This window comes from Streptomyces sp. a15 (genome assembly GCF_059026085.1).
In genome coordinates this window covers 228,225-312,563 of the sequence record NZ_JBWLKM010000003.1, presented here as the reverse complement: position 1 = coordinate 312,563, position 84,339 = coordinate 228,225, and the positions used below count along the sequence as shown (strand labels likewise).

The 84,339-nt window shown below is 70.6% G+C and carries 64 protein-coding genes and 2 pseudogenes; 44 read left to right on the top strand and 22 right to left on the bottom strand.

Annotated features, from left to right (window positions below; translation table 11 throughout):
- Window positions 1-208 precede the first annotated feature (208 nt).
- Window positions 209-583 (top strand): DUF1304 domain-containing protein, encoded by a 375-nt coding sequence (locus AC5P09_RS05995; protein WP_493872777.1) that lies wholly within the window; start codon window positions 209-211, stop codon window positions 581-583.
- Between the two features lie 4 nt (window positions 584-587).
- Here AC5P09_RS05995 and AC5P09_RS05990 read toward each other — a convergent pair whose 3' ends face one another.
- Window positions 588-1,256 carry an N-acetylmuramoyl-L-alanine amidase gene (locus AC5P09_RS05990; RefSeq protein ID WP_493872776.1) on the bottom strand — a complete coding sequence of 223 codons (669 nt, stop codon included), beginning with the start codon at window positions 1,254-1,256 and terminating at the stop codon, window positions 588-590.
- 60 nt (window positions 1,257-1,316) lie between these two features.
- Here AC5P09_RS05990 and mnmA point away from each other — a divergent pair, with 60 nt between their 5' ends.
- The 3 genes from mnmA (at window position 1,317) to AC5P09_RS05975 (ending at window position 4,858) form a co-directional block, all read left to right on the top strand.
- The gene (mnmA, locus tag AC5P09_RS05985; protein ID WP_493872775.1) at window positions 1,317-2,447 is read left to right on the top strand and encodes a tRNA 2-thiouridine(34) synthase MnmA; all 1,131 of its coding nucleotides are present in this window, start codon (window positions 1,317-1,319) and stop codon (window positions 2,445-2,447) included.
- A gap of 111 nt (window positions 2,448-2,558) precedes the next feature.
- Window positions 2,559-3,842 carry an AAA family ATPase gene (locus tag AC5P09_RS05980; protein WP_493872774.1) on the top strand — a complete coding sequence of 428 codons (1,284 nt, stop codon included), beginning with the start codon at window positions 2,559-2,561 and terminating at the stop codon, window positions 3,840-3,842.
- Window positions 3,839-4,858 carry an RloB domain-containing protein gene (locus AC5P09_RS05975; protein WP_493872773.1) on the top strand — a complete coding sequence of 340 codons (1,020 nt, stop codon included), beginning with the start codon at window positions 3,839-3,841 and terminating at the stop codon, window positions 4,856-4,858. Before AC5P09_RS05980 ends, AC5P09_RS05975 begins: the two co-directional genes overlap by 4 nt.
- 26 nt (window positions 4,859-4,884) lie before the next feature.
- On the opposite strand, the gene AC5P09_RS05970 is transcribed toward AC5P09_RS05975, so the two are convergent.
- Together AC5P09_RS05970 and AC5P09_RS05965 are read right to left on the bottom strand one after the other, a co-directional pair.
- Entirely contained in the window at window positions 4,885-5,073 is a 189-nt protein-coding gene (locus AC5P09_RS05970) for a DUF397 domain-containing protein (RefSeq protein WP_493872772.1), read from the bottom strand.
- Between the two features lie 12 nt (window positions 5,074-5,085).
- Window positions 5,086-5,937, bottom strand: a complete 852-nt coding sequence (locus tag AC5P09_RS05965; RefSeq protein WP_493872786.1) for a helix-turn-helix domain-containing protein — start codon at window positions 5,935-5,937, stop codon at window positions 5,086-5,088.
- Window positions 5,938-6,233: 296 nt separating this feature from the next.
- Between AC5P09_RS05965 and AC5P09_RS05960 the strand changes: the two genes are divergently transcribed.
- The 3 genes from AC5P09_RS05960 to AC5P09_RS05950 all read left to right on the top strand — a co-directional run bounded on the left by AC5P09_RS05960 (window position 6,234) and on the right by AC5P09_RS05950 (window position 11,168).
- Window positions 6,234-6,737, top strand: coding sequence for an ATP-binding protein (locus AC5P09_RS05960; RefSeq protein WP_493872771.1), 504 nt, complete (start codon window positions 6,234-6,236; stop codon window positions 6,735-6,737).
- Window positions 6,738-6,841: 104 nt separating this feature from the next.
- A complete protein-coding gene (locus tag AC5P09_RS05955; protein WP_493872770.1) occupies window positions 6,842-10,384 on the top strand; it encodes a type I restriction endonuclease subunit R in 3,543 nt (1,180 codons plus the stop codon).
- Between the two features lie 52 nt (window positions 10,385-10,436).
- Window positions 10,437-11,168 (top strand): M48 family metallopeptidase, encoded by a 732-nt coding sequence (locus AC5P09_RS05950; protein ID WP_493872769.1) that lies wholly within the window; start codon window positions 10,437-10,439, stop codon window positions 11,166-11,168.
- Window positions 11,169-11,286: 118 nt separating this feature from the next.
- Here the strand turns inward: AC5P09_RS05950 and AC5P09_RS05945 are convergent, their stop codons facing one another.
- From AC5P09_RS05945 to AC5P09_RS05925, 5 genes are all read right to left on the bottom strand, one after another.
- On the bottom strand, window positions 11,287-13,050 hold the full coding sequence (locus AC5P09_RS05945; protein WP_493872768.1) for a glycosyltransferase family 39 protein: 1,764 nt from the start codon (window positions 13,048-13,050) through the stop codon (window positions 11,287-11,289).
- Between the two features lie 10 nt (window positions 13,051-13,060).
- A complete protein-coding gene (locus tag AC5P09_RS05940) occupies window positions 13,061-14,071 on the bottom strand; it encodes a glycoside hydrolase family 26 protein (RefSeq protein ID WP_493872767.1) in 1,011 nt (336 codons plus the stop codon).
- Window positions 14,068-15,693, bottom strand: coding sequence for a glycosyltransferase family 2 protein (locus AC5P09_RS05935; RefSeq protein ID WP_493872766.1), 1,626 nt, complete (start codon window positions 15,691-15,693; stop codon window positions 14,068-14,070). The genes AC5P09_RS05940 and AC5P09_RS05935 overlap by 4 nt, the downstream gene beginning before the upstream one ends.
- Before the next feature lie 117 nt (window positions 15,694-15,810).
- Window positions 15,811-16,611: an alpha/beta fold hydrolase gene (locus tag AC5P09_RS05930; protein ID WP_493872765.1), complete on the bottom strand. Its 801-nt coding sequence runs from the start codon at window positions 16,609-16,611 to the stop codon at window positions 15,811-15,813.
- Between the two features lie 73 nt (window positions 16,612-16,684).
- A complete protein-coding gene (locus AC5P09_RS05925) occupies window positions 16,685-17,008 on the bottom strand; it encodes a DUF427 domain-containing protein (RefSeq protein WP_493872764.1) in 324 nt (107 codons plus the stop codon).
- Window positions 17,009-17,058: 50 nt separating this feature from the next.
- Here AC5P09_RS05925 and AC5P09_RS05920 point away from each other — a divergent pair, with 50 nt between their 5' ends.
- The 9 genes from AC5P09_RS05920 (at window position 17,059) to gatB (ending at window position 27,995) form a co-directional block, all read left to right on the top strand.
- On the top strand, window positions 17,059-17,598 hold the full coding sequence (locus AC5P09_RS05920) for an LOG family protein (RefSeq protein WP_493872763.1): 540 nt from the start codon (window positions 17,059-17,061) through the stop codon (window positions 17,596-17,598).
- An 18-nt stretch (window positions 17,599-17,616) separates the two neighbouring features.
- Window positions 17,617-18,315 (top strand): SDR family oxidoreductase, encoded by a 699-nt coding sequence (locus tag AC5P09_RS05915; RefSeq protein WP_493872762.1) that lies wholly within the window; start codon window positions 17,617-17,619, stop codon window positions 18,313-18,315.
- Between the two features lie 271 nt (window positions 18,316-18,586).
- The gene (locus AC5P09_RS05910) at window positions 18,587-19,588 is read left to right on the top strand and encodes a methionine synthase (protein ID WP_493872761.1); all 1,002 of its coding nucleotides are present in this window, start codon (window positions 18,587-18,589) and stop codon (window positions 19,586-19,588) included.
- 15 nt (window positions 19,589-19,603) lie between these two features.
- On the top strand, window positions 19,604-21,796 hold the full coding sequence (ligA, locus tag AC5P09_RS05905; RefSeq protein ID WP_493872760.1) for an NAD-dependent DNA ligase LigA: 2,193 nt from the start codon (window positions 19,604-19,606) through the stop codon (window positions 21,794-21,796).
- 279 nt (window positions 21,797-22,075) lie between these two features.
- Entirely contained in the window at window positions 22,076-24,331 is a 2,256-nt protein-coding gene (locus AC5P09_RS05900; RefSeq protein ID WP_493872759.1) for a putative bifunctional diguanylate cyclase/phosphodiesterase, read from the top strand.
- Between the two features lie 93 nt (window positions 24,332-24,424).
- The gene (gene gatC, locus AC5P09_RS05895; RefSeq protein WP_007384860.1) at window positions 24,425-24,721 is read left to right on the top strand and encodes an Asp-tRNA(Asn)/Glu-tRNA(Gln) amidotransferase subunit GatC; all 297 of its coding nucleotides are present in this window, start codon (window positions 24,425-24,427) and stop codon (window positions 24,719-24,721) included.
- Window positions 24,722-24,726: 5 nt separating this feature from the next.
- On the top strand, window positions 24,727-26,229 hold the full coding sequence (gene gatA, locus AC5P09_RS05890; protein WP_493872758.1) for an Asp-tRNA(Asn)/Glu-tRNA(Gln) amidotransferase subunit GatA: 1,503 nt from the start codon (window positions 24,727-24,729) through the stop codon (window positions 26,227-26,229).
- Window positions 26,226-26,465 (top strand): hypothetical protein, encoded by a 240-nt coding sequence (locus AC5P09_RS05885; protein WP_493872757.1) that lies wholly within the window; start codon window positions 26,226-26,228, stop codon window positions 26,463-26,465. Before gatA ends, AC5P09_RS05885 begins: the two co-directional genes overlap by 4 nt.
- A gap of 15 nt (window positions 26,466-26,480) precedes the next feature.
- Window positions 26,481-27,995 carry an Asp-tRNA(Asn)/Glu-tRNA(Gln) amidotransferase subunit GatB gene (gatB, locus tag AC5P09_RS05880; protein ID WP_493872756.1) on the top strand — a complete coding sequence of 505 codons (1,515 nt, stop codon included), beginning with the start codon at window positions 26,481-26,483 and terminating at the stop codon, window positions 27,993-27,995.
- Window positions 27,996-28,120: 125 nt separating this feature from the next.
- Here the strand turns inward: gatB and AC5P09_RS05875 are convergent, their stop codons facing one another.
- Entirely contained in the window at window positions 28,121-28,924 is an 804-nt protein-coding gene (locus AC5P09_RS05875) for an SAM-dependent methyltransferase (RefSeq protein WP_493872755.1), read from the bottom strand.
- Window positions 28,925-29,112: 188 nt separating this feature from the next.
- Here AC5P09_RS05875 and AC5P09_RS05870 point away from each other — a divergent pair, with 188 nt between their 5' ends.
- The 7 genes from AC5P09_RS05870 to AC5P09_RS05840 all read left to right on the top strand — a co-directional run bounded on the left by AC5P09_RS05870 (window position 29,113) and on the right by AC5P09_RS05840 (window position 36,796).
- Window positions 29,113-29,406 (top strand): hypothetical protein, encoded by a 294-nt coding sequence (locus AC5P09_RS05870; RefSeq protein WP_493872754.1) that lies wholly within the window; start codon window positions 29,113-29,115, stop codon window positions 29,404-29,406.
- 212 nt (window positions 29,407-29,618) lie between these two features.
- Window positions 29,619-31,865, top strand: a complete 2,247-nt coding sequence (locus AC5P09_RS05865; protein WP_493872753.1) for an MMPL family transporter — start codon at window positions 29,619-29,621, stop codon at window positions 31,863-31,865.
- Window positions 31,843-32,418: a GNAT family N-acetyltransferase gene (locus AC5P09_RS05860; RefSeq protein WP_266433490.1), complete on the top strand. Its 576-nt coding sequence runs from the start codon at window positions 31,843-31,845 to the stop codon at window positions 32,416-32,418. Before AC5P09_RS05865 ends, AC5P09_RS05860 begins: the two co-directional genes overlap by 23 nt.
- Window positions 32,419-32,453: 35 nt before the next feature.
- On the top strand, window positions 32,454-33,035 hold the full coding sequence (locus AC5P09_RS05855; protein WP_493872752.1) for a hypothetical protein: 582 nt from the start codon (window positions 32,454-32,456) through the stop codon (window positions 33,033-33,035).
- A gap of 205 nt (window positions 33,036-33,240) precedes the next feature.
- Window positions 33,241-33,426, top strand: coding sequence for a hypothetical protein (locus AC5P09_RS05850; protein WP_307677471.1), 186 nt, complete (start codon window positions 33,241-33,243; stop codon window positions 33,424-33,426).
- 71 nt (window positions 33,427-33,497) lie between these two features.
- On the top strand, window positions 33,498-36,566 hold the full coding sequence (locus AC5P09_RS05845) for a helix-turn-helix transcriptional regulator (protein WP_493872751.1): 3,069 nt from the start codon (window positions 33,498-33,500) through the stop codon (window positions 36,564-36,566).
- Window positions 36,567-36,604: 38 nt separating this feature from the next.
- Window positions 36,605-36,796: a DUF6191 domain-containing protein gene (locus AC5P09_RS05840; RefSeq protein ID WP_493872750.1), complete on the top strand. Its 192-nt coding sequence runs from the start codon at window positions 36,605-36,607 to the stop codon at window positions 36,794-36,796.
- 15 nt (window positions 36,797-36,811) lie between these two features.
- Here the strand turns inward: AC5P09_RS05840 and AC5P09_RS05835 are convergent, their stop codons facing one another.
- Window positions 36,812-37,984 (bottom strand): PQQ-dependent sugar dehydrogenase, encoded by a 1,173-nt coding sequence (locus AC5P09_RS05835; RefSeq protein ID WP_493872749.1) that lies wholly within the window; start codon window positions 37,982-37,984, stop codon window positions 36,812-36,814.
- Between the two features lie 143 nt (window positions 37,985-38,127).
- Window positions 38,128-39,126, bottom strand: a complete 999-nt coding sequence (locus tag AC5P09_RS05830; protein WP_493872748.1) for an aldo/keto reductase — start codon at window positions 39,124-39,126, stop codon at window positions 38,128-38,130.
- 76 nt (window positions 39,127-39,202) lie between these two features.
- On the opposite strand from AC5P09_RS05830, the gene AC5P09_RS05825 reads away from it, so the two are divergent.
- The 6 genes from AC5P09_RS05825 to serA all read left to right on the top strand — a co-directional run bounded on the left by AC5P09_RS05825 (window position 39,203) and on the right by serA (window position 49,273).
- Window positions 39,203-40,153, top strand: coding sequence for a 2-hydroxyacid dehydrogenase (locus AC5P09_RS05825; protein WP_493872747.1), 951 nt, complete (start codon window positions 39,203-39,205; stop codon window positions 40,151-40,153).
- 487 nt (window positions 40,154-40,640) lie between these two features.
- Window positions 40,641-43,673, top strand: coding sequence for a putative bifunctional diguanylate cyclase/phosphodiesterase (locus AC5P09_RS05820; RefSeq protein ID WP_493872746.1), 3,033 nt, complete (start codon window positions 40,641-40,643; stop codon window positions 43,671-43,673).
- Window positions 43,674-43,910: 237 nt separating this feature from the next.
- Complete coding sequence (locus AC5P09_RS05815; protein WP_493872745.1) at window positions 43,911-45,767, top strand: acetolactate synthase large subunit; 1,857 nt, start codon at window positions 43,911-43,913, stop codon at window positions 45,765-45,767.
- A 20-nt stretch (window positions 45,768-45,787) separates the two neighbouring features.
- Entirely contained in the window at window positions 45,788-46,315 is a 528-nt protein-coding gene (ilvN, locus tag AC5P09_RS05810; RefSeq protein WP_493872744.1) for an acetolactate synthase small subunit, read from the top strand.
- 118 nt (window positions 46,316-46,433) lie between these two features.
- The gene (ilvC, locus tag AC5P09_RS05805; RefSeq protein ID WP_493872743.1) at window positions 46,434-47,435 is read left to right on the top strand and encodes a ketol-acid reductoisomerase; all 1,002 of its coding nucleotides are present in this window, start codon (window positions 46,434-46,436) and stop codon (window positions 47,433-47,435) included.
- A gap of 248 nt (window positions 47,436-47,683) precedes the next feature.
- Window positions 47,684-49,273 (top strand): phosphoglycerate dehydrogenase, encoded by a 1,590-nt coding sequence (serA, locus tag AC5P09_RS05800; RefSeq protein WP_307677478.1) that lies wholly within the window; start codon window positions 47,684-47,686, stop codon window positions 49,271-49,273.
- Window positions 49,274-49,358: 85 nt separating this feature from the next.
- Here serA and AC5P09_RS05795 read toward each other — a convergent pair whose 3' ends face one another.
- Window positions 49,359-50,885, bottom strand: coding sequence for an MFS transporter (locus AC5P09_RS05795; RefSeq protein ID WP_493872742.1), 1,527 nt, complete (start codon window positions 50,883-50,885; stop codon window positions 49,359-49,361).
- A gap of 97 nt (window positions 50,886-50,982) precedes the next feature.
- On the opposite strand from AC5P09_RS05795, the gene AC5P09_RS05790 reads away from it, so the two are divergent.
- Complete coding sequence (locus AC5P09_RS05790) at window positions 50,983-51,564, top strand: TetR/AcrR family transcriptional regulator (RefSeq protein ID WP_493872741.1); 582 nt, start codon at window positions 50,983-50,985, stop codon at window positions 51,562-51,564.
- On the opposite strand, the gene AC5P09_RS05785 is transcribed toward AC5P09_RS05790, so the two are convergent.
- From AC5P09_RS05785 to AC5P09_RS05765, 5 genes are all read right to left on the bottom strand, one after another.
- The gene (locus tag AC5P09_RS05785; RefSeq protein WP_493872740.1) at window positions 51,551-52,228 is read right to left on the bottom strand and encodes an ATP-binding cassette domain-containing protein; all 678 of its coding nucleotides are present in this window, start codon (window positions 52,226-52,228) and stop codon (window positions 51,551-51,553) included. The two genes, AC5P09_RS05790 and AC5P09_RS05785, sit on opposite strands and share 14 nt — an antisense overlap.
- Complete coding sequence (locus AC5P09_RS05780; protein WP_493872739.1) at window positions 52,212-53,195, bottom strand: ABC transporter ATP-binding protein; 984 nt, start codon at window positions 53,193-53,195, stop codon at window positions 52,212-52,214. Before AC5P09_RS05780 ends, AC5P09_RS05785 begins: the two co-directional genes overlap by 17 nt.
- Window positions 53,185-54,918, bottom strand: a complete 1,734-nt coding sequence (locus AC5P09_RS05775) for an ABC transporter permease subunit (protein ID WP_493872785.1) — start codon at window positions 54,916-54,918, stop codon at window positions 53,185-53,187. The genes AC5P09_RS05780 and AC5P09_RS05775 overlap by 11 nt, the downstream gene beginning before the upstream one ends.
- A gap of 17 nt (window positions 54,919-54,935) precedes the next feature.
- Window positions 54,936-56,432 (bottom strand): ABC transporter substrate-binding protein, encoded by a 1,497-nt coding sequence (locus AC5P09_RS05770; RefSeq protein WP_493872738.1) that lies wholly within the window; start codon window positions 56,430-56,432, stop codon window positions 54,936-54,938.
- 88 nt (window positions 56,433-56,520) lie between these two features.
- Window positions 56,521-57,723 (bottom strand): helix-turn-helix domain-containing protein, encoded by a 1,203-nt coding sequence (locus AC5P09_RS05765; RefSeq protein WP_493872737.1) that lies wholly within the window; start codon window positions 57,721-57,723, stop codon window positions 56,521-56,523.
- 162 nt (window positions 57,724-57,885) lie between these two features.
- Here AC5P09_RS05765 and AC5P09_RS05760 point away from each other — a divergent pair, with 162 nt between their 5' ends.
- The 3 genes from AC5P09_RS05760 to AC5P09_RS05750 all read left to right on the top strand — a co-directional run bounded on the left by AC5P09_RS05760 (window position 57,886) and on the right by AC5P09_RS05750 (window position 61,379).
- Window positions 57,886-58,812: a proline dehydrogenase family protein gene (locus AC5P09_RS05760; protein WP_493872736.1), complete on the top strand. Its 927-nt coding sequence runs from the start codon at window positions 57,886-57,888 to the stop codon at window positions 58,810-58,812.
- A 31-nt stretch (window positions 58,813-58,843) separates the two neighbouring features.
- A complete protein-coding gene (gene pruA / locus AC5P09_RS05755) occupies window positions 58,844-60,475 on the top strand; it encodes an L-glutamate gamma-semialdehyde dehydrogenase (RefSeq protein WP_493872735.1) in 1,632 nt (543 codons plus the stop codon).
- 76 nt (window positions 60,476-60,551) lie between these two features.
- Entirely contained in the window at window positions 60,552-61,379 is an 828-nt protein-coding gene (locus AC5P09_RS05750) for an alpha/beta fold hydrolase (RefSeq protein ID WP_493872734.1), read from the top strand.
- A gap of 13 nt (window positions 61,380-61,392) precedes the next feature.
- Here the strand turns inward: AC5P09_RS05750 and AC5P09_RS05745 are convergent, their stop codons facing one another.
- Window positions 61,393-62,340 carry an NADP-dependent oxidoreductase gene (locus tag AC5P09_RS05745; protein WP_493872733.1) on the bottom strand — a complete coding sequence of 316 codons (948 nt, stop codon included), beginning with the start codon at window positions 62,338-62,340 and terminating at the stop codon, window positions 61,393-61,395.
- A 420-nt stretch (window positions 62,341-62,760) separates the two neighbouring features.
- Here AC5P09_RS05745 and AC5P09_RS05740 point away from each other — a divergent pair, with 420 nt between their 5' ends.
- Entirely contained in the window at window positions 62,761-62,892 is a 132-nt protein-coding gene (locus tag AC5P09_RS05740; RefSeq protein ID WP_107091473.1) for a hypothetical protein, read from the top strand.
- 76 nt (window positions 62,893-62,968) lie between these two features.
- Here the strand turns inward: AC5P09_RS05740 and AC5P09_RS05735 are convergent, their stop codons facing one another.
- Complete coding sequence (locus tag AC5P09_RS05735) at window positions 62,969-64,549, bottom strand: purple acid phosphatase family protein (protein ID WP_493872732.1); 1,581 nt, start codon at window positions 64,547-64,549, stop codon at window positions 62,969-62,971.
- Window positions 64,550-64,691: 142 nt separating this feature from the next.
- On the opposite strand from AC5P09_RS05735, the gene AC5P09_RS05730 reads away from it, so the two are divergent.
- The 4 genes from AC5P09_RS05730 (at window position 64,692) to AC5P09_RS05715 (ending at window position 69,639) form a co-directional block, all read left to right on the top strand.
- Complete coding sequence (locus AC5P09_RS05730) at window positions 64,692-65,735, top strand: 3-isopropylmalate dehydrogenase (RefSeq protein WP_493872731.1); 1,044 nt, start codon at window positions 64,692-64,694, stop codon at window positions 65,733-65,735.
- Window positions 65,736-65,985: 250 nt separating this feature from the next.
- Entirely contained in the window at window positions 65,986-67,074 is a 1,089-nt protein-coding gene (locus AC5P09_RS05725; RefSeq protein WP_493872730.1) for a branched-chain amino acid aminotransferase, read from the top strand.
- Window positions 67,075-67,232: 158 nt separating this feature from the next.
- A complete protein-coding gene (locus AC5P09_RS05720; RefSeq protein ID WP_493872729.1) occupies window positions 67,233-68,303 on the top strand; it encodes an adenine nucleotide alpha hydrolase family protein in 1,071 nt (356 codons plus the stop codon).
- 16 nt (window positions 68,304-68,319) lie between these two features.
- Window positions 68,320-69,639 carry a KamA family radical SAM protein gene (locus AC5P09_RS05715; protein ID WP_493872728.1) on the top strand — a complete coding sequence of 440 codons (1,320 nt, stop codon included), beginning with the start codon at window positions 68,320-68,322 and terminating at the stop codon, window positions 69,637-69,639.
- Window positions 69,640-69,846: 207 nt separating this feature from the next.
- On the opposite strand, the pseudogene AC5P09_RS05710 reads toward AC5P09_RS05715, so the two are convergent.
- Window positions 69,847-70,347: pseudogene (locus tag AC5P09_RS05710) on the bottom strand (cytosine permease); the annotation flags it as partial.
- Here AC5P09_RS05710 and AC5P09_RS05705 point away from each other — a divergent pair.
- The 6 genes and pseudogenes from AC5P09_RS05705 to AC5P09_RS05680 form a co-directional block, all read left to right on the top strand.
- Window positions 70,275-70,658, top strand: a pseudogene (locus AC5P09_RS05705) (TetR family transcriptional regulator C-terminal domain-containing protein); the annotation flags it as partial. The pseudogenes AC5P09_RS05710 and AC5P09_RS05705 overlap by 73 nt on opposite strands.
- Window positions 70,659-70,781: 123 nt before the next feature.
- Window positions 70,782-72,872: a TolB family protein gene (locus AC5P09_RS05700; RefSeq protein WP_493872727.1), complete on the top strand. Its 2,091-nt coding sequence runs from the start codon at window positions 70,782-70,784 to the stop codon at window positions 72,870-72,872.
- Window positions 72,869-74,116, top strand: coding sequence for a hypothetical protein (locus AC5P09_RS05695; RefSeq protein WP_493872726.1), 1,248 nt, complete (start codon window positions 72,869-72,871; stop codon window positions 74,114-74,116). The genes AC5P09_RS05700 and AC5P09_RS05695 overlap by 4 nt, the downstream gene beginning before the upstream one ends.
- 308 nt (window positions 74,117-74,424) lie before the next feature.
- The gene (gene cimA / locus AC5P09_RS05690; protein ID WP_493872725.1) at window positions 74,425-76,029 is read left to right on the top strand and encodes a citramalate synthase; all 1,605 of its coding nucleotides are present in this window, start codon (window positions 74,425-74,427) and stop codon (window positions 76,027-76,029) included.
- Between the two features lie 234 nt (window positions 76,030-76,263).
- A complete protein-coding gene (locus AC5P09_RS05685; RefSeq protein WP_493872724.1) occupies window positions 76,264-79,275 on the top strand; it encodes a glycoside hydrolase family 3 N-terminal domain-containing protein in 3,012 nt (1,003 codons plus the stop codon).
- Window positions 79,276-79,328: 53 nt separating this feature from the next.
- Window positions 79,329-80,702 carry a hypothetical protein gene (locus AC5P09_RS05680; protein WP_493872723.1) on the top strand — a complete coding sequence of 458 codons (1,374 nt, stop codon included), beginning with the start codon at window positions 79,329-79,331 and terminating at the stop codon, window positions 80,700-80,702.
- A 401-nt stretch (window positions 80,703-81,103) separates the two neighbouring features.
- On the opposite strand, the gene AC5P09_RS05675 is transcribed toward AC5P09_RS05680, so the two are convergent.
- Window positions 81,104-81,886 (bottom strand): serine protease, encoded by a 783-nt coding sequence (locus AC5P09_RS05675; protein ID WP_493872722.1) that lies wholly within the window; start codon window positions 81,884-81,886, stop codon window positions 81,104-81,106.
- Between the two features lie 211 nt (window positions 81,887-82,097).
- Complete coding sequence (locus tag AC5P09_RS05670; protein ID WP_493872721.1) at window positions 82,098-84,320, bottom strand: NB-ARC domain-containing protein; 2,223 nt, start codon at window positions 84,318-84,320, stop codon at window positions 82,098-82,100.
- Between the last annotated feature and the right edge of the window lie 19 nt (window positions 84,321-84,339).

Here is an 84,339-nt window from a genome sequence, read left to right as displayed (position 1 = left end):
CGCCCGGCACGCACCCTCGCCGCACCGGCCAAAGACCCAAGTACGTCCAGTACGAGGGCCTTCGTCCGGCACGCCGATGGCACGCACCGAACACCGCGGGCACCGCACAGGACTTTCGAAACACCCCCTAGTGCCGCGGCACCAGGAGCGCGCGCACCACCCGGCGTGCGCCCTTGCCGATCTCCCGCCGGCGGCGGAAACTCCGGGCGTGAACACCGTCACCCAGGTCTTCGCCCTTCTCGCGGCCGTGATCCACCTCGTCGTGGGCGTACTCGAACGCTTCTGCTACGACCGCCCGGCGGTCCGCGTCTTCCTCACCACGTCCCCGGCCGACGCCCCCGAGGTCACCCTGTGGCGCTCGGGTGTCGCCGTCTACAACATGCTGCTCGGCCTGGGTCTGATCGCCGGAGTCGTCGCCCTGTACACCGGCGACACCACCGTCGGCCGCACCCTGATCGTCTTCCTGTGCGCGTTCCTGATCGTGTCCGCGGTGGCCTTCGTCGCTTCCTTCCCGCCGCTGTGGCGGGGCGCGCTCGGCCAAGGGCTCGCGCCGGCCGCAGCCCTGGTCGCGGCCCTGCTCTGACGGCTCACGCCACCGTCGTACGGGCCCCTCGCACGAGCTTCATGTACCGGTCCCAGTCCCAGTGCTCCCCCGGGTCGGTGTGGTCCGTCCCCGGCACCTCGACGTGGCCGATGATGTGCTCGCGGTCGACCGGGATGTCGTAGCGCGCGCATATTCGGGCCGTGAGCCGGGCCGAGGACTCGTACATCTCGGCCGTGAAGTCCTGCGGCCGGTCGACGAAGCCCTCGTGCTCGATGCCGACACTGCGCTCGTTGTAGTCCCGGTTGCCCGCGTGGAACGCCACGTCCAGCTCGCGGATCATCTGCGCGACGGTGCCGTCCTGGCCCACGATGTAGTGCGCGGCCGCGCCGTGCCCCGGGTCCTGGAAGACCTTCACCGCGCTGTCGAAGCTGCCCTGCGTGACATGGATGACCACCAGGTCCACGCCGTAGTCCTCGGGCCGGTCCGCGCGCCGCCAGTTCGCGTCCGACGCGGCCACCCAGCGCGCGCCCGCGTAGTCGACCTCGCCCTCCTTGCGCGGCTTCTCCACGCCCGGTGCGCGCCACCACAGGCGCCCCAGCTCGTCACGGGCCAGCACGGCCGTGCCCGCCGCGGCCGCCGCACCGCCGATCAGCAGGGCACGCCGACCGATGTGCCGGTCGGCGTCCTTCTCGTTGGCTCGTCTCGCCCCCATGTGATCGTGAACGGATACTCGTGGGCTTCGGTTCCCGAGCGCCCTTACTCTTGAAGGGTTATGACTGACACCACGCAGCCCACCCGTCCTCTTCGCGTCCTCGCCGCCATGTCGGGCGGGGTCGATTCCGCCGTCGCCGCCGCCCGCGCGGCCGAGGCGGGACACGACGTGACCGGCGTCCACCTCGCCCTCTCGGCGAACCCGCAATCGTTCCGCACGGGCGCGCGTGGCTGTTGCACCATCGAGGACTCCCGCGACGCCCGCCGCGCCGCCGACGTCATCGGCATCCCGTTCTACGTGTGGGACCTCGCCGACCGCTTCCGCGAGGACGTCGTCGAGGACTTCGTCGCCGAGTACGAGGCCGGCCGCACCCCGAACCCCTGCCTGCGCTGCAACGAGAAGATCAAGTTCGCCGCCCTGCTCGACAAGGCCCTCGCCCTCGGCTTCGACGCGGTCTGCACGGGCCACTACGCCCAGGTGATCGTCCGCGACGACGGCACCCGCGAACTGCACCGCGCCTCCGACATGGCCAAGGACCAGTCGTACGTCCTCGGCGTCCTGGACGACCGGCAGCTCGCCCACGCGCTGTTCCCCCTCGGTGACACGGTGACGACGAAGGACGAGATCCGCGCCGAGGCCGAGCGCCGCGGGCTGGCGGTGGCCAAGAAGCCCGACTCGCACGACATCTGCTTCATCGCCGACGGCGACACCCAGGGCTTCCTCGCCTCCCGCCTCGGCAAGGCGGAGGGCGACATCGTCGACGAGTCGGGAGCCAGGCTCGGCAGCCACGAGGGCGCGTACGGCTTCACCATCGGCCAGCGCAAGGGCCTGCGCATCGGCACCCCGGCCCCCGACGGCAAGCCGCGCTACGTCCTGGACATCTCGCCGGTGAACAACACGGTGACGGTCGGCCCGGCCGACGCCCTGGACGTGAACGCGCTCACCGCCATCAAGCCCCGCTGGTGCGGCGCCGCCCCGACCGGCCCCGGCACCTACACCGCCCAGCTCCGCGCCCACGGCGGCGAGACCGAGGTCACCGCGGAGCTGATCGACGGCTCCCTGGAGGTGTCGTTCGCGGAGCCGGTCCGCGGCGTCGCCCCCGGCCAGGCGATCGTCCTGTACGACGGCACGCGCGTGGTGGGGTCGGCGACGATCGCGGCCACGGTGCGGGCGACGGCCGGGGTGTCCTAGACGATCATCGAGACTGGCCTCGGATCCGCCGCCGTCATAGGCTTCCTCTGCGGATCGTCCGCAAGGGAACGAGAACGACGGGGCCGCTTCCCTGTCGCCAGGAGGTCGAGGGTGCTCCTCCGTTTTCGGGTGGCCAATCACCGCTCGATCCGTGACGAGTGCGAGCTGTCGTTGATCGGCGCCGAACTCAAAGAGGGTACGGCCCGGGATACCGGCCTGAAGCATGAGGGGCGGCCGGTTCCAGGGCTTCCGGTGCTGGGCGTCTTCGGCGCCAACGCGTCGGGCAAGAGCAACCTGTTCCGCGCCATGGTGCACATGCGGGAGGCTGTGCGGACCTCGTTCGCGGACTGGGCGAAGCTCTCCGGAGTACCCCGTGAGCCCTTCAAACTCGACCGGGAAAGCGCCGACGAGACGACGCTCTTCGAGGTGGACCTTGCTTTGGGCCACCAGCGGAAGATCCGCTACACCTACGGCTTCGAACTGTCCGACGAGCGCGTCGAGGCCGAATGGCTGCACGCCTACCCCGACGGCGAGCGCCAGGTCTGGTTCGACAGGGAGGCCGGCCGACCGGAGTCGGAAGGTTCCGAATTCGTCTTCGAAGGGGACGGCTTCACCGGGAATCACGAGGCCCTTGTGGGCTACACGCGACCCGACGCCCTGTTCCTCACCACTGGTGCCACCCTCAATGATCCCCAGTTGTCGGCGCTGTACCGCTGGTTCCTGGACAATCTGTGGCTCGTCACACCGGGTGAGGACATCACGGGGCGTACGACGTTCACGCAACGGATGCTCACCGATAAGAGCCCGAAGAGCGCGCGGAACGCCTACCGCGAGCGAATCCTCCAACTCCTCGCCATCGCCGATCTGGGCATCACCGGTATTGACGTCAATCCCGTATCTGATGAGATCCGGCTCAGGCACCGGACGCCGGACGGCAGCGACGTCCCGCTGGAGTTCCTGGGCGAGGAATCCTTCGGTACGCACGCCTGGTTCGCGTTCCTCGGCCCCATGCTCACGGTGCTGGACAACGGGACGACGCTGTTGGTCGACGAAATCGACTCCAGCCTTCACCCCACCCTGGCCGCCGAGGTCGTACGGATCTTCCAGGACCCCAAAGCGAACCCGAACAACGCTCAGCTGATCTTCACCACGCACGACGCCACCCTGCTCGGAAACGCGGTCCTCGACCGGCCGCTCGACCGCGAGCAGGTGTGGATCGCGGCGAAGGAACGCTCAGGGACATCCAGCTTCTATCCCGTGACCGCCGCACACCCGGCGGAGGACGAAGATCTGGAGAGCGGATATCTGCGCGGCCGCTACGGTGGCGTACCGCGCGTCGGCGCGGGAGCGATCGCTCGTGAACTCTCCTGGCAGGAGGCGAAGGAAACAGCGTGAGCAGGCGGGGCGGACAGCGGCAGGCCGGCGGTCATGGCGGTGCGGGGACGGCGGGATCTCAGCGGAAACGCAGGGGGAGCAAAGACGACCAGTTCGCGCCCGTCCCCTACCGGCCGCCGGTTTCGAAGGAGCAGCGGGTCATCTTCATCGGCTGTGAGGGCGAGGTCACTGAACCTCAGTACCTCGACCACCTCAATGCCCGCTACGGAGACGGTGGAGACGGGGCACGGCAGCCGTTCCTGATCCACCCGATCACCGCCAAGAACGGCCTGACGCCGTCCAGGGCAGTCGCCGCCGTGCGGGAGCACAAGCAGGCGAAGGGGGTGGAGGGGTGGGCCATGTTCGACAGGGATGACCACCACGACATCCAGAAGGCCCTCCAGGACGCCGCCGAAGCCAACATCCAGGTGTGCTTCTCACACCCTTCCTTCGAGCTGTGGCTGCTCCTGCATTTCCAGCCTTTCAGCGGGCGGCAGAGCGGCAAGAACAAGAACGTCCTGGCGGGGTACTTGCGTGTAGCCAATGTGCGCAAGGGCTGGATCGAGGGGGACGTTGCCTTTCTGGAGGCAACGGAGCGAGACCATCGACGCTACTCTCTGACGCCAGGAGACCTACTCGTCGTTGAAGGGCACGCGGACCCTGAGCAGATCGGTCGGTGCGCGATGGTCGGAGCCGAGCAGGACGGCCTGCTCTACCAGAACCACCTCTTCCGGCTCCGTTTCAATGACACGCTGCCCGAGTTCGCCATGCTGTGGCTCAACTCTCGGACGGTACGGTCCTACTGGAAGTCGCAGTGCGCGACCAGCTCGGGCTTGTACACGATCAACTCAAGATTGTTGGAAGAGGCTCCGTTTCCCAGCGTGAACCATAACGAGCAAGAGCGTGTCGTGGGGGCATGGAAGGCGGAGAACAGGGCCGCTGAGATCCTCAAACAGCGCATCGCCAAGCTTCGAGTGATTCAGCAGGCCGTGGTCGAGAACCTGCTAGCTGGTCAAGGTCAGACTTTGGCTGCTTGAGTGGACAGGGCATCAGTCGCCGCGGCTCAATTCGGCGGCTCACCCTTGATGCTCTGCATTAGTGCCCCCAGCGCAGCCCGGTCCGTCTTCAAAACGCGGGCCGCGCTCTCGCTCTCCCGGAGCGCGATACCCTCAGGTGTCGGCGCGGCTATTTCAACGCAGTTGTTGCCGCCCTCCTCGGAGAACGACGACTTGACCCAGTGCAGCTCGGGCAACGCCTGTACCCCTTACAGGTCGCGGATGAGGGAGCGGATGACGTCCTGGGACGCCGCTGCTCCCAACGCTACCTTCTCGATGAGGTCCAGGCGCTTCCGGAAGTTCTCCAACTGGGTGGGGGAGTCCAGGAAGATGGCGCCAGTGGGGGAGTCCATGTGGGCTGTGTCCAGGTGGGGATTCGTTGCCTCCGCGTACATGAGGGACTCGCCTGCCATGGGAAACCCTCCCGCCGTGAACGGGATCACGAGGAAGGTGACGTTCTCGCGGTCGCTCGCCTCAAGTAGATGAGTCAGCTGCGCGCGGAACGCCTTCGGGCCGCCGACCTGAATGCGCAACGCGGCTTCATGGATGATCCCCACATAAGGGATGCAGGCGTCTCCCATGACCACACGCTGCCGCTCCAGCCGGTGTGCGACGCGTAGTTCGACTTCAAGACGTGGCAGTGGCGGTACCAGAAGGTCGAAGAGCGCTCGCGCGTGCTCTACGGTCTGGAACAGGCCAGGCAGGTGTGCGGTCTGCAGGGTGCGCAGGCGCACCGCGTAGTGCTCTACCTCCGACACGTCGAGAAAGCCCGGTGGCACCTTGCCCCGGTACTCCTCCCACCAACCCGTCGTCCGTCCGCCCGTCATCGACGCCAAGGCATCGATCAGCGCGGCGTCGGCGCACTCGTAGATGCTCGCGAGGCGCCGCAGACGTTCCTCGCTGATTCCGAATCGGCCGGCTTCGACGTTGGCGATCACGGTCCGGTCAGTGTTGAGTTCGGCTGCTGCCTGAGGCGCCGTCATGCCCGCCGCCTGCCGCATTCTGCGCAGCTCAGCCCCGAAGCGGCGCTGCCGAATCGACGGGGTTTGTCTTGGTGCCATGGATGGTCTCTCTCCTCGCTCGCGCACAGTGTGTCGCCCTCTGACGTGCACTGGTCCACCCGAAAGTGAAAGTTAATCAGTTCTAGTGATGGAGGTAGCACGGTTATGTGGAGCTCCGTATGGTGTGACCCAGGACACCACTCCCGCCCCAGGCCCCGGAAGCGCACCGGAACGCAACTGCCCCCAAGGGCCAAGCCATCCGGCAGGCCACCGCACCGGCACAGGGGCGGAGGTCGTGGCCAGTATCCCGACCACCCGGACGTCACTCACGGCCATGCCACCAACGGAGGAGCCGCATGACCTCACCCCCCACCACCCCCACCGAAGACCCCCTCTCCCACCCGCAACCCCTCCCCTTCACCGCCCCCTGGAAGTACGAACTCCACTTCCCCTGCGACCCCCGCGGCCCCGGCATCGCCCGCCTCACCCTCCGTGCCGTCCTCACCGCCCACGGACTCGCCGAACTCACCGACCGTGCCGAGCTGTTGACGTCCGAGCTCGCCACGAACTCCGTGCGGTACGCCAAGGGCTCCGCCTTCGTGCGCCTCTTCTGGCTGTGCCCCGTACTCCGCGTCAGCGTCTGGGACATGAGCCCGGACTTGCCCCTCGCTCCGCCCACCGTCGCCCCCGCGGACGCGATCGGCGGGCGCGGGTTGTGGATCCTCGACACGGTGGCCGACCGATGGGGCGGATGCGGCATAGGAGAGGCGCCGTACGGGCCCGGCGGCAAGACCATCTGGTTCGAGCTGGCTCTGCCGCCAGGGCCGCAGCCTGGCGTGCCGGCCGCCCTCGTGGCTTGATCGCGAGGCCGAAACACCCCTGGTCGGCTCCCTGCCCGTGAGTAGAGTTGCCTGTACGTCCCATGGAGACGCTGGGACGCACGGTGAGGGCAGGGAGTCCAGCGGTGAGTCGGCGGGTGCTACCGGAGTACGAGAAGACCGAGAAGCCGCTGATAGACCAGTTGGTCAGGCTGGGCTGGGAGCACATCGAGGGCGCTCCGCCCGGCGAACCGGTCACCGAACCCGGCCCGTCCGGGCGCGCGTCGTTCAGCCAGGTCGTCTACGCGGACCGCTTCCGGGACGCCGTCTCCCGGATCAACCCCAGCCCCAGGGGCGGCGGCACCTGGCTCACGCCCGCCCAACTCGACCGTCTCCTCGCCCTGGTGCTCGGCACCGCCCCCGGCCAGGGGCCCGTCGACCGCGGAGTCGGCGGCAACCTGGAAGTGACCCGGCTGCTGCGCAACGGCGTCAACGCTCGCTTGCTGCCCGGCTGGAAGAAGGGTGACCCCGAACTCGTACAACTCGTCGACTGGGACGGCGAGAACGGCGGCCTCAACGACCTCCTGGTCGTCAGCCAGTTCCGCGTGGAACGCAAGGACGCCCGGACCGTCACACCCGACCTCGTGCTGTTCGTCAACGGACTGCCCTGGGTCGTCATCGAGTGCAAGGCCCCGCTCACCTCGGGCGGGAAGCACTCCAGCCGCGCGGCGCTCGACGATGCCGTGGGCCAGGTCTGCCGGTACGCGAGCCTGGAGTCCCCGGCGCCCGTCGCCGACTTCACCCGCTTCGCGCAGGTGCTGGTCGGCACCGACCGTACGTATGCCGAGCTGGGCACCGTCACCTCGACCCCCGAGTACTTCACCCCTTGGCGTACGACCGAACCCGCGCCCGCCGACGGATGCGACACCGACCTGGCCGTCCTCACCGCCGGCGTGCTGAGCCCCGATCATCTCCTCACCCTGGTCAGGGACTTCACCACCGAGCGCGGTCAGGGCAGCCGCACCCTCAAGGTGATCGGCCGCCACCAGCAGTTCAAGGCCGTACTGAGGCTCGCCCGCCGGCTCAAGGCCCGCAGGAGGGCGATCGCGGCGAAGGAGGACGTCGACCAGCGCGGCGGGGTCGTCTGGCACACCCAGGGTTCCGGCAAGAGCCTCACCATGGCCTTCCTCGTACGCCACATCAGAAGCGACAAGGAGCTGCGGGGCCACAAGGTCGTCGTCGTCACCGACCGTATCGACCTGGAGAAGCAGATCCAGGAGTCGCTGGCCGCCGCCGAGGAGGACGTGCACCGCGCAGAGGGGGTCGATGACGCCCGGGCACAGCTCGCCGTCCCCGTACCGGACGTCGTCCTGGTGATGCTCCAGAAGGCGCAGCGCGACGAAGCCGCCGCCGATGGCCGCGAGGAGAAACTCGGCACCGATGACGGTGAGGAGACCCGCGTCCAGGTCAGGCCCGCGAACCCCAGCTCCGACATCGTGGTCCTCGTCGACGAGGCACACCGAGGCCAGGACAGCTGGCTGCACGCCCGGCTGCGGGCCCTGCTGCCGAACTCCGTCCTGGTCGGCTTCACCGGCACCCCCATCATCAGCGGGGCGCGCAAGAGGACCGAGGAGGTCTTCGGCCCGCTCGTCGACACGTACACGCTGCGCGACGCCGAACGCGACCGGTCCGTCGTACCCGTGCGGTACGAGGCGTACGACGTGCCGCTGGAAGTCGTCGAGAAGGGCGTCCTGGACGCCCGGTTCGACGAGCAGGTTCCCGCCGACCCGCAGCGGCGCCAGCGCGTGCTGGGGACGTTCGCGCGGCGCAAGGAGGTTCTTGAAGCGCCGCCCGTCATCGCCCACAAGGCCGATCACATGCTCCGGCACTGGGCGGTCAACGCGCTGCCCGACCGGTTCGGCGCCCAGGTGGTCGCGGTGTCACGGCTCGCCGCGACCCGCTACCGGGACGCCCTGATCGACGCCCGGGACCGGTTGCTCGCGCAGCTCGACGCACTTGACCCGGCGATCGCCCACGACCCGACGGCGGCCCTCGGAGCCGACGCCGAGCTGCGCAAACTGCTCGCCGTCCTGCCGCACCGGGACGTCCTCGCCTCCATCGAGGCGGCGGTCGTCATCCACGGAGAGAGCCAGAAGGACCCGGAGGAGTGGCGGGACTGGACGCTGAAGTCCAAGCAGGACGCGTACATCGAACGCTTCAAGGTGGGACTCGGCGACCCGCTGGCCGCCGCCGTCGACCCCTCCTGGGACGTGGACCCGCACGGCCCGGGACGCCCCACCGGCCTGCCCGTGACCGACGTGTTTCAGACCGGGCAGCCCCCCGGGCAAGAGGCGAAGGACGACGAGAGCGGGGATGAGGCCGGGGAGCCGCTCGCCTTCCTCGTCGTCCAGTCCATGCTCCTCACCGGCTTCGACGCACCCGTGGAGCAGGTCCTGTACCTGGACTGCGGCCTGTCCGGCGTAGGGCTGCTCCAGGCCGTGGCCCGCACCAACCGGCCGTACCCGCGCAAGCGGTGGGGGACGGTCGTCGACTACATAGGCATCGGCGACGAACTGGCCCGGTCCCTGCACGCCTACGAACAACACCACCTGCGCGAGGTCTACGGCTACGACAACGTGTCCGTGGACCACCTGCGAAGCGACTTCAAGGGCACACCGCCCACAGGTGAGGGCCTGCTGCTCCAGGCCGACGCCGCCGCGGACCGGCTCCTGTCCGACCTGCACGACCGCGTCGCCGGCTTCGTCCGGAACCAGAACCTCGCCGCCTTCGACGGGCACGGCACGCTCAGCCTGGCCGACGAACAGCGCCGCGAGGCACTGCTCGACGCCCTCGCCGACCCGCTCGTACGGGGCGAGTTCGACGAACTGGCACGGGACTTCCTCACGGCCCTCGGCGCCGTCCTGCCCCGGCCCTACGCCCTCACCTACGAGCAACTGGCGGGCAACCTCGGCGAGGTGCAGTACCTGGCGCGGCAGCGCTACCTGGACGGACGCGACGAGTTCAGCCCCCGCCGGTACGCGGCGAAGGTACGCCGGCTCATCGCCGACCACATCCGGGCCACCGGAGTGGAGTTGCGTGTCCCTCCCGTGGAGCTGACCGCGCCCGACTTCATGGAACGCGTCGACGCCAACCCCGACGCCCGCGCCAGAACCAGGTACATGGTCAGCCGGCTGCGTACCCACATCACGGCGAAGATCGGCACGGACCGGGCCCGCTACGAGCTGTTCAGCACCCGCCTGGAGGAGATCGTCCAGCGGATGCGCCAGGACTTCGAGCAGGCCGCGGACGACCTGGCGCGGCTCCGCGGCGAGATCGTCGCGGAGCCCGAGGAGACGGGGCCGCACCTCGACCCGCTCACCGAACGGCCGGTGTACCGGGCGCTGTTGCGGGAGCTGGAGCAGGCAGGGGCGGCTCCTCTGCCCGACGGCGTCGATCTGCACGAGGCGGCCTGCCGGATCACGGCGTACATCGCGATCATGGTGCGTCCGCAGCACTTCGTGACACAGCCCGAGGCACGCATCGAGGCCCGCAAAGAACTGCGTTTCAAGGTGGCCGGCCATCTCCACATGGACTGGGACGACACCGCGGACATGGCGGCGGGGCTCCTGGAACTCGCGGTGGAGCGGCGCGACGACTTCCGGCGCTACCAGGAACGGCCACGCCCGTGAGACCGGCACGGCGGTGGCGGCGCCTGTCAGTGGCGGATGGTACGAATGGCGGGTGAGCGTCTCCGTCCAGTCCGCCCTCGCGTCACTGCCCTTGCCGGGACAGTGGACGTGGCAGGTCGTCGAGAGGCCGCGCCGCCGGACACTCGGGATCGAGATCCGCGAGGACGGGACCGTACTCTTCGCCGTGCCCCCGGACGCCGATCCGCAGGCCGTCGCCGACGCCGTGCGCTCGCGGCTGCCCCGTATCGCGGGCGAGGTCGAGCGCCGCAGGCGCCGGGGAGGAGAGCCCGTCAAGGAACTGGTCAGCGGGGCGAGCTTCGCGTATCTCGGTCGGCGGCACCGGCTCAAGGTGGTCCCCGCCGAGCCGGGCGCACGGGTGCGGCTGCACCACGGATGGCTGGAGCTTCCGTGGGGCGGTTCCGCGCGGGAGGGCGCGCAACTGATCGCCGACTGGTACGTCACGCGGGGCGGCCGGTGGGTGGCCGCCCGTACGGCGCCTTTGGCGGCGAGAACGGGGGCCACCCCTGGAAAGGTCGCCGTACGGGACCTGGGGGAGCGTTGGGGCGCCTGCGAGCCGGATGGGAGCATCGCCGTTCACTGGGCGCTGATGCAGTTGCCTCCCGCGCTGGTGGACCTGGTCCTCGTCCATGAGCTGACGCACCTGACGGTTCCCGCTCACGGGACGGCGTTCCGACGGCGGATGAGGTTGGTACTCGAAGACCTCGAAGAGCTGGAGCACCGATTCGCGCAGGCGGAGCCCGAGCTGTGGCGCGGGGCCGTGTAAGAGCCGGTCGACAGCTCTCATGCCGAGACCTCACGTCCCGGAGAACTCCGCCAGTGGCGCGAGGGCGTGCGGCGGGCGATGGCGACGGTCGCCCAGGCTGGGGGGCCATCGCGCGAACCTACGACCCGCCGCCCTGCGGCGCCCACAGCTCGAACCGGCTGGTGCCCCAGGCCGTGGCATAGGGAACCGTGCCGATGAGGCGGTAGCCGGTGGAATGGACCAGGGCGTCGCGGACGGTGGTGCTCTGGCCGGTCGGGTTGCCGCGGTCGAGCACGATGAGCGTGAAGTGCCGCTCGGTTACGGCGGCCCGGAAACCGGCCGCGCCGGTCAGATGGCGCCCGGAACGGGTCGTGTAGTCGATCGTGTAGGTGGAGTTCCACTGGCGGTACGAGGTGTCCCGCCCCAGCTCGTAGACCGGCACCTCGTAGGTGTCGGCGAGGTAGCGGCCGTGCGCGTCGACGTACGGGCGCAGGGCGGACACCAGAGAGCTGGAGTCCGGCCACGCGTGATAGTTGGCGTACGCCTGTGACATGCCGCTGGAGAGCAGCAGCACGCCCAGGAAGATCGCCCACTGCGGGTACTTGAAGTGCGGGCCCATCAGGCGGGTGACGCCGACACCGGCGAGCGGTGCGGCGAAGAACAGCCCGTAGCCGATGTGCTTGTGCAGCGAGACCTCGGTGTGCAGGTGCAGCTGGTAGGCGGGCGCGAGCAGGGCCGTGCCGACCAGCACCAGGCCGAGCGCGGCCCGCCAGCGGGCCCCCGGCAGTGCTCCGCGCCAGCCGGGCATCTCGCTCATACGGCCGCTGCGGACGTACGAGACCGTCCCCAGGCAGGCCACGGCGACGGCCAGGCCGCCCCAGCGGGCGCAGTCGCGCAGGATCTGCGAGGCGGGCGTGGTCCCCACGGCGCGGGCCGTGGTGGTGGACTGGATCGCCGACAGGTACCCGGAGGCGTACAGCCCCACGCCCAGCAGCGCGGCGGTGGCCACGGCCAGCAGTACGCCGCGCACCAACGCCCGGGGCAGACCGCGCCGTTGGTAGGCGGTCAGCACACCGAGCAGCACGAGGGTGGGCACATACAGCGCGGAGGCGTACTTGACCGCCACGGCGAGCGCGGCGACCGGCGCGGCGAGCAGCGTGAGCAGCGAGTGCGAACCCGCGGTGCGGACGACGATCCAGGCGGCCAGGGCCAGCAGGAACAGGGCCGGGGCGTCGTACGTGGCGAAGTTGCCCATGAACGCCGTGGACTGGGCGATGGCGAAGACGCCGGCCGCGCACAGTCCCGCGCGCTCGTTGAACAGCCGGCGCGTCATCGCGTACAGCAGGGACGTGCAGCCCAGCATGCAGGCGAGGCTCAGCGCGCGGGCCCCGGCCAGCCCGAACACGGAGTCGACGGCGGCCGCCAGGACGGGGTAGAGGACGGGCGCACCGGAGAAGTAGCTGTCGAAGCCGCCGTAGAGCTTCGTCCCATGCAGCAGGTGGCCGAGCTCGGCGTGGCCGGCGAACAGGTAGAGGGCCTCGTCCTCGAAGGCCGTGTTCTGCAGGCGCAGCGACAGCGCGGTCTGCACCAGCAGCAGGCCGAGCAGGACGAGCCGGCTGACCCACATCCGGCGCGAGCTCGCGGCGGCGGACCAGCCGGAGTCGGGGACGGGGCGCAGCGTGTAGCCGGAGGACGTCGCCCGGAGCACGCGCAGCTGCATCGTCTCCGCGACCCGGGACCGGGCTTTCGGATGCGCCACGGGCAGCTGCACGGTGGCGTCGGGCGTCTTCCCGAACCAGCTCTCCTCGCGCGCGGGCGGATGGAACTCGTAGCCGGGATCCGGATCCGGCTCGGGGACGTCGACCCGTGGCCCGGGCGGAGTCGCGGCGGTGTTCTGCTCCATCTACGGTCCCCTAGGGTTTCCGGACGTCGAAGCCGAAGGAGTCGTCGGCCGCCGCCTCGCGGAACGCGGCCAGCGACAACGGGCCGCTGTTGATGCGCCAGTCGGCCTCCTTCTTGAGGTTGAACCAGACCAGACCCAGCACGTCGTCCCGCGCGCGGACGCCCGCGAACAGGTCGGCGATCTCGCCGGGTTTGCGCTCCCCGGCCTCGACGCCGGTCTCCGCGACGATGAACGGCTTGCGGCTGAAGCGGCGGATCTCGGTCAGGGTCGGCCCGAACAGGGTGCGGAAGGAGGTCGGGCCGCTCAGGGTGTAGTAGCCGACGACGCCGATCCAGTCCACGTAGGCGTCGCCCGGGTAGTACGGCTCGAGCCGGACGTCCGGGACCGGGTTGATCACGTTCGGGCTCCACACCCAGATGACGTCGGCGGCGCCCTCGTCCGTGAACAGGTCGTGGATGTGCCGCCACGCGCGCGCGAAGTCGGCGGCCTTGGTCTTCCGGCTGCCCCAGGGGTACCAGCCGCCGTTCATCTCGTGCCCGAAGCTCAGCGCGAGCGGCCGGTTGTAGTCGCGTACGGTGTCGGCGAACTCACGGATGTACGCGTCGTCCTGGCCGGCGGCGATCTGTGCGGCCGTACGGGAGAAGGGTTCCCAGACCAGGAAGGGCAGTTGGCCGTTGTCCCACACGGCACGGTTGACCTCGGGCTGGAACGGGTCGCCCCATTTCGCGTAGTACTCCCGCAGGTTGGGCCGCTTCCCCGCCTTCTCGGCGAACGCGGTCACGGGCGCGGTCGCGCGGGGTGAGCCGTTGACGGCGACGCCGAGGTATTTGTAGTCCGGGTGCAGCAGCGGGCGTATGTCGTACGGCGGTTCGGTGCTCTGCGTCTGCGCCTGCTTGTCCTCCTGGGCCGCCGCGGCCGGAGAGACCTGCGGGGCGGGCGGTGCGCAGGCGCCGACGGTGGCGGCCAGCAGGCAGCCGACGAGGGCGAGGAGCAGGCGGCGCGGGACGCGCGGGACGGTCATGCGGCGGCCACCTCGGCGCGCGGCTGGATGAGGGCGCGGGCGACCGCGACGCCGTAGAACAGGCCGGACGCGAGCATCAGGTCGTAGTCGGACGGGCTGAGCGAGGTGCTCATGCGCCACACCGCCACCGCGATCCAGGCCACGGCCGACACCCCGCTCCAGGCCCACAGACCGATCCACAGGCGGCGCGTCTTGCTGCCCTTGGCCCCGCCCGCTCCGGTCGGCGTCCAGCCCATCGGGCGGCGGCGCACGGTGTCCCAGATGGCGAAGGCGTGCGCCCAGCCGTACAGGATGCGGGTGGCCCAGGCCTCCAGGCGGTAGGGGTTGCGGTGCCAGATGGGGTAGACGACGGTCAGGTAGATGACACTGGGGAGCACCAGGCCGATGTTCGCCAGCTTCAGCTGCTCGGGCGCCGCCAGCATGATCGTCAGGGCGATGAGCGGACCGCTGAAGGTCAGCAGCCCGGTCTCGATGTAGTAGAAGAATCCGGACAGATAGCACAGCCGGCTCACGAAGCGCATCTTCGTGCGCCAGAAGTCCCCGCTGCCCAGCATCGCGAGCGAGGCCATGCACCAGCGGTACTGCTGGCTGTAGAAGGCGCCCACGGTGTCCGGGCACACCCCGGTGGACAGCGCGAGCGGCACGTAGGTCAGGTCCCAGCCGCGGGCCCGCAGCTCGAAGCCGGTGTACATGTCCTCGGAGTGCTCGACCAGGCTCATGCCGCCGATCTCCGCCAGCGCGCCGCGCCGGTAGACCGCGCAGGAGCCGACGCAGATCGAGCCGTCGCTCTTCTGCCGGGAGACCTGGACGCTGCGGTAGAACAGCTCCTGCACGGCCGCCGCCCCCCGCTCTATCCAGTTCTGCTGATCCAGGACCCGGAAGAACTGCGGCGACTGCACGATCCCGGTGCGCGGCTCGCGGTCCATGTACGGCAGCAGCTCGTGCAGCAGGTCCGCGCGGGGGGCGAAGTCGGCGTCGAGGATGAGGATGAACTCGCCCGAGGAGCGCTCGAAGCCGTGGCGCAGGTTGCCCGCCTTCTTCATCCATCCCCGGTTGGGGCGCACCAGGTACCGGAAGCCGAAGTCGGCCGCCATCGAGCCGATCTCCGCGTCGTCGGAGTCGTCCAGCACGATCGGGATGACCTTCCCCGGGTAGCGCTCGGCCAGGGTGCGCACATGGAGCCAGGTGTTGTGCAGGACCTCGATGGGCTCCCCGCACACCGGCAGGAAGACATCGACGTCCGGGTACCGCTCCGGCTGCCACGCCTTGACCAGACGGCGGTGCCCGCGCAGGTCGAAACTCGGGGTGAAGGAGTCCAGGCGGAGCGAGATCAGATAGCTCACGACGGACAGCAGCAGGAGCGGGACGTACGCCCAGATCCACACACTGGTCGCCGCCGCCCGCACCTGACTGATCACCAGGCACACGAACCCGACGGCGGACGACAGGGTCAGCACCCAGACGTGCCGCCGGACGTAGGAGACCTTCTCCTGGTCGTCGGGCGGGGCCGGCAGCAGCCCCGGATACGCGTGGCCGGAAACAGCTTTGCGCGAGTCGGCCCGGCGGCGGCGCTGGGGGACCGCCGGTCTGCCGCCGTCGGGCAGGGTGTGCGCGGTGTTCATGGAACGTGCTCTCCACGGGCGAGCCGGAATGCCGGGGGACAAGGAGGCTCGCCGCCGGAGGCGCGAGTTGGTGGTGAATCTTATGTGACTATTTCTGGCCAGTGGGTTTCGAGTTCCTCAATTCTTGGCCGGACGCGCGGCCGACCAGAAGAACTCCGCCAGCACCGGCGCGAGGACGCTCGGATCCGCCGTGTGAGTCTGGCCCTCCAGGCTCCGGTACGTCCCCTGGGGTGCGGTTTCGGCCACGGCCCGGGCGGCCTCGCGCATCCACGCGGGGCTCGCGCCGCCCGCGACGGACAGCACCGGCACGGTGATCGAGGCGAGTCGCTCCGAGGGCACCAGCCCGCCGCCCATCACGGCGTCGTCGTGGGCGAGGCTCGGCGCGATGGCCTCCATGCCGGGCCACATGGGGGACTGCCGGGCGCCCTGGATCATCTCCTCGGCCAGTCCGGTGAGCCTCAGGAACAGCTCGACGGCGTCCCCGCGCCGGCCCTGGGCGAGCGCCTCGGTCAGCCGCTCGGTGTACTCGGTGCGCTGCTTCGTGGCGCCCTCGTGGACGGCGTACGGCACCTCGTACACGGCCACGCCGCGCAACGGCAGCCCGCTCGCCGTCGCGTGCAGCGCCAGCGCGCCGCCCGACGAGATGCCGTACAGCGCCGCCTCGCCGCCCACCGCCTCGACCAGGGCCGCGATGTCCTCGACCTCACGCTCCACCGCGTACGGGGCCGTGTCGCCGCTCTCGCCGCGGCCCCGGCGGTCGTACACGACGACGTCGAAACGGTCCGAGAGCACGGCGGCCAGCGGACGCATCGTGGCGCCCGTCGACATCGCGCCGCTCACCAGCACGACCGCGGGGCCCTGTCCGGTGCGTTCGTACGCGAGGGGCGTGCCGTCGCGCGAAAGGGTCTTCTTGTCCATGCCTGTCAAGACTGCCGGAAAGCACCGGATTAATCGGTCACAACACTGCCGCTCGGCGCACACTGCTACCCGGTCACAGCACTTCCACCTCGTAGAAGCAGAAATGGTCCTTGATCCGGGCGACGTCGGGCTTCGGGTCGGGATACGCCCACACCAGGTCCGCCGCGTCCGGCAGCGACCAGTAGGAGGCGGTGCCCTTGAAGGGGCAGTACGTGTGCGTCTCGGAGGGCGTCAGCAGATCGAGCCGTACGTCCTCGGGCGGGAGGTAGTAGCGCACCGGACAGCCCGTCTCCCGCAGGAGAAGGGGCCGTTCGGTCTCCGCCAGCACCTGGTCTCCGTGGACGACCCGTACGCGCTGCGTGCCCTGCTCGATGGTGATCGTGTGTCCTTCGGCCATACCGGAACAGCGCTCGGGGGCCGCCGGTTCTTCCCGCGTACGGTGGCTTCATGCGAATCTGCGTCTTCCTTTCCGCGGCCGACCTCGACGAGCGATACACCCGCCCCGCACGGGAGTTCGCGAAGCTGATCGGCAAGGGCGGGCACACGCTGGTGTGGGGCGGCTCCGACGTCGGGCTGATGAAGGTGGTCGCCGACGGCGTGCAGGAGGCGGGCGGCCGGCTGCTGGGCGTCTCCGTGGACTTCCTGGCGGCCAAGGCCCGTCAGGGAGCCGACGAGATGGTCATCGCGCGAGACCTGGCCGAGCGCAAGAAACTCCTCCTGGACAAGGCCGACGCGGTCGTCATCATGGTCGGCGGTACCGGCACGCTCGACGAGGCGACCGAGATCCTGGAACTGAAGAAGCACGGCCACACCGACAAGCCGGTGGTGCTCCTCAACACCGCGGGTTTCTACGACGGCCTCAAGGAGCAGTTCCGCCGCATGGAGGACGAGGGGTTCCTGCCGCGTCCGTTGACCGACCTGGTGTTCTTCGCCGAGGAGCCGGTGGGGGCGCTGGCGTACCTGGAGGAGAGCCGGGGCGTCGAATGACGCCGGCCTGATGCGAGCATGGCGGGCATGGCTACTCATGTGATCACCGGAGCCGGGTCCGGCATCGGCGCGGCCGTGGCCCGCCGTCTGCACACGCGCGGGGACGATCTCGTGCTGCACGCGCGCGACGCGGGCCGCGCGAAGGAACTGGCGGCGGAGTTCCCCGGCGCGCGGACGCTGGTGGGTGACCTGGCGGACCCCGACAAGCTGTCCTGGGCCTTCTCGCACCAGTCGCTTCCCGACCGCGTGGACTCCCTGCTCCACATCGCCGGCGTCGTCGACCTCGGCCCGGTGGGCGACCTCACCCCCAAGTCCTGGCGTCACCAGCTCAACGTCAACCTCGTCGCGCCCGCCGAGCTGACCCGCCACTTCCTGCCCCAACTCCGCGCCGCACGCGGTCACGTGGTCTTCGTGAACTCCGGGGCCGGCCTGAACGCCCACGCCGACTGGTCCGCGTACGCGGCGTCCAAGCACGGCCTGAAGGCCCTGGCCGACTCGCTGCGCCACGAGGAACACGCGAACGGCGTCCGCGTCACCTCGGTGTATCCCGGCCGCACGGCAAGCCCCATGCAGGCCAAGGTCCACCAGCAGGAGGGCAAGGAGTACGACCCCTCGCAGTGGATCGACCCGGAGTCGGTCGCGAAGACGATCCTCCTGTCCCTGGACCTCCCGAGGGACGCGGAGATCAACGACGTGACGGTCCGCCCGGGCCGCTGAGGGTGCGCGTCCCTGAGGGCTCCGCCCCCAGACTCCCGGCCTATGCCCACCCCCCGCCCGTCTCGGTCTCTTGATTGGTTCACCTCTCGTCCGACAGAGTCGGGTGGTGGTGGGCGAAGGTCCCGGGGGTCCAGGGGGCGGAGCCCCCTGGTACGGGGTCGAAGGGGCAGCGCCCCTGGGGGATGGGACGGGTAGGGGCGGCGGGGGCGAGGAACCACCAGGCCAGCACCGTAGACACGCCGCACCCGGCGACCTACGTAGGCTTCACCACGTGAACGCAATCCCCACCTTCGCCCCCGCCACCGGCATCGGCTCCCTCCCCGGTGGCGACGCCAGGGAGGCCGCCAGGACAGCCACCGGCTCCTTCGAGGACTTCCCCTTCCTGCCCGAGCTCCCCGCCCGCGGCCCCGGCGCGGACATGATCGGCCGGACCGCCGGCATGCTCGTCGAGCTGTACGCGCGCGTGGAGCCCAGCGGCTGGCGGCTCGGCGACCGCCCGGGCCGGGACACCAAGCGGGCCTGGTCGTGGCTGGGCGAAGACCTCGACGCGCTGGAGGAGTTCACCCAGGGGTACGAAGGGCAGCTGAAGGTGCAGGCCGTCGGACCCTGGACCCTCGCCGCCGCCCTAGAACTGAGAAACGGCCAGGCCGCCCTCTCCGACCCCGGCGCCTGCCGCGACCTCGCCGCCTCGCTCGCCGAGGGCGTGCGGCTGCACCTGGAGGAGGTCCGGCGGCGCGTACCGGGTGCCCAGCTGGTGCTCCAGCTCGACGAGCCCTCCCTCGTCCCCGTACTGCGCGGGCAGGTGAAGACCGCCAGCGGGTACCGGACCCACCGCGCCCCCGACCGCCAGCTCGTCGAGTCCACGCTCCGGGACATCATCGGAGTTCACGGTGGCGGCCCGGTCGTGGTCCACTCGTGTGCAACGGACGTCCCCTTCGCCCTGCTGCGCCGGGCGGGCGCGGCCGTGGTCTCCTTCGACTTCTCGCTCCTCACCGAGCGTGACGACGACGCGATCGGCGAGGCGGTGGAGGGCGGCACCCGGCTCTTCGCCGGTGTCGTGCCGGGCACGGACGGCCCATTGTCAGACCCTGCCGGTAGCGTCATGGGTGTCAGGACGCTGTGGCGCAGGCTGGGGCTGCATCCGGGGCTTCTCGGGGAGGCGGTCACGGTGACGCCGTCGTGCGGACTCGCGGGGGCGTCCCCCGCGTATGCGCGCGAGGCCCTCGCCCACTGCGCCCGGGCGGCGAGATCCCTCGCGGACAACCCAGAGTAACGGGAGGACAACACGGTGGCCGGCGAAAAGCAAGCGGAGACGACGGTGCCAGACGAGGCACGGGAGAAGCACGCGCAGCTCGCTGAGCAGATCGAGGAGCACCGCTTCCGGTACTACGTGAACGACGCTCCGGTCGTCAGCGACGCGGAGTTCGACAAGCTCCTGCGCACCCTGGAGGCGCTGGAGGAGGAGCACCCCGAGCTGCGCACGCCAAACTCGCCGACCCAGAAGGTCGCGGGGGCGTATGAGACGGATTTCACGGCGGTCCAGCACCGCTCCCGCATGCTCTCGCTCGACAACGCCTTCAGCGACGAGGAGCTCGCCGCCTGGGCCGAGCGCGTCGCCAAGGACGTGGGCGCCCCCGACTACCACCTGCTGTGCGAGCTCAAGGTCGACGGCCTCGCCGTCAACCTGACGTATGAGCACGGCCGGCTCACGCGCGCGGCGACCCGAGGCGACGGCCGCACCGGCGAGGACATCACGCCCAACGTCCGTACGATCGCGGAGATCCCGGACCGTCTGAAGGGCGACCGCGTCCCGGACCTCGTGGAGATCCGCGGCGAGGTCTACTTCCCGATGGAGAAGTTCCAGGAGCTCAACGCCCGCCTGGTCGAGGCCGGCGACAAGCCCTTCGCCAACCCGCGCAACGCGGCGGCCGGTTCACTGCGCCAGAAGGACCCGCGCGTCACCGCCACCCGACCCCTCCACATGGTGGTGCACGGCATCGGAGTCCTGGAGGGCTTCGACGGCATGACCCGCCTCTCCCAGGGCTACGACCTCCTGAAGACCTGGGGCCTGCCCACCTCCGGGCACAACAAGGTGGTCGACGGCCTCGACGGCGTACGGGAGTTCATCGCGTACTACGGAGAGAACCGGCACTCCGTGGAGCACGAGATCGACGGAGTCGTCGTCAAGCTCGACGAGATCCCGCTCCAGGGGCGTCTGGGCTCCACCTCGCGGGCCCCGCGCTGGGCGATCGCATACAAGTACGCGCCCGAAGAGGTGAACACCAAGCTCATCAACATCCGCGTGGGCGTGGGCCGTACGGGCCGGGTCACGCCGTACGCCCAGGTCGAACCGGTCACGGTCGCGGGCTCCGAGGTGGAGTTCGCGACCCTGCACAACCAGGACGTCGTCAAGGCCAAGGGCGTGCTGATCGGCGACACCGTGGTGCTGCGCAAGGCCGGTGACGTCATCCCGGAGATCCTCGGCCCGGTCGTCGACCTGCGCGACGGCAGCGAGGAGCCCTTCGTCATGCCGTCGAAGTGCCCCGAGTGCGACACACCGCTGAGGCCGATGAAGGAAGGCGACATCGACCTCCGCTGCCCGAACGCCCGCACCTGCCCCGCCCAGTTGCGGGAACGTCTGTTCTATCTCGCGGGCCGCAAGTCGCTGGACATCGAGCACTTCGGGTACGTGGCCGCGGCCGCCCTCACCAAGCCGCTGGAGCCCGAGGAGCCGCCGCTGACCGACGAGGGCGACCTGTTCGACCTGACCATCGAGCAACTGCTGCCGATCAAGGCGTACGTCCTCGACCAGGACAGCGGCCTGCCCAAGCGGGACCCGAAGACCGGCGAGGAGAAGGTCGCCACCGTCTTCGCCAACCAGCAGGGCGAGCCGAAGAAGAACGCGCTCGCCATGCTGGAGAACATCGCGGCCGCGAAGCAGCGCCCGCTCGCCCGCATCCTGACCGGCCTGTCGATCCGCCATGTCGGCCCGGTCGCCGCCGAGGCACTGGCCCGCGAGTTCCGCTCCGTGGACCGCATCGAGCAGGCCTCCGAGGAGGAGCTGGCGGGCACCGACGGCGTCGGCCCGATCATCGCGAAATCACTCAAAGAGTGGTTCTCCGAAGAGTGGCATCAGGAGATCCTCCGCAAATGGAAGGCCGCCGGCGTCCGGATGGAGGAGGAGGGCTCGGGCGGGGACGAGGGCCCGCGTCCGCTCGAAGGGCTCACCGTCGTCGTGACCGGCACACTCGAGCACTTCACCCGGGACGGCGCCAAGGAGGCGTTGCAAAGTCGTGGCGCGAAAGTGACCGGTTCTGTTTCGAAGAAGACGTCTTTCGTCGTTGTGGGTGACAATCCAGGTTCGAAGTTCGACAAGGCGATGCAGCTCAAGGTGCCCGTTCTGAACGAGGACGGCTTCAACGTCCTGCTGGAACAGGGCCCGGAGGCGGCGGCCGAAGTCGCGCTTCCGGCCCAGGAGTAGCGAGGTGCAGCGGTTGAAGGCCACCCGATCGGCGCATACCAGATGCATACGGGTGGCCGGGGCGCATTCGGGCAACCGTCGACGACCGGTGCCCGTGGAAGCCTTCTGCGGCCTACTGTTGAGACATGCGCCTGCCGTGCCCAGCTGCGGTCGGGGCATCCCTTTGCTCTTGAAGAGCCTTCAGGAGCGGTGGGAAGGGTTTTCCAACGCGGCACCGCCGAGGGTGGTCGAGGCGGGGGCCGCGTGGCGTGGGCACCGCCGGCTGTGAGAGGGACGGGAATGGAACCGAGCGAGAGCGCCGCCCCGGACTCACGGCTGCGCCTGCGCCGGATGGTCGGCGCATGGCGGGAGATCCGGCGGGCCGGGCGGCCCGCGGAGCGTCCGGGCACGGAGGGGCACGCCGCCGGACAGTACCCGGCCGGACCCTACACGCAGACCGAAGGCCCGGGCGCCCACCGCCACACCGCCGACCGCGCGTCCGGACTGTCGGACGCCGAGGCGGAACGGCACCTGTCCTGGCCCGCGCTGCCCGCGGCGGTCGTCGCGGCGGCCGGGTTCGTCCTGGGAGCCGGCTTCTACCGGGCCTTCACGGACGGCCACGCGCTCTTCCCGTCCGGCACCGTCGGCTGGTCGCTGGCCGTGCTGACCGGCGTCATCGTCGGCCACCTGGTCGCACTGGGCCGCGCCCGCTGGTGGGGCGGCACCGGCTCGGGCGCCGCCCTGACCCTCGCTGTCCTGCTGCTGTACGGCTGGGTGGCCGCCGGCATGGTCAGCCTCACCGTCGTCCTGCTGGTCGGCGTGGCCCGCCGCGGCCGCTGGCGCCAGGGCGTCATGCACGGCGCGGTGGACATCCTCGGCATCGGCGCCGGAGCCCTGCTGCTGCGCGCCTTCGGCCGGGTGCCGTCCGTCGAGCACCCCTGGAACCCCGACACCTGGACCGTCTACACCGCCCCCGAGGTCGTGCTGGTCGCGGTCGCCTACCTCGCGGTCACCCGCACCCTGGGCTGGTATCTGCACGCCCCGCGCTCCGGCGGCCTGCCCACCGTCGCCCGCACCGCCCTGGTCAGACAGGGCCTGCTCGCGGGCGCGCTGCTCGGCATCGCGCCCCTGGTCTGCGTGGTCGCCGCCGCAAAGCCGATCCTGCTGCCGCTGTTCGCCATCCCCCTTGTCGCCCTCGACTCCACCCTGTGGATAGCCCGGGCCCGGGCGGAGGAGCAGCTGCGCGATCCGCTGACCGGGCTTCCCAACCGCCAATGGCTGCTGGAGCGCATCTGGACGGCCCTGGACGACGCCGAGCGCATCGGCGCCCGCTCCGCCCTGATGCTGATCGACCTGGACCGCTTCCGGTCGGTCAACGACACGCTGGGTCACCTCGCCGGTGACCGGCTGCTCCTCCAGATAGCCGACCGGCTCCGGCTGGCGCTGCCGCGCGGTGCGGAGGCCGCACGGCTCGGCGGGGACGAGTTCGCCGTGTTACTGCCGGTCGCCGACTCCACGACCTCCGCGACGCGGGTCGCCCGCGGCCTCGTCGCCGCCCTCAGCTCCCCGCTCGACCTCGACGGACTCACCCTCGTCCTGGAGGCCAGCGCCGGAGTCGCCGTCTTCCCCGATCACGCCCTCGACGCCGAGGGGCTGCTGCGCCGGGCGGACGTGGCGATGTACCAGGCGAAGCGGGACCGTACGGGCGTCGAGGTCTACGAGTCCAAGCGGGACTCCAACACCCCGGACCGGCTCGGACTGCTGGGCGATCTGCGCCGGGCCCTGGACGCGCGCGAGGTCGAGCTGCACTACCAGCCCAAGGTCCGCTTCGACGGACAGGTGGCCGGCCTCGAGGCCCTGGTCCGCTGGGTGCACCCCGAGCGCGGCAAGGTCCCGCCGGACGAGTTCATCGCCATCGCCGAGTCGTCCGGCCTGATGCCCCACCTCACCGAATACGTGCTGGACACGGCCCTCGCCCAGGTCGCCGAGTGGCGCTCGCAGGGGCTGTTCGTCCCGGTGGCGGTCAATGTCTCCCCGCGTGACGTCCACACGCCCGGCTTCGCCGGCTCGGTGGCCGCCCGGCTGGCCCGCCACGGCGTCCCGGCGGGAGCTCTCCAACTGGAGATAACGGAACACGTCCTCCTGGAGGACCCGCAGCGCGCCGCCGACACCCTCGCCGCACTGACCGGCCACGGCGTGAAGATGTCCCTGGACGACTTCGGCACCGGCTACTCCTCGCTGGTGCACCTGCGCCGGCTCCCCGTCAGCGAGCTGAAGATCGACCGTTCCTTCGTCGCCCGGCTGGCCGTCGACACCGAGGACGCGGAGATCGTGCGCTGCACGGTCGACCTCGCGCACTCGCTCGGCCTCCTCGTCGTCGCGGAGGGCGTCGAGGACGACGAGACCTGGGAGCGGCTGCGGGACATGGGCTGTGACGCCGTACAGGGCTGGCTGGTCGCGGCCGCGATGCCGCCGGAGGAGACGACGGCATGGCTGCGGGCGCGGGGGTCGCGGGGCTGGCAGCGGCCGCGGGCGGCCCTGCCGGCCGCGGAGTGATCTTCGGCATCGGGGAAACCGTTTAACGGGCAGGGGGCGCTGCCCCATAGGATTGGCCCCAAACCACACACACTCACCCCAGAGGATCGCTGCATGCCTGGCATCACGCGCGAGGAGGTCGCCCACCTCGCACGGCTGGCGCGTCTGGAGCTGAAGCCCGAAGAGCTCGAGCACTTCGCGGGACAGCTGGACGACATCATCGGCGCGGTCGCCCGCGTCAGTGAGGTCGCCGACCAAGACGTACCGCCGACCTCGCACCCGCTCCCGCTGACGAACGTCATGCGCGCGGACGAGGTCCGTCCGTCGCTCACCCCCGAGCAGGCGCTCTCCGGCGCCCCGGCCCAGGAGCAGCAGCGTTTCAAGGTGCCGCAGATCCTGGGGGAGGACTAACCGCCATGACGGACAACGTCACCATCATCAAGCTCACGGCCGCCGAGACCGCCGCGAAGATCGCCTCCGGCGAGCTCACCGCGGTCGAGGTCACCGAGGCCCACCTGGCCCGGATCGAAGCGGTCGACGAGAAGGTGCACGCCTTCCTGCACGTCGACCGCGAGGGCGCGCTGGCCCAGGCTCGTGCCGTCGACGAGAAGCGGGCGAAGGGCGAGAAGCTCGGCCCCCTCGCCGGCGTCCCCCTCGCGCTCAAGGACATCTTCACCACCGAGGGCATCCCGACGACCGTCGGCTCGAAGATCCTCGAGGGCTGGATCCCGCCGTATGACGCGACCGTCACCAAGAAGCTGAAGGCCGCCGACGTCGTCATCCTCGGCAAGACCAACATGGACGAGTTCGCCATGGGGTCCAGCACCGAGAACAGCGCCTACGGCCCGACCGGCAACCCCTGGGACCTCACCAAGATCCCCGGCGGCTCCGGTGGTGGGTCGAGCGCCGCGCTCGCCTCCTTCCAGGCCCCGCTCGCCATCGGCACCGACACCGGCGGCTCCATCCGCCAGCCGGCCGCCGTCACCGGCACGGTCGGCGTGAAGCCGACGTACGGCGCGGTCTCCCGCTACGGCATGGTCGCCTTCTCGTCCTCGCTCGACCAGGGCGGGCCCTGCGCCCGTACGGTCCTGGACGCGGCCCTGCTGCACGAGGTCATCGCCGGGCACGACCCGCTCGACTCCACGTCCATCGACGCCCCGGTCCCGCCGGTCGTCGAGGCCGCCCGCAACGGCAGCGTCGAGGGCATGCGCGTCGGCGTGGTCAAGCAGTTCCGCGGCGAGGGCTACCAGGCCGGTGTCATCCAGCGGTTCGACGAGTCCGTCGCGCTGCTCAAGGAGCTGGGCGCCGAGATCGTCGAGCTGGACTGCCCGTCCTTCGACCTCGCGCTGTCGGCGTACTACCTGATCGCGCCCTCCGAGTGCTCCTCCAACCTCGCCCGTTTCGACGGCCTGCGCTATGGCCTGCGTACTGGCGACGACGGCACGCACTCCGCCGAGGAGGTCACCTCCCTCACCCGTGAGGCGGGCTTCGGCCCCGAGGTCAAGCGCCGCATCATGCTCGGCACGTACGCCCTGTCGAGCGGGTACTACGACGCGTACTACGGCAGCGCCCAGAAGGTCCGTACGCTCATCACGCGCGACTTCGAGAAGTCGTTCGAGCAGGTGGACGTGATCGTCTCCCCGACCACGCCCACCACCGCCTTCCCGATCGGCGAGCGTGCCGACGACCCGATGGCGATGTACCTCGCGGACCTGTGCACCATCCCGACCAACCTGGCGGGCAACGCGGCCATGTCGCTGCCCTGCGGGCTCGCCCCGGAGGACAACCTTCCGGTCGGGCTGCAGATCATCGCCCCCGCGTTGAAGGACGACCGCCTTTACAAGGTCGGCGCCGCCGTCGAGGCCGCCTTCGTGGAAAGGTGGGGTCACCCGCTGATCGAGGAGGCACCGTCGCTGTGAGCGCACTGACCAAGGCCAAGGGCTTCAAGAAGTCCAAGTCCGGTACGTACCTGTCCATCGCCGGGACCGCGTTCGGCGCGATCGGCGTCGCCAAGCGGCTGAAGAAGGCCCGCGCCGACAAGGACACCCTGATCCTGATCGACGCCACCGTGTCCGCCGTCGCCATCGTCACCGGCCTCGCCATCCTCTACCGCGAGCTGAAGCGGCTGGGCGACGACGACGTCCTGCTGGGCTGAGAGGGAAGTTTCACCGTGACCACCACGACCGACCTGGTGTCGTACGAGGACGCGCTGGCGTCGTACGACCCCGTCATGGGCCTCGAGGTCCATGTCGAACTCGGCACCAAGACGAAGATGTTCTGCGGGTGTTCCACCGAGCTCGGTGCCGAGCCCAACTCGCAGACCTGCCCGACCTGCCTCGGCATGCCCGGCTCGCTCCCGGTCGTCAACGCGACCGGCGTCGAGTCCGCGATCAGGATCGGTCTCGCGCTGAACTGCGAGATCGCCGAGTGGTGCCGCTTCGCCCGGAAGAACTACTTCTATCCGGACATGCCGAAGAACTTCCAGACCTCCCAGTACGACGAGCCGATCGCCTTCAACGGCTACCTCGACGTGCAGTTGGAGGACGGCGAGACCTTCCGCGTGGAGATCGAGCGCGCCCACATGGAGGAGGACACCGGCAAGTCGATGCACGTCGGTGGCGCGACGGGCCGTATCCACGGCGCCTCGCACTCGCTCCTCGACTACAACCGCGCCGGCATCCCACTCATCGAGATCGTCACCAAGCCGATCGAAGGGGCGGGCGAGCGCGCCCCCGAGGTGGCCAAGGCGTACGTCCGTGAGCTGCGCGAGGTCATCAAGGCGCTCGGCGTCTCCGAGGCCCGAATGGAGATGGGCCAGATGCGCTGCGACGTGAACCTGTCGCTGCGCCCGCACGGCCGGGAGAAGTTCGGCACGCGGTCCGAGACGAAGAACGTGAACTCGCTGCGGTCCGTGGAGCGTGCGGCCCGCTTCGAGATCCAGCGCCACGCGGCCGTGCTCGACAGCGGCGGCACGATCATCCAGGAGACCCGGCACTTCCACGAGGACACGGGGTCGACGACCTCGGGCCGCGTGAAGGAAGAGGCCGAGGACTACCGGTACTTCCCGGAGCCGGACCTGGTGCCGGTGGCCCCGACGCGCGAGTGGGTCGAGGAGATCCGTTCCGGTCTGCCGGAGCTGCCGTTGGTCCGCCGCAACCGCCTGCGCGAGGAGTGGGGGATCAGCGGCACCGAGATGCAGTCGATCCTCAACGCCGGTGCGCTGGAGGCGATCGTCGCCACGATCGACGCCGGCGCCGACGCGGCCTCCGCCCGCAAGTGGTGGATGGGCGAACTGGCCCGCAGCGCCAACGAGTCGGGCAAGACCCTGGACGAGCTGGCGATCACGCCGGAGCAGGTCGCCCGGGTCAGCAAGCTGGTGTCCTCCGGCGACCTGAACGACAAGCTGGCCCGCCAGGTCATCGAAGGCGTCCTCGCGGGCGAAGGCACCCCGGACGAGGTCGTCGACAAGCGCGGTCTGAAGGTCGTCTCCGACGAGGGCGCCCTCACCAGCGCCGTCGAGGAGGCCATCGCCGGCAACCCGGGCATCGCGGACAAGATCCGCGGCGGCAAGGTGGCCGCGGCCGGTGCCCTGGTCGGTGCCGTCATGAAGGCCACCCGCGGTCAGGCGGACGCGGCCCGCGTCAAGGAGCTGATCCTGGAGAAGCTGGGCGTCAGCGAGGGCTGAGTCCCGAGCGGTAAGCACCAAGCGGTAAACCCAGGGGGATGCATCGGTCGCGATGCATCCCCCTGGGCGCGTTTTCAGGGGCGGACGCCCTAAGAGTGGCGCCCTAAGAGTGGCGCCCTACGAGCTCAGAGCCGGCGCCCCACGAGCCGTACGAAGCCCAGCGCGCGCCCCTCGTCCACCCGCAGCATCTCCGCGCACTGGCGGGCCATCCGCACGTGGAACTCCTCGGTGCTCTCCTCGGCGACCACGTCGCACCACAGGAGCCAGTCCCGCCAGCCGTCCGGCTGCCAGTCGGCCGCCTCGACCTCGACGACCCCGCTGCGCGTCCAGTGGCGCCGCCACCAGTCGGGGGAGTGGAAGCACCAGAAGTCGGGCTCCCACCACGGCGTGAGGTGCTCGGGCGGCTCGGTGCCCGCCGGCTCCTCCCGCAGCGCGGGGACGACGACACCGATCCGCCCGCCCGGCTTCAACAGCCGGGTCAAGGCAGGCAGATAGAGGTCGTCGGTGCCGAAGTACTGGTACGCGTCGATGCTCGCGATGGCGTCGAAGCTGCCCTCGGCGAAGGGCAGGTCGTGCGCCTCGACGTGCACGGGCTGCACCCGGTCGGCGAATCCGGCCTCGGCGATCCGACGGGCGTTCTCGTCGGGCTTGACCCACAGGTCGGCCGCGGTGACCTGGGCGTCGTACTCCCTGGCCAGGAAGACCGAGGTCATCGCCCGGCCGCAGCCCAGGTCGAGGACGCGGGCGCCGGGGCGCAGGGCGTCGAGCCCGAGGGCGGGCGCGAGCCACTCCAGCAGCCACAGCGCGTGCGGGCCCATCTGGTTCTCGATGGTCCAGCGGACGTCGTAGCTGTTGCTGCGCGGGTAGCGGGCGTGGGTCAGCCGCTTGGTGAGGTCCTCATTCGAGGTCCTCGGGGTGTTGTCTGGCATCGGTGAACGGGCTCCTTGAGTCCGGGGAAGCGGAAGGGGATACGGAGGAGCTCGGCCGGACGCTCAAACAACGCACCTGCTCAGGTCGGCGGCGAGGTGCCGCGAGGACGGAAGACGCGCGGAAACTATCAGTCGGCCGCCGGGCCCCGCATCCGATTTCTCAGCCGGACGCGGTACGCTCGCCCGCCATGAGTGGACGCGGTGATTCCGAGATACACGACGTCGGAGATCCGGCCGAGGACGCCCGGCGGGCCCGCTGGACGGCGGCCGCCGGCGGGGCGCTGCTGGCGCTCGCGGGCCTGGCCGCGTCGACGCTCCGCCTCACCGGCTCCGCACCCACGCTCGTCCCGGCCGCCTACGCCCTCGGCGCTGCCGTGTGCGCGCTGGCGTCGGTCCTCGGGTCCCGCGGGCGCACACGGCGGGCCCTGTGGCTGCTGATCGCCGGCGTGATGGTGATGGCGCTGGGCGACCAGTTCGACTGAGGTGACAGAGTGCCCGTTACTGTCCTGTGATCTGTCTCCCACTCTTGTGAATAAACGCACGAACGCGTCAAACGATCACTTCCGCCTGCCAGAGTGGTCCTCACATTGCTCATGCGTTCTTTGCGGGCCGTTCACATCGTGCAGTTCGAGGATGTTTTATGAACGACTGTTCCCGGTCAAAGATCCAGATATAGCCCCCCGGGAGCTCGTTCGTGGCAGCCCTCGCACGCTGGTGTGTCCAACGACGCCTCGTCGTCGTTCTCCTGTGGCTCCTCGCCCTCGGCGGAGTGAGCACGGCCGCCGCCGTCGCGGGCTCCGCCTACTCGAACGACTACGAGGTCCCCGGCACCGAGTCCGGCCGCGCCACCCAGCTGCTGCGTGACGGCTTCCCGGAACTCGGCGGCGACAGCGACACCGTTGTCTGGCACACCGACTCCGGCACCGTCCGGGCCGCCGACGTCGAACAGACCATGACCCGCGCCCTGGACCGGATCGAGGCCCTGCCCGGCGTGGCCGCCGTCTTTGGCCCGTACGACGATCAGGGCGCCGCCCGGATCAGCGCCGACGGACACACGGCCTACGCCACGGTGACCTTCGACGATCCGGCCGAGCACATCGACCAGGGCGAGGCACGGGCCGTCGTCAGCGCCGCGAAGGACGCCGCGAGCGACGGGCTCCAGGTGGAGCTCGGCGGCACCGCCATCGCGCTCACCGAGTCGTCCGGCGGACACCTCGCCGAGGTGGTCGGTGTGGCCGTCGCCGCGCTCGTCCTGTTCCTCGCCTTCGGCTCGCTCGCCGCCTCGCTGCTGCCCATCGCCACCGCACTGGTCAGCGTCGGCACCGCGTACGCCGGGATCGTGCTGCTCGGACACGTCATGACCGTCGCCGACTTCGCGCCCATGCTCGGGATGCTGATCGGGCTCGGCGTCGGCATCGACTACGCGCTGTTCATCGTCACCAGACACCGGCGCGGCCTCAAACGCGGCCTGCCTGTGACGGAAGCGGTCACCAACGCCGTCGCCACCACCGGACGAGCGGTGGTCTTCGCGGGTGCCACCGTTTGCATCGCCCTGCTGGGGATGCTGATCCTCCGGCTCGGCTTCCTCAACGGTGTCGCGATAGCCGCCTCGCTGACCGTCGTCCTGACGGTCGCGGCCTCCGTGACCCTGCTGCCCGCCCTGCTGTCCCTCATCGGCATGCGCGCCCTCAGCCGACGCGAGCGGCGCCACCTCGTCGAACACGGGCCCCAGCCGGAACTGCCGACCGGGTTCGCCGCCCGCTGGTCGGCGTTCGTCGAGCGCCACCCCAAGCTGCTCGGTGTGCTCGCCCTCGGCGTGATCACGGTCCTCGCCCTGCCCACCCTCGGGCTCCACCTGGGCACCTCCGACCAGGGCAACAACCCGCGGACGTCGACCACACGCCAGGCGTACGACCTCCTCGCGGACGGCTTCGGACCCGGCGTGAACGGCCCCCTCACCCTCGTCACGCACGTCCACGGCGCCGAGGACAAACTCGCCCTGGACAACCTCGACGCCACCGTCCGCACCACCGAGGGCGTCGCGTCGGTGACACCGGTGACGTACGACTCCGGCGGCGACACCGCGTACTTCACGATCGTCCCCGAGTCCTCGCCGCAGTCCCAGCGGACCAGCGACCTCGTCGACCGGCTGCGCAGCGACGTTCTGCCGCGCGCCGAGACCGGGACCTCCCTCGACGTCCAGGTCGGCGGGGTGACGGCCGGCTACGACGACTTCGCCGAGGTCATCGTCGGCAAGCTGCCCCTGTTCGTCGGCGTCGTCATCGGCCTGGGCTGTCTGCTGCTCCTGTTCGCCTTCCGGTCCGTCGGCATCCCGCTGAAGGCCGCCGTGATGAACGTCGCCGCGGTCGCCGCCGCCTTCGGCGTGGTCGTCGCGATCTTCCAGTGGGGCTGGGGGAGCGAGCTGCTGGGGCTGGGCCGCGCCGGGCCCATCGAGCCCTTCCTCCCGGTGATCATGGTGTCGGTCCTCTTCGGGCTCTCCATGGACTACCAGGTCTTCCTGGTCAGCCGGATGTACGAGGAGTGGCTGGAGACCGGTGACAACCGGCGGGCCGTCCGCGTCGGTCTCGCCGAGACCAGCCGGGTGATCAACTCCGCCGCCGTCATCATGATCTCCGTCTTCCTCGCCTTCGTGCTCAGCGGCGACCGGGTGATCGCCATGTTCGGCATCGCGCTCGCCGCCGCCGTCGCCCTCGACGCGTTCGTGCTCCGTACGTTGCTGGTGCCGGCCCTGATGCACCTGCTCGGCGGCGCCAACTGGTGGCTGCCGCGCTGGCTGGACCGCCGTATGCCCCGCATCAGCATCGAGCCGCCCGAGCGCCGCGCCGCCCATGAAAGGCTGGCCGCCGTGGCGGACGCCGAGGTGGCGGACGTACTGGCGAAGGGGCGGGACGAAGAGGATGTACGCGATATCTCTGGGTGACGACGGAGCCGAACTGCGTCCCTTGGAGCCCTGGCACGCCGAGGAGTTCCTGGCGCATCTGGACCGGGGGCGGGAGTTCATCGGACAGTTCATCGCCTTCGGCTCCAAGGCGACGGACGTGGAGTCCACGCGGGCCATGCTCCAGCGGTACGCCGACATGCGCGCCGCCGACACCGCCTCCCTGCACGGCCTGTGGCTGGAGGGGAAGCTCGTGGGCGGAGTGCTGTTCCTGAACTTCGACGCGGAGAACGCCAACTGCGAGGTCGGCTGCTGGCTGGAACCCGCCGGCACCGGGCGCGGTCTGGTCACCCGGGCCATGCGGATCCTCATCGACTTCGCCGTCGAGCAGCGCGGCATCCACCGCGTCGAGTGGATCGCCGCCACGGGGAACACGCCCAGCCTGAACGTGGCCCGGCGGCTGGGGATGACCCTGGAGGGAGTGCGCCGGGAGAGCCACCCCTATGGTGGTGTGCGGCACGACCTCGAGGTGTGGTCGATTCTCGCGCCCGAGTGGCGGGACGCACGCGCGCGTGCCGCCCACAGCGATCATTAAGAAACCTCTCAGACAGGATCCGTACGGTGCCGGACATGGGAACCAAGACAGTTGACGAGACCGGCGCCGAGACGGGTGCCGAGACCACGACCGACGAGGAGAAGACGGGCACCACCGACCTGACCAAGACCGACGAGGCGACGAAGACCGAGGCCGACGCCGAGGTCGACGTCGACACCGACGACCTGGGCGAGGAGCTCGAGCCGGTCGAGGCGGAGGGCCCGACGGGCGTGGGCCAGGGTGCCGGTGCCGTCGTCTCCGCCGCGCTCGGCGTCGTCTCGCTCACCGGCGGGTGGATCTCCACCGTCGCCGCCGCCCGCGAGACCCTCATCGGCCAGCTGGGGACCTCGTCCACCGCGAGCGTCGCCACGCAGGTCAAGGAGGTGTACGGCGACGCCTGGGAGACCACCGCGATGTGGGGTGGCATCTTCGCGCTCGTCGCGCTGCTCGTCGGTGCCGCGGTCCTGGTCCGGCCCGCCTTCGGGACGCCCGGCAAGCCGCAGGCCGTGTGGATCAAGTCGGTCGCCTGGGGCGGTGTCTCGCTCGGCGTCATCGGCCTGCTCCTGGCCGTCCTGAAGTACACCGACGTCCTGCTGGGACTGCCGTCGGCCAGCTGACACACCATGTGACCCGAGGGGTCTTAGGAACGCCGTGAGCGACTTACGGCCCTCCTAAGGCCCCTCACGCACGTCTAAGGCCCCGCCCGCCGCGGAAGATGCGGAACTCTCCCGATGTGGCGGCCCCGCCTGGGAGACGAAGGTGGAGACATCGCAGCAAGCGAAGCCGACACCGGCCTCTCACCAGGGACACAGGGGACACACCATGTACGAGTACGAGATCTCCCAGCTCCGTTCCGCCGAACTGATCCGCCGGGCCGAGCAGGAGCGGCTGGCCCGCGAGGCCCTCCGCGGCCGCCGCGCCGCCCGCCGCGAGGCCGCCCGGCGTGCCGCCGAGGGCGAGGTGCATACCGGCCGCCCCCGCAGGCACCGGTTCCCGCGTACGGCGTGAGTGCCGGGGCGGGGGACGGCCTCCCCGGCCTCCCCGCGAAAACGGGTGCCGCACTGTCAGACCCGCGTGCGATGCTCGGCCTCGTGGAGACCAGGTCCGTCAGTCCGGTGTTCGTCGGTCGCACCGATGAGCTGGACACGCTGAACGACGCGCTCGCCCGCGCCACCGCGGGTGAGCCGCAGGCGTTACTGCTGGGCGGCGAGGCCGGTGTCGGCAAGACCCGCCTCGTCGAGGAGTTCGCCACCGCCGCCTGCCGACGCGGAGCCGTCGTCGCGCTCGGCGGCTGTGTCGAGATCGGCGCCGACGGACTGCCGTTCGCGCCCTTCTCCACCGCCCTGCGCGCCCTGCGCCGCGCACTGCCCGACGAGCTCGCCGCCGCGGCCGCCGGCCAGGAGGAGGAGCTCGCCCGGCTGCTGCCCGAACTCGGCGAAGCTGCGACTGCCCGAGGGCCTGGCCGGCACGACGAGGAGGGCATGGCCCGCCTCTTCGAACTCACCGCCCGCCTCCTGGAGCGCGTCGCCGCCGACCGCACGGTCGTCGTCGCCCTGGAGGACCTGCACTGGGCCGACGCCTCCACCCGCCACCTCCTCGCCTACCTCTTCCGCACCCTGCGCACCGGCCGCCTCGTCGTCCTCGCGACCTACCGCTCCGACGACATCCACCGCCGCCACCCGCTGCGCCCCCTGCTCGCCGAACTCGACCGGCTGCGCACCGTCCGCCGCCTCGAACTCGGCCGCTTCACCCGAGCCGAGGTCGGCCGCCAGGTCGCCGGCATCCTCGCCCACGAACCCGAGCCGGCCCAGGTCGACGAGATCTTCGAACGCTCCGACGGCAACGCCTTCTTCGTCGAGGAACTCGCCGTCGCCGCCCACGAGGGCTGCCGCACCGGCCTCACCGACTCCCTCCGCGACCTCCTCCTGGTCCGCGTCGAGGCACTGCCCGAGAGCGCCCAGCGGGTCGCCCGGATCGTCGCCGAGGGCGGCTCCACCGTCGAGTACCGGCTGCTCGCAGCCGTTGCCGGGCTCGTCGAGGACGACCTCATCGAGGCGCTCAGGGCCGCCGTCAACGCCAACATCCTGCTCGCCGCGCCCGAGGGGGACGGCTACCGCTTCCGCCACTCCCTGGTCCGCGAGGCCGTCGGCGACGACCTGCTGCCCGGCGAACGCTCCCGCCTCAACCGCCGCTACGCCCAAGCCCTGGAGGCCGACCCCACGCTCGTCCCGGCCGGCGAACGCGTGATGCGCCTGGGCAGCTACTGGTACCACGCCCACGACGCCGCCAAGGCCCTGCCCGCCGTCCTGGACGCCTCCGTCACCGCCCGCCGCCGGCACGCCTACTCCGAACAACTGCGGCTCCTGGAACGCGCGATGGAGCTGTGGGACTCCGCCCCCGAGGACGTCCGCGCCAGGCTGCGGCCCGCCGACTACACCGAGATCTACCCGCCCTGTGGCTGCGACCCGGCCACCACCCCGCTGCGCTACCTCGACCTGATGGCCGAGGCCGCGGTCGCCGGACGGCTGTGCTCGGAACGCGAACGCGCCCTGAAGATCATCAAGCGGGCGCTGCGACTGCTGGAGGACGAGGACGACCCGCTGCGCGCCGCCTGGTTCTGGACCCAGCGCTCCCGCCTGGTCCAGGCACAGGCCCGCGGTGACGGCTGGGCCGAACTGGCTACCGCCCAGGAACTCGTACGCGGCCTGCCGCCCTCGAAGGTGCACGCCGAGGTCCTCGCCACCGTCGCCAACTGGTCCATGGTGCACGCCCCCGGCCCCGACGCCTTCACGGCCGCCGAACGCGCCGTGGAGTACGCGCGGATGGTCGGCGTCCGGGAGACCGAGATGAACGCCCGCCTCACGCTCGGCGGCCTCATGGTCGAGGCGGGCGATGTCGAGGCGGGGCTCGCCGAGATGGTCGAGGTCAAAGAGCGGACGGTCGAGTACGGCATCTCCGCCATCGCGGCCCGCGCCTATATGAACCTGCCCGACGCCCTCGAATCCGTCGGTCGCTCCAAGGAGGCCGTTCCCGTTCTGGAGGAAGGCCTCGCCTACTCCCGGAAGTTCGGCCTGCTGGACTCCGAGGCCTGGATCTGGGGGAACTTCGCGGAGTCCCTGTACTCCCTGGGCCGCTGGGACCGCGCCGCCGAAGCGGGCACCAAGGCCGAACGCGTCGGCCAGAGCGCGAAGCCCCGTGGCTTCCACGCCACCCTCCGCGCCGAACTCGCCCTCGACCGAGGGGACCTGGCCGCAGCCGCCAGCCATCTGGCCGCCGCCCGCGAGCACTTCGGCAACCACGACCTCGCCCCCCAGCACGGGCTGCCCCTGGTCCGCCTCGCGATAGGCATCGCCGCGGGCGAGGGCCGGCTCCTGGACGCCCGCGCAGAACTCGAACGCGCCCTGGACGCAGGCTTCCCGCCCGCCTCCCAGCGCTATGTCTGGCGGATGCTGCTCAGCGCGGCCGCCGCGGAGGCCGACGCCCGCGACCTGCCCGCCGCCGGCCCGGGCCGCCCCGAGATCCTCGAACGCATCCGCACCACGGCCAAGCCCCTGGCCACCCACGTCCCCGTCTGGCAGGCCTACGAACGCTGGGTCCGCGCCGAACTGCTCCGAGCCGAGGGCGACACCCGCGCGGACACCTGGACAGAGGTCGTCACCGCCTTCGAGGCCCTGGAGCGCCCCTACGACCTCGCCCGCGTCCGCCTCCGCCTGGCCGAGGCCCTGCTGCTGCCGGGGGAGGGCGGCGACGACCGCGACCGCGCCACGGAGCTGCTCCGCCTCGCCCACGCCGTCGCCTCCCACCTCGGCGCCCGCCCGCTCGCCGACTCCGTCACGCTCCTCGCCCAACGCGCCCGCATCCCCCTGAACAGGCTGAACAGGGCCCCCGAGCAGTCGCCCGCGCCCGCGGACCCCGCCGAGTCCCTCGGTCTGACCGGCCGGGAACGCGACGTGCTGCGCCTGGTCTCCGCGGGCCGCACCAACCGCCAGATAGCCGAGGTCCTCTTCATTTCTCCGAAGACGGCCAGCGTCCACGTCTCGAACATCCTGGCCAAGCTCGGCGTCTCGGGCCGCGGCGAGGCCGCGGCGGTGGCGCATCGGCTGGGGCTGTTTCCGTCCGAACCGCTCACGATGCGGACGGCGCCCTGAGGTCTACGCTGAAAAGGACACCTGCCGGGGGAGACTCCGTGTTCAACCCCTTCGAGGAACTGTTCGCCCCCGGCCGCAAGCACACCCGTGACGAGCAGAACCGGCTGGAGCTCACCCGGGAGGACGTCGGCGACGGCGACCCCGGACGCGGGCCCATAGACCTCACGTCCGGGAAGGTCGTCGTACGGCCGCCGCAGCCGGACGACGAAGACTCCTCGTCGGAGGAATGAGGGCGGGCGCAGGCGTCAGCTGACCTGTATCTCCACGATCCGGTCGTCGCCCTCCTTCGGGTCGCCCCGGCCGTCCGTGTTGCTGGTGACCAGCCACAGTTTGTCGCCGCCCGCCGAGACCACCGTGCGCAGCCGGCCGTACTCGCCTTCCAGGAAGGCCTGCGGATCCGCCGAGGCCTCCGTGCCCTTCAGCGGGATGCGCCACAGGCGCTGGCCCTTGAGGCCCGCCATCCAGACAGAGCCTTCGGCGTGGGCGATGCCGCTGGGAGAGGCGTCGTCCGTGCCCCACTGGGCTATCGGGTTGTGGTACTTGGAATCGCTCGACCTGCCCTCGGCCTCCGGCCAGCCGTAGTTGTCGCCCGGCGTGATCGCGTTCAGCTCGTCCCAGGTGTCCTGGCCGAACTCCGCGGCGAACAGGCGCTGCTTGTCGTCCCAGGCCAGGCCCTGCACATTGCGGTGGCCGTACGAATACAACGGGGAGTCCGGGAAGGGGTTGCCCGGGGCCGGCTCGCCCTCCGGGGTCATGCGCAGGATCTTGCCGCCCAGGGACTTGGTGTCCTGGGACAGACCGGTGTCACCGCTCTCACCCGTGCCCGCGTACAGCAGCTTGTCCGGGCCGAAGGCGATCCGGCCGCCGTTGTGGATGTAGCCCTTCGGAATGCCCTTGAAGATCGTGTCGGGGGCGCCCAGCTGCTGGCCGGACGGCTTCTGCTCGTCGTACAGCATGCGCACGATGCGGTTGTCGGACGCTGAGGTGAAGTACGCGTAGACCATGTGGTCCGAGGCGTAGTCCGGCGAGAGGGCGAGGCCCATGAGGCCGCCCTCGCCGGCCGGTGACACCCCCGGCACCTCGCCCAGCTCGGTCTTCTTGCCCGTCTCCTCGTCGACCCGCGTGATCGTGGCCTCGTCACGGGAGGAGACCAGCAGGCCGCCGCCGGGGAGCGGGGCGAGGCCCCAGGGGGTGCTCAGGTCCTCGGCGACGGTGCGGACCACCTTCACCGAGCCCTTGGCGGGAGGAGCCTCCTCGGCGGCCTGTTCGGTGGGCGACGACCTTGATGTCGTACTGCTCGGTGCGGCGCTGTCAGCGCCGTCCGACGATCCCCCTCCGCCGTCGGAGGAGCAGCCGGCCGTCAGCACGAGCGCGGTCGCGGCCAATACGGCCGACACAGCTCGACGTTGCACGATCATGGTCCCTTCGACGGGGCGGTCTCGCGGCAGGTTCTACTTGTCATACACCGCTCGTGCCTCACAGGTTCCCGATCACCGCAACCCGACCCACGGAACCTCCCGCGGCGACCCGAATCCGTACCCCAGGTCCTACTCCCAGGTTCCTACTCCCAGGATCCCTGCGCCCGCGGCAGCTCCGCCATCTCCGCGAGATCCTGTGCCGTCAGGCGCAGGGTCGCCGCCCGTGCGTTGTCCGTCACCCAGCGCTCCTGCTTCGCCCCGGGCACCGGGACCGCATGGCGCCCCTGCGCCAGCACCCAGGCCAGGGCCACCTGGGCCGGGGTGACGTCCTCGCCGTGGCGGCGGGCCACACGGCGCAGCCCGACCACTATCGGCTGGTTGGCGGCCATCATCTCCGCGGTGAAGCGGGGGTGGCGGGCGCGTACGTCGTCCGGTTCGAAGCCCTCGCCGGGGGTGAGCGTGCCGGTCAGGAAACCGTTGCCGAGCGGCATCGCGGCCAGGAAGCCGATGCCGCGCGCCTCGCACCACGGCAGCAGCGCCTCCGTCGCCTCCGGCGACCACACCGACAGCTCGGCCTGTACGGCGCTCACCGGGAACACCTGCTGCACCCGCTGCAACTGCCGGATCGTGGCGTCGTACAGCCGGGCCCCGGAGCGGCGGCCGCCCCGCGCGCCCATCGCGCACAGCCCCAACGCCCGCACTTTTCCGGCCTGCACGAGCTCCGCCATCGCACCCCAGGTCTCTTCCACGGGCACTTCGGGGTCGGCCCGGTGCAGCTGGTAAAGGTCGATGACGTCGGTCTGCAGGCGCCGCAACGACGCGTCACAGGCCCGCTTCACATAGCCGGGGCGGCCGTTCGCCACGATGTGCTGCTCGCCCACCAGCAGGCCGACCTTGGTCGACACGAAGGCGTCCTCGCGCCGCTCCTTCAGCACCCGCCCCAGCAGCAGTTCGTTGGTGAACGGGCCGTACATGTCGGCCGTGTCCAGGAGCGTCGAGCCCAGGTCCAGCGCCCGGTGCACGGCCCTGACCGACTCGTCGCCGCGCTGCCGCGAACCGCTGTACGCCCAGCTCATCGGCATGCAGCCGAGTCCGACGGCACCCACCGTGAGCGCCGCCGCGCCGATCGTCCTGCGCTCCACCTGCTCGTGACCCTCCCTCTCCTGGTCCCCCAACCTAACCTCTGCGGTCGGCAGCGCCTGACATAGCCTCCTGACCATGACTGCTGACGTGTGGCTGCCCATCCCGCCGGAAGACATCGATGGGCTCCCCGAGGGCCTGAACTACCGCTTCTGGAACGGCGATGAGGACTTTCCCGCGGACCCGGCCGACTGCGCGTACTACGTCGTCCCCTACATGAAGCCCATGGAGGTCGGACTGCGACCGGTACCCCGCCTGAGCTCCGTGCAGGTCGTGCAGACGCTCTCGGCCGGCACCGACGCGATCGAGCCGGGCCTCAAGTACCTGCCTCAGGGCGTGCAGCTGTGCAACGCGCGCGGGGTGCACGAGGCCAGCACCGCCGAGCTCACCCTCACCCTGATCCTCGCCTCGCTGCGCGGCGTCCCCGACTTCGTACGGGCCCAGGACAAGGGGGAGTGGCGCGGCGGGTTCCGGCCCGCGCTCGCCGACAAGAACGTCCTCATCGTGGGGTACGGCTCGATCGGATCAGCGATCGAGGACCGGCTCGTTCCGTTCGAGGTCGCGCGGGTGGCGCGCGTCGCGCGCTCCGAGCGCACCACGGCGCGCGGGCCGGTGCATCCGCTCACCGAACTACCCGCCCTGCTCCCCGAGGCGGACGTCGTCGTCCTCTCCACGCCCCTCACCGAGACCACCCGTCACCTGGTGAACGCCGACTTCCTCGGTCGTATGAAGGAGGGCGCGCTGCTGGTCAACGTGGCCCGCGGCCCGGTCGTCGACACCAAGGCGCTGCTCGCCGAGCTGGAGAACGGCCGCATCACCGCCGCCCTCGATGTCACCGACCCCGAACCGCTGCCTCCGGGCCACCCCCTGTGGCAGGCTCCGGGCGTGCTCATCAGCCCGCACGTCGGCGGACCGACGTCCGCGTTCCTGCCCCGCGCCCAGCGACTGCTGGTGGACCAGTTGAACCGTTTCGTGAACCGGGAGCCCTTGCGCAACGTGATCCGTACGACAGGTCCAACAGGCGTGTGACGCCGCCCGGATGAGCATCGCGCGCCCGGCCCGCACGCCGGGTGCAACAGGCGCGTAATCCGTTTCCGGTACCCTCCGCAACCCTCCGGACGCGGTCCGTGCTCGCATCTGTGCTGGTCGTCACGGAGCGTAGAGGAACTATGTCCCTGAGTGACGAGACTGGTGTATCGTCCCGACAGGGGCTGCGCCGCGCACCGATCGGCGCCGGGGATGGACATTTCAGACTGTGAGGGGGGCGACGGGCGATGCACGGCCTATGGACGAGCGATCCGACGCGGCGGGGCCGCCGGCGGCGACCCTGGCACACGGCTGCGCGCAGACGCGGCCATCACGCGGGCCACGGCAGTCACCACGCACAGCACGACGGCCGGCAGAGCCAACACCGTCACAGCCATCATCACCGCAGGCACAGCAGCCGCAGGAGGCATGCGCACCCAGCGCACCGGGACCCCAGGGACCCGGGAGCGGCGCGGACCGGGAGGGCCCGGTGAGTTCGCCCCCACCTTCCACGACCACCCTTGACGGACCGCTGCGGGCACAGCCCGCGCCGGGGGCGACGCCGACCCGCCCACCGGCCCTCGGCGGCGCGTCGAGCCTGGTCCACCAACTCGTCCTGGCCCTGGTGTGCGCGGGATACGCCGTCGGTTCCGCGTTCGGCTGGGGTTCACGGCAAGTCGCGCTGATCATGGGCGACTTCGGGCTGAGCGCCGCAGCCGGCGCCGCGGCCGTGTCCTGCTTCCTCTACGCCCGCAACCCCCGTATCCGCTTTCGCCCCGCCTGGCTGCTCTTCGGCCTCTCCTCGGCGATGGCGGCCATGGGCAACCTGATCTGGGGGTGGTACGAGGTCGTGCTGGAGCGGCCCGTGCCCAGCCCCAGCTACGCCGACCTGTTCTTCCTGTGCTTCGCGCCGCCCGCGATCGTGGGACTGCTGGTGCTCGCCAAGCGGCCGGTGACCAAGGCCGGTTGGGTCTGCCTGGGCCTGGACGCCTGGTTGATCGGCGGCTCGCTGCTCACGCTGTCCTGGAGCCTCGCCCTCGCGCAGGCGGCCAAGTCCGAGGGGTCGAGCGTGGCGCACACCGCGCTGTCGCTCGCCTACCCACTGCTCGACATCGCCCTGGTCAGCATGGTGCTGGCCCTGCACTTCCGGCGCTCGGCGGTGAACCGTACGCGGGTCAACACCGCCATCGGCGCGCTCGCCCTGACCGTGATGTGCGACGCCCTGTTCACCTCACCGCTGCTCCACCACACCTACCGCTCCGGGCAGTTGCTCGACGCGGGCTGGTTCGCCGGCTCGCTGCTGCTCGCGTACGCCCCCTGGGCCGCCCCGCGACGCGGAGAGGCGGAGGCCGTACGGCGGCACCCGGCCCGGCGCCGGACGGACGGGCACACGCGCGTGGTGCACGAGCACGTGCCGGGACAGCGCACCGTCCCGCACCACCACCAGCCCCCGGGCCCCGCACAGGGAGGTGATCACAGCCGGTATCCGGCCGCCCGGCCGATCGCCGGTTCGCTGGCCGCCCTCACGCCCTATCTCGCCGCCGCCGTCTGCACGCTCGGGATCCTCTACAACGTCCTGAGCGGCCGCAGCGTCGACCGCGTCGTGCTCCTCACCGGCGGCACGGTGGTGCTCGCCCTCGTGGTGCGCCAGGGCATCATGCTGCTCGACAACATCACCCTCACCCAGGAGCTGGCGCAGAAGGAGAACCACTTCCGCTCCCTGGTGCAGGGCTCCAGCGACGTCATCATGATCGCCGCACCGAACGGCATCCTCCGGTACGTCTCCCCGGCCGCCGCCGGGGTCTACGGACGTCCCGCGGAGGAGCTGGTGGGAACGGAACTGGCCGGCCTCATCCACCCGGAGGACCTGGGCTGCGTGGTGCACGAGGTGCGCCGCTTCCTCGCCGCCAGCCCACTGGAAGAACCCACCACGCGCATCGAGTGCCGGTTCCGCTCCGGCGACGGCGGCTGGCTCAACGTCGAGTCCACCGTCAACCGGCACCACGGCGGCCTCATCTTCAACAGCCGGGACGTGACCGAAAGGGTGCGCCTGCAGGCGCAGCTCCAGCACAACGCCGAGCACGACCCGCTGACCGACCTGCCCAACCGCGCCCTGTTCACCAAGCGGGTCCAGCAGGCCCTGTCCGGGCGCCGCTCCACCGACCGCGGCGCCGCCCTGCGGGGCACGGCGGTGCTCTTCATCGACCTGGACGGCTTCAAGGCCGTCAACGACACGATCGGGCACCAGGCCGGGGACGAACTGCTCGTCCAGGCCGCCCGCAGACTCCAGGACGCGGTCCGGCAGGGGGACACCGCCTCCCGGCTGGGCGGCGACGAGTTCGCGGCCCTGATCGTCGGCGACGGCGCCCGTGACCGCTCCGCCCGGGAGCGCCACATCATGGAGCTCGCCGACCGCCTCAGGATCACGCTCTCCCAGCCCTACCTCATCGACGGCAACGACGTCCGCGTCAACGCCTCCATCGGCGTCGCCTTCGCCGAGCCCGGCCTCGGTGCGGGCGAGATCCTGCGCAACGCCGACCTGGCCATGTACCGCGCCAAGGCGGGCGGCAAGGGCCGCGTCGAGCTGTACGCCCCACAGATGCAGCAGGACGTCGTACGGAAGGCCGAGCTGGCCACCCGTCTGCGTGCCGCCCTGAACGACGGCGAGTTCACACTGCTGCACCAGCCCGTGGTGTGCCTGGAGGACGGCCGGATCACCTCGGTCGCCGCCCAGGCGCGCTGGCGCTCCTCGCAGGGCGTGCTGTTCACGCCCGCCGAGTTCCTGCGGGTGGCCGAGGACAGCGACAAGACGGCCGAGCTGGGGCGCTGGGTCCTGGAGGAGGCCGTGGAACAGGCCGCCGAGCGCGCCACCAACGGGCTGGCCGTGCCGGTCGCGGTGCGGATGGGCGCGCGCCGGCTGCTGGACCGCTCGATGCCGCTCGCCTCGATCGAGGCCCTGCTGACCCGGCACGGGCTGCCGTCCGGGGCGCTGGTGATCGAGCTGTCCGACACCGACCCCCGGGTTCCGCTGGACGAGCTGGAACGCCGTCTGAGCGCCCTGCGCAGGCTCGGTGTCCGGATCGCCCTGGACGGCTTCGGAAGCGGGTACGCGGCCATCACGGCCCTGCGCAGGCTCCCCGTCGACGTACTGAAGCTCGACCGTGGTCTGGTCGAGGGCGTCGTCGAGTCGGCCCGGCTGCACAAGATCACCGGTGGGCTGCTGCGCATCGCCGGCGATCTCGGGCTCAAGTCCGTGGCCGAGGGCGTGGACCTGCCGGAGCAGGTCGTGGCGCTGCGCGCGATGGGGTGCACGCACGGGCAGGGCATGGCGTTCTCCGGCCCGCTGGACGAGTACCGGCTGCGCAGAGCGCTCGGATCCGGCCACTATCCGGTGCCGCACGGACCGGCGGAGCCCGCGTTCGCGGGTGGCGGTGCGGGGGTGTACACCGGTGGTGTGCCGGCGGTTTTCGGTGGCGGAACCACCCTCCGCTCACATAATGAGACTCCCGTCCCACCCACTTGACAGTGAGTGTGCGCCGGGGGGAGGGTCAGACCCATGCGCACCCGAATTCTCGTACTTGGAAAGCGCGTCGGCTGACGCTGGTGACGTCCGGGCAGACCCGGAACTCTCAGCGACCGCACCCGGCGCGCTCCCCTCGCTTGCCTCACGGCACGAGGGGTTTTTTGTTGCACAGACACCTGCCGTACAAGAGCCGTACACCGCACAAACCTCGCAAAAACCCTCAGCATCGAGAAGAGAATGACGATGACCGAGCAGGCCACCGGGGCCCATCATCCGCAGCCGCGGCCCCGATCCGGAGGACACCAGCCCGCCCCCGAGAACGTCACGGGCGCGCAGTCCCTCATCCGCTCTCTCGAGGAGGTCGGCGCCGAGACGGTATTCGGTATTCCCGGTGGTGCGATCCTCCCGGCGTACGACCCGCTGATGGACTCCTCACGGGTGCGCCACGTCCTGGTCCGGCACGAGCAGGGCGCCGGCCACGCGGCCACCGGTTACGCGCAGGCCACTGGCAAGGTCGGCGTCTGCATGGCGACCTCCGGCCCCGGTGCCACCAACCTGGTGACGCCGATCGCGGACGCCCACATGGACTCGGTGCCGCTCGTGGCGATCACCGGCCAGGTGGCCTCCAAGGCGATCGGCACGGACGCCTTCCAGGAGGCGGACATCGTCGGCATCACCATGCCGATCACCAAGCACAACTTCCTGGTCACCAAGGCCGAGGACATCCCGCGGGTGATCGCGCAGGCGTTCCACATCGCCGCCACCGGCCGCCCCGGCCCGGTCCTGGTCGACATCGCCAAGGACGCCCTCCAGGCGCGGACGACCTTCTCCTGGCCACCGGTCCTGGACCTGCCCGGCTACCGCCCGGTGACCAAGCCGCACGCCAAGCAGATCCGCGAGGCCGCCAAGCTGATCATCCAGGCCAAGCGGCCCGTCCTCTACGTCGGCGGCGGCGTCCTGAAGGCCCATGCCACCGCCGAGCTGAAGGTCCTCGCCGAACTCACCGGAGCGCCCGTCACCACCACCCTGATGGCGCTCGGCGCATTCCCCGACAGCCACCCGCTGAACGTGGGAATGCCGGGCATGCACGGTGCGGTCACCGCCGTCACCGCGCTGCAGAAGGCCGACCTGATCGTCGCCCTCGGAGCCCGCTTCGACGACCGTGTCACCGGCAAGCTGGACAGCTTCGCCCCGTACGCCAAGATCGTCCACGCCGACATCGACCCGGCGGAGATCGGCAAGAACCGCGCCGCCGACGTGCCGATCGTCGGTGACGCCCGCGAGGTGATCGCGGACCTGGTCCAGGCCGTCCAGAAGGAGCACAGCGAAGGCCACCGGGGCGACTACAGCGCCTGGTGGAAGGACCTCAACCGCTGGCGCGAGACCTACCCGCTGGGCTACGACCAGCCCGACGACGGCTCGCTCTCCCCCCAGCAGGTCATCGAGCGCATCGGCCAGCTCGCCCCCGAGGGCACGATCTTCGCGGCGGGCGTGGGCCAGCACCAGATGTGGGCCGCGCACTACATCCAGTACGAGAAGCCCGCGACCTGGCTGAACTCCGGCGGCGCCGGAACGATGGGCTACGCGGTGCCGGCCGCCATGGGTGCCAAGGCGGGCGCGCCCGCGCAGACCGTCTGGGCGATCGACGGCGACGGCTGCTTCCAGATGACCAATCAGGAGCTCACCACCTGCGCCCTGAACAACATCCCGATCAAGGTCGCCATCATCAACAACGGCGTCCTCGGGATGGTCCGCCAGTGGCAGACCCTGTTCTACAACCAGCGGTACTCCAACACCGTGCTGCACAGTGGCCCCGAGTCCAACGGCAAGGAGCCGAGCGCCGGCACCCGCATCCCCGACTTCGTGAAGCTGTCGGAGGCCATGGGCTGCTACGCGATCCGCTGCGAGTCCGCGGACGATCTCGACAAGGTCATCGAAGAGGCCAACTCCATCAACGACCGCCCCGTCGTCATCGACTTCATCGTCCACGCGGACGCCATGGTGTGGCCGATGGTCGCCGCCGGCACCTCCAACGACGAGATCCTGGCCGCCCGGGACGTCCGCCCCGACTTCGGCGACAACGAAGACGACTGAGCGAGGAAGACCCAAGAGACATGTCCAAGCACACGCTCTCCGTCCTGGTGGAGAACAAGCCCGGCATCCTCGCCCGGATCGCCGCCCTGTTCTCCCGCCGCGGCTTCAACATCGACTCGCTCGCCGTCGGCGTCACCGAGCACCCCGAGATCTCCCGTATCACCATCGTGGTGAACGTGATCGAGGAACTGCCGCTCGAACAGGTCACCAAGCAGCTCAACAAGCTCGTCAACGTGCTGAAGATCGTCGAGCTGGAGGCCGGATCCGCCGTTCAGCGGGAACTCGTTCTGGTGAAGGTGCGCGCCGACAACGAGACGCGCTCCCAGATCGTCGAGATCGTCCAGCTGTTCCGCGCCAAGACGGTCGACGTCTCCCCGGAGGCCGTCACCATCGAGGCCACCGGCAGCGGCGACAAGCTGTCGGCGATGCTCAAGATGCTGGAGCCGTTCGGCATCAAGGAGCTCGTGCAGTCCGGCACGATCGCGATCGGCCGCGGTTCGCGTTCGATCACCGACCGGTCGCTGCGCGCCCTGGACCGGTCCGCCTAACAACGAGAACGGGCGGTCGGCGACCACCGACCGCCCGTATACCGAGACCCCGAAACTCGACTTCCGCCCGCCGTCATACGGTGGGACGCAACACCTGCACACAAGGAGAGAACCCAAAGTGGCCGAGCTGTTCTACGACGCCGACGCCGACCTGTCCATCATCCAGGGCCGCAAGGTCGCGGTCATCGGTTACGGCAGCCAGGGCCACGCCCACGCGCTGTCGCTCCGTGACTCGGGTGTCGACGTGCGTGTCGGTCTGCACGAGGGCTCCAAGTCCAAGGCGAAGGCCGAGGAGCAGGGCCTGCGCGTGGTCACCCCGGCCGAGGCCGCCACCGAGGCCGACGTCATCATGATCCTGGTCCCGGACCCGATCCAGGCCCAGGTCTACGAGGAGTCCATCAAGGACAACCTCAAGGACGGCGACGCCCTCTTCTTCGGCCACGGCCTGAACATCCGCTTCGACTTCATCAAGCCCCCGGCCGGCATCGACGTCTGCATGGTCGCCCCCAAGGGCCCGGGCCACCTGGTGCGCCGCCAGTACGAGGAGGGCCGCGGCGTTCCCTGTATCGCGGCGGTCGAGCAGGACGCGACCGGCAGCGCCTTCGAGCTGGCTCTCTCGTACGCGAAGGGCATCGGCGGCACCCGCGCCGGCGTCATCAAGACGACCTTCACCGAGGAGACCGAGACCGACCTGTTCGGTGAGCAGGTCGTCCTGTGCGGTGGTACGGCCGCGCTGGTCAAGGCCGGTTTCGAGACGCTGACCGAGGCGGGCTACCAGCCGGAGATCGCCTACTTCGAGTGCCTGCACGAGCTGAAGCTGATCGTCGACCTCATGTACGAGGGCGGCCTGGACAAGATGCGCTGGTCGGTCTCCGAGACCGCCGAGTGGGGCGACTACGTCACCGGCCCGCGGATCATCACGGACGCCACCAAGGCCGAGATGAAGAAGGTCCTCGCCGAGATCCAGGACGGCACCTTCGCCCGTGAGTGGATGGCCGAGTACCACGGCGGTCTGAAGAAGTACAACGAGTACAAGCAGCAGGACGCCGACTCCCTGCTGGAGACCACCGGCAAGGAGCTGCGCAAGCTGATGTCGTGGGTGAACGACGACGAGGCGTAGGCCGTAGGGCCGGGGCCGCGGCGCATCGCCGCGGCCCCGTCGCCGAACCACCGGTTACCGCTCGTCCACGGCGTCCAGCCACGGACGAGTGATCCTTCCGTGGAGGCGCAGGACGACCTCCGTCGCGGCACTAGACTGCTGCATTACATACGCGTCGGGCCCACAGCGTCGTGCGTCTTCCACGCGGCTACCCTCCACCGCCTGCGGCCGTCGGGACGGCCGTCCGCAATGGACCTGTGAGGACTCACGTGAGCTCGAAACCTGTCGTACTCATCGCTGAAGAGCTGTCGCCCGCGACCGTCGACGCCCTGGGCCCGGACTTCGAGATCCGGCACGTCAACGGCGCGGACCGGGCCGAGCTGCTGCCCGCCATCGCCGACGTCGACGCGATCCTGATCCGCTCGGCCACCAAGGTCGACGCCGAGGCCGTCGCCGCCGCGAACAAGCTGAAGGTCGTCGCGCGAGCCGGCGTCGGCCTGGACAACGTCGACGTCTCCGCCGCCACCAAGGCCGGCGTCATGGTCGTCAACGCCCCCACCTCGAACATCGTGACCGCCGCCGAGCTGGCCTGCGGCCTCCTGCTCGCCACCGCGCGCCACATCCCGCAGGCCAACACCGCCCTGAAGAACGGCGAGTGGAAGCGCAGCAAATACACGGGTGTCGAGCTCGCGGAGAAGACCCTCGGTGTCGTGGGTCTGGGCCGTATCGGCGCGCTCGTCGCCCAGCGGATGTCGGCCTTCGGCATGAAGGTCGTCGCCTACGACCCCTACGTGCAGCCCGCGCGGGCCGCGCAGATGGGCGTCAAGGTGCTGTCGCTGGACGAGCTGCTCGAGGTCGCGGACTTCATCACCGTGCACCTGCCGAAGACCCCCGAGACCCTCGGTCTCATCGGCAACGAGGCGCTGCACAAGGTCAAGCCGAGCGTGCGCATCGTCAACGCCGCGCGCGGCGGGATCGTCGACGAGGAGGCGCTGTACTCGGCGCTCAAGGAGGGCCGCGTCGCCGGCGCCGGCCTGGACGTGTACGCGAAGGAGCCCTGCACGGACTCCCCGCTGTTCGAGCTCGACCAGGTCGTCTGTACCCCGCACCTCGGCGCGTCCACCGACGAGGCGCAGGAGAAGGCCGGTATCGCCGTCGCCAGGTCGGTGCGCCTGGCCCTCGCCGGCGAGCTGGTCCCGGACGCGGTCAACGTCCAGGGCGGCGTCATCGCCGAGGACGTCAAGCCGGGCCTGCCGCTCGCCGAGCGCCTCGGCCGGATCTTCACGGCGCTCGCCGGTGAGGTCGCGGTCCGCCTCGACGTCGAGGTGTACGGCGAGATCACCCAGCACGACGTGAAGGTGCTGGAGCTCAGCGCCCTCAAGGGTGTCTTCGAGGACGTCGTCGACGAGACCGTGTCGTACGTCAACGCCCCGCTGTTCGCGCAGGAGCGCGGTGTCGAGGTTCGCCTGACGACGAGCTCGGAGTCCGCCGACCACCGCAACGTGGTGACCGTGCGCGGCACGCTCGGCAGCGGCGAGGAGGTCGCGGTCTCCGGCACGCTGGCCGGCCCCAAGCACCTGCAGAAGCTCGTCGCGGTCGGCGAGTACGACGTCGACCTCGCGCTCGCCGACCACATGGTCGTCCTGCGGTACGAGGACCGTCCGGGCGTCGTCGGCACCGTCGGCCGCGTCTTCGGCGAGGCCGGCATCAACATCGCCGGCATGCAGGTGTCGCGGGCGGTGGCGGGCGGCGAGGCGCTGGCCGTGCTGACCGTGGACGACACCGTGCCCGCCGGGGTGCTGGCCGAGGTCGAGGCGGAGATCGGCGCGACGTCGGCCCGCGCGGTGAACCTGGTCTGACGTTCGACGGCGTTCGACGGCGTTTGAGGACGTGTGACGGCAGGAAGCCGGGTGAGCCGAGAGATCTCGGTTCACCCGGCTTCTGTCATGCCAGGACCTTTTCCGGCTCCGGAGTCTCCTCCCGCACCTGGACCCGCCGCAGCGTCACCGCCGCCAGCACGGCCGCCCCCGCCAAGACCACCGCTCCCGCGATCGCCGCCCCCTGCATCCCACTGGTGAACGCCTCCCGAGCGGCCGTGGCCAGCCCGGGCACCTGGTCGGCCACGGCCAGCGCCCCGCCCAGCGTCTCGTGGGCCACGTCGGGCGCCGAGCCCGGAATCTCGTGCCGGTAGACCGCCGCACCGATCGCTCCGAGCACCGCCATGCCCAGCGCGCCGCCGAACTCCGCGCCCGTCTCCATCAGCGAGGAGGCGGAGCCCGCCCGCTCCACCGGGGCGGTGCCCATCGCGAGGTCCATGAGCTGGGACATCACGATGACGCCGCCGACGGCGAGCACAGCGCACGCGGCCAGCACCAGCCACATCGAGTCCGTGCCGGCGAGGGACAGCAGTGCGAAGCCGCCCGCTGAGATCGCGAAGCCCGCGGTGACGACGTGGGCGCGGTCGACGCCCCGCTGGACCAGGGCGGCGGCGACCGGGGCCGCCGCCGCGATGGGTAGCGACGGCAGCAGCGCCCACAGGGCCGCCTCCAGCGCGCTCTTGTCGAGCACCGACTGCAGGTACTGCGTGGTGAAGTAGGCCGACCCCATGATCCCGAACGCCGAGACCAGGTTCAGGGCCACGGCGGGTGCGAAGCCGCGGCCGCGGAACAGGGCGGGGGAGATCATCGGCGAGGCGGCGGTGCGCTGGCGGTGGACGAAGAGGGCCGCGAAGAGCAGACCGACGGTGATCGAGACGACGTAGCGGACGTTCCAGCCCTCGGACGGGATCTCTTTGAGGCCGTAGACCACGGGGAGCACGGCGGCCATCGACAGCGGAACGCTCGGCCAGTCGAAGCGGCCGGGAACAGGGTTCTTCGACTCGGGGAGCAGTACCCGCCCGAGGAGCAGCAGCAGTGTCATCGCGGGCAGGTTGACCAGGAAGACCGAACCCCACCAGAAGTACTCGACCAGCACACCGCTCATCACCGAGCCGAGTGCGATGCCGGCCGTCATCACGCCGGACCACATGCCGATCGCCTTCGCGCGCTGGCCGGGGTCGGTGAACATCGTGCGGGTCAGCGCGATCGTCGACGGCATCAGGGTCGCGCCGCCGATGCCGAGGACCGCGCGGGCCGCGATGAGGGTCTCGGCGCTGTGCGCGTACGCCGCCACCAGCGAGGCCGCGCCGAAGGCGGCGGCGCCGATCAGGAGGAGCCTGCGGTGGCCGATGCGGTCGCCGAGTGAGCCCATCGTCATCAGCAGGCCGGCCAGCACGAAGGCGTAGATGTCGAAGATCCACAGCTGCTGGGTGCCGCTCGGTTCCAGGTCCGCGCTGATCGCCGGGATCGCGAAGTAGAGGACCGAGACATCCATGGAGACCAGCAGCAGCGGAAGCATCAGCACGCCGAAGGCGGTCCATTCGCGGCGCCCGGCTCGGAGGCCCACGGAAGTGCTCGTCGGGTTCGTCGTCATGCGGAGGAATGTACGCGCGTCCTAAACGCTTGTCTAGAACGGCTGTATAAGACGAACGTCTGGGACAGTTGTATGCGGCGGCGGTAAGGTGGCTCGCATGGGACACCGTGAGGATCTGCTCGAAGGCGCCAAGCGCTGCCTCCTGCAGAAGGGCTTCGCCCGCACGACGGCACGCGACATCGTCAAGGAGTCGGGGACGAACCTGGCGTCCATCGGCTACCACTACGGCTCGAAGGGCGCGCTGCTCGCGCAGGCCTACGTCTTGCTCGTCGAGGACATGGGCGATGCCTTCGAGGGGGACGGGGCCGGCCTGAGCGCCGAGCCCGGCTCCCTCGAACGGTTCCAGGAGGTGTGGTCGAACATCGTCGGCACCATGCGGAAGCCGGGCTCCATCTGGCACCTCAGCATGGAGGTCGTGGCCATGGGAGACCAGATGCCCGAGGTGCGCGACCACCTGGCGCGCGCCCAGCGCGAGGCCGGGCGCGGGCTTGTCCCGCTGCTCATGGGCGGGCGCGAGGAGGACGTCTCCGACGAGACCGCGGACACCCTCGGCCTGTTCTACGTGACCCTGATGACCGGCCTCATCGCGCAGTGGAGCTTCGACCCCGAGACCGCACCCGGCGCGGAGCAACTCACGGAAGGGCTGCGCCAGGTGATCGCCGGAGCTACGAAGAGCTGACCCGCCCGTCCCGCATCTCGATCACCCGGTCCGCGAAGTGCCGTACGACCGCCCGGTCGTGGCAGATGAACAGGTAGCCGAGCCCCAGCTCGTCCTGGAGGTCGGCGAGCAGGTTCAGCACGCCGGCCCGCACGGACGGGTCGAGGGCCGACACCGGTTCGTCGAGGATCAGCAGGCGCGGCTCGGAGGCGAGCGCGCGGGCGATGCCGGCGCGCTGGCACTGGCCGCCGGAGAGTTCGTGCGGGTGACGGTCGCCGTACGACGGGTCGAGGCCGACCCGGTCGAGGAGTTCGGCCACGCGGGCGGGGCCGGTCTCCGCGTTCCAGCGGCCCTGGACCTTCAGCGGTTCCGCGACGGCGTCGCGGATGCGGTGGCGGGGGCTGAGGGAGCCGTACGGATCCTGGAAGACGGGCTGTATGCGCGGGCGGAGAGGGCGCAGCTCGCGTTCGGTCAGGGTGGTCAACTCCCGGCCCTCGAAGCCGACTTCGCCGCCGTCCGGGCGGCGCAGTTGCAGTACCGCCAGCGCCGTGGAGGACTTGCCGCAGCCGGAGGGGCCGTTGAGGGCGAGGGTCTCGCCGGCCTTCAGGGAGAAGGAGACATGGTCCACCGCCGTGACCGGTCCGTAGCGGACGACGAGGTCGCGGACCTCAAGAAGAAGAGGCATGCGGTTTCTCCATGAACAACTCGACGGCGAGGTCCGGGACTTCTGCCCATCGGTGGCAGGCGACCAGCCGCTCGTCCACCGGGACAGGCTCCGGCTCCTCGTGGTGGCAGGCCTCCGCAGCGAGCGGGCAGCGCGGCGCGAAGGCACAGCCCGCGGGCAGGGCGCCCGGGGCGGGCGGGGTACCGGGGAGCGTGGGCAGACGGCGGCCGCGCGCGTGTTCGGGGAGTGAGGCCAGGAGGCCCGCCGTGTAGGGAGCCAGGGGCCGGGTCAACACCTCGTCCGCCGGACCGAGTTCGGTCAGGCGCCCGGCGTACATCACCAGCGCGCGGTCCGCGTGCTGGCGTACGACGTCCAGGTCGTGGGTGACCAGGACGAGCGCCGCCCCGACCGCCTCGCGCTGCTCGCCGAGCACCCGGAGCACCTGGTCGCGGCGCTCCTCGTCCAGCGCGGTGGTCGGTTCGTCGGCGACGAGGACGTCCGGTTCGTTGATGGTCGCCATCGCGATCACCGCGCGCTGCCGCATGCCGCCGGAGAACTCGTGCGGATAGGCGCGGGCCTTTCGAGTGGCGTCCGGGATGCCGACGCGGTCGAGCGCGGCCACCGCCCGGGCCCGGGCTTCCTTCCGGGAGACACGGGCCACCGACCGTACGGCGGCGGCGAGTTGGTCGCCCACCCGGTGCACGGGGGAGAGCGCGGAGAGGGCGTCCTGCGGGACGAGGGCGATACGGCGGCCGCGCTGGGCGGCGAGGTCGGTCTTGCCCAGGAGCCGGATGCTCCCGCCGACCGTCGCGCCCGGTGGGAGCATGCCGAGCAGGGCGCGGGCCGTGAGGGACTTCCCCGCGCCCGACTCGCCGACCACGGCGAGGACTTCGCGCGGGCGGACGTCGAAGGACAGGCCGCGGACGGCCTCGACGCCGTCGAAGGCGATGCGGAGATCGCGTACCGAGAGCAGTGCCTCAGGCTGCAACGAGGGCCTCCTTCTTCGTCGTGACACGCTTCTTCGTGACCCGCCGGGGGCTGCGACGGCCCTGCGCGTACGCCGCTCCAGACACGGCGAGGCCGGCCAGCAGGGCCAGTGCCACCGCCGGGGCGAGGGCCGCCCACGGGGCGCGTTCCACGTAGGCGCGGGACTCGTCGAGGAGCAGGCCCCACTCGGGGGCGGGCGGCTGGGCGCCGAGCCCGAGGAAGCCGAGGGAGGCCAGGGCGAGGGCGATGCCGGGCAGACGCAGGAGGGCGTGCCGGGCGACGGGGCCGGCCACCGACGGCAGGATGTGCCGGGTGAGGATCCACAACGGGGGTGCGCCGATGGCGCGTTGGGCGGTCAGGAATGCCGACGCGCGTACCTCCTGCACCAGGGCCGCCGCGTGCGCCGACAGCGCGGGCCAGGACAGCAGGGTGACCGCGAGGGCGGCGCCGCCGGTGCCGGGTCCCACGGCCGCCGCGACCAGGATGCCGACGATCACCGGGGGCAGGGCGTTGGCGATGTCGGCGGCTCCGGTGGCCACGCCCGGCAGGAAACCCAGCGTCAGTGCGATCAGCAGCCCGAGCAGCCCGACGGCCGCCGCCGTGCCGACGGTCGAGGCGGCCCCGTGGCCGAGACGGGCGAGCACATCACGGCCGAGGCCGTCGGTGCCGAGCGGGTGTGACCAGGAGGGCGCGGCGAGGCGGGCCGTCGTGTCGATCGCGTAGGGGTCGCGCAGCAGGCCCCAGCCGATGGCCACGGCAAGCACGGTGAGCAAGGTCAACGGGATCGCGGGGTGGGTACGGACCGGACGGACCGGCGGCAGGGCCAGCCCGGCGTCACGCAGGGCAGGGCCCAGCAGCCGGCGCCGCAGCAGAGCGGCCAGCGCGCCGGTGACAAGGCCGAGGGCGAGGAGGGCGAGGATCGCGCCCTGGAGCAGCGGCAGGTCCTGTGACCTGGCCGCACCGAGGGCCGTGCGCCCGATGCCGGGCACCGCGAACACCACCTCAACGGCGACCGCGCCCCCGGTGAGACCGACGGCGGCCATCCCGAACTGCGGGACCAGCGGCGGCAGTACGCGCCGCAGGGCGGCTCCCGCGATCCGGGCGCGGTTGACTCCCGCGCCCCGCCACAGCTCCACCCACCGCTCGTCCAGTACGGCGGGCAGCGCGTCCGCGACCAGCCGGCCGAGCAGGCCGCCCGCCGGAACACCGAGGGCGAGCGCGGGCAGGACCATGTACTCGGGCCCCACCCACCCGGACGTCGGCAGCCAGCCCAGCCACACCCCGCACACCAGCAACGCGATCGTGGCCAGCAGGAACTCGGGCACGGCGGCCAGCATCGCGGCGAAGGCCCCGGCCGAGCCCCGCCCCCGCACCAGCACGGGCGCGACCAGGACGACGGACAGCAGCAGCGCCACGCCCAGTGCCGCGCCCATCAGCCCCAGCGAGACCTGGAGTCCGGAGACCACGGACGGCAGCACCTCGCTCCCCGACACCCAGGACGTGCCGAGATCGCCGCGCAGCAGGTCGGCCGCCCAACCGCCCAGCATCGAGAGGGGGCCCTCGTCCAGCCCGAGGTCCCGCCGTATGGCGTCCAGGGCCTCGGGGGTCGCCTCCTGCTCGGCGGACCGCGCGCGCAGTACGGTCAGCGCCGGGTCCTTGCCGGAGAGCCAGGGCAGCAGGCCCACGGCGGTCAGGACCCCAAGGAGGCACAGGACCCGGGTCATCCCGGCTGCGGTCGGCTTCACTTGACGTACGTGTCCGCGGTGACGAGCTCGCGCTCGCGCGGGTCGTGAGCGGCGCCGACGACGCCGGTGGCGTCGCCCTGGATCACCCGCTCGTGGAGCATCGGCACGGCCGCGTCGGTGGCGAGCACGGCGGCCTCGGCGGCGATGATCGCCGCGCGGCGGGTGTCACCGACCTTGGCCTCGCCGGACTTCTGTACCGCCTGGTCCACGGAGGAGTCGGCGAGCTGGGAGAGGGCGAAGGAGCCGTCGGAGGCGAAGTCGCTGTGCAGGTAGGCGACCGGGTCGCCGGAGTCGAGGACGGTGGCCCGGGACAGGATGAACGCGTCGAACTCGCCGGCCAGGGCGTCGGACTCGATGTTCGCGTATTCGCGGATGTCCAGCTTCACCTTGAACCCCGCCTTCTGCAGCTGCTGTTGCAGGGCCGCGGCCACCTCGGGCAGTTCGGCCCGGTCGGTGTAGGTGCCGATGGTGATGGTCTTCCCGGAGGGGGCGCCCGCCTTGGTCCGTGTCACCGGCTTGCGGATCTCGGCCGCCCACGGCAGCGCGGGGCCCAGCAGCCCCTCGGCGACGTCGGCGCGACCCTCGTACACGCCTTCTACGAGCGACTTGGCGTCGATCGCCTCGCGGGCGGCGGCACGCAGCGAGGCGTCCTTGAAGGCGCCCTTCTCGGTGTTGAGGTACAGGGTGTTGGTGCGCGGCATCGGGACCTCGGTGATCAGGTCCTCGTCCAGCAGTGCGGCCTGCGACACGGGCACCGCCTCGACGATGTCGGCCTCGCCGCTGCGGAGGGCGGCGGCGCGGGCGGTGCCGTCCGGCACGAACTTCACGTCGATTCCGGGGGACTTGGCCTTGTCGCCCCAGTAGTCGTCGTAGCGGTCGAGGGTGGCTGAGGAGGTGCCGTTGACCTTGGTCAGCTCGAAGGGGCCGGTGCCGGCGCCGACGGGGTTCACGGTCTTCCCCTGATACGCCTTCGCCGCGAGGATCGACAGCTGCGGGGAGCTGAGCCGCTGCGGGACGAGGGGGTCCTCGTCGCCCGTGGTGACGACGACCGTGTCGCCGCCCTGGGCCTTCGCCGTCAGCTCGACGCCGTCGAGGATGCGGGGCTTGGGGGCGGCGCCGGCGGCCGCGCTGAGGGAGCGGACGACGTCCTCGGCGGTCAGTTCCGTGCCGTCGTGGAAGGTGACCCCGTCCCTGACGGTGAACGTCCAGCTCTTCCCCGACTGGGTCCACTTGGTGGCCAGCGCGGCCTCGGCATCCCCCTCCTCGTCCAGCGTCACCAGCGTCTCCGCCGTCGACCAGCGGGACAGCTTGAACGCGTCGTCGGACAGCGGTGACAGCCCGGAACGTGGGGGCTGCATCATCGCGACACGTATTCGCTTGCCGCCCCCTTCACCGTCCGTCGCCGAATCCGACCCGGCGAAACAGCCGGTGAGCAGAGCGGTGGCGGCCGTGAGGGCGGTGGCGGGGAGCAGGCGGTGAGCGGGCAGGCGCACGGGACCCTCCGGGTAAAGGGGCGGTCAAGGGGTGAGTGTGCGCTGACCGTAGCATGATGACAATCGTTTTCAAAAGCCGGGTCTGACCCTAGAGACGCGCCCCTTTCAACGCCATGTGCAGCAGCAGTCGGTCCTCCCCGTCATCCAGGTCCAGCCCCGTCAGCTGCTCCACCCGCGACAACCGGTAGTACAGCGTCTGGCGGTGGATCCCCAGCTCCGCCGCCGTCCGGCCCGCCTGGCCCGCGCAGTCGAGGTACACCTCGGCGGTGCGGGCGAGTTCGCGATGGGTGGGGGACAGAAGCGCGCGTACGGCGGGGTCGTGGGCCGTTTCCGGGGGGAGGGAGGTCAGGAGGCGGTACGGGCCGATGGACGACCACTCGGCGATCGGGCCGAGGTGGGGTTCCGCGAGGGCCGCGCGGGCGGCGGCCGCGGCCTCCCGCCAGGCGACGCCCAGGTCCACCAGCCCGGCGCGGGCCGCCGCGATGCCGGCGGCGGCGCCGGTGCCCCGCCCCCGCTCCAGCAACCGCCCCGCCGCCGACGTCGCCGGTGTCATCACGTCCGCCGAGCGCAGTCGTACCAGCAGGGCCAGCGCCGTGGCCGTCGTCCCCCAGGGCAGCGTGCACAGGGCCGTCGCTCCCGGGACCGTACGGACGGAGGGGGCGTCGTCCGGGTCGGCGGAGGGCCAGGGGGTCACGCAGATCACCGTGTGGAGGGTGTCGGCTCGGGGGCCGAGGGCGGTGCGGAGTTCGGCGACCGTCATGTCGCGCTGCCAGTCGCGCTCGGCGGTGAGCACCGCACGGAGTTCCCGCGAGAGGTCCGCCCCGTGCTGCGCCTCGTCCGCGAGCAGGGCGCCGATCCGGGTCGTCACCTCCATGGCGGCGGTCAGTTGCCGATCGGTCGGCCCGGGATCGTCGTCCAGCAGCCAGACGTAGCCGAGGACGACACCGCGATGGCGTACGGGGAGACAGATCCGTCCGCGGTACACCCCCGCCTCCGGGGTGGGCGGAATGCGGACCGGGGCGGTCGCCCGGGTGATGCCGAAGCCCTCGAACCAGGTGCGGACCGCGGCCGTGGAGCGCCGGGTCAGGATCGAGCGGGTGCGAACCGGGTCCAGGGCGGAGGCATCCAGCTCGCCCTCGCTGTCGTACGCCCCGAAGGCGATCAGCTCGAAGTCACGGTTCTCCAGCGTCGCGGGTGCGCCGAGGAGCTCCGAGATCTCGTCGACCAGTTCCTGGTATTCGCCCTTGTGGTCCTTGTACTCCGACGTCGTCACTCGGGCATTCTCCCGCATTTCGCGCGCCCTTCATACATCTGTCTGAGATCTGCGGCACGGATGCGTGACAGCTGTCGATGGCAGACGATCGGAGGGATCCTTAGGTTTCACGGTGGTTCTCCGTGCCGTACCCGAATGACCGGGTTCCGGCCATCCGCTGCTCCTGTGTGGAGGTGCCCCGTGCTGGGTCCCGTGATTCTCGCCGCGTCGCGCAGCGACCGGATACGACGGCTGATCTCGGCGGCCCCGGTGACCAGGCAGGTCGTGGACCGCTTCATCCCGGGTGAGACCGTCGACGAGATCGTGCCGATCGTCCGGGAGCTGACGGACAGAGGGCTGGAGCTGACGATGGACGTCGTCGGCGAGGACATCACCACGCCCGGGCAGGCCGCCGCCGCGCGGGACGCGTACCTGGAGCTGGTCGACCGGCTGAAGCAGCTGGAGCTGGGCACCCGCGCGGAGATGTCCGTCAAGCTGTCGATGTTCGGGCAGGCGCTCGCGGGCGGGCACGAGCTGGCTCTCGCCAACGTCCGGCCCGTCGTCGAGGCCGCGGCCGCCATCGGGACGACCGTCACGCTCGACGCGGAGGACCACACCACCCTCGACTCGATGTTCGCGATCCACGAGGAGCTGCGGAAGGACTTCCCGCAGACCGGCTGCGTCATCCAGGCCTACCTCTTCCGCACCGAGGCCGACGCCCGCCGCCTCGCCGAGAACGGCAGCCGCGTGCGCCTGGTGAAGGGGGCGTACAAGGAGCCCGCCGAGGTCGCCCACCAGCACAAGCACGAGATCGACAAAGCGTACGTGCGGATCCTGAAGATCCTCATGGAGGGCGAGGGGTACCCGATGATCGGGTCCCACGACCCCCGGCTCATCTCCATCGCCCAGGAACTCGCCCACCGCGCCGGGCGCAAGCTCGACGAGTACGAGTTCCAGATGCTCTACGGCATCAGGAGCGAGGAGCAACTGCGACTGGCCGCCGAGGGCCACCGCGTGCGCGTCTACACCGCCTACGGCACCGACTGGTACGGCTACTTCATGCGGCGCCTCGCGGAGAAGCCGGCCAACTTGCGCTTCTTCGCCCGCTCCCTCATCACCACGGGCTGACCCACCCGCTCAGTAAGGAGTTACGGAACTCATGGACGCTGTGACCCAGGTCCCCACCCCCGTCAACGAGCCGGTGCACGGCTATGCCCCCGGCTCGCCCGAACGCGCCCGGCTGGAGGCCAAGCTGAAGGAGCTGGCCGAGAACCCGGTCGACCTGCCGTGCACCATCGGCGGCGAGAAGCGGCTCGGCGGCGGCGACCGCTTCGACGTCGTGCAGCCGCACAACCACAAGGCCGTCCTCGGGACGTACGGCAACGCCACCCAGCAGGACGCCCAGGACGCCATCGACGCGGCCCTCGCCGCCGCGCCCGCCTGGCGTGCGATGTCCTTCGACGACCGCGCCGCGATCATCCTGCGCGCCGCCGAGCTGCTGGCCGGCCCCTGGCGCGAGACGCTGGCCGCCTCGACCATGCTGGGCCAGTCGAAGACCGCCCAGCAGGCCGAGATCGACACCCCCTGCGAGCTGGTCGACTTCTGGCGCTTCAACGTCAAGTACGCCCGTGACCTGCTCGCCGAGCAGCCCCCGGCCAACTCCCCGGGCGTCTGGAACCGCCTCGACCACCGCCCGCTGGAAGGCTTCGTCTACGCGATCACGCCGTTCAACTTCACGGCGATCGCGGGCAACCTGCCGACCGCGCCCGCGCTCATGGGCAACGTGGTGGTGTGGAAGCCGAGCCCGACCCAGACGCACGCCGCCGTGCTCCTCATGCAGATCCTTGAGGAGGCCGGTCTGCCCAAGGGCGTCATCAACCTCGTCACCGGCGACGGCATCGAGGTCTCCAAGGTCGCCCTGGCCCACCGCGACCTCGCCGGCATCCACTTCACCGGCTCGACCAAGACCTTCCAGTACCTGTGGAAGACGGTCGGCGCCAACATCGAGAAGTACCGCTCCTACCCGCGCCTGGTCGGCGAGACCGGCGGCAAGGACTTCGTCGTCGCCCACCCGAGCGCCGACCCCGCGATCCTCAAGACCGCCCTGACCCGCGGTGCCTTCGAGTACCAGGGCCAGAAGTGTTCGGCAACCTCCCGGGCGTACATCCCGGCGTCGATCTGGAACAACGGTTTCCGCGAGGAGTTCGCCGCCGAGGTCGACTACATCACCATGGGTGACGTCACCGACCTGTCCCACTTCATCGGCGCGGTCATCGACGAGCGCGCGTTCGCCAAGAACAAGGCGGCCATCGACCGCGCGAAGGCGGACCCCGCCTGCACGATCGTCGCGGGAGGCTCGTACGACGACTCGACCGGCTACTTCGTCCGCCCGACCGTCATCGAGTGCGCGGACCCGGAGAACGAGGTCTTCACCACCGAGTACTTCGGCCCGATCCTCGCCGTGCACGTCTACGAGGACGACAGGTACGACGAGATGCTGACCCAGATGGAGTCGGTGTCCGACTACGCGCTGACCGGCTCGGTCATCTCGGGCGACCGCGCCGCCGCCGCGTACACGATGGACAAGCTGCGCTACGCGGCCGGCAACTTCTACATCAACGACAAGTCGACCGGTGCCGTCGTCGGCCAGCAGCCCTTCGGCGGCGGCCGCTCCTCGGGCACGAACGACAAGGCGGGCGCCCCCCAGAACCTGATGCGCTGGACGCTGACCCGCGCCATCAAGGAGACCCTGGTCCCGCCGACCGACTACACGTACCCGCACATGGGCTGACGGACGGTCAGGACATAAGAGGGGCCGGGTACTTGCCCGGCCCTTCGCCGGTTCCGGAGCGGGCAGACTCTTCGCCATGACGCAGACAGTGACGACCGACGACGGCGTACGGCTGTGGGCTTCGCGGCACGGGGCGGGCGAGCCTCTGGTGCTGTGCCACGGCGGGCCCGGACTGTGGGACCACCTGGAGGACGTGGCCGAGCTGCTGGCCGACCGGGCCGCCGTCGTCCGCTGGGACCAGCGTGGGTGCGGGCGGTCGGAGCGGTGCGCCGGGCCGTGGACCACCGAGCGGTTCGTGGCCGATCTCGACGCCGTACGACGGCACTTCGGGCTGGAGCGCATGGCTCTGCTCGGCCATTCCTGGGGCGCGCAGCTGGCGTTGAGCTATGCGCTGGCCCGTCCGGAGCGGGTCGGTGCGCTCGTCTATGTCAGCGGTACGGGCATCGACCCGGTGTCCGACTGGCACGGGCCCTTCAAGGAGAACTTCCTCGCCCGCCTCGGGGAGGTCCCCGAACGGCTCGCCCGCTGGCGGGAGTTGCCGGACGGGGACCGCGAGCGGGCGGTCCTGCAGTGGTCGATCGAGTTCGAGGACCGCGAGCGGGCGTCGGAGCACGCCGGACGCATGGCCGACCCCTGGTTCGGGATCAACACCGAGTGCAACAAGGCCCTGAACGACGAGACGAGGCGCGCCTGGGGCACCCCCGAGCTGTACGCCGCCTGCCAGGCCCTCGATCTGCCCGTGCTCATCGTCGACGGCGCCAAGGACATCCGGCCCCGCTCGTCCGTGGACTCCCTGGAGCGGGCGTTGCCGCGGGTCCGGCGGGTGGTGCTGCGGGAGGCCGGGCACCTCCCGTGGGTGGAGGACCCGAAGGGCTTCCGGGAGGCGGTCACGGGGGTGCTCTGAGTCCCGGACGGCCTCAGTCCGGCATCACCAGCACCACCCCGCCCCGCACACCCCCCGCCTCGCCCAGCTCGTGCGCCTCGGCCACCTCCGCGAGCGGGAAAGTCGCGTCCACGTGGAGGCGGATGCGGTGGTCCGTCAGCAGGGCGGCGATCTTCGTCAGGCGTTCGGCGGAGGGTTCCGCCTGTACGACCGCGAAGCGCATCCCGCGGGCCTCCACGTCCTCCGGGGCGAGGCCCAGGTCGCCGGGGACGGCGCAGATCAGCAGGCCCTTCGGACGCAGGGTGCCCAGGGTGCGCGGGCCGTGGGCGCCGCCGACCAGGTCGAGGGCGACCTCGATGTCGTGGACGGCGGTGGTGAAGTCGGTGGTGGTGTCGTCGACGAGTTCGTCGGCGCCGAGGTCGCGCAGGAAGGCGTGATCGTCGGCGCGGGCGGTGCCGATGACGTACGCGCCCTCCGCCTTGGCGAGCTGGACCGCCGCGTGTCCCACCCCGCCCGCGGCCGCGTGGATCAGCACACGGGTGCCCGGCCCGACCCGGGCGATGTCGATCAGGGCCTGCCAGGCGGTGAGCGTCGCCGTCGGCGCGGCGGCGGCGCGAACGTGGTCCAGCGGGGCGGGCTTCACCGCGAGGTGGCCGGCCGGCGCGGTGACATGGAGGGCGTGACCGCCGCCGTCGACCGGACCGAACACCTCGTCGCCGGGGCGGAACCCTACGACCTCGGCACCGACCTCCTCCACCACGCCGGAGACGTCCCTGCCCAGCGTGAACGGCGGCTCCCCGTACACCGGGGCCGACCCCGAGCGGGCCAGCCGGTCCTCCGGGCTGACGCCCGCCGCGCGCACCCGGACCAGCACCTCGCCGGCCGCGGGCACGGGACGCGGCCGGTCCTCGACCGTCAGGACCTCCGGTCCGCCGAAGCGGTGCTGGGTCGTCACCTGGGTGCGGGGCTGTTCCGTGGTCATGCGGGACTCCCTCCCGGATGTGCCGCCGCGTCGCGTGGACCGGGGCGGCGGATACGGCCGCTGCCGTCCATCGTGTCTCCGCCGCCCGCTCTTCGGCACCCCGTCGACTCGCGGAGCTGCCGACGCATGCGAAACCGCAGCTCAGCGCGGTGCGGGCCACCTCGCCGTCTCAGATAGCAGGAAGTCCGAGTAATTGTGGAGACAGACGCGCGCTCCTCCCTTAGTTTTGTAGGAGCCGAACGTCTCGCTCGACCAAGCGAATGGCGGTCGTGAGCCGGGCCCCGTGCAGGCAACCCCTGCGGCACCGCTCCCCGCCTCTTCTGGGGGCACCTCCCACGCCCTTAAGGCAGTGGGGGAGTCTCGCATCCCTTCTGTGCACGCCAGTCGTGCATTCCAGGAACTCGAAGGAGTCGATTTCCCATGGCCGAGACGACCGCCCGCCGCCGAGTCCGTCGTATCTCCCGTACGAGCGAGTCCGACCGCAAGAACGCCGCAGCCGCCCTCCAGCGCGCCCTCGACCGCCGCGACAACGGCGGCTCGACCGGCCACTGAGCCGCTGCCCCGAAAGCAACCCCTTACCGGGAACCCATAAGCCGGGAGCCGCACCCGCACGAGGTGCGGCGCGGTCTCAACCGCCGCGCCGCACCTCGAAATGGTCGATGCGCTCCCCGCTCTGCGCCAGCGCCGACACCGTCAGCCGCGGCCGCGCCCCGCTCTCCGCCTCCACCGAGAGGAAGGAGAAGCCCCGGTAGCGCACCCGCGACCACTCCACGATCTCCTCCTCGGACTGCTTCGACTTGGTCCACTGGAAGGTCTCGACGGACTCGCGCTCGCTGACGTGCCCCTCGTAGCTCTCCTTCACGCCCGTCGGGAAGCCGTACAGGTCCTTGCCGCCGCCGCCCGCCGTGACGTACACGGTCCCGTCCCGCGTGGGGTCCGTGGACGCGCCGATCGGGACCGGCCGGCCGACCTGGCCGCCCTTGATCGCGTCGGTGCGCTCGTAGACGTGGTTGTGCCCGTTGATCACCAGATCCACCTGGTGCTTGCCGAACAGCGGCAGCCACGCGTCGCGGACCCCGCCGTCGGAGGCGTGCGAGGAGGTCGAGTACGCGCAGTGGTGGAAGAAGACGACCACGAAGTCCACCGAGGCGTCCGCCCGCAGCTCGCCCAGCTTCCGGTCCAGCCACGCCGTCTGCTTCCCGTCCGTGTAGCCGAAGTTGGCGGGGATCTCGTACGACACGTCGTTCGCGTCCAGCGCCACGAAGCCGACGTTGCCGTACGTGAACGCGTACACGCCCGGTGCCTTGCGCGGGTCGAAGCCGCTGTCCGGGAGGGACCAGCGGGCCAGCTGGCCGCCGTAGCCGTCCGGCGAGTACCAGGCCTCCATGTCGTGGTTGCCGGTCGTCACCATCCACGGCACGGACCGGGTGACCGGCTCGTTCTGCTTGAGGAACAGGTCCCAGAAAGCGGGGTCGTAGCCGTCCGACTTCTCGCCCCGGCCGTTGACGTTGGCGTAGCAGATGTCGCCCGCGTGGAGATGGAAGGCGGGGTCCTGCCGCAGCAGCACGTGGTCGTTGGCGGCCGCGGCCTTGCTGACGCCCTGGTCGCCGAACGCCGTGAAGACGAACCGCTCCGGGGTCGCCGGGGCCGTGCGGAAGGTGCCGATGGTCTTCCGGCGCTCGGGCGATGCCGGGTCGAAGCCTTCGTGTCCGACGCCGTAGTAGTACGTCGTGCCGGGGCGCAGGCCGTCCAGGGCGGCGTGCAGGTAGTACTGGTCGAGCGCCGACCGTACGCCGGTCATGCCCGGTGTGTGCAGGTCGCGCACCTCGGCCTCGATCCTGCGGCTCAGGTCCTCGGGCCGGGTCCCGATCCGGACGTACGGCTTGCGCACCGCGAGCGGCACCTGCCAGGAGATCCGCATCTGCGTCTTGGGGTCGGCGCCGAAGGCGAGATGGCGGCCGAAAGGGGCGACGACCGAGCCGTGGACCTTGCCGAGGGACGAGGCGGTTGCCGACGCCGACGCCGACGCCGACGCCGTCGCACTCGGCGATCCACCGCCCGAACATCCGGTCAGCAGCCCGCCCGCCACCGCGCCCGCCGTCACCAGCGTGCGGCGCCGCGACAGCCTGGTCCGCAGGTACTCGTGCTGCTCGGCCATGCTCATCCGGCGCGCGAGCCGCGGGGGAATGCCGAAGTCCGGTGTCTCCATGCAGGTGAACTTCCCAGCGCAGCCCAACGCCCGCCCCACATACGGGTGAACGGCAACCGAAGGGCTGAGGCCGTCCCCGGTGCGGGTGTCCGTATCGCGGACGGCCCGTGTCATCCCGTGGGACCAGGGGTACGGTGCCGACATGTCTCGCAGCCTCAATCTCGCAGTGATCCCCGGTGACGGCATCGGGCAGGAAGTCGTGGCCGAAGGCCTGAAGGTCCTCTCCGCCGTCCTCCCGCAGGATGTGAAGCTGGAGACCAAGGAGTACGACTTCGGCGCCGCGCGCTACCACGCCACCGGTGAGACCCTCACCGACGCGGACGCCGAGGCCCTCAAGCAGCACGACGCCATCCTGCTCGGCGCTATCGGCGACCCCTCGGTCCCGTCCGGTGTCCTGGAGCGCGGCTTCCTGCTCAAGCTCCGCTTCCTCTTCGACCACCACGTCAACCTGCGTCCGTCGAAGCTGCTGCCGGGTGTCGCCACCCCGCTGGCCGGCGAGCCGCAGATCGACTTCGTCGTGGTCCGCGAGGGCACCGAGGGTCCGTACACCGGCAACGGCGGCACGATCAGGAAGGGCACCCCGCACGAGGTCGCCACCGAGGTCTCCGTGAACACGGCCTTCGGTGTCGAGCGCGTGGTCCGGGACGCCTTCGCCCGCGCCCAGGCCCGCCCGCGCAAGAAGCTCGCGCTGATCCACAAGAACAACGTGCTGACCTTCGCGGGTCACCTGTGGACCAACATCTTCAACAAGGTGGCCGAGGAGTTCCCCGAGGTCACCACCGAGTACATGCACGTGGACGCGGCGACCATCTACCTGGTCACGCAGCCCGAGCGCTTCGACGTGATCGTCACCGACAACCTCTTCGGCGACATCATCACCGACCTCGCCGCGGCCGTCTCCGGCGGCATCGGCGTCGCCGCGAGCGGGAACATCAACCCCTCCGGCGAGTTCCCGTCCATGTTCGAGCCCGTCCACGGCTCGGCCCCGGACATCGCCGGCCAGGGCAAGGCCGACCCCAGCGCCACGGTCCTGTCCGTCGCCCTCCTGCTGCGTCACCTCGGCTACGAGGCCGAGGCCGCCCGCATCGAGGACGCCGTCTCCGCCGACCTCGCGGAGCGCACCGGCAAGCCCGCCCGCAGCACCTCGGAGATCGGCGACGCGCTCGCCGTACGAGTAGCCGGCTGACCTGCCGCGCTTCCTCACCCCTCGAAGCCGCCGGGTCACTCAACACCCGGCGGCTTTCGCATGTCCCCGCCGGGTGCCACCATCATCCTCTGGGTCGCATTCACGCTGTTTTCGTCCACGGCCTCCGTCGCGCGATAATCGAACGCGGAGCCGCGGATTGAGGGAATGCTCGGACGTCCTAGCACTGGCCACTGGCAGTACGGGCGTGAGCGCGGCCCGTCACTATCCGACCGGTGAAGGACAACCACTCATGACGACGCCCACGATCGAGCTCAAGCCCTCGGCCTCGCCACTCTCCGACGCGGAGCGCGAGGCGATTCTGGCCAACCCGGGATTCGGCCGCCACTTCACCGACCACATGGTGGTCATCAAGTGGACGGAGGGCCGCGGCTGGCACGACGGCCAGCTCGTCCCGTACGCGCCGCTCTCCCTCGACCCGGCGACGATGGTCCTGCACTACGCGCAGGAGATCTTCGAGGGACTCAAGGCCTACCGTCAGCCCGACGGTTCCGTCGCCAGCTTCCGCCCCGAGAAGAACGCGAAGCGCTTCCAGTCCTCCGCCCGCCGCCTCGGCATGCCGGAGCTGCCGGTCGAGACGTTCATCGAGGCGTGCGACGCGCTGGTGCGCCAGGACCAGGCCTGGGTCCCGGCGCACGGCGGCGAGGAGTCCCTCTACCTGCGCCCGTTCATGATCGCGACCGAGGTCGGCCTCGGTGTGAAGCCCGCCAACGAGTACCTCTTCCTGGTCATCGCGTCCCCCGCGGGCGCGTACTTCCCGGGCGGCGTCAAGCCGGTCTCCATCTGGCTCTCCGAGGACCGCGTCCGCGCCGTCCCCGGCGGCATGGGCGACGCGAAGACGGGCGGCAACTACGCGGCCTCCCTGCTCGCCCAGGCCGAAGCGGCCACCAAGGGCTGCGACCAGGTCTGCTACCTCGACGCGGTCGAGCACAAGTGGGTCGAGGAACTCGGCGGCATGAACCTGTACTTCGTGTACGGCGACAAAATCGTGACGCCCGCCCTCACCGGCTCCATCCTCGAGGGCGTTACCCGCGACAGCCTCCTCTCCGTCGCCCGCGACCTCGGCTACGAGTCCGAGGAGGGCCGCGTCTCCATCGACCAGTGGCAGCGCGACGCCGAGAACGGCACCCTGACCGAGGTCTTCGCCTGCGGCACCGCCGCGGTCATCACCCCGGTCGGCACGGTCAAGCGTGCCACCGCCGAGTGGAAGCAGTCGGGCGGCGAGCCCGGCGAGGTCACCCTCAGGCTCCGCCAGGCCCTCCTGGACATCCAGCGCGGCACGGCGGAGGACAAGCACGGCTGGATGCACAAGCTCGGCTGAGGCCGGGGGGACTCCGCTCCCGGTCGTCCAACCACCGTCCGGGCGCCGGTAGTTCGTTCGACGCGTATCGCCTCCCCCGCGCGGGTATCTCCTGATTCCGCGGGGGAGGCGCGTCCCCTCCCCGTGCGCGGACAGAACCGGGGGAGGGGGAGGCACGGGTGAACGGACGGTCTCCGATACCGAGGCTGCGCTGGCTGGCACGGACCTTGCGCACGCCCCGTCGCCCCCAGAGCCTCACAGTGCTCGTCCTGCTCGGGGCCTGTGCGGCGCTGCTGCTGTGGCGCAGCGCCGGCATGGGCAACTACGGCGAGAACCTCGCCCTCAACCTCGGCACCGACATCGTCGGCGTGGTCATCACCGTCTTCGTGATCGGCCCGCTCATCTCCCGCGCCCAGGAGGGCCGGGTCCGCGAGCACACCCGGCTCGACTACGAGTGGTTCAGCGCCCAGGTCCACGGCACCACCTCCAACGTCAAGGTGCTCGACACCTTCTCCAACCTCTTCGGCCCGCAGTTCTCCGAGCGCTTCTACCGGGGTGTCAGGGCAGCCACCGGGCACGGCGCCCGTGTCCAGATCCTGCTCCTGGACCCCGACTCCCTCGCCGTCATCCTGCGCGGCCGGGAACTCGGCGAACGCAGCGCCGACATCCGCCGCGACATCCTGCGCAACCTCCGCACCCTGCACGACTTCGCGCGCCGGCTCGACGCGAACTCCCGCCCGTTCCTCGAAGTACGGCTGTGCTCCACCTCTCCCGGCGTGACGCTCTACCGCTGGGACGAGCGCTGTCTGGTGTCCTTCCTCACCGTCGGCCGGCTGTCCGGCGAGGGCGTCCAGCTGGAGGTCGCGGTGCGTTCCCCGCTCGGCACCTTCGTCGAGCAGAGGTTCGACGAGCTGTGGCAGCAGAGCATGCCGATGGAGCGGTTCACCCATCTGCCGGTGACCCTGGTCGACGCGGCCGCCGCGCGACGGGACTTCACCTGCCAGTTCGTGTCCGTCGAGGACTGTCTGTACGTCTGTGGCCCCGACCTCGTCACCTACCTGGCCCGGCACCGCCTCGACGAACTCTCCGCGTACAGCGAGGCCTTGAGTATCCAAGGGGCCCATCAGGTGTTCGTCGTGGACGACGAGAGCGAGCTGCACGCGCGGCTCATCCAGCACTTCGCGGAGAAGTACGATGCGTCGGCGACCGCCTTCGTCGAGTTGCGGCCGCCGGTCCTAGTCACGGAATAGAGGGCCCTGGCACACCATGAGTTCAGCGCACCACCCCGCTCCCACGGGGAGCTCCCGCTTTCGCGCCTTCACGCCTCGTGACCTGGACGGCCTGCTGCGGCGCGTGTCCCTGACGGCCGATCAACGGCTGGCCCTGCGGGCCGTGGCGGCGGTCCTGCCGTTCCGTACGAACAGCTATGTGGTCGACGAGCTGATCGACTGGACGGCCGTGCCCGACGACCCGATCTTCCGGCTGACGTTCCCGCAGGCGGGCATGTTGCCCGAGCCCGACCTCAAGCAGATGGCGGACCTGCTCGCCCAACAGGCGCCGAAGGCCGAGGTCCTGCGCGCGGCGCACGAGATCCGGATGCGGCTCAATCCGCACCCCTCGGGCCAGCTCGACGCCAACGTCCCCGTGCACGAGGGCCGGCGCCTGACCGGACTCCAGCACAAGTACCCGGAGACGGTGCTGATCTTCCCGCGCCAGGGGCAGACCTGCCACGCCTACTGCACGTACTGCTTCCGCTGGCCCCAGTTCGTCGGCGAGGCCGATCTGCGGATCGCCACCGACGACATCGGCGCCACGACCGCCTATCTCCGCGCCCACCCCGAGGTGACCAGCGCGCTGATCACCGGCGGCGACCCGCTGGTGATGAGCACGGAGGTACTGCGCCGCTACGTCGAACCGCTCCTGGACATCGACTCGATCCGCTCGATCCGCCTCGGCACCAAGTCGCTCGCCTTCTGGCCGTACCGCTTCGTCTCGGACCGCGACGCCGACGACCTGCTCAGGCTGTTCGAGAAGGTCGTCGCGAGCGGCCGGCACCTCGCGCTGATGGCCCACTTCACGCATCCGCAGGAGCTGCGCCCGCCCGTCGTACGGCAGGCGATGCGCCGGGTGCGGGACACCGGTGCGGTGATCCGCTGTCAGGGTCCGCTGGTGGCCGGCATCAACGACAGCGCCGAGGCCTGGGCCGAGCTGTGGGAGGAGACGACCACGCTGGGCGCGGTGCCGTACTACCAGTTCGTGGAGCGGGACACCGGCCCGCAGGGCTACTTCGGCGTCCCCCTGGTCCGCGGCCACGCGATCTTCCGCGAGGCCTACGCCCGCGTCTCCGGCCTCGCCCGCACGGTCCGCGGCCCGGTCATGTCGGCGATGCCCGGCAAGGTCTGCGTGGACGGCGTCGCCGAGATCGCCGGCGAGAAGGTCTTCGTCCTGCACCTGATCCAGGCCCGCGACCCGGACCTGGTCGGCCGCCCGTTCTTCGCCGCCTACGACGAGGGCGCGACCTGGTTCACGGACCTGAAGCCCGCGTTCGGGGCCAGTCAGTTTCTGCCCGGGCTGGAGGTGGGCTGAGTGAACGCCTCATCGGCTCAGCCTGGGGCCACGGCCGTCTGGTTGGCGCTTGCTGTGGCGGTGCTCCTGTCGGTCGTCGTGGCCTTGGTCGCTGTGCTCATCAAGATCTGCGCGGGAGGTCGACCTGTCGAGGCCGTGTCGGCGGCAGGGGTGTGCTTCGCCGCGACGATGGCGCTCGCCGTCCCGACCTTCAGCGCCGTGGGCTTACTACGCTGAGCTCCGTTCCGGTCGGGCCGGGTCCGGAGCTGTGGCCGTCCGGGATGCGAGCGCCAGGTACGCCAGCCCGCCCACCGCCCCCGACAGCAGGAAGCTGCAGTCCACCCCGCCCGTCAGGGACAGCAGCGGGCCCTCGTACGACGGCAGTGAGACGGCGAGGACGCCGACCGCGGCTCCCGCTGCCCAGGACGCGGTGGCCGGGATGTTCCAGCCGCCCCGGTACCAGTAGACGCCGCCCCGGGAGCGGCGGTTGAAGACGTGGAGGGCGTCCGGGTCGTAGACCCCGAGGCAGCGCGCGAAGCCGATGAGGGTGATGACCGCCCACGGGGTCCCGATGGCCGTCAGGAGGAGGACGAACGACGTCATCGCGTCCTGGGCCTCCCACGTGGGGTGTCCGGCCCCTGCGGGACGGTGCGCTCCACTCCAAGGACGAGCTGCTGCTGCAGACCCTGGAGTGGAGCGAGGGAAAACTGGGCGCGGAGCGCGGGCGTCTCCTCATCCGCACGGCGCCGGCCCGCGAACGCCTCGACGCGTACGTCGACCTGTACGTCCCCGCCGGCCACCGCGACCGCCAGGCCGCGATCGAGGGCGCCTGGCACCGCGACCTGGTGGCGCTGATCGCGGAGGGGGCGTAGAGGGGGGAGTTCCGGGCCGTCGACCCCGACCGCTTCGCGTCCCGGCTGCGTGCCCTCCTCGACGGTTTCTCCATCCACGTGGCGATCGGGCTGCGGGGAACCGACTGGGCGCAGATTCTCGGCCACGTACGGGAGTTCCTGGACGAAGCGCTCCTCGCGGACGCCTGAGATCGCGCCCGGGTTGTACGCAATAAGGCCGATTGACCCTGTGGGTGGTGGTGCGTTTGCCTCGAAGGGAGCCCACGGCGCGGGGCCGGGGGTGAAGCGTCAACGGGGACCACAGGGGGGAACATGTCCAGAGCCGTACATGTGTCCAGATGCTCTTTAGGCGCGGTGCTGCTGCTCGCGCTCGCCGGAACAGCCGTTCCGAATGCCACCGCGGCGCCGCACGCACCGCACACACCGCGCGTCGAACGAGTCAGTACCGCCGCCGACGGCACCCAGGCCGACGGGCCGTCCAACGGTGCCGCGATCAGTGCCGACGGCCGGCACATCGCGTTCACGTCCATCGCGCCGAGTTTCGGCTGCGCGCGCTTCTCGCCGTGCCTGCTCGTGAAGGAGCTGGCCACCGGCGGGGTCACCAGGATCGACCTCGGCAGTGGCCACACGTACGGCTCGCCGATGCCGAGCGCCGACGGGGGCCGTATCGCCTACTCCGCGGGCACCCGGTTCCTGGCCCCGTACCTGTACGACCGCGCCACCGGCCGCTCGGAGCGGCTGTGGCCGGAGAACCCGCCCGGTTCCAACGAGTTGGGCCGCGTGGAGTCGATCAGCCCGGACGGCACGCACGTCGCGTACACCATCGGCAACCGCCACGGGCCGCAGAACACCCGGCTCCTGTACGTCCGCGACACGGCCACCGGCACCGACGAACTGATCTCACCGGCCGAGGAGGGCTCCAAGCGCGGGGCCTCGGTGAGCGGCGACGGCGAGCGGGTCGCCTACCAGGTCCCCGGGCCCACCGAGGAGGACCCGGACGACGTCTTCGTCAAGGACCGGACGACGGGCGAGCAGGTCCAGGTCGACACGGGTCTCGGCCAGGCCTCACTGGTCCGCATCACCGCGGACGGCCGCCGTGTCCTCCTCGACGCGGACAGCGGCCTGTACGTGCACGACCTCCGCACAGGTGACTCACGGCGCGTGGCCGAGGGCCGGACCTTCTCGGCCACGGCGGACGGCCGGTACGCGGTCGTCGCGGGCGAGGACGGCATGCGGGTGCGCGACCTGCGGACGGGCCGGCGCGGAGCGGCTCTCCCGGCGGACGCCCAGCCGGGATCGGAGATGCTGGCTGCCCAGGGGCGTGCGGTGGCGTTCGGTTCGAGAGCCTCCCACCTGGTGGCGGGCGACACCAACGGGGAGGCGGACGTGTTCGTCTTCTCGGGCGTGCTCCGGGAGAACCCGGACCCGATGCCGTCCGTCACCGAACGGATCAGCATGACGTCGGACGGGCAGCAACGTCCCGGGGCGTCCCACGACCCGGTGATGGGGGAGGGCAAGGTCGTCGCGTTCACCTCGCAGGGGACCGACGACCCGAAGGACACGAGCGTGTTCGTCAACGCGCCCGGCGGCATCTCCCAGGTCGACTCCGGTACGCAGGGCCCCTCGCACGAGGGGACGCCCTGCTACAGCGGACGCATGGTCGGCTACGTGGCCCCGTCCGAGGCCGACGGCGCCCCGGAGGTCAACATCCGCAACCGCTCGGTCGGCAAGCTGACCCGGCTGGGCTCCTACCAGGGTGTTCGCTTCACGTGGATGGGGCAGCCCAGCGTGGACCCCACCTGCCAGTGGATCACCTACGCCGCCACGCTCCCCGCCACCGACACCGACCCGTCGCCGCAGCCCCGCGTCTACCGCTTCAAGTTCAACGGCGGTACGACCGACCTGGTCAGCGCGCCCACGGGCGAGCCGGCGGGCAACCCGTCGATCAACTACGACGGCCGGTACATCGCCTTCGAACAGGGCGGCGACATCTATGTGCGAGACCTGGACACCGGCGCCCTGGAGAAGGCCGGAGCGCATGCCTCGGCCCCCTCCCTCAGCGCGGACGGGCGCAAGGTCGCCTACCAGCAGGGCCGGGACGTCCACGTCCGCGACCTCGACTCCGGGACCACGACCCGGGTCAAGGGCGCGCAGCCCTCGCTCTCCGGGGACGGCACGCGGGTCGCGTACACCTCGGACCGTTCCGTGTACCTGCTCGAACTCGCCACCGGGAAGCGGCAGTTGATCAGCGTCGACCGCTGGGGCGGCCGCAACGACCTGCCGGCCCGGCACCCGTCCGTCAACGCCGACGGCACCGTCGTCGCGTTCGAGTCGGCGTCACCCGATCTGGTGGAGCAGGACACCAACGGGGTGTCGGACGTCTTCCTGCGGACAGCGCAATGACAAGCAGCAACCACTACGGGGGAACAACCATGCACCGCAACAAGCGAGCCTTCGCGCTCGCCGTCGCCCTCGCCGCCGCCACGGCGACGCTGACCGGTCCCGCGGCGAGCGCCGCACCCAGGGCCCCGCACACCGAGCCGATCAGCGTCACGCCGGAGGGCAAGGCGGGCAACGGCGTCACGAGCACCGCCGTCATCAGCCGCAACGGCCGCCACATCGCCCTCACCTCGGACGCCGAGGACCTGGACCCCAATGTCCCGCACGGCGGCATGTACCTGCGCGACCCGCACACCGGGAAGCTCCGCTTCGCGGGCTTCGGCGGCCTGGTCGCGGTCCTGAACGACGGCCGCTACGTCTACGCCGAGTACGCCGCGACCACCGACGTGTGGATCCACGACATCGCCACGGGCAAGCGCGTCGGGTTCGGCATCCAGATTCCCGAGGGCTTCACCGGGCAGCCCGCCGAGGTCTCCGTGAGCCCCAACGGCCGTTATGCCGTCTACACGCTGCAGGATCCCGACGACGGCACCAGCGTGGTCTTCCTGCGCGACCGCGTCGCCGGCACCACCGAGCGGATCAGCCACCCGAAGCCCACCTGGGAGCCCCGCAACGCCTTCCGGCCCACCGTCAGCGACGACGGGCGCCGTGTCGTCTACCAGTACAACTACGCGAACGGCCCGCGCGGCGACGACTGGGGCGACGTCTGGATGTACGACCGCACCACGGGCGAGCACACCCAGATCGACCGCTCCCACGACGGCTCGAAGACCGAACGGGAGTCGCTGAACCCGTCCATCAGCGGCAACGGCCGTACGGTCGTCTTCGAGTCCCGGGACACCCGCCTGATCCCCGACGACAACGACGTCAGCTGGAACGTGTTCGTGCACGACATCGCCACGGGGAAGAACCAGCGCATCCACGGCACCCAGGGCGGACCCGGCGAGGTCTACACCCGCAACGCCGCGGTGAGCGCCGACGGCCGGTACGTCACGTTCATGTCGGAGGTGACGGAGCCCGGCAGCCGGTACGGCAAGGAGTACCCCGTCTACCTGCGGGACCTGAAGAAGGGCACCACCCGCCTGGTCACCCCGGACACCACCGGCGGCACGGCCACGGCCGACGTCCTGCCGGGCCGGATCTCCGACGGTGCCCGCAGCATCCTCTTCCAGTCCACCGACCCCACACTGATCCCGGCCGGCGACACCAACGACGGCACCGACGCCTTCGTCCGCCACCTGCGGTGATCAGCACAGTGCTCGCATCCTGAGACGGACGGTGAGCACGGGGACGGTCTGTGCCAGACTGCCTCCGTGCTCTCGTTCGCCATGATTATTGGCAGCAGGCGCGCCGGTCCGCAGTGACCGCTCCGTACGACCAGGTACGAGCGGACACCGTCGTCTTCGACCCGCGCGCAGACCTCTCGCACCCGCGAGAGGTTTTTCGCTTTTCTGGCCCACCCACAGCCGGAGGCGAGAGCGCGAGGGACCATGCGAGGACGGTGGAGCCGGTCATTCCGGTACAGACCGAGATCCGACACAGGAGCCTTGACACCATGACCGAACCCAGCGAACTCGACGATTCGTTCCACGTCTTCGACACCACCCTGCGCGACGGCGCCCAGCGGGAGGGCATCAACCTCACCGTGGCGGACAAGCTGGCCATCGCACGGCACCTGGACGACTTCGGCGTGGGCTTCATCGAGGGCGGCTGGCCCGGCGCCAACCCGCGTGACACCGAGTTCTTCGCCCGCGCCCGGCAGGAGATCGACTTCAAGCACGCCCAGCTGGTCGCCTTCGGCGCCACCCGCCGGGCCGGTGCCAAGGCCGCCGAGGACCCCCAGGTCAAGGCGCTCCTGGACTCGGGAGCCGAAGTGATCACCCTGGTGGCCAAGTCGCACGACCGGCACGTGGAGCTCGCCCTGCGCACGACGCTGGACGAGAACCTGGAGATGGTCCGCGACACGGTGTCGTACCTGAAGGGCCAGGGCCGCCGGGTCTTCGTCGACTGCGAGCACTTCTTCGACGGCTACCGCGGAAACCCGGAGTACGCGAAGGCGGTCGTACGGGCCGCCTCCGAGGCAGGCGCCGACGTGGTCATCCTCTGCGACACCAACGGCGGCATGCTCCCCGCGCAGATCCAGGCGGTCGTCTCGACGGTCCTCGCCGACACCGGCGCCCGCCTCGGCATCCACACCCAGGACGACACCGGCTGCGCGGTCGCCAACACCCTGGCCGCCGTGGACGCGGGCGCGACCCACGTCCAGTGCACGGCGAACGGCTACGGCGAGCGGGTCGGCAACGCCAACCTCTTCCCGGTCGTCGCGGCCCTGGAACTCAAGTACGGCAAGAAGGCCCTTCCCGACGGCAAGCTCCGCGAGATGACCCGCATCTCGCATGCGATCGCCGAGGTCGTGAACCTCACCCCCTCCACCCACCAGCCCTACGTCGGTGTCTCCGCCTTCGCCCACAAGGCCGGCCTGCACGCCTCCGCCATCAAGGTGGACCCGGACCTGTACCAGCACATCGACCCCGAGCAGGTCGGCAACACCATGCGGATGCTGGTCTCCGACATGGCGGGCCGTGCGTCGATCGAGCTCAAGGGCAAGGAACTCGGCATCGACCTCGGCGGCGACCGGGAGCTGGTCCAGCGGGTCGTCGACCGGGTCAAGGAGCGCGAGCTCAAGGGCTACACGTACGAGGCGGCCGACGCGTCCTTCGAACTCCTGCTGCGCGCCGAGGTCGAGGGCAGGCCCCTCAAGTACTTCGAGGTCGAGTCCTGGCGCGCGATCGTCGAGGACCGCCCCGACGGCACCCACGCCAACGAGGCCACGGTCAAGCTCTACGCCAAGGGCGAGCGCATCGTCGCCACGGCCGAGGGCAACGGCCCCGTCAACGCCCTCGACCGCACCCTCAGGGTCGCGCTGGAGAAGATCTACCCCCAGCTCGCCCAGCTCGACCTCGTCGACTACAAGGTCCGCATCCTCGAAGGCGTCCACGGCACCCAGTCCACCACCCGCGTCCTGATCTCCACGTCCGACGGGACGGGGGAGTGGTCCACGGTGGGCGTCGCCGAAAACGTCATCGCCGCGTCCTGGCAGGCCCTGGAGGACGCTTACACGTACGGGCTGCTGCGGGCGGGCGTGGAGCCGGCGGAGTAGGACATCGTTCGGCTGTCGCTCAAGGCCGGGGGTGCCACGCACACGTGGTGCCCCCGCGGCCTGTTGCTCGTCGCCGCGTTGGCGGACAAGTGGCGTGTGGGAGAGCGGGATCCGGGCAAAGTCGTGTGGTGTGAGTTCAGGGGTGCCGGGTGCCTTGACGGTTCTCTGGGCCACCAGTTCACTCACGGCGTGAGGTAAGCCATGAGTGGACTACGCGAGCCAAGGGGAAGCTCCATGCGAAGAACCGCCCTGTTAGCCTCCGCCGCCCTGCTGACCGGACTGCTCCCGATGGCGTCCGCGCAAGCCGCCGACGACCCGGCCCCCGTCCCCATCGACCGTTTCGAGGGCGAGGTCCCCTTCGCCGACCCGCCCGCCGAAGGCATCTTCACCTGGGGCAGCGACACCGACGACCCGCCCGCCCTCGAGCTCACCGCCCGCGACGACGCCCCCGAGGGCGACAAGGTCCTCACCGGCACCTACGACATCAGCGGATACGGCGGCTTCACCCACGACTTCGCCTTCGCCGAGCCCGCCCACGACTGGTCGGCCCACAAGGGCATCCGCCTCTGGTGGGAGGGCCGCGACAGCGGCAAGAAGGTCGCCTTCGAACTCAAGGACGGCGGCGCCAACGGCGAGGCCTCCGAGCTCTGGACGACCTCCTTCACGGACGACTTCAGCGGCTGGAAACAGATCGAGCTCCCCTTCACCGACTTCACGTATCGCACGGACTACCAGCCCGTAGGCGGCATCGACCAGGTTCTCGGCCTGACCGAGACCTGGGGATACGCCGTCACCCTCCCCGTAGGCGTCAAGGGCGAATTCGCCATGGACGCCGTCGAGTTGTACGGCAAGGCCGACCAGTCCCTGCGCGCGTCGGTGACCACCGACGCGGCCGTGTACCCGGTGGCGGAAGGCAGGACCGCCGCTGTCGGGGTCACCGTCGCCACCACCGGCGCCGCCCCGATCGACGAGCCCGTCACCGTCGCCTACGAGACGACCACGACCGGCACCGCCTCGGCCGACGACTACACGCCCCTCAAGGGCGAGTTCACCTTCCCCGCGGGCACCCCATCCGGCACGACCCGCACCCTCGAGGTCCCCACCCTCAAGGAAAGGCGGGCGGAGTCCGCCGAGACGATCCCGCTCAAGCTGACGGTCACCGGCGCCAAGCCCCCGACCGAGACCCCGCAGATCGTCGTGGACGCGCACGGACTGCCGTACCTGAACAGCAAGTTGCCGGTGAAGAAGCGCGTCGCCGACCTCCTCTCCCGCATGACCCTCGCGGAGAAGGCCGGCCAGATGACCCAGGCCGAACGCGGCGCGATCACAGCGCCCGGTGACATCGCCACGTACGACCTCGGCTCGCTGCTGTCCGGCGGCGGCTCGACACCGACGCCCAACACCGCCGAGGCGTGGGCGAAGATGATCGACGCGTTCCAGCTGCGCGCGCAGGCGACCCGTTTCCAGATCCCGCTGATCTACGGAGTCGACGCCGTGCACGGCCACAACAACCTGGTCGGCGCGACGATCATGCCGCACAACCTCGGCATCGGGGCGACCAGAGATCCCCAACTGGCCCAGCAGACAGGCTCCGTGACCGCAGCCGAGGTCCGCGCCACCGGCATCCCCTGGGACTTCGCCCCCTGCCTCTGCGTCACCCGCGACGAACGCTGGGGCCGCTCCTACGAGGCGTTCGGCGAGGACCCGGCGCTCGTCGAGCAGATGGAGACGGTCATCCAGGGCCTCCAGGGAGCCCCGGACGGCAGGGACCTCAAGGACGACGACAAGGTCCTCGCCACCGCCAAGCACTTCGTCGGCGACGGCGGCACCGAGTACGGCTCGTCCACGACCGGCACCTACACCATCGACCAGGGCATCACCAAGGTCACCCGGCAGCAGCTGGAGGCCGTCCACCTGGCACCGTACGAGAGCGCCGTCGACCGCGGTGTCGGCACGGTCATGCCGTCCTACTCCTCGCTCGACCTCGCCGGCGACGGCCGGGGCCCGGTGAAGATGCACGCCCGCGCCGACATGCTGAACGGCGTTCTGAAGGGCCGTATGGGCTTCGACGGCTTCGTCATCAGCGACTGGGCGGCCATCGACCAGCTCCCGGGCGACTACGCCTCCGACGTCCGTACGTCGGTCAACGCGGGCCTCGACATGATCATGGTCCCGTACGCGTACCAGGACTTCCACACCACGCTCCTGGACGAGGTCGAGGCGGGCCGCGTCAGCGAGCGGCGGATCGACGACGCCGTGTCGCGCATCCTCGCCCAGAAGTTCCGGCTGGGCCTCTTCGAGAAGCCGTACGCCGACACCAGCGGCGCCCCCGAGATCGGCTCCGCCGGGCACCGGGCCGTCGCGCGCGAGGCGGCCGCCGAGTCCCAGGTGCTGCTGAAGAACGCCGGAGGGCTGCTGCCGCTGAAGACCTCGCAGAAGGTGTACGTCGCCGGCTCCAACGCCGACGACATCGGCAACCAGACCGGCGGCTGGACCGTCACCTGGCAGGGCTCCTCCGGTGACATCACCCCCGGCACGACCATCCTGGAAGGGATGCGGAAGGCGGGCGGCGACGTCACGTACTCCAAGGACGCCTCGGCGCCTCTTGGCGGGCACGACATCGGAGTGGTCGTCGTCGGCGAGACCCCGTACGCCGAGGGCGTCGGCGACGTCGGCAACGGCCACGACCTGGAGCTGTCCGCCGCCGACCGGGCAGCCGTCGACAAGGTGTGCGCGGCGATGGAATGCGCGGTGCTGATCGTCTCCGGGCGCCCTCAGCTCGTCGGCGACCGGCTGGGCGACATCGACGCGCTGGTCGCCTCCTGGCTCCCCGGCACAGAGGGCGACGGCGTGGCCGACGTCCTGTACGGCAGGCGGCCCTTCACCGGACAGCTTCCGGTGACCTGGCCGAAGTCCCAGGCGCAGCTGCCGATCAACGTCGGCGATGCGGCGTACGACCCGCAGTACCCGTACGGCTGGGGTCTGACGACGCTCGGCAAGGCCCCGGAGGGCGGGGCGGCGACGCTGAAGGCGCTCGCCGTCGCGGCCGCCGTGGCCGAGAAGGCCGGCGCGGAGGAGGCGGGACGCGCGCTCGTGACCAAGGCGCGGCTGGTCGTCCAGCAGAAGGTGGGCCAGGACATCACGGCGGCGGTCGCGAAACCCTTCGCCGACGCGGACCATCTGCTGCTGACCGGGCGGTACGGAAAGGCGGTGGAGAAGCTGACGGCGGCGTACCGGGCGTCCTGAGAGCCGTCGCCGCACGTATGTCTGATTGTGAGCCTTTCGGGTAGTTTCGAGGTATGAAGGCCGCGCATCTCACCCGAGGCCCCATCGGACTGCTGACCGCACTGGCGCTCGCCGTCCTCACCGCTCTGGCGGTCCTGACGGCGGGCGCCCCGCGGGCCTCCGCGGCCACCGACGTCTCGACGATCGCCGAGGCCCTGCGCGAGGACCCGGTCTTCGTCGCCCCGGCCGCCGCCGACCAGCTGTCGTCCGCGGACGCGGACGCGCTGTCCGAGCAGATCAGGGCTGCGGACAAGGCCCTGTTCGTGGCGGTCCTGCCTGCCGACCAGCCCACGGAGAAGCTCTTCACCGACCTGCGCACCGCGACCGGCATCACGGGCCTGTACGCGATCCGCGTCGGCGACCGCTTCGACGCCCAGGCCGACTCGTCGGTCCTGCCGGCGGCTGCCGTGGACAACCTCGTCAGCAGCGTCGCGACCGAGAGGGACGCCGAGACCCAGCTGGACGACTTCGCCGACCGCGCCCTCACCAACATGGGCGGCGCGGCCCCCTCCGCCTGGGACTCCACCGACAACGACGGCGGCGCGTCCACCGCCGCCCTGGTCACCGCCGGTGCGGTCCTGGTGGCCGGCGGCGGTGGCGCGTACGCACTGGTCCGGCGCAGGCGGCGCCGGCACGAGGAGGAGCAGCGGGCCGCGCTGGAGAAGCTGCGGGTCGTGGTCGACGAGGACATCACCGCCTTCGGCGAGGAACTGGACCGTCTGGACTTCCACCCCGGGGAGCCGGGCGCGACCGACGCCATGCGCGAGGACTACGAGCGCGCGCTCGACTCGTACGAGAAGGCGAAGACGTTCATGGCCCAGGCCATGAGACCGGAGGACGTCCGGGCCGTCACCCAGTCCATCGAGGACGGCCGCTTCTCCCTCGCCAAACTCGCCGCCCGCCGCGAGGGCCGGCCACTGCCCGAACGCCGGGCGCCGTGCTTCTTCGACCCGCGCCACGGCCCTTCGGTCGCCGACGTGACCTGGACACCGGTGGACGGCGCCCCGCACGACGTCCCGGTCTGCGCGGCGGACCGCACCCGCCTGGCCGACGGCCGCGACCCGGTGATCCGCGAGGTCGACACCGACCGGGGCCGTCGCCCCTACTGGGACGCGGGCCCCGCCTACGGCCCCTGGGCCGGCGGCTACTTCGGCGGCGGCATCCTGCCCGGCCTCCTCATCGGCACCATGCTCGGCAGCATGATGGCCACCCCGGCCTACGCGGCCGACTACGGCTCCGGTTACGGCGACTTCGGCGCCGCCGGCTACGAGGGCGGCGACGCCTCCGGCGCGGATTTCAACACCGACGACTTCAGCGGCGGCTTCGGCGGCGGCGACTACGGAGGCGGCGACTTCGGAGGCGGCGGGGACTTCGGCGGAGGATTCTGACCCTCTGTTCCACCCACCACCTGTATCGGTGGGCCGACAGGTGCCCCCCGCCCTGGGGGCTCTGCCCTCAGACCCTCGGGCCTATGCCCACCCCCCCGGGCGGGGGTGCGCGTCCCTGGGGGCTTCGCCCCCAGACTCCCGGGCCTACGCCCACCCACCACCCGTCTCGGTCTCTTGATTGGTTCACCTCCCGACCCACCGAGTCGGGTGGTGGGTGGGCGAGGTCGGGGGTCCAGGGGGCGGAGCCCCTTGGTGCGGGGTCGAAGGGGCAGAGCCCCTGGGGATGGGACGGGTAGGGGCGGCGGGGGCGAAAACACCGAACACGGGCCCGGCACAAAGCGCACCGGACCCGCGAACATGCGTACGAGATACGAGACGAGACGAGACGAGACGGCCGCGCGTCAGAGCGACGACGCGGCCGAGGCGATCGCGGAGGCGAAGGTCGAGACCTCGGTGTAGACGCCGGGCGCGTTGGGCCGGGCGCAGCCTATGCCCCAGCTGACGATGCCGACCTGGATCCAGGCGTTGGCGCTGTCCCGTCGGAACATCGGCCCGCCCGAGTCGCCCTGGCAGGTGTCGACGCCCCCGGCCGCGTATCCGGCGCAGATCTCCTCGGAGGCGACGAGACCGCTGTACCCGCTGTAGGAACGACAGGTGGCGTCACTGACGAACGGCACGCTCGCCTTGAGCATGTACCGCTGCTGTGCCCCACCCTCGGAGGCCGACCCCCATCCGGCGACGGTGAAGGTGCCGGTGTTGTACTGGTTGGTCGTGGCGATCTTCAGCGTCGGCAGGTTGATGGGCGAGGCGAGCTTGATGAGTGCCCAGTCCTTGCCGGTGCCGTTGTAGCCGGGGGCCCGGTAGACGTACGTGGACCTGACCTGGACCCGGCCCGTGGTGGACTGGAGGTCCACGACACCCGCCGTGGCGGTGATGCTGGTGTTGGCGCCGGTCGAGCCCACGCAGTGCGCGGCGGTGAGCACGATCTGCTGGGTGTACAGCGCACCGCCACAGCCCATCGAGAGCCGGACCATGAACGGGAACTCGCCCTGCGCGGCGCGAGTTCCGCCGACGACGGGCGCGGGGGCGGCGTTGGCGGCCGAGACGGGCTGAAGGCTGACGATCGCGAGGGCGGCGGCGCCGACGGCCGCGCATCTCTTGAGGGCCGTGAGGAGTCTCTTCAACGTGATGCCTTCCGTGGGGGGTTGAGCTGGGGATGTGCGACACATGCGGCGAAACACGGAAGTGACGTGCTCATGTCATCACCGACACAAAGAGCTGCCTTCTTACTGGCATGACCAGGTCAAATCCGTTGCTGGATTATGCGAAGGCCGCGAGCACCGGCACAAGGGGTGCGATCCAGCCAGGCGCGTAGCGCTCGAAGGGCGGCGGTGATCAAGCCCTCATGCGCCTGCGTGCCTTGGCGACCATTGCGCCGGCCCCGGCTCGCTCGTAGGCCTCGGCGGCGGAGGCCCAGGCAGTCCTCGCTGCGGCAACCTCGCCACGGGCTTCATGGAGCAGGGCGATGTTCCAGCGGACCATCCCTACGTCGTACCACTCGCCCAGGTCCACATGGCTGGACTCGCTTCTGTGCAACGCTTCCGCGGCCGTATCGAATTCGTTCAGCGTCGTCAGCAGAGAACCGATGTGGTTCCACGCCGAGGCTTCGCCGTGGTGGTCACCCTGTTCCTCGAAGAGTCCAGCGGCGTTCATGTACGCGTTGACGGCGTCATCGAATTCGGACGCCTCCCGCGAAGCTGCACCCAGATTGAGCCATGCGGTGGCTTCGCGCTGCCGGTCTCCCAGCCGTGCGAAGATGCGCTGGGCGTTGCTGTGTGCCTGGACTGCTTCGCCGAAGCGGCGAAGATCCAGCAACGGCATGCCCAAGTTGTTCCATGCCATCGCTTCGCGGTGTTGGTCACCCAGCTGCGAGAACAATTCCCGCGCGCGCCAATGCATTTGAGCGGAGATCTCGCAGTGGCCCCAGGCATGCATACTCCGTCCCAGGTTGGTCCAGCTGGTTGCCTGGCCGTCGAGGTTGCGGAGTGAGTAGGCAACGCGCAGTGCGTTGGTGTGGGCGACGGCGGCTTCGCGATAGTGGCGTAGTTCGTGCTCGGAGTTTCCCAGCATGCTCAGTGCGGTCATCTCCAGAAACCGGTCTCCGGTCCGACGTGCGGCGGCAAGGACGGAGTTGGGCACCCGTGCCCCGTCAGTGAAGTGCCGCTGGAGATGCAGGTACCGATCGACACAGAGCCCCAGCGCTGTGGCGTACTCACTGTGCTCTGCCTGCTCGGCCCAGAGCGCGGCGCTCAGGAGGGCGGTGTGCTCGGAGTTCAGCCAGATCAGGGCGGCATCCCGACTCCCGAAGAGATCCGGAACGTCCTTGAGCAGTAGGCCTTGGAGGTGCTGGTCTGCGGAGATCGCATACAAGAAGAAGTCACGCAGCAGTCGGTTCCTCCCTTCCGTGACCTCGACAGACAGCACAGGTTCCGCAGCGCTCACGGTTGACGCGTATGCGCGCAGGAGATCATGCATCTCCCAGCGACTCCCGTCCGGTGACCGGTTGATCAGGAAGACCGCTGTCAAGTCGTCGAGCTTCTGTGGGAGGTCGTCCGAGGGCACACCGGAGAGAGCGAGGGCGGTTGAGAACCCGAAGTCTGGTGTGGGTGCCTGGGCCAGGAGTCGGAACAGTCTGGCTTGGTCTGCATCGAGCCGCCCATACGTCACATCCAACACCGGACGCAGAGCCAGCTCGTTGCCGTACTGGTCGATGCCCGGTGCCCGTAGCTCTCGTACGCGATCGGCCGCTGTCTGGAGGTCGCGGACGAGTGTGGAGACGGGCCGCGGCCGACGCCGGTGGAGCAGAGCCGCCGCGATCTGCAGCGCGAGCGGGAGGTGCCCGCACAGTTCGACGAGGTGTCGTACGGCATCGGGCTCGTCGGCGATACGGGAGTCGGCCGGATCCCTGGCCTTCAAGGAACGTTTGAGCAAGTTGATCGACTCGTGCTGCGACAGTGCGCCCAGGTTGATCAAACGCGCGGTCAATGAGTCCAGGGAGTCTCTTGAGGTAACCAGTACGCGATGCCCTTGGCTGCCGGGGAGTAGGGGGACGACTTGCGCGGCGTCCGAGACGTTGTCCAACACGATCAGCACGGATCCGCGGTCCTCCAGGACCGAGCGGTACAGGGCGTACCGCTCCTCCGGTACGGAGGGAAGGTTCTCGCTCCTCATCCCGAAAGCACGGAGCAGCGACAGCACGGCCTCGTCAGGTGGTACCGGAGCGTCGTCGTAGCCGCGCATATTGACGAAGAGGGTTCCGCCCGGAAAGCGAGCGCGTAGTGCGTGCGCCGCGTGTACAGCGAGTGCGGTCTTGCCGACACCACCGAGCCCGCCGATCGCGGAGATGACCACGGCGTCGAGGCCGTTGTTCCCACAGGGATCGAGTGCCGCCGACAGTTCCTCGACGTGCCTGTCGCGTCCGGTGAAGACCGCGGGTGGTGGCGGGAGGGCTGAGGTGGCTGCGGGAGCGGGAGCAGCGTGATGGTGGTGTTCGGTTTTCCCGATCACCGGTCCGTGGAATGTGCTGTCCCGAAAATCCAAGTGATCGTTGCGGCCCACCGGTTCCCTCCCGTTGGTG

Excerpts from the sequence above, each read along its gene's own strand:
- AC5P09_RS05875 (WP_493872755.1), bottom strand. The coding sequence starts at position 28,924 with ATGCCAGACAACACCCCGAGGACCTCGAATGAGGACCTCACCAAGCGG.
- AC5P09_RS05815 (WP_493872745.1), top strand. The coding sequence starts at position 43,911 with ATGACGATGACCGAGCAGGCCACCGGGGCCCATCATCCGCAGCCGCGG.
- AC5P09_RS05825 (WP_493872747.1), top strand. The coding sequence starts at position 39,203 with ATGACTGCTGACGTGTGGCTGCCCATCCCGCCGGAAGACATCGATGGG.
- AC5P09_RS05915 (WP_493872762.1), top strand. The coding sequence starts at position 17,617 with ATGGCGGGCATGGCTACTCATGTGATCACCGGAGCCGGGTCCGGCATC.
- AC5P09_RS05935 (WP_493872766.1), bottom strand. The coding sequence starts at position 15,693 with ATGAACACCGCGCACACCCTGCCCGACGGCGGCAGACCGGCGGTCCCC.
- AC5P09_RS05715 (WP_493872728.1), top strand. The coding sequence starts at position 68,320 with ATGAGTTCAGCGCACCACCCCGCTCCCACGGGGAGCTCCCGCTTTCGC.
- AC5P09_RS05965 (WP_493872786.1), bottom strand. The coding sequence starts at position 5,937 with ATGGCACCAAGACAAACCCCGTCGATTCGGCAGCGCCGCTTCGGGGCT.
- AC5P09_RS05680 (WP_493872723.1), top strand. The coding sequence starts at position 79,329 with ATGAAGGCCGCGCATCTCACCCGAGGCCCCATCGGACTGCTGACCGCA.
- AC5P09_RS05735 (WP_493872732.1), bottom strand. The coding sequence starts at position 64,549 with ATGGAGACACCGGACTTCGGCATTCCCCCGCGGCTCGCGCGCCGGATG.
- ilvN (WP_493872744.1), top strand. The coding sequence starts at position 45,788 with ATGTCCAAGCACACGCTCTCCGTCCTGGTGGAGAACAAGCCCGGCATC.
- AC5P09_RS05795 (WP_493872742.1), bottom strand. The coding sequence starts at position 50,885 with ATGACGACGAACCCGACGAGCACTTCCGTGGGCCTCCGAGCCGGGCGC.
- AC5P09_RS05775 (WP_493872785.1), bottom strand. The coding sequence starts at position 54,918 with ATGACCCGGGTCCTGTGCCTCCTTGGGGTCCTGACCGCCGTGGGCCTG.
- AC5P09_RS05730 (WP_493872731.1), top strand. The coding sequence starts at position 64,692 with ATGTCTCGCAGCCTCAATCTCGCAGTGATCCCCGGTGACGGCATCGGG.
- AC5P09_RS05945 (WP_493872768.1), bottom strand. The coding sequence starts at position 13,050 with ATGGAGCAGAACACCGCCGCGACTCCGCCCGGGCCACGGGTCGACGTC.
- gatA (WP_493872758.1), top strand. The coding sequence starts at position 24,727 with ATGACGGACAACGTCACCATCATCAAGCTCACGGCCGCCGAGACCGCC.
- cimA (WP_493872725.1), top strand. The coding sequence starts at position 74,425 with ATGACCGAACCCAGCGAACTCGACGATTCGTTCCACGTCTTCGACACC.
- AC5P09_RS05790 (WP_493872741.1), top strand. The coding sequence starts at position 50,983 with ATGGGACACCGTGAGGATCTGCTCGAAGGCGCCAAGCGCTGCCTCCTG.
- AC5P09_RS05925 (WP_493872764.1), bottom strand. The coding sequence starts at position 17,008 with ATGGCCGAAGGACACACGATCACCATCGAGCAGGGCACGCAGCGCGTA.
- AC5P09_RS05740 (WP_107091473.1), top strand. The coding sequence starts at position 62,761 with ATGGCCGAGACGACCGCCCGCCGCCGAGTCCGTCGTATCTCCCGTACG.
- AC5P09_RS05785 (WP_493872740.1), bottom strand. The coding sequence starts at position 52,228 with ATGCCTCTTCTTCTTGAGGTCCGCGACCTCGTCGTCCGCTACGGACCG.
- pruA (WP_493872735.1), top strand. The coding sequence starts at position 58,844 with ATGGACGCTGTGACCCAGGTCCCCACCCCCGTCAACGAGCCGGTGCAC.
- AC5P09_RS05960 (WP_493872771.1), top strand. The coding sequence starts at position 6,234 with ATGACCTCACCCCCCACCACCCCCACCGAAGACCCCCTCTCCCACCCG.
- AC5P09_RS05900 (WP_493872759.1), top strand. The coding sequence starts at position 22,076 with ATGGAACCGAGCGAGAGCGCCGCCCCGGACTCACGGCTGCGCCTGCGC.
- AC5P09_RS05750 (WP_493872734.1), top strand. The coding sequence starts at position 60,552 with ATGACGCAGACAGTGACGACCGACGACGGCGTACGGCTGTGGGCTTCG.
- AC5P09_RS05765 (WP_493872737.1), bottom strand. The coding sequence starts at position 57,723 with ATGCGGGAGAATGCCCGAGTGACGACGTCGGAGTACAAGGACCACAAG.
- AC5P09_RS05835 (WP_493872749.1), bottom strand. The coding sequence starts at position 37,984 with ATGATCGTGCAACGTCGAGCTGTGTCGGCCGTATTGGCCGCGACCGCG.
- AC5P09_RS05725 (WP_493872730.1), top strand. The coding sequence starts at position 65,986 with ATGACGACGCCCACGATCGAGCTCAAGCCCTCGGCCTCGCCACTCTCC.
- AC5P09_RS05930 (WP_493872765.1), bottom strand. The coding sequence starts at position 16,611 with ATGGACAAGAAGACCCTTTCGCGCGACGGCACGCCCCTCGCGTACGAA.
- AC5P09_RS05685 (WP_493872724.1), top strand. The coding sequence starts at position 76,264 with ATGCGAAGAACCGCCCTGTTAGCCTCCGCCGCCCTGCTGACCGGACTG.
- AC5P09_RS05745 (WP_493872733.1), bottom strand. The coding sequence starts at position 62,340 with ATGACCACGGAACAGCCCCGCACCCAGGTGACGACCCAGCACCGCTTC.
- AC5P09_RS05695 (WP_493872726.1), top strand. The coding sequence starts at position 72,869 with ATGACAAGCAGCAACCACTACGGGGGAACAACCATGCACCGCAACAAG.
- gatC (WP_007384860.1), top strand. The coding sequence starts at position 24,425 with ATGCCTGGCATCACGCGCGAGGAGGTCGCCCACCTCGCACGGCTGGCG.
- AC5P09_RS05850 (WP_307677471.1), top strand. The coding sequence starts at position 33,241 with ATGTACGAGTACGAGATCTCCCAGCTCCGTTCCGCCGAACTGATCCGC.
- AC5P09_RS05845 (WP_493872751.1), top strand. The coding sequence starts at position 33,498 with ATGCTCGGCCTCGTGGAGACCAGGTCCGTCAGTCCGGTGTTCGTCGGT.
- AC5P09_RS05920 (WP_493872763.1), top strand. The coding sequence starts at position 17,059 with ATGCGAATCTGCGTCTTCCTTTCCGCGGCCGACCTCGACGAGCGATAC.
- AC5P09_RS05855 (WP_493872752.1), top strand. The coding sequence starts at position 32,454 with ATGGGAACCAAGACAGTTGACGAGACCGGCGCCGAGACGGGTGCCGAG.
- AC5P09_RS05870 (WP_493872754.1), top strand. The coding sequence starts at position 29,113 with ATGAGTGGACGCGGTGATTCCGAGATACACGACGTCGGAGATCCGGCC.
- AC5P09_RS05940 (WP_493872767.1), bottom strand. The coding sequence starts at position 14,071 with ATGACCGTCCCGCGCGTCCCGCGCCGCCTGCTCCTCGCCCTCGTCGGC.
- AC5P09_RS05990 (WP_493872776.1), bottom strand. The coding sequence starts at position 1,256 with ATGGGGGCGAGACGAGCCAACGAGAAGGACGCCGACCGGCACATCGGT.
- AC5P09_RS05860 (WP_266433490.1), top strand. The coding sequence starts at position 31,843 with ATGTACGCGATATCTCTGGGTGACGACGGAGCCGAACTGCGTCCCTTG.
- mnmA (WP_493872775.1), top strand. The coding sequence starts at position 1,317 with ATGACTGACACCACGCAGCCCACCCGTCCTCTTCGCGTCCTCGCCGCC.
- AC5P09_RS05700 (WP_493872727.1), top strand. The coding sequence starts at position 70,782 with ATGTCCAGAGCCGTACATGTGTCCAGATGCTCTTTAGGCGCGGTGCTG.